The organism is Streptomyces sp. MMS24-W38, assembly GCF_059889265.1.
The window spans coordinates 1,841,149-1,953,634 of sequence record NZ_JCBCPP010000001.1 but is presented as its reverse complement, the minus strand read 5'-3'; the positions used below and the strand labels follow the sequence as shown (position 1 = coordinate 1,953,634).

Here is a 112,486-nt window from a genome sequence, read left to right as displayed (position 1 = left end):
CGCATGATTTCGAAGTGCAAGCACTTCTCCCTTCGTCTGGTCGTCCTCCTGAAGGAGAACCGTGGGGTGGACGGCCACGAGCCGGACCGGCCCGTGTGCCATCAGTAATAAACGGGTCACCCCGGACAAATATTCCCTACGCTAAGGAAATCATTTGATCGGCTAAGGATCGATCAAATGTCGACGGGTGAGTGTTTCGGAGGAGACCGACCGGGGCCGGTTGTGTTCGCACAGTGACCGCCAGGACAATAGAGATGATGAACGACGACCTCGCGGGCCTGAACTCCCGTATCGACCGCACGAACGAGCTGCTCCAGCGCATGCTCGCCGAGGTGGCGAAGACGCCCTCGACGCACGCGATCTTCGTTGACGCCGGCTACCTGTACGCGGCGGCGGGGCGGCTGGTGGCCGGGACGGAGGACCGCAGGGCCTTCGACCTCGACGCCGAGGGGCTCATCGACGCGCTCATCGACCGGGCCCGCACCATCTTCGCGGACAGCAGGCTGCTGCGCGTCTACTGGTACGACGGGGCCCGGCGCCGCATCCACACCGCCGAGCAGCAGACCATCGCGGAACTCCCCGACGTCAAGGTCCGCCTCGGCAACCTCAACGCCAACAACCAGCAGAAGGGCGTCGACTCCCTGATCCGCTCCGATCTGGAGTCACTGGCCCGGCACCGAGCCATCAGCGACGCGGCCCTGCTGGGCGGCGACGAGGATCTGGTCCCGGCGGTCGAGGCCGCCCAGGGGTACGGCGCCCGCGTCCATCTCTGGGGCATCGAGGCCCCCGAGGGCCGCAACCAGGCCGAGCCCCTGCTCTGGGAGGTCGACAGCCAGCGCACCTTCGAACTCGACTTCTTCAAGCCGTACGTCTCCCGGCGCACGGCCCCCGCGTACGAGCCCGCGACAGGACGGCCCGCCCGTGAGGACGTCCGCTTCGTCGGTGCGCAGATCGCCGCGAAGTGGCTCGCCGAGCGGGGCCGGGACACGCTGGTGGAACTGCTGCCCGGCCACCCCTACCTGCCCGGCTCGGTCGACCAGGACCTGCTGGTGGAGGCCGAGGGCCTGCTGCAGTACTCCCTGCGCGGCCAGGCGGACCTGAGACGCGCCCTGCGCGACGGCTTCTGGGCCCACCTCCAGGCGCAGTACTGACGGCGCCTCCCGGCCCGTACCGGCCGTTCTAGCCGGGGTGCGGGGCGCCGTCGTCGTGGAGCCGGTCCCAGAAGGCGGCGAGGGCGTGTGCCGTGGGCGCGGGCCGGTCGACGTTGGGGGAGTGCTCGGCACCGGCGACGACCGTGCGGTGCGCGTTCAGCCGTACGGCCATGGCGTCGAGGTCCGGTACCGGCCAGGCGTCGTCGTGCGCACCCGACAGCACATGGAACGGCAGCGGCACGGCGGCGAGTTCGGCGACCCGGTCCGGCTCCGTGCACAACTGCCTTCCTGTGGACAGTAGTTGTGCAGGCCTGGTGGCCAGCCAGCGGCGACGCAGATGATCCTGGCCACCGATCCCACGGGCCGGGCCGCCGACCTCCTCCGGCGGGCCCATGGCCAGGATCGCCTCCCAGCACTGCGCCATCGACATCCGGGCGAGCGCGTCCCACAGCAGCTTCACGCGCTGCTCCTGGGAGACCGAGATCCGGGCGGGGCCCGATGAGATCAGGGTGAGCGAACGGAACGGGGAGTGGTCCTCGAGCACGGCCGCACGGGCGATCTGGCCACCGAGCGAGTGCCCGACGAGGTGCAGCGGCGCAGCCGCGCCGAGCGCTTCCGCCTGTGCGAGCACGTCCCGCGCCAACTCGGCCTGGGCGTAAGCGGATTCGTCGTCAGCGGGACCGTCCGACTCGTACTGCCCCCGACCGTCCACGGCGACGCTGCGGTACCCGCGTGCGGCGAGCGGCCCGTGCAGCAGCGTGAAGTCCTCCTTGCTCCCCGTGAACCCGGGCAGTGACAGCACGACCCCCTTCGGCTCGACCCCGTCGGCCGGTGGCACGTCGACGACGGCGAACTCCCCACGGGACGTACGGAGCCGGTACGCCCGGGCGCCGACGGGCGGGGCGGAGGCGGGGACCGGGGTCGGTGGGGGAACGGAAGCGGGGGTGGGGTGGCTGGTCACGGGGTGAGGGTAGCGGGCGGCAGGGGTCGGCCGACGCCGACGGCCCGGTCCCACGGGTGTGGGACCGGGCCGTCGGGGTGGTGCGTCAGGCCTCCGTGGGCTCCGCGGGGGCCGTCGCGGCGGTCTTGCGGGTGCGGCGGACCCGGGGCTTCGCCTCGGCCGCCTCCGCCTCCGCCTCCGGTGCGGCCTGCGCCGGGATGTCGGCCGTGGTCGTACCGGCCTCGGTGGCCGCGGCGGTCTTGCGGGTGCGGCGGCGCGGCTTGGCCTCAGCGGCTTCGGCGGCGTCGAGCGCGGTCGCGGCGGCTGCCGTCTTCCGGGTGCGCCGGGGCTTCGCCTCGGCCGTGGCGTCCACCGCGGCCTCCGGCTCCTGCACGGCGGTGGCCGCCTTGCGGGTGCGGCGAGGCCTGGTCTCGGCGGTCTCGGCGGTCTCGGCGGCCTCGGCGGCCTCGGCCGTGTCCACGCCCGTCTCGGCCTTGGCGGCGGTCTTGCGGGTGCGGCGGACCCGGGGCTTCGCCTCGGCCGCCTCCGCCTCCGGTGCGGCCTGCGCCGGGATGTCGGCCGTGGTCGTACCGGCCTCGGTGGCCTCGGCGGCCGTCTTCCGCGTCCCGGTGCGTCGGGGCTTCGTCCCGGTCGCCTCCGGGGCGGATTCGGTGGTCCCCTCGACGGTGTCCACCACCGCCTCGGCCGCGGTGGCCGTGGCAGCCGTGGCCTTGCGGGTCCGGCGGCGGCGCGGCGCCGCCGGGGTCTCCGGAACGTCTCCGACCGCGCTGCCCTCGGCCGTCGCGACGGCCGACTCGGCGGGCTCGACGTGTTCGGCGGACTCGACCGCGGTCACCGGGGCGGTCGTCACCTCGGCGACCGCCCCACCGCGCGTGCGGCGACGACGGCGCGGGGTGCGGGGAGCCGTACCGGTGTCGGCCTCATCGGTGCCCTCGACGGCCGGGGCCGTCGGCTGCGCCGGGTCGTCCAGCGGGGCACCACCGCGCGTACGGCGCCGACGGCGCGGCGTACGGGCCGGACGCTCACGCTCGGAGTCGCCCCGGCCGTTCCGGTCGCCCCGGCCCCCGCGCCCGCCGCGCGGGCCACGAGCGCCCGGCTCACCCAGGTCCTCCAGCTCCTCCGCGTCGAGCCCGGCGCGGGTGCGCTCCGAGCGCGGCAGGACCCCCTTCGTCCCCTCGGGGATGCCGAGGTCGGTGTACAGGTGCGGGGAGGTGGAGTACGTCTCCGGCGGATCGCTGAAGCCCAGGTCCAGGGCCTTGTCGATCAGCTGCCAGCGCGGGATGTCGTCCCAGTCGACCAGTGTGATCGCCGTACCCTTCGCACCCGCGCGGCCCGTACGGCCGATGCGGTGCAGATACGTCTTCTCGTCCTCGGGCGACTGGTAGTTGATGACGTGCGTCACACCCTCGACGTCGATACCGCGGGCGGCGACGTCGGTGCAGACGAGCACGTCCACCTTGCCGTTGCGGAAGGCACGCAGCGCCTGCTCGCGGGCGCCCTGGCCGAGGTCGCCGTGGACCGCGCCGGAGGCGAAGCCGCGCTGCCCCAGCTGGTCGGCGAGGTCGGCGGCGGTGCGCTTGGTGCGGCAGAAGACCATGACCAGTCCCCGGCCGTCGGCCTGCAGTATCCGCGAGACCATCTCCGGCTTGTCCATGTTGTGCGCGCGGTAGACGAACTGCGTGGTGTTCGCGACCGTCGCGCCCTCGTCGTCCGGCGTGGTGGCGCGGATGTGCGTGGGCTGCGACATGTAGCGGCGGGCCAGCCCGATGACCGCGCCCGGCATGGTGGCCGAGAACAGCATGGTCTGGCGGCGCGCCGGAAGCAGGTTGATGATCTTCTCGACGTCGGGCAGGAAGCCCAGGTCGAGCATCTCGTCGGCCTCGTCGAGGACGAGGGCCTTGACGTGCTTCAGGTTCAGCTTCTTCTGCCCCGCCAGGTCGAGCAGCCGGCCCGGGGTGCCGACGATCACGTCGACGCCCTTCTTCAGGGCCTCGACCTGCGGCTCGTAGGCCCGGCCGCCGTAGATCGCGGTGACGCGCACATTGCGCACCTTGCCGGCGGTCAGCAGGTCGTTGGTGACCTGCGTGCACAGCTCGCGGGTGGGGACGACGACCAACGCCTGCGGGGTGTCGGTGAGGTCCTCGGGCTTCGCGCGCCCCGCCTCCACGTCCGCCGGGACCGTCACGCGCTCGAGGAGCGGAAGGCCGAAACCGAGAGTCTTTCCGGTGCCGGTCTTGGCCTGGCCGATGACGTCCGTGCCCGACAGGGCCACGGGGAGCGTCAGCTCCTGGATGGGAAAGGGGGTGATGATGCCGACGGCTTCCAGGGCCTCGGCGGTCTCGGGGAGAATCCCGAGCTCTCGGAACGTAGTCAGGGTGCTGCCTCTTCTGTGTGCGCGGTGCGAGGCGAGCGCGGGGGGTCGTCTATGGACCGTGCCGGGGACGTCGGCTGCCTTACGGGGATGCCGTAGGGCACGGGACCACTGCCGACGCTCTAGCGCTCGTACCGCTGAGGGTCCCTCCGATCGTCGTACGCAATGTGCCGTACGGTCAGGGAGAGCGGTCGGGGCGGAGCCGATCGGGCCTCCGACCGGGCATCCTCATACAAACGCCCCCTCGAACACGTCAAAGTATTCGGCAGGCGCATTACCACCATACCCCGGATTCGCGCACACGCCATGGCCGATTTGGCCACGTAGTCGTCGTCACACCTGTTGACCAGCGCCTTCCGGCCCCCGATCAGCGGGCTATTGTGCGGTTTATGACGAGCTCTGACAAGCCTGACCCCGCCGAGGACATCCCCGACACCCCAGCCGCACCCACCGGCGTCGCCGCCCTGGACTGGACGGCCGCCTCCGCCGACCCGCAGTACCGCGCCGCCGTCGTGGATCTGCTCGGCGCGCTCGCGTACGGAGAGCTCGCGGCGTTCGAGCGGCTCGCGGACGACGCCAAGCTGGCTCCCACGCTGGAGGACAAGGCGGAACTGGCCAAGATGGCGTCGGCCGAGTTCCACCACTTCGAGCGGCTGCGCGACCGACTGGCCGAGATCGGCGAGGAGCCGACCGCCGCCATGGAGCCGTTCGTCGCCGCGTACGAGGGCTTCCACAAGCAGACGGCGCCCTCAGGCTGGCTCGAAGGACTCGTCAAGGCCTACGTCGGCGACTCCATCGCCAGCGACTTCTACCGGGAGGTCGCGGTCCGGCTGGACTCCGACACCCGGGCGCTGGTGCTGACCGTGCTCGACGACACCGGGCACGGCGGCTTCGCCGTGGAGAAGGTGCGCTCGGCGATCGACGCGGACCCGCGCCTGGGCGGACGGCTCGCGCTGTGGGCGCGCCGGCTGATGGGCGAGGCCCTGTCCCAGTCGCAGCGGGTGGTGGCCGACCGGGACGCGCTGTCGACGATGCTCGTCGGCGGTGTCGCGGACGGCTTCGACCTCGCGGAGGTCGGCAGGATGTTCTCCCGGATCACCGAGGCCCACACCAAGCGGATGGCCGCCCTGGGGCTGGCGGCCTGAGAGAGCCGCCCCGGCCAGGTCCCGCGCCGGCGTCGGCGGCCGGTCAGGCGGTCGCCGACCGGCCGCGGAGTCTCCCCGCGGGGCGCAGCAGCAGCGACACCGAGGCCACGGAGACGATCGCGGCGCCGAACAGGACCGTCAGCGGGCTGCCCGCGTCCAGCGCGCCGTGCGTGATCAGCGCGCCGAACACGGCCCCGGCCACACCCGTCGACAGGACCAGCGCGCGGGCGGGGAGGCGGTGCGAGAGGCGGCGCGTGGCCGCCCAGGCCAGGGCCAGGCCGAGGATCGCTGAACTGAGCGTTTCCAAGAGCATGTCGGGGGTCCCTCCCACATGGCCGGCCTGATCACATCGGTCGTAGCCCGACTTACCCCTGACCTGCGAAACCCAACCCTCTTCTGTGCGCGACCTGTGCTCCATCAGTGAAGAGCGGGATGGCGGGAGGCGGTGGGGGAGACGGCTGGTGACGCCGGGGAGAACGGCGAGGGGGGAGGGCTGAACGGACCAGTGGTGCGGGAGGGGCTGAGGAGGGCTGAGAGCGACCGAGAGGGACACGGAAGGGCCCGGCGGTATCGAGATTCCGAAACCGCCGGGCCCTTCCGCCGTCTGCCGGTCGTCGCCTACAACGCGCCGAAGCCCACTTTGCGCGGGGCCGGCTCGCCGATCTCGACATACGCGAGACGGTCGGCCGGGACCAGGACCTTACGGCCGTGCTCGTCCACGAGAGTCAGCAGCTGCGTCTTTCCGGCCAGTGCCTCGGCCACCACGCGCTCGACCTCCTCGGCACTCTGACCGCTCTCCAGAACGATCTCGCGGGGCGCGTGCTGCACGCCGATCTTGACCTCCACGGCTTTGTCCCTCCGACGGTCAGTGAAGTGCGCGACCTTCCGCGCCGTACCCAGCACACATTAGCCCGGTGAGGGGATGTGCAAGCCCAGCCCCCGCAACGCCAGGAGCGAACAGCCGACGGGAACAAACGCTCCCCGCTCGCCCGGCGGCGCTCCTGGGAGCCGTCAGAACTGCTGCTCGTTGCCGTGCAGCGGGAATCCGGCGATGCCCCGCCAGGCCAGCGAGGTCAGCAACTGCACCGCCTGGTCGCGGGGCACACTGCGGTCGCTGTGCAGCCAGGACCGCGCCACCACCTGGGCCAGACCGCCCAGCCCGGAGGCGAGCAGCATCGACTCCTCGCGCGACAGGCCGGTGTCCTCGGCGATGACGTCGCAGATCGCCTCGGCGCAGTCGTTGGTGACCCGGTCGACGCGCTCGCGCACCGCGGGCTCGTTCGTCAGGTCCGACTCGAAGACCAGGCGGAAGGCCCCGCCGTCGTCCTCGACGTACGTGAAGTAGGCGTCCATGGTCGCCCGTACGCGCTGCTTGTTGTCGCTCGTCGACGCGAGCGCGTGGCGCACCGACTGGATCAGCGCCTCGCAGTGCTGGTCCAGCAGGGCCAGATAGAGATCGAGCTTGCCCGGGAAGTGCTGGTAGAGCACCGGCTTGCTGACGCCCGCGCGCTCGGCGATGTCGTCCATGGCCGCCGCGTGGTAGCCCTGTGCGACGAATACTTCCTGGGCGGCGCCCAGCAACTGGTTCCGTCGGGCACGGCGCGGCAGGCGTGTGCCCCTCGGGCGCACGGCCTCTGTCTGCTCGATGGCTGTCACGCCGCCTCCCATTCTCGTCCACGTGCGGTGTGAGCCGCGCCGCCATCGTACTTTTCGGTAACCGTGGTGTGCGCGCTGAGAGCGCAGAATTTCACGGACCGGACTGCGGCGAAAGTGGCACGGACCGTTTCAAAAGCGGTCAATGGGGGCAGGATGGCGCCTCCCTCCCGGATGATGCCGCCTTGTTCCGGCACCGTCACCTTCACCGGTGGTCGTCCTCTTCACCGGTTCACCGGTTCACCTGTAATCGTCCTCGTGGAGAGAGACGACCCTGGCCTGCTCGGCCAGGTCCGCCTCATTGGCGCGGTCGGCGTCGGCGCCGGTCAGTGGATCGTCGCGGTCCTGCTCGAGGTCCGCGCGCTGTTCGGCCGCGTCGACCTCGGGTGCCTCGACGTCGTACTCCTGGGCCTCGCGAGCGTCCTCGGCTTCCTCGAACGTCTCGGGGTCGGTGGGATCTACGGCCATGGCTGGGCTCCCTTCCTATGAACGTCCCCGGAGGATGCGGGGCCACATACGGGTGCCCTCGGTATGAGCCTAGGAGACACCCGATCGGGGCGCTATGCGATCCGCGATCGGGTTGGGACGCGGTGCGCACAGCGGGGCCGGCGGCGGCCGGCCGCTGTCCGGCACCGCCCCTGTGACCGCGAACACACCAGTCCCCGCGTGATCGTCTCGTAACATTGCGGCATGTCCTCGACCGATCTGCCGTCCATGCCGCCCGCGACCGTGCTGCCCAAGGTGGCCGCCGTCAGGGTCGCGGAGGGCGAGCGCCTCAGATCGGTCGAACTGCCCGGCGTCACCCTGGCGATACGGTCGAGGCCACCCGCGCGTGAGGGCCTGCCGCCCGCGCTCCACGTCCACGGGCTGGGAGGGTCGTCGCAGAACTGGTCGGCGTTGATGCCGCACCTGGACGACGTCGTCGACAGCGAGGCGGTCGACCTTCCGGGCTTCGGCGACTCGCCGCCCCCGGACGACGGCAACTACTCGATCTCGGCGCACGCGCGCGCGGTGATCCGATATCTCGACTCCTCCGGGCGCGGTCCCGTCCACCTCTTCGGCAACTCGCTGGGCGGCGCGGTCTCCACCCGCGTCGCCGCCGTACGACCCGACCTCGTCCGCACGCTGACGCTGGTGTCACCGGCCCTCCCCGAGTTGCGGGTGCAGCGCACCGCGGTGCCCACGGGACTGCTGGCGGTGCCCGGGGTGGCCCGGCTCTTCACCCGGATCACCCAAGGGTGGTCGGCGGAGCAGCGCGTCCGCGGCGTCGTCGCGCTCTGCTACGGGGATCCCGCGCAGGTGTCGCCGGAGGCGTTCCGCAACGCCGTGCAGGAGATGGAGCGGCGACTGCGGCTGCCGTACTTCTGGGACGCCATGGCGCGTTCCGCGCGTGGACTCGTCAACGCGTACACCCTGGGTGGTCAGCACGGTCTGTGGCGCCAGGCCGAGCGGGTGCTCGCGCCGACGCTGCTGCTGTACGGCGGCAGGGACCAACTCGTCGGCTTCCGCATGGCCGGGCGCGCGGCCCGCGCGTTCCGCGACTCCAGACTGGTCACCCTGCCCGACGCGGGGCATGTGGCGATGATGGAATACCCCGAGGTCGTGGCCGCCGCTTTCCGTGAACTCCTCGCGGATGCAACGGATTCAGCGGTCGAGGGGGATACTTTGGAGCCGGGCGCGAAGGGCGCTTCGGGCTCGGCCGCCGACACCGTTGCGGACGAGACCGCCGACGGCGGGGGCACCGCCGAGAACCTGAGGGGCTGAGGCACCAGGTGGGACGCCACAGCCGTCGTGGGCCCGCCCCCAAGGGCGGCACCGCGGATCCGGCGGCGGCACGTGCCGACCGGAGGTCCCGGGGCGGCCGGGGCAGCGACGGCCGGGGAGGAGCCCGGCCGGACGGCCTGGTTCCGCCAGGCCGTGGAGCGCCGGACCCTGGTCCGCCCGCGGAATACGGGCCACCCGCCCATGGGGTGCCACGCCTGCCGGAAGGGTGGCTTCCGGACGGGACGCCCGCGCGTGGAGTGCCGCGACCGCCCGACGGCACCCCTGCTCACGGCGTTCCGCGCGTCCGCGGTGGCGGCCACCCCGAGCAGCGGGAACCCGGCGGTGGCTGGGGCGAGTTGAGGGGACAGAACCCGGGAGTCGGGTATCCCGGGTACCCGGGATACGCCGGGCCGGCCGGCGGGGGCGTGCCCTTGCCGCGACAGCGCCAGGCGCCCACCGGGGGGCCGTGGGAAGCGAGAGGTCCGCGAGATCCGCGCGGGCCGCGACAGGACTACCTCGACGCCTTCGACGAGGAAGGCGACCTCTTCACGCCCCGCGACCCGGCCCGCCGGACCTTCGCCACGGACTCCACGCACGCGGCGGACCTCTACGCCGCCGTCACCGACTGGGGCACCGCGTCGGCCGCCCGCGCCCCGGCCGACCTCGACGACGCGCCCTCCGCCGGAGCGCCGGCGGAGACCAAGGGCGCCAAGGGACGCGCGTTCACCGGGATCGCGGCCGCCGCCGTGACCACCGTGCTGGCCGTCGTCGTGGCGGGCCAGGTCGCCGACGAACACGACGACGCCGCCGACGACGTACAGGCGCAGTCCGTCACCGACCGGGCGGCGCGCGACGTCCGGGACTCCGGCTCGCGCGGGGCCGGGCGGGACGAGGCCTCGGAGGGGGCGCCGGGCGCCGGGTCGTTGACGTACGCGCAGAAGATGGAGAAGAGGTACCCGATCGCCGACTCCCTCGTGGGCTCGGGGAAGTTCGACGCGGTCCCCGGAATCGACAAGGCGCAGGGCAAGGGGCAGAAGCTCACCTACCGCGTCGATGTGGAGCAGGGGCTCGGCCTCGACGGCGAACTCTTCGCCGAGGCGGTGCAGCGGACGCTCAACGACAACCGCAGCTGGTCGCGCAACGGCGCCCGTGCCTTCGAGCGCATCCACTCGGGCCGCCCCGACTTCGTCATCACGCTCGCCAGCCCCGAGACGACCGCCGACTGGTGTGCCAGGTCCGGGCTCGACACCACGGTGGACAACGTCTCCTGCGACTCGGCGGCCACCGAGCGCGTGATGATCAACGCGTTCCGGTGGGCGCAGGGTGCCGAGACGTACGGCGACGAGCTTCTCGCCTACCGGCAGATGCTGATCAACCACGAGATCGGCCACCGCCTGGGGTACAACCACCTCACCTGCGACAAGGACGGCGATCTGGCCCCGGTCATGCAGCAGCAGACCAAGTTCCTCGACCACGACGGAATCAGCTGCCGACCGAACCCCTGGCCGTATCCGAAGGGCTGACGCCCCGGCAGGGCGCACCGGGCGCGCCCGTCGTCCGATCGCACGGCTGATCGCATAGCGCGACCAAACGCGCCCCGTGCGAGAAAGTTACGACCGTTCACCCCTTTTGGTGGTGCGACGGACAACCGTCCATCACGCCCCCACCTTGTCCGCATACGTTCGTCCCGCTGCGAGCCGTCGGGCCAACGGCGGCTCCCCATACGGGAGATCGGGGGTGCACTCGTGCGCATCGGACTGCTTACGGAGGGTGACTATCCGTATGTGGGCGGTGACACCGGACTCTGGTGCGACCGTCTCGTGCGTGGACTCGGGCACCACGAGTTCGACGTCTACGCCTTCAGCCGCAGCGAAGCCCAGGAGGACGCCGGCTGGGTACCGCTGCCGCCGCAGGTCACCAGGGTGCGTACCGCGCCGCTGTGGACGACCGAGGACGACGGGGTGGTGTACGGCAGGCGCGCGCGCCGGCGATTCACCGAGCACTACGGCGAACTCGCCGCCGTGCTCAGCGCGGCGGACCCCGCGACGACCCGCGCCCCGGCGGAGGCGGACCGTTTCGCCCACGCTCTGTACGGCCTTGCCGAACTCGCCCGTGACGAGGGCGGTCTCGCCGCCGCTCTCCGCTCCGAGACCGCCGTACGAACCCTGGAACGCGCCTGTCGTGCGCCCCGCGTGCTGCGCGCCGCGCGGGAGGCCCGAGTGCCGGACCTGCTGGCCGTGGCCGCCCATCTGCAGCACGCCCTGCGCTCCCTCTCGCTCGACTGGTACGAGGAGGACGGGCTCGGCGCGGTCGACCTGTGTCACGCCGCCTCCGGCGGCACGGCCGCCCTGCCTGGCCTGCTCGCCGGCCACTTCTTCGACGTCCCCCTGCTGGTGACCGAGTACGGCGTACGGCTGCGCACGCACTACCTGACCCGCCCGGACGCCCCACCCGCGGTCCGGTCCCTGCTCGCGGCCTTCCACGGCCGGCTCGCCGCCGAGACCTACCGGCGGGCCGCGTTCGTCACCCCGGGCAACACCCACGCCCGCCGCTGGCAGGAACGCTGCGGTGCCGACCGGGCGAGGATCCGCACCATCCACCCCGGAATGGACGCCGCGCCCTTCGCGGGGGCGGAGGAGTCCCCGGAGCGCGCGGACCCGGGCACCCTCGTGTGGACCGGCCGGGTGGAGCCCGCCAAGGACCTGGTCTCACTGCTGCACGCGTTCTCCGGCATCCGCGCGGAGGAGCCCGGGGCCCGCCTGCGGATCATCGGCGGCCCGGCCGGCCCGGAGGGTGCCGCCTACCTCGAGCACTGCCGGGCGCTGGCCGCGCGACTCTTCCCGGACGGAACCGAGGGCGGCCCGCACTCCGCCGGCACTGCTCCGGTGTCCTTCGAGGAGATCGGCGGCCCGGAACCCGCCGGCCGGGCCGAGGCGTACGCCTCGGGCGCCGTGATCGTCCTGTCGAGTGTCGTCGAGGGGTTCCCGGCCGGTCTCGTCGAGGCGATGCTCTCCGCCCGCGCGACGGTGTCCACGGACGTCGGCGCGGTGGTCGAGGTCATCGGCGGAACCGGTCTCGTCGTACCGCCCCGCGACCCGCGGGCGCTCGCCGCGGCATGCGTTTCGCTGCTGCGCGACCCCGAGCGCAGGGCGCGCCTCGGCGCCGCCGCGCGCGCCCGCGCACTCGAACTGTTCACCGTCGAGCAGAACGTCGCCGCGTTCCACGACCTGTACCTGGAGATCGCGGCACGCAGCCCGGTCCACCGCGTCCTCCTGAACGACACCGGTGACCCCCTGCCCTTCGCCGCCCCCGCCGAGGTCCACGTCCCCGGCGACTGGTCCGGCCCCGCCTCCCGCCCGCCGCTGCGCACCGCCCCCGCCTGGGCCACCGGCGTCCCCGAGCGGGCCACGGACGTCCTGAGGCCGACCACTCCGGTGTCGGCCACACCACTGGTTCCCGCGACGGAGGCGGCACGATGACCGGACTCGACGAACTGGACCGGGACCCGGCCCGGCCCGCCACCACCCGCCCGGGCACCGCCGACCCCGTGAAGGCGCTGCTGCACCGCCACCGCGAGCTGTGCGAACGTGCCGTGGACCCCCTGGAGATCGCGGCGGGCCTGGAGGCGCACGGCGTCACCGACCGGACCGCCGCACGCTTCCGGCACCGGGACGTCTTCTCCCTCGCGGAGGAGCTGTACGCCAGGATCCCCCGTGACCACGGCACCCCCAGCCCCGCCGTCCCCGCCGCCCCCGAGGCACGCGCCGGCTGGATCGCCCTCACGCTGCTTCCCGGCGCCCTCGGCGTCGCGTCGGTGACCGCCCTGCGCCTCACCCACGGCCAGACCCGCCTCTACGCGGTCGTCGCGGGCGTGCTCGCCGTCGTCCTGGCCGCGCGCGCGGTCCTGCGCCGGGGCCCGCTCAGCGCCGCCCGCCCGCCCGCCCCCGGCACGGCGACGTGGACCTGCTGGCTCATCGGCTACGCCGTCCTGGGCGACGGCCTGCTCCACACCGCGATCACCGGCGGCCCCGACGGACCGCCCACCGGCGCCGCCGACGGAGACTGGCCGCTCACCGTCGCTCCGGCCCTGGCCCTCACCCTGGCCTGCGCCCCCGGTGCCTGGGGCGCGGGCCTGTTCACCGCACGGGCCCGCCGCAGAATCGCGACCAGCCGAGGCCTCGAGGACTTCACCGCCTCCGTCCGCCCCCTGCTGTTCGGCGTCCTCGCGCTGTTCCTGTGCGCTCTGGGCGTTCTCCTCTCCCTCTGCGCCACGGCCCTGGACGAACCCTTCGTCCCCTTCGAAGTGCTCTTTCTGGGCGCCCTCCTCTTCCTGGCCCGCCTCCTCGCCCTCCACGGCTTCACCCACGCCCCGAAGGTGATCCTCGTCACCACCGCCCTGGCCCAGGCAGCCGCCCTGGCCACGGTCTTCGCGGCCCGCCTCCCCGGCTGCGGCGCGCTGGCCGCGCCCGTGGAAAGCCTGGTCGCCACCTGGGGCCCCACCGCCGTCCCCACTCTCACCTGTGGTGCGGCGGCCCTGACCCTCCTGATCCACGCAACGCGCACACTCCCCCGAGCCTCGGCGCACGCCCGGCCGCAGGCACCACTCCAAGGAGATCCCACATGATCACCCGCCCAGCGGTCCCGGCCGCCACAGGAGCCGCCCGATGAGAGTTCTGCTGATCGGAGCCAACGGGTACATCGGCCGTTTCGTCGCCGACCGTCTGCTCGCCGACCCGGCCGTCCAGCTCACCGCCCTCGGCCGCGGCGACGACGCCGACGTCCGCTTCGACCTCGCCACCGGCAGCCCCGGCGCGCTCACCCGGTTCCTCGACGCCGTCCACCCCGGCGTGGTGGTCAACTGCGCCGGTGCCACCCGTGGCGGTGCCCGGGAGCTCACCCGGCACAACACCGTCGCCGTCGCCACCGTCTGCGAGGCCCTGCGCCGCAGTGGCTGCGGTGCCCGCCTCGTGCAGATCGGCTGCAGCGCGGAGTACGGCCCCAGCCAGCCCGGTTCCTCCACGGCGGAGGACGCCGTCCCCCGTCCCGGCGGCCCGTACGGCGTCAGCAAGCTCGCCGCGACCGAACTGGTCCTCGGCTCCGGGCTGGACGCCGTGGTCCTGCGGGTCTTCTCACCCGTCGGGCCCGGCACCCCCGCCGGCTCCCCGCTCGGCCGCCTCGCCGAGGCGATGCGCCGCGCCATGCAGTCCGGCGACGGCGAACTGAAGCTCGGCGGTCTCGGTGCCCAGCGCGACTTCGTCGACGTCCGGGACGTGGCCCGTGCCGTGCACGCCGCCTCGCTCTCCGCCGCACAGGGTGTCATCAACATCGGTTCGGGCCGCGCCGTCCGCCTGCGGGACGCCGCCGCGGTCCTCGCCCGTGTGGCCGGATACGGCGGTGTCCTCCACGAACTCGACGGCCCGCCCGGCACCCAGGCCGTCCACGGCGGCCACGCCACCCACACGGGCCACACCGCTCACACCCCGCATCTCAGGCCGGGCCTCGGCCACCCGCGGAGTGAGTCCGACCACCACGCGGCATCGGTCGCGTACCCGTACCCGGACGGCTGCGGCAGCTGGCAGCAGGCGGACGTGCGCACCGCGCGCGACCGGCTCGGCTGGCGTCCCAGGATCAACCTCGAGGAATCCCTCGCCGACATCTGGATGGAGGCGGCATGTCGTATCTGATCCCCCGGGTCAGACCCGGTGCCGGTACCGGCGTCCGCACCGGCTTCGGCGTCCCCGGTCTGGCGCACCCCCTCCTCGCCCCGGCCGAGTGGAACGCGCTCACCCGCCCGGGAGGCGGAAGCCCTCTGCACTGGGTCGTCCTGAACGTGGCCAACGGTCCCGGCGTGCAACCCGACCCGCACTGCCTGGAGGCAGCCGGCCGGCTGCGCAACGCCGGTGTCCGCATACTGGGCCATCTCGACTCGGCATACGGCCTGAGAGGCTTCGGCGAGCTGTTCTCGAACGCCCACCGGTTCATCGACTGGTACCAGGCCGACGGATTCCTCCTGGACCGCTGCCCCGCGGACCGTGCCGCGCTCCCCGAGGTCCGGCGGACGGTCGGCGCACTCCGCGCGATCCGTGACGATGCCCACATCGTCCTCGGGCACGGCACCCACCCGCACCCGGACCACGCCGAGATCGCGGACCAACTGGTCACCTTCTCCGGCCCGTGGAGCGACTACCGCTGGTCGCAGGTGGCGGAATGGACCGCCGACCATCCGCCCGAGCGGTTCTGCCACTTCGTCCACGGAGTGCCCGGACCGCACCTGGAGGAGGCGCTGCGCATCGCCCGCTGGCAGGGCGCCGCGACCATCTACTTCACCGACCGCACAGCCCGCGACGGCCGAACCGATCCCTGGGAACCGCTGCCCGGCTACTGGGACGATCTCGTCTCGCGGATCGGGATGGGTGTCTCGGAATGAAAAAGGCCGTGGCAGTGTTGGGGGGAGAACAACCGTAGTGATTGACCGACCAACGGAGTCCCCGTGTCGTTGCCACCCCTGGTCGAGCCGGCCCCCGAGCTCACCGTAGACGAGGTTCGCAGGTACTCCCGCCACCTGATCATCCCCGATGTGGGGATGGACGGGCAGAAGCGGCTGAAGAACGCCAAGGTGCTGTTCGTCGGCGCCGGTGGCCTGGGTTCGCCAGGGCTGATGTACATGGCCGCGGCGGGCGTGGGCACGCTCGGCATCGTGGAGTTCGACGAGGTCGACGAGTCGAACCTGCAGCGGCAGGTCATCCACAGCCAGGCCGACATCGGCCGGCCGAAGGCCGAGTCCGCGCGAGACACGATCAAGGGCATCAACCCGTACGTGAACGTGGTCCTGCACGAAGAGCGGCTCGAGTCCGACAACGTGATGGGCATCTTCAGCGAGTACGACCTGATCATCGACGGTACGGACAACTTCGCGACCCGCTACCTGGTCAACGACGCGTGCGTGCTGCTGAACAAGCCCTATGTCTGGGGCTCGATCTACCGCTTCGACGGTCAGGCCTCCGTGTTCTGGTCCGAGCACGGTCCCTGCTACCGCTGCCTCTACCCGGAGCCCCCGCCCCCCGGCATGGTCCCCTCCTGCGCCGAGGGCGGCGTCCTGGGCGTGCTGTGCGCGTCCATCGGCTCCATCCAGGCCAACGAGGGCATCAAGCTCCTCGCCGGCATCGGTGAGCCGCTGGTCGGCCGCCTGATGATCTACGACGCCCTGGAGATGCAGTACCGCCAGGTCAAGGTCCGCAAGGACCCCGACTGCGCGGTCTGCGGCAAGAACCCGACCGTCACGGAGCTCATCGACTACGAGGCCTTCTGCGGCGTCGTCTCCGAGGAGGCCCAGGCGGCGGCCGCCGACGCCACGATCACTCCCAAGCAGCTCAAGCAGTGGATCGACGAGGGCGAGAACATCGAGCTCATCGACGTCCGCGAGCCGAACGAGTTCGAGATCGTCTCCATCCCCGGCGCCCGGCTGATCCCGAAGAACGAGTTCCTCATGGGCAACGCCCTGGAGAGCCTGCCGCAGGACAAGAAGATCGTCTTGAACTGCAAGACGGGCGTCCGCAGTGCGGAAGTCCTCGCGGTCCTGAAGTCCGCGGGCTTCGCCGACGCCGTCCACCTCGGCGGCGGCGTGGTCGGCTGGGTCAACCAGATCGAGCCGTCGAAGCCGATCTACTGACCCCGGGTCACCACCGCGATGCCGGTCTGATCCGGACGAGAGGCCGAGGCGGGGGTCTCGCGCACCACGGGTGCGTGAGACCCCCGCCGTCGTCATGAGCAGACCTTGCCGTCCTTCGGCACCGTGCCGTCCAGCAGATACGCGTTCACGGTGGAGTCGACGCAGTCGCTCCCACTGCCGTACGCGCCGTGGCCCTCGCCCTTCCAGGTGAGCACGACCCCCACGTCCTTGCCCAGCTCGTCCGCCATCCGCCGGGCACCCTCGTACGGGGTGGCCGGGTCGCCGGTGTTTCCGATCACCAGGATCGGTGCCGCACCCGGCGCGCTCACCTCCGGGGTGTCGTGTTGGCCCGGCACCGGCCAGTCGTGGCACCAGCCCGCCGTGTCCCAGCCGAGGAACGGCCCGAACACCGGCGAGATCCGCTCGAACTCCGGCAGCAGCTTCTTCGTCTGCGCCGCCGTCGGCCGCTGCCTGGCGTCCGAGCACGATATGACCCGTTGCGAGTGGGTCGTCGTGCCGTAGTGGCCCGACGCGTCGCGCTCGTTGTAGCCGTCGGCCAGTGCGAGCAGTTCCGAGCCGTCCCCCTCCTCCGCGGCCCTCAGGGCGCTGGTCAGCGCGGGCCAGCCCTCCTTGGTGTAGAGCGGGAGGACGATGCCGGTCAGCGCCAGTGCCTGGGTCAGCTTCCGGCCGGCCGAGGACGTGGGCAGCGGCTCGGCGTCGATCCGGTCCAGCAGTTCCGCGATCTCGCGCGTCCCCTGCTCGGGGTCCCGCCCGGTGGACTTCAGATAGCTGTCCAGCGCGCGCTGGAAACCGCGCGCCTGGTTCTTGGCGTGCCCCATCGTGTCGGCGGTCGGGTCGACGACCGCGTCGAGGCTCATCCGGCCCACCTTCTCGGGGAACAGGTGGGCGTAGACCCCGCCGAGCTCGGTGCCGTACGAGATCCCGAAGTAGTTCAGCCTGTCGTCGCCGAGCGTCTGCCGGATGCGGTCCAGGTCGCGGGCGGTGTCGGCGGTCGACACGTGTGCCATCAGCTTTCCGGCCGCCTTCTGGCAGCCCTGCCCGAAGTCCGCGGCGTCCCGGAAGTAGGCCTGTTCCTCGACCGGGGTGTCCGGGGTGGTGTCCACCGACTCGGCCGCCTGGATCTCCTTGTCCTTCCGGCAGCGGACGCCCTCGCTGGCGGCCACACCCCGCGGGTCCCAGCTCACCAGGTCGTACCGCTCGCGCAGCTTCGAGACGTTCGGGGCGTAGGAGGGCATCATCGACACGCCGGAACCACCCGGGCCGCCGAAGTTGAACAGCAACGACCCGAGGCGGTCGTCTCCCGTGGCCTTCGCCCGGATCAGGGCCAGTTCGATCGTCTCGCCGTCCGGTTTCGCCCAGTCGAGCGGCACCTCGAGCGTGCCGCACTGCCAGTCGTCGCCGGGGGAGGGCGTGCCGTCGGAGGCCTTGCAGCGCCCCCAGCCGAGCGCCGTCCCGTCGCTCTCGTCGTCGGACGAGCCGCCGCTGCACCCCGCCGCCAGGAGCGCGGCGGAGACCGCCAGAGCCGTCCACCGTGCGAAACGCGTCATGTGCCACATCCCCCCTCGTGGGCCGTCCGCACCGTGCGGCGGATGGCGGTCAGGCCATGGTAGGCAGATCCCGAATTCGCGGGGAAACCTGTGGATAACCCTCTGACCTGCTGCTTCGTGGGAAACAGGAGCAGGCGGTCCCCGCTCGGCGCAGCTGCGTGAACTACAGCGCTTCCTTGCGGGTGAGATGGTTGAAGGCCAGCCAACCCGGGAGCACCGGCAGCCACAGAGTCAGCAGCCGGAACAGCAGCACCGCCGGCGCGGCGACCTCCTTGGGCAGCCCCACCGCGATCAGACCGACCGTCAGGGTCGCCTCCACCGCGCCCACACCGCCCGGGGTGGGCGCGGCCGACCCCAGCGCGTTGCCCGCGAGGAAGACGACGGCGACACTGGCGATGCTGATCGAGTTCGTCTCGTCGCCGAACGCCCGGATGGAGGCGTCCAGACACATCACGAAGCAGGCGGTGAGCAGCAGCATGCCGCCGATGCCGGTGATCAGCTTCTGCGGGCGCTGCAGCACATCGAGCATCCGCGGCACGACACCCGCGAACAGCGACCGCACACGCGTGACGACGAACTTCCGCAGGAACGGCACCGACGTCACCACGAGCACCAGCACCGCCACCGTCAGCAGACCCGCGATGACCGTGCGGGACGGAGACAGCGACGGCGTCTTCTCGGTACCGGTCAGATAGCCGAACGACAGCAGCATCAGGATGTGGCAGCCCAGCCCGAACAACTGCGACGCGCCGACACTCGCCACGGCGAGCCCCGGCCGCACCCCGGCACGCTGGAGGAACCGGGTGTTCAGGGCGACACCGCCCACCGCAGCCGGGGCGACGATCTTCACGAACGACCCGGCGACCTGCGCCGCCACCGTCCTGACGAACGGCACCCGCTCCGGGACGAACCCCAGCAGCGCCAGGGCGGCGGCGAAGTAGCTGCCCGCCGAGAACAGGACGGCGGCCGCCACCCAGCCCCACTCCGCGCCCGCGATCAGCGGCCCGAACTCGATGTGGGTGAGCTGCGTCAGCAGGAAGTACGCGCCGATGGCACCGGCGATGAAGCTGATCAGCGTGCGCGGACGCACCCGCTCCAGCCGGGCCGGCTCCACCGGTGCCTGCGGCCTGATCCGCAGCACCTCGTGCCGGATCTGCGTGAGCAGGTCCTCGTCGCGCGCCTCCTCCAGCGCCTCGTCGATGGCCCGCTTCTCGGCCCGCTGCTCCGCCCGCACGGTCTTCTTGTCCGGCTTCCCGGCCGCGGCGGGCCCGGCCGAGGACCCTTCGGCCGGGCCCGCCGCGGCCTGTTCCGTGCGCAGCAGCTTGGCCTGCCGGGAGGCCTCCAGGACCGCCTCACGGTCGCGGTGCGCCCGTTCGCGGGCGAGCCGGCGCAGGGTACCGCGCGTGGAGCGGCTCAGCGCGATGGGCTGGAGCATCGGCAGACAGTCCGCCACGGCGTCGGGGCCGAGCACGCTCAGCGCGGAGGCCACCGCCCGTTCGGCGCCCACCCTGAGCCCGAGGGTCACCAGCAGTTGGGAGACGTCCATGCGCAGCAGCAGATCGCCGGCGGCGATCTCCCCGACGCGCAGGTCGGTGAGGATCACCCTGCCGGAACGATCCACCAGGATCGCGTCACCGACCAGCCTGCGGTGTGCGATCCGGCGGGACTGCAACGCCTGCACCTGACGCCAGGTGCCACGCAGCAACTCGTCGGTGATCTCCTCGTCCGGCAGCGAGTCCAGGGTGCGCCCGCCGCTGTGCTCGTAGACGAGCATCACCGCGTCGGGGCCGAGCTCGGAGGTCGCGATCAGCTTGGGCGCGTTGGCGCCGGCCGCGATGGCCGCGTACGCCAGCAGCGCCTCCTGCTCCAGTGCCTGGCGCAGGGACTGGAGGCTGCTGCGGGTGGCGAAGCCGCGCAGGGTCAGATTGCGCCACGTGCGGTAGAAGAAGCCCTGTGCCTGCTGCTCACGGTCGACCACCGTCACGTCCAGCGGCGGACCGTCCTCCAGGGTGACGAAGTAGCGGCGGCCCCGGTCCCCGGCCTCGACGGCGTCCGGTGCCTCCTGGCGGGACGCGCTCACGGGCCGGAAGCCGACGGTCCGCAGGCCCGCCATCAGGGTCTGTCCGGTGGGGCGCACATTGGGCGAACCGACCGCGTAGAGGGTGCCATAGGCGACGGTCCAGCCGATCAGCACCGTCAGGATGATGGAGAACGGAGTCGTGTACCCGGTGACGAGCATCGAGAAGGCGTCGAGGAGCAGCACGACCCACAGCACCGCGCGCCATCTGGGTCTGCGGGACATGCCGACGGCCGTCATGTAGGCGATGACCGGTGCCAGGTAGCCGTGCACCGGATCGGTGAGGGCGTGGATGTCGCCGGGGGAGGGCTGGGTCAGCGCGTCCTGGATCGATTCGGGCGCGGCCCGCGCGACCCACAGATCGGTGGCGAGCGTCACGCCGTGCGCGAGGACGGCGGCGAGCACCCCGTCGGCGATGCGCAGTCCGTCCCGTTTGATCAGCCGTTCGATGGCGAAGGCCACCGGCACGAGGAGGATCGCGATGCTGGAGGCCAGACCGGCGATCTTGATGAGCAGGTCGGGCGCCTGACCGGTGCCCTTGGTGATGTCCTGTTCCAGCCCCGAGGTGGTGCCGTGGGCGAAGGCGGCGACCGCCAGCAGCGCCCCGACGGCGAGTACGCCGACGAGCAGCCGCATGAGATCGGACGGGCGGTGCACACGCGCGGGGAGCAGGGGTTCGTCGCCCTCGACCTCGTCGCTGTGCGCCGGATCGGCGGCGTCGGTGCCGGCTGTCCTGTCTGTGTCGTCTGTCCCGTCTGTGCCGTCAGGAGGGCCCGGAGCGGTCTGCTTTCCGACCGCTTCGGTGCCGGCGTCCTGCGAACCGGTGTTCCCGGTGTCCGGGCGCGACGAAGCGACAGAGGCGCCCGCCGTGTCCCCGGGGTGCGCACCCTGCTTTTCCATCGCCTCTTCTTGCTCTCGTATCACCAGTCACCGCCCGCACGATGGTGGCATGCCGTACCGCCACAAGGGGGCATCAGGGTCCACGTACGGGGCCGCACAGTCTGCCCGAAGCACGGTCCCCGGGCGAGGCGTGCGCACGCGCGCGTACCCGTCACGTGATCGGTCGCGTTGTCGGTGGGGTGGTGCAGGATGGGCCGGATGAGTCAGGAGAGCCTTCCGTCCGACACCGGTCCCCGGCACGCGGACGCCCTGCCCGAGTACGCCGAGCGGGTCCTCGAGGTGGCCGAGCGGATCCCGCCGGGCCGCGTCATGACGTACGGCGACGTGGCCGAGTGGCTGGGGGAGGGCGGCCCGCGTCAGGTGGGACGTGTGATGGCGCTCTACGGCGGAGCCGTCCCGTGGTGGCGTGTCGTCCGCGCGGACGGTGTGCTGCTGCCGGGCCACGAGCTGAGAGCCCTCGGCCACTACCGCGCGGAGGGCACTCCGCTCAGAGAGGCGAGCGGGGCCGCAGAGGGGCACCTGCCGCGCCTCGAGATGAAGCGCGCACGGTGGGACGGCGGCCACGAGGAGGGTCACACCAGCCAGCTTCCGGCATCGGACGCACCGCCGTGCGACCTGTGATCCGTATGGGGGAAACGGGGCACGACCGCACCATGACGTACGTTCGTGGGGCGAGTGACACGTGTGCCGCGAGCATCGGGAGGGAAAATACGGAAGCCCTGCTTCCGTACTCTCCGTCGGTCTAGCGTCACCAGCACGTGTCCCTCCGACTCCGCGGCCACCGCCCGCCACACGCGGTGGAACGGCAACCAGCACACCCACCAGGACCGGCGAACCACGTGAGCTCCTCTTCCTCCACCAACGGCCTGTCGCACCCCCAGGTGCGGCGGGGGACCCGTGGCGTTCATCGACTGGTCCGTACCCCGCCGGCTCGCAAGGCTCCCCCTCGCCTGGACGCCGCACAGCGCTCCGTGGTTGACCACGGGACCGGACCGATGCTCGTCCTCGCAGGCCCAGGCACCGGGAAAACGACCACGCTCGTCGAGTCCGTGGCCGCGCGCATCGCCCGTGGCGGTGATGCCGAACGCATCCTCGTGTTGACGTTCAGCCGCAGGGCGGCCGTCGAGCTGCGCGACCGCATGGCCCTGCGGACAGGAGCCGCACGCGCCCCGCAGGCGACCACGTTCCACTCGTTCTGCTACGCCCTGATCCGCGCCCACCAGGACAGCGATCTCTTCGTGGAACCGCTGCGCCTGCTCTCGGGCCCCGAGCAGGACGTCACCGTCCGTGAGCTGCTGGCCGGCCAGGTGGACCTCGAACGCCTCGGTCTGGCACACGTGCGCTGGCCGGACGAACTGCGGGCCTGCCTGACCACCCGCGGCTTCGCCGACGAGGTCCGCGCGGTGCTCGCCCGCAGCCGTGAGCTGGGCCTCGGACCCGACGCCCTGAACGCCTTCGCCGGCCGCATCGGACGCCCCGACTGGCGTGCCGCCTCCGCCTTCCTCGCCGAGTACCTCGACGTCCTCGACCTGCAGGGCGTGCTCGACTACGCCGAACTGGTCCACCGCGCGGTGCTCCTCGCCCGCCGCCCCGAGATCGCCCGGCAGCTCGCCGCGCGGTACGACGCCGTGTACGTCGACGAGTACCAGGACACCGACCCGGCCCAGGTGCGACTGCTGCACGCGCTGGCCGGCGGCGGCCGCACCCTGGTCGCGTTCGGCGACCCGGACCAGTCGATCTACGCCTTCCGGGGCGCGGACGTGAACGGCATCCTGGACTTCCCCGACGCGTTCCCCCGTGCGGACGGCCGCCCGGCCCCGGTCGAGGTGCTGCGGGTCTCGCGCCGCTCCGGCGCGGCCCTGTTGGCCGCCACCCGCCTGGTCACCCAGCGCATGCCGCTGACCCGCCTTCCCGCCGAGAAGGTCCGCGCCCACCGGGAACTCACGCCGGCCCGGGACGGCGGCCGGGCCGAGGTCTACACGTACCCGACACCCGGCACGGAGCTGGACAACATCGCCGACATCCTGCGCAGGGCCCATCTGGAGGACGGCGTCGCCTGGAGCGACATGGCCGTCCTGGTGCGGGCCGGCTCCCGCACCCTCCCCGTCGTCCGCCGCGCCCTCACCTCGGCCGGCGTCCCGGTGGACGTCGACGGAGACGACCTCCCCCTGCGCCACGAACCGGCGGTGACCCCGCTGCTGACGGCCCTGCGGGCGGTGGCGACGGCGGAGGCGGCCGACGGCCCGGGACGAGGGCGGGAGCGGAACCCGGAGCCGGGCGAGGAGCCGGAGCCGGGCGAGGAGCCGGAGCCGGGCGAGGGACAGGGACAGCCGCGGGAACCGGACCGGCCGGAGCCCCGCTGGCTCGACACCGAAACCGCCCTCACCCTGCTCACCTCCCCCCTCGCCGGCATGGACGCCGCGGACCTGCGCCGCCTCGGCCGGGCCCTGCGCGAGGAGGAGCGGGCCGCGGGCAACCCACTGCCACCGCCCTCGGACGAACTCCTCGCCCGGGCGCTGGCCGAACCCGAGCGGCTGGTCGTGCACGACCCCACGTACGCGCGTGGCGCCCAGCGGCTCGGTGCGCTGCTGCGCACGGCACGCGAACGCCTGGCCGGCGGCGGTACCGCGGAGGAGGCGCTGTGGGACCTGTGGGACGGCACCCCCTGGCCCACACGCCTGGAACGCGCCGCTCGCCGGGGCGGCGCCGCCGGACGCCACGCCGACCGGGACCTCGACGCGGTGTGCGCCCTGTTCGCGACCGCGGCCCGCGCCGAGGAACGCACCGGCGGCCGGGGCGCCCTGAACTTCCTGGAGGAGATCGATGCCGAGGACATCGCCGCCGACACCCTCACCCGACGCGCCGTACGCCCCGACGCCGTGCGCCTGATGACCGCGCACCGCGCCAAGGGCCTGGAGTGGCGCCTGGTCGTCGTGGCCGGCGTCCAGGAGGGCCTGTGGCCCGACCTGCGCCGCCGCGGCTCCCTGCTGGAGGCCGACCGCATCGGCCGCGACGGCCTCGCCGAACCGCTCACCCCCGGCGCGCTCCTCGCCGAGGAACGCCGACTGTTCTACGTGGCGGCCACCCGCGCGCGCGAACGCCTCGTCGTGACGGCCGTGAAGGCCCCCGCAGACGACGGCGACCAGCCCTCCCGCTTCCTGACCGAACTCGGCGTCGAACCCAAGGACGTCACCGGCCGCCCGCGCCGCCCGCTGTCCGTCGCCGCGCTCGTCGCCGAACTGCGCGCCACCACGGTCGACCCGCGCGTCTCCGACACCCTCAGGGAGGCCGCCGCCCACCGGCTCGCCCGGCTCGCCGCCCTCGCCGACGAGGACGGACGCCCCCTGGTGCCGTCCGCACACCCCTACCGCTGGTGGGGCATGTACGAACCCACCCGGAGCAAGGTGCCGCTGCGCAGTCGCGAGCAGCCCGTCGTGCTTTCCGGCAGCGCCCTCGACCAGCTCGCCAACACCTGCGCCCTGCAGTGGTTCCTCGGCCGGGAGGTGAAGGCCGACGCGCCCGCGACCGCCGCCCAGGGCTTCGGCAACGTGGTGCACGTCCTCGCCGACGAGGTGGCCTCCGGACACACCCCGGCCGACCTCGCCGTCCTCATGGAACGCCTCGACTCCGTGTGGAACGCGCTCGCCTTCGACGCGCCGTGGAAGTCGCAGCAGGAGAAGCAGAACGCGCGCGTGGCACTCGAACGCTTCCTGCAGTGGCACGTCATGGACCGCGCCGGACGCACCCCGGTGGCCAGCGAGCACGACTTCGACGTGAGCCTCGAGGCCGGCGACTACGAGGTCCGCATCCGCGGCCAGATGGACCGCGTCGAGGCCGACGGCGAGGGCCGCGCCTACGTCGTCGACTTCAAGACCGGCAAACAGGCCCCCAGCTCCGCCGAGGTGGCCCGCCACCCCCAGCTCGCCGTCTACCAGCTCGCCGTCCAGGAGGGAGCCGTCGACGAGGTGTTCGACGGAACACGCCCCGTGACGGGGGGTGCCGAGCTGGTCCAGCTGCGACAAGGCGCCGCCAAACGGGACGGCGGGGAGATCCTGCCCAAGGTGCAGGCCCAGCAGCCGCTGGAGGGGGAGTGGGTCGGCGACCTGCTCGCCACGGCCGCCGGCAAGGTCCTCGACGAACGCTTCACCCCGAGCACCGGCCAGCACTGCGCCCACTGCGCGTTCCAGGCCTCGTGCAGCGCCCGGCCCGAGGGGCGGCACGTGGTCGAGTGACAGGCGTCACGCATCGCGCCGCCCGTGACGGCCCGCGGTTCTCCGCTTCCGGAGCGCCGTCCGGCCCCGGGTGTCGGCGATCGCCGTTAGCCTCTGCGATGTGCCCGCACCCATCACCGACCCCGATCAGCTCAGGGAACTCCTCGGCATCCCCTTCACCCCGGAGCAGACGGCCTGCATCGTCGCGCCGCCCGCTCCCCAGGTGATCGTGGCCGGAGCCGGCTCGGGCAAGACGACGGTGATGGCGGCACGCGTGGTGTGGCTGGTCGGCACCGGCCAGGTCGCCCCGGAGCAGGTGCTCGGCCTCACCTTCACCAACAAGGCCGCCGGCGAACTCGCCGAACGCGTCCGCAAGGCACTGATCAAGGCCGGCGTCACCGACCCCGACCCCCTCCCGTCGCCCGACCACCACCCCTCGACGACGGCGCTTCGCGCCGGCCCCTCCCAGTGGGACCCGGACAACCCGCCGGGCGAACCGGTGATCTCCACCTACCACGCCTTCGCGGGCCGCCTCCTGGCCGACCACGGGCTGCGCATCGGCCTCGAACCGACCTCCCGCCTCCTCGCCGACGCGACCCGCTACCAGCTCGCCGCGCGGGTGCTGCGCGAGGCTCCCGGCCCCTACCCGGCGCTGACCCGCTCCTTCCCCGACCTGGTCGGCGACCTCCTCACCCTCGACGGCGAACTCTCCGAACACCTCGTGCGGCCCGAGGACCTGCGCGACCACGACACCGAGCTGCTGCGCACCCTGGAGAACACCAGGCTCACCAACGCCGACCTGCGCAAAGTGCCCGAAGCGGCCGCCGCACGGTGTGAACTCGCCGACCTCGTACTGCGCTACCGGACCGCCAAACGCGAACGTGACCTGCTCGACTTCGGCGACCAGATCGCCCTCTCGGCCCGGCTCGCCCGGATCCCCGAAGTGGGCCGCGTCCTGCGCGACGAGTTCCGCGTGGTCCTCCTCGACGAGTACCAGGACACCTCGGTCGCCCAGCGCGTCCTGCTGGCCGGCCTGTTCGGCGGCGGCACCGGCCACCCGGTGACCGCCGTCGGCGACCCCTGCCAGGCGATCTACGGCTGGCGCGGCGCCTCCGTCGCCAACCTCGACGACTTCCCCGAGCACTTCGCCCGGACCGACGGCAGCCCCGCCACCCGCCAGTCGCTCAGCGAGAACCGCCGCAGCGGCGGCCGCCTGCTGGACCTCGCCAATGGCCTCGCCGACCCCCTGCGGGCCATGCACGCGGGCGTGGAAGCCCTCCGTCCGGCGCCGGGAGCCGAACGCGACGGCACCGTCCGCTGCGCCCTGCTGAGCACCCACGCCGAGGAACTCGACTGGATCGCCGACTCCATCGCCCACCTCGTACGCACCGGGAAGGCACCCGGCGAGATCGCCGTCCTGTGCCGCACGGCGACCGACTTCGCCGAGATCCAGGGCGCCCTCGTCGCCCGGGACGTACCCGTGGAGGTCGTCGGCCTGTCCGGGCTGCTGCACCTGCCCGAGATCGCCGACCTGGTCGCCGTCTGCGAGGTCCTCCAGGACCCCGGGGCCAACGCCTCCCTGGTCCGCCTGCTGATCGGCCCGCGCTGGCGCATCGGACCCCGCGACCTCGCCCTGCTCGGCCGCCGCGCGCGACTGCTCGTGTCCCACGCGCGCGTGGACGGCGAGGACGACCCCGACCGCCGCCTCGCCGCAGCCGTCGAAGGGGTCGACCCGGCCGAAGTGATCTCACTCGCCGACGCCCTCGACACGTTCCTGGAGACGCCCCTGGACGGGCAGGGCGACGACGGGCTGCCCTTCTCACCGGACGCGCGCGTGCGGTTCGCCCGGCTGGCCACCGAACTGCGCGACCTGCGCCGATCCCTGGCCGACCCGCTGATGGACGTCCTGCACCGCGTCCTCGCCGTCACGGGCCTGGAGATCGAACTGTCGGCGTCCCCGCACGCCCTCGCCGCCCGCCGCCGCGAGACCCTGTCCAACTTCCTCGACGTCGCCGCCTCCTTCGCCGCCGGGGACGGCGAGGCGACCCTGCTCGCCTTCCTCGGCTTCCTGCGCACCGCCGCCCAGTACGAGAAGGGCCTCGACAACGCGCTGCCGGGCGGCGAGAACACCGTCAAGGTGCTCACCGCCCACAAGTCCAAGGGCCTGGAGTGGGACGTCGTGGCCGTTCCCGGACTGGTCACCGGTACGTTCCCCAGCGGCCAGGGCCGCGAGAAGTGGACCGCACAGGGCAAGGTGCTGCCCCACGGGCTGCGCGGCGACGCCGACACCCTGCCCGATGTCGAGTCCTGGGACTCCAGGGGCCTGAAGGCCTTCCACGACGCCATGAAGGAGCACCAGCACACCGAGGAACTCCGCCTCGGCTACGTCACCTTCACCCGCCCCCGCTCGCTGCTGCTCGGCTCCGGCCACTGGTGGGGGCCCTCGCAGAAGAAACCGCGTGGACCGTCCGCCTTCCTGCGGGCCCTCCACGACCACTGTGCCGCCGGGCACGGCGAGATCGAGGCCTGGGCGGACGAGCCCGCCGAGGACGAGGAGAACCCCGCCCTGCACCGGGCGACCCAGGACCAGGCATGGCCCCTCCCGCTGGACGACGACGCCCTCGCCCGCCGCCGCGCCGCCGCCGAGACCGTCCTGGCCCACCTGGAAGGCCTCGCCGGCGACCCGGACGACCACCCCACGGCCGTACACGCTCCCGACACGTACGCCGACCCGGACTGGCCCCCGCCACCGGACGACGAGTACCTCCCGCCCGAGGAGGGCGGCCCCTTCGCGGACGACGACCCGGGCGACTGGGACTCCTGGACCACCGACCGCCCCACCACCGACGGCCGTCCTGACGACGGCCGGCCCACCGTCCCGCTCCGGATCCCGCACCAGGCGCCCCCTCCGGAGCCCGCCACGCCTCGGCTCACTCCCGAGGAAGCCCGTACCGTCGCCTCCTGGGACCGCGACCTCGACGCCCTCACCGGCGAACTGCTGCGCGCCCGCGACAGCGTCACCGAGGTCCCGCTGCCCGCGTCGCTGACCACGTCCCAGCTGCTGCGCCTGGCCGCCGACCCGGACGGCTTCGCCCAGGAACTGGCCCGCCCCATGCCCCGCCCACCGCAGCCCGCCGCGCGCCGCGGCACCCGCTTCCACGCCTGGGTCGAGACCCGCTTCGAAGAACTGACGCTGCCCATGCTCGAACCCGACGAGCTTCCCGGCAGCGAAGCCGAGATCGCCGACGAACACGACCTCGCGGCCCTCAAGGACGCCTTCGAACGCACCGAGTACGCCCGGCGCACGCCCTACCGCGTGGAGGCCCCCTTCCAGCTGGCGATCGCCGGCCGCGTCGTACGCGGCCGCATCGACGCCGTCTACCGGCAGGGCGACGGAGAAAAGGGCGACGGAGAAAAGGGCGACGGAGGAAAGAGAAGCAGCGCCGGCGACGGGACGACGTACGAGATCGTCGACTGGAAGACCCACCGCAACCGCACCGCCGACCCCCTCCAGCTCGCCGTCTACCGCATCGCCTGGGCCGAGAAGCAGGGCGTACCCCTGGAGTCGGTCACCGCCGCCTTCCTGTACGTACGCACCGGTGAGGTCGTACGCCCCGACGCGCTGCCGGACCGCGAAGCGCTGGAGCGGCTGCTGCTGGAGGAACCGTCCGGTGAGATACCGCACTCCGAGGACACCTCCGCGGGCCGATAGGCTCGAGACCATGAGCCAGCCCGTTGACAGTGCCGTCAGCGCCGTCCGTACGTACATCGAGCAGCACCGCGCCGCCTTCCTCGACGACCTCGTCGAGTGGCTGCGCATCCCTTCGGTGTCGGCCCAGCCCGATCACGCGCCCGACGTGCGCCGCAGCGCCGACTGGCTCGCCGCCAAACTCGCCGAGACCGGCTTCCCGACCGCCGAGGTCTGGCCCACCCCGGGCGCCCCCGCCGTCTACGCCGAATGGCCCTCGGACGACCCCGGGGCACCCACCGTGCTGGTCTACGGCCACCACGACGTGCAGCCCGCCGCCCGCGAGGACGGCTGGCGCAGCGAGCCCTTCGAACCCGTCGTACGGGACAACCGCCTCTACGCGCGCGGGGCGGCCGACGACAAGGGCCAGGTGTTCTTCCACACCCTCGGGGTGCGGACCCACCTCGCCACGACCGGCCGCACCACCCCCGCCGTGCACCTGAAGCTGCTGATCGAGGGCGAGGAGGAATCCGGCTCACCCCACTTCCGGGCACTCGTCGAGCAGCACGCCGACCGGCTCGCCGCCGACGCGGTGATCGTCTCCGACACCGGCATGTGGTCCGAGGACACCCCCACCGTGTGCACCGGCATGCGCGGCCTCGCCGAGTGCGAGATCCGGCTGCACGGTCCGGACCAGGACATCCACTCCGGTTCCTTCGGCGGCGCGGTGCCCAACCCGGCCACCGCCGTCGCCCGCCTGGTCGCCGCCCTGCACGACGAACACGCGCGCGTGGCGATCCCCGGCTTCTACGACGGCGTCGTCGAGCTCACCGACCGCGAACGCGAGCTCTTCGCCGAGCTCCCCTTCGACGAGCGGGAGTGGCTGCGCACCGCCAAGTCGCACGGCACTCACGGCGAGGCCGGATTCAGCACCCTGGAGCGCGTCTGGGCCCGCCCCACCGCCGAGGTCAACGGCATCGGCGGCGGTTACCAGGGCCCCGGCAGCAAGACGATCATCCCGTCCTCGGCGATGGTCAAACTGTCCTTCCGGCTGGTCGCCGGCCAGGACCCCGACCACATCGAGAAAACCGTCCGCGACTGGACGGCGGGGCAGATCCCCGAGGGCATCCGCTGCGAGATCACCTTCCGCCCCGCCACCCGCCCGTGCCTGACCCCGCTCGACCACCCCGCCCTCGAGTCCGTGGCCCGTGCCATGGGCCGCGCCTTCGGCAAACCCGTCCGCTTCACCCGCGAAGGCGGTTCCGGACCGGCCGCCGACCTCCAGGACGTCCTCGGCGCACCGGTGCTCTTCCTCGGCATCTCCGTCCCGTCCGACGGATGGCACGCCCCCGACGAGAAGGTCGAACTGGACCTCCTCCTCAAGGGCGTCGAGACCACCGCACACCTCTGGGGCGACCTCGCCGAGCACTGGCGGCACGTGCCCTGAACGCCCCGGGGCCGCCCGGCCCCGGGCGCCCGCGACGGGGCACACTGGAAGCGCCCCCCGTCGCCGGGCGTGCCGCCGGACCCGGTCGCCTCCCGCCGTACGTCCCGCCGAACCAACCGCCGACCCAATCCGTTTCACCGGGGGAGTTGGAAGCACCCGTGACCACCAGGACCGACCACATCGCCGACCGCCCCGTCTCGCTCACCGCCCCGAGCGGCATCAACCGCGCCGCCCACCACCGGCTCGACGAAGCATGGCTCGCGGCGGCCTGGAGCCACCCCTCGACACGCTGCTTCGTGGTCTCCGGCGGCCAGGTCCTCATCGACGAGACGGCGGACGGCCGCACCGAACTCGTCATGACACCCTCCTTCGAGGCGCCGCTCACCGAAGCACACCGCTATTTCCTCGGCACCGACGAGGACGGCGTCAGCTACTTCGCCCTCCAGAAGGACTCCCTGCCCGGCCGCATGGACGACTCCGCCCGCCCGGCCGGACTGCGCGAGGCGGGCCTGTTCCTGTCACCACGCGACGCGGGCCTGATGGTGCACGCGGTCGCCCTGGAGAACTGGCAGCGCCTGCACCGCTTCTGCTCCCGCTGCGGCGAGCGCACCGTCATCGCCGCGGCCGGCCACATCCGCCGTTGCCCCGCCTGCGGCGCCGAGCACTATCCGCGCACCGACCCCGCCGTGATCATGTCCGTCGTCGACCAGCACGACCGCATCCTGCTCGGCCGCCAGGTCCACTGGCCCGAGGGCCGCTTCTCGACACTCGCCGGATTCGTCGAGCCGGGCGAGGCCATCGAGCAGTCGGTGCGCCGTGAGGTCCACGAGGAGGTCGGCATCAGCGTCGGCGAGGTCGAGTACATCGCCAGCCAGCCCTGGCCCTTCCCCTCCAGCCTCATGCTGGGCTTCGTCGCCCGCGCCACCTCGACCGACATCACCGTCGACGGCGACGAGATCCACGAGGCCCGCTGGTTCTCCCGGGAGGAACTGGGCGCCGCCTTCGAGTCCGGCGAGGTGCTCCCGCCCTACGGCATCTCGATCGCGGCCCGCCTGATCGAGCGCTGGTACGGCAAGCCCCTTCCGACCCGCAGCGCCTTCTGACACACGGAAGCGGGGTGGGCGTCCCTCGACCGGGGACGCCCACCCCGCTTCCGGTGAGCCGTTCGCTCAGCCGCCGACCTTCTGCTTCACCTGCGCCAACGACGGGTTGGTGAGCGTCGAGCCGTCCGGGAAGAGCACAGTCGGAACTGTCTGATTTCCACCGTTCGCCTTCTCCACGAAGGCGGCGGAGTCCGGGTCCTGCTCGATGTTGATCTCGGTGTACGCGATGCCCTCGCGGTCCATCTGGCCCTTCAGGCGGCGGCAGTAACCGCACCACGTGGTGCTGTACATCGTCACAGTGCCCGGCATGTCTCTTGTGCTCCTTCGGCTGCTCGGGGAAGTCCTCGATGTGGGAGGAACGTACTTGAAAGCGCAGGCATTCCCCTGCGGCGGGGTCCGCCCAGCGCCCGATCCGGCACACCCCCTTCCTCCTGGTGGGATCCGCGTCGTATCAGTACGACCGCGAGGCACTGCCTGTGGACAACCCGGCTCATCCGTCTCCGGTGACCTGGCAGCATGGCGGTGTGACAGCAGCAACGCCCTCCCCTCTCTTCCCGCAGGTACCGGACTCGGCCGACGCGGTGCTCGAAGGGCTCGACCCCGAGCAGCGCGAGGTGGCCACCGCCCTGCACGGCCCGGTGTGTGTGCTGGCGGGCGCCGGTACCGGCAAGACCAGAGCGATCACCCACCGGATCGCCTACGGGGTGCGCGCCGGCATCCTCCAGCCCTCCAGCGTGCTCGCCGTCACCTTCACCAACCGCGCCGCCGGGGAGATGCGCGGCCGGCTGCGCCAGCTCGGCGCCGCCGGGGTCCAGGCCCGCACCTTCCACTCGGCGGCGCTCCGCCAGCTCCAGTACTTCTGGCCGAAAGCGGTCGGTGGTTCCCTGCCCCGGCTGGTCGACCGGAAGATCCAGCTCGTCGCCGACGCGGCCGCCGCCTGCCGCATCCGACTCGACCGGGGCGAGCTGCGGGACGTCACCGCCGAGATCGAGTGGTCCAAGGTCACCCAGACCGTCCCGGCCGACTACCCGCCCGCCGCGGCCAAGGCCGCGCGTGAGGCGCCTCGCGATCCCGCCGAGATCGCGCAGCTCTACGCCGCCTACGAGGACCTCAAGCGGGAGCGCGGGGTCATCGACTTCGAGGACGTGCTGCTGCTCACCGTGGCCGTCCTGCAGGACCGGCGGGACATCGCCGAACAGGTCCGCGCCCAGTACCAGCACTTCGTCGTCGACGAGTACCAGGACGTCAGCCCGCTCCAGCAGCGGCTGCTGGAGCTCTGGCTCGGCGACCGGGAGAACCTGTGCGTGGTCGGTGACGCCAGCCAGACGATCTACTCGTTCACGGGCGCAACGCCCGACCACCTGCTCGACTTCCGCACCAGGCATCCCGGTGCCACCGTCGTGAAACTGGTCCGTGACTACCGTTCCACCCCCCAGGTCGTCCACCTCGCCAACGGTCTGCTCGCCCAGGCGCGTGGCCGTGCCGCCGACCACCGGCTGGAACTGGTCTCCCAGCGCGGTCCGGGACCCGAGCCGGTCTTCACCGAGTACCCCGACGAACCCGCTGAGGCCGAGGGCACCGCGCGCCGGATCCGCGAACTGATCGACGCGGGTGTCCGGGCCAGTGGGATCGCCGTGCTGTTCCGCACGAACTCCCAGTCCGAGACCTACGAGCAGGCCCTCGCGGACGCCTCGGTGCCGTACCAGCTGCGTGGTGCCGAGCGTTTCTTCGACCGTCCGGAGGTGCGCAGGGCGGGTGTCGCCCTGCGTGGGGCGGCCCGTTTCGGCGGTAACGACAGTCTCCTCGACGATGCCGTCGACCTGCCCTCCCAGGTACGTGCCGTGCTGTCCGGCCAGGGCTGGACGGCCCAGCCGCCGGCGGGCTCGGGTGTGGTGCGGGAGCGCTGGGAGTCGTTGGCCGCTCTGGTGAACCTCGCCCAGGACTTCGCTGCCGCGAGACCGGGTGCGACCCTCGCCGATCTCGTCGCCGAACTCGACGAGCGGGCCGGTGCCCAGCACGCCCCGACCGTGGAGGGAGTCACGCTCGCCTCGCTGCACTCGGCCAAGGGTCTGGAGTGGGACGTCGTCTTCCTGGTCGGTGTCGCCGAGGGGATGATGCCGATCACCTACGCAAAGACCGACGAGCAGATCGAGGAGGAGCGTCGGCTCCTCTATGTCGGTGTCACCCGGGCGCGCGAGCGTCTCCATGTCTCCTGGGCACTCTCCCGTTCGCCCGGCGGGAGGGCGAACCGTCGGGCCAGCCGCTTCCTCGACGGGTTGCGCTCCGGCTCGGCGGCCGCGGTCGGCCGGGGTGGTGCGGGGGGAGCGGGAGGTGTGGAGCGTGGTGTGTCCGGGGCGGCCGCGTCCCCCTTCGCGGCGCCGGGCCCCCGGCGCGGGCAGCGCAGCCCTGCCCGGTGCCGGGTCTGCGGCCGCACCCTGACGGACGCGGGCGAGATGAAGCTGATGCGCTGTGAGGACTGCCCCTCGGACATGGACGAGGGCCTCTACGAGCGGCTGTACGACTGGCGCGGCGAGCAGGCGCGGCGCAGCGGACAGCCGGCCTTCTGCGTCTTCACGGACAAGACGCTGATGGCCATCGCCGAGGCGGTCCCCGAGGACGCGGCGGGACTCGCCCGCATCCCCGGGGTGGGGATGCGCAAGCTGGGGCGCTACGGAGCCGACGTACTGGCCATATGCGCAGGCGGGGACGGGGCGCATGGCAAGGATCAGGACTGATTCCAACTCGTCGAGAAAATAGTTTGCGCATGCCCCGGGAAGCCCCATAGGTTCTTAGGCACGGGAACGGCGGCCTTCTCACAGGCCCTGGGTCCGTGTTGTACTTGCATATTCGCCGGACCGGTTGACCCCGGTCCCCTGATACGCCGAGAGGAGGCGAGTCCTGTGATCAGCATCAACACCAGCTCCGTCGTCAAAATGACCGATCGCTCGGCCGTCTCCCTGTGCATGCTCGGCGCCTCGCATCAGGGCACTGGTCTGTCCGGCATCCCTGCCGCACGTCCGGCGTCCTTCGTTGCTCCCGCGGGCCTTGTCCTCCGTGAGCGCGATGAGCGACCGATCAAGGCACTGGAAGCGGTAGAGGCACAGGCGCAGGCCTATGCCTTTGCGGCGGCCGGTGCCGGATTCCGGAAGCAGACGACGACGCAGCACCACCTGATGTGGGCCTTCCGTGGGCCAGAACCCTGGAGTCATCCAGCCTGATTCGATCAGGCCGGCGCCTTCAGGGCCGCGGAACCCCATCCGGGATCCGCGGCCCTTCTGTTTGTCCCCGAACGGGGACGACGGACCGAAGCGCCTCGGGACAAGACAAGAACCCGGTACCAGCCGCCACCCGGCCCACCGGCCGGAACGAACAGACGAGGAAGACGAACCGTGCAACTCGAAGCGCACGCCCCGTCCGTACCGCCTTCCGACACGATCCCCAAGCCTGGCTCCACGGAGGACCCGACCTTGACTCCGCTCATCGCGCTCACCGCGCTCGACGACGCCATCGAGAACCTCGGCGTGCCCGTCCCGTGCCGTTCCTACGACCCGGAGGTCTTCTTCGCCGAGTCCCCGGCGGACGTGGAGTACGCCAAGTCCCTCTGCCGTACCTGCCCCCTGATGGAGGCCTGCCTCGCCGGGGCCAAGGAGCGGCGTGAGCCGTGGGGTGTCTGGGGCGGGGAGCTGTTCGTCCAGGGCGTTGTCGTCGCCCGGAAGCGGCCGCGTGGCCGTCCGCGCAAGAACCCGGTCACGGCATGAACATCCCAGGAACGATCGACCACCCCCTCACGCACAACCCGCAGAAGCAGGCCCCGATGATGCCGACCGCCGACGAGCCCGCAGGCTCCGCGACCGAAGACTTCACCACCAGCGGCGCGAACGACTCGCGCCAGAACAGGACCCGTGAGATGCAACTCATCCCAGAAGCCCTGGCCCGTGCGCATATGCACGAGCGGCTGCATGAGGCCGAGCGGGAGCGCCAGGCTGTACGCCTGGTGACCGCTCGCCGGATGCAGCGCCGCGCCGAGCGTGCCTCCCGGCGCGCCCGCCGCGCGCTCGCCATGGCCGTCATGCAGTAGCCGTGCAGTAGCGATTCTGCTGATCAGCCGGTTCCTCCGATCCGGCTGACCCGGCGGTCTCTCTCCACCGCGGGGGCCGGTCCGTGCCGAACGGACCGGCCCCCGCGGTGCGTTGCACCGAGCGGGCCGCGACGGCGGGCGCGGCCCGCGCGTCTCACGCCTGAGCCGCCGACTTCTCCTCAGCCGGGGCCCCCGCGCTTTCCGCTTCCGCCGCCTCCACCGCGCTCTCCGTGTTCGCCAGGTTCTCCGCGTCCAGTTCCGGTTCCTCCAGTTCCGGTTCCTCCGGGAGGAATCCCGGCAGCCACTCCTGCAGTTCATCGCGGAGCCGTACCGTCCCGCCCAACTGGCACAGCACACCGATCGTGCTCAGGGTCACCCGGTGTATCAGCAGATACGCCGGAGGGAGGTTGAGCTGCTTGGCCAGTTGGTAGGCGGGGGAGCGGGGGTCGCCGATGCGTGCGGCCTGGCCGCGCATCCAGCCACGGGTGAAGGTGAACGCCTCGACCCGCGCCGGTTCGATGATCGGCAGGAGGTACTCGAGGACCGCGTCGGGATCCAGCTCGATGGTCTCCCTGACGAAACCCTCCGCGCACAGCATCCGGTAGACGGCCTCCGCCTCGCCGTCCAGTGTCATCCGCAGGGCCTCGCCGATGGGGTGGGGCAACCCGCCCGGGAGACGGTCGACCGTGCCGAAGTCCAGTACGCCGAGACGCCAGTCGTCCTCACCGTCCGGACCGCCGGGAAGCAGACGGAAGTTGCCCGGATGCGGATCGGCGTGCAGCAGCCCGGTGCGGGCCGGGCCGGAGAACAGGAAGCGGGCCAGGAGCTGACCGGCCCGGTCGCGCTGCTCTTCCGTGCCGTCCGAAATGATCTCCGACAGTGGTACGCCGTCCATCCACTCGGTGACCAGCACCTGCTCGCGTTGGTGGACCACTGCCGGTACGACGACGTCGGGGTCGTCCGCGAACTCCTCGGCGTGGGCCTGCTGGGCCCGGGCCTCCAGGGCGTAGTCCAGTTCCTCCGAGACCCGGTCCTTCAGCTCCGTGATCAGTGGCTTGACGTCCACACCGGGGACGAGCGGGCCGAGCAGGCGGGCGAACCGGCTCAGCTGGTTCAGGTCGGACAGCAGGGCTTCGCCGGCGCCCGGGTACTGGACCTTGACCGCCACCTCGCGGCCGTCGTGCCACACTCCCCGGTGGACCTGGCCGATCGAGGCCGCAGCGGCCGGCTTGTCCTCGAACTCGAGGAACAGGTCGTGCCAGCCCTCGCCGAGCCGTTCCTCCAGCACCGCGTGCACGGTGCGGGTCGGCATGGGTGGGGCCGCCTCCTGAAGCTTCGTCAGCGCCGCGCGGTAGGGCCCGGCGATGTCCTCCGGCAGGGCCGACTCGAAGACCGACAGGGCCTGGCCGAACTTCATCGCGCCGCCCTTGAGTTCGCCGAGCACCTTGAACAGCTGTTCCGCGGTGCGCTGCTGCAGCTCCCGGCCGACGATCTCCGCGGACTCGCCCACGATCCGCTTGCCGAGCCCCCAGGTCGCCCGCCCGGCGAAGCCGAGCGGGAGCGCGGCCAGCTTGGCGGTCCGGGTGACCGCCTTCCGGGGAAGATCAGACATGCGCCCTCCAAGTCCTTGCCGACCGCTCCGCGTCCGCCATACGGCACGACTTTTTCGACGGCCCTTGCGAGGCCATTGTCTCGTGCGCCCGGCCGTACTCGGAGGTGTGTTCCGACATGCTTTTCACCGCGTCCCCCTCCGCCGCCCCGCACGGGCACCCGGGACGCGCCCGGACCGGCCGCGCATGCCAGTGCAGACCTGGGAGGGACGCCTCCCAACGGGTGCCGGCACTGGACGGAACATGGCCGTCCAGGTGAGCCAACGCGTGGGCGCCGGCCAGTCCGGCCACGGTCGCGGCCAGAGCCATGTCGCAGGCTCCCACCCGGCGCTGCCGCCCGGAGCGCCACTGGGCGACCATACGGGGCCAGGTCGGGTCCCGATCGGTCCGGTCCCCGTGGAGACAGCCCGCGCAGGCCGTCTCACCGGGCAGGACGAGCGGTCCGACGACACCGGTCCCCTCCGTCACGCCCGCATGGAGATGGGGTGTTCCGGAGGCCACCAGGGGCTCGGCCCCCGACGGGTCGGGTGCGTGCACGGCGACATCGTCCCGGGGAGCGAGGATCACCAGGGAGAACCCGGGATCGCCCCCCTCGGACGGCGACCGGGCGGTACGGTGCCGCGGTCGGTCCGGCGCGGCGCGGCGTACGGCGCGGCGGGCCGCCTCGTCCCTGCGGTCGCCGACGGCTTCGGCGGGCAGGCCGCCCGGTGCGACGTCCCAGGGCTCGACCTGCCCGATGTCGCGCACGTCGACCTCGCCCACACCGGCTCCCGACAGCAGTGCCGCCAGCATCGCGCCCACCCGGCCCGCGCCCCTCACCTGCACCCGCGCGCCGCGGCGCGCGGCGAGTCGCCCGAGCGCGTCGCCCGGTGCGGAGGTGGTCAGGGTCAGCGAGGCCAGATCGGGGCGCAGCCGGTCGAGGACCTCCCGCTTCTCGCGCAGGGCGTCGGCGGCCGGACCGCCGCCCCGGGAGTCGTCCAGGAGCCCGGCCCGCGACAGTCTGGTCATGAGCCGGTCGACATGGCCGTCGGGCAGATCCATGCGCCGGCCTTCCTCACGCAGGTGATCGAGCCCGCGGGTGCCGTCGAGCAGGTCGAGGAAGCTGCCCGTCGCCGTGTCCACCGGCCCCAGGGTCAACGCGTGCGCGGGTGTCATCCCGAACTGCACGGTGTTGAGGTCGCGCCATCCGCGCCGGAGCGCGGGTTTCACCATCGGATGCATGCCAGGTCCCCCGTATGCCCTTGATCGCTGCCGTAGTGCTGTAGTGCCGTAGTGCCTTGTGTCACCGAACCCGTCGCGGTACCGATGAACTGCGCTGCCCGGTACCGCTGGAGCCCAGTACGGCTGAACCCGCTCGTGGGGTGGTCGACGAGTGCCAGCATGCACCGTTTTGGAGAAGTGTGCGGAAAGTTGTCCACAGAAGGGGAGAATGATCCTATGAATCCTGCGCATGGTGGGGGGATCGACATCGAAGCGTCCCGGAACCGGGACTTCCCCGTGGACAGCGGGTAACGTCGGGGCGTGCCCGCCGACCCACCGCACCGCGCCGCCCCACCACAGCGCAGCACGACGAGCCAGGCGATGAACGGCTCACGGGCGAGCGCGATCGAGGTCCGCCGGAGTTCCCGCCGACGCAGAACGGTGTCCGCGTACCGCGAGGGCGATCGCACCGTCGTGCTCATTCCTGCCCGGATGTCCGAGGCGGAGGAGCAGCGCTGGGTGAACGTCATGCTTGACAAGCTGGCCGCCCAGGAGAGCAGGCGGACACTCGGGCACACCGAACTGGCCGAGAGGGCCGAGCGGCTGTCGGTCCAGTACTTCGACGGGCGGGCCCTGCCCCGCTCCGTGCGGTGGGTGACCAACCAGAACACGCGCTGGGGCTCGTGCACGCCGTCCGAGGGCAGCATCCGCCTGTCGCACCGGCTGCAGGGCATGCCCGAGTACGTCGTCGACTACGTCCTCTGCCACGAGCTGGCACATCTGCTGGTGCCCGGTCACGGGCCCCGTTTCTGGCGTCTGCTGGAGGCGTATCCGAAGACGGAACGGGCCCGGGGCTACCTCGAAGGCGTGGTCGCGGCCGAGCGGCTGCCGCATCTGCCCGGTACCCGCGACGAGGGAACGCCGTCCGAAGCGAGCATGCCGTAGGGGCACGCGCGTGTTGTGTACCGGGTCTGTACCGACTTCGTCGGTTGTCCGGGTTTGCCGTTAGCCTGGCGCGACGCACTCACATTCGGGATGGGGGACGGTCGTACGCATGGCCAGGGAATTCCAACGCGGCCACAAGGCCAGGATCAGTGATCTCACCGCTGGCACGGACCTGTACGTCGGCGTGCAGATCTCCGGCCCCGGGCTCACCTTCGACATCAGCTGCTTCGGTCTCGACGCCGACGAACGGCTCTCGGACGACCGGTACTTCGTCTTCTTCAACCAGCCGAAGTCTCCCGAGGAGTCCCTTCAGCTCCTGGGTGCGCAGGCGGGCGACACGGAATCCTTCCGGGTGACGCTGGATCGGATCCCACAGCAGATCAAGAAGCTGTCCTTCACGGCGACGCTCGACGGCGTCGGGCAGATGTCCCAGATCGGTCCCGGATACATCCGCATCGTCGCGGGCGGCGAGGAAGTGGCCCGCTACCCCTTCGACGGCTCTGAGTTCTCCACCGAGCGGGCGGTGATGCTGGGCGACTTCTACTTCAAGGACGTGTGGCGGTTCGCCGCCGTCGGGCAGGGCTTCGACGGCGGGCTCGAAGCGCTGCTGAAGAACTTCGGCGGTGAGGTGGCGGAGGAGGAGTCCGCCGCCCCGCAGCAGCCGCAGGCGGGCGGCGCCCCCGGTTTCGCGCCGCCCGCGTTCGCCGTCCCCGAAACCCCCGCTCCCGCCCCCGCGCCGGCCCCTCAGCCCGCGGCACAGGGCTTCGTCTCTCCCCCCGGCGCCACCCCGCCACCGGCTCCGGCGCCGTCGGTGCACGCCGCGCAGACGATCGTCGCGCCCCTGAACACTCCGCCCGGCGGCTCCCCGGTGCCGCCTCCGGCCCCGGCGCCCGCGCCCTTCGGTCGGCCCGGCCAGCAGCCACCGCCACCCGGTCCGCCCGCTCCGAGCGCCCCGCCGCCACCTGGTTACGGCGCACAGCCGCAGGCACCGCAGGCTCCCGCCCCGCCGCCCGGTTACGGTCATCCGACACCCCCACCCGGCTACGGCCAGCCGCCGCCGCCCGGACTGCCGGGGCAGATGCCGGGTCAGATGCCCGGCCCGCAGGCGCCCTACGGGGCACCGCAGGGCACTGCCCAGGGCGCACCGCAGACCCCGGGTGTGCTCGGCGCGCTCCAGATGTTCAAGGAGACGCCCACCGGGCAGCGCTGGACCCAGCAGAACCGGAAGCTCGTCCGCGTCGACCTCGGCATCGGCGGTCAGCCCGTGCTGGCCCGGCAGGGCAGCATGGTCCTCTACCAGGGCAAGGTCGACTTCAGTTACAAGGGCGCGGGGTTCACCGGCCGGATCGTGGGTAACGCGACCGGCCAGGAGATGCAGCTGATGCGCTGCACGGGCCAGGGCCAGGTGTTCTTCGCCGAGGACGCCACGATGCTGCACCCGATCGAGCTCCAGGGCGACGCCGTGTGCGTCTCCGCCGAGAACGTCCTCGCCTTCGACGAGGGCCTCCAGTACGAGGTCCGCCGCATCGAGGGGCACGGCATTCCCGGTGGCGCGTTGTTCACGATGCAGTTCCAGGGGACCGGCACCATCGTCGTGAAGACGCACGGTGTGCCCGTGGTGCTGCCGGTGACGCCCACCACGTTCGCCGACTGCAACGCCGTGGTCGCCTGGTCGGCCGCCTCCCAGGTGATCGTCTCCAGCCAGGTGCGAATGCGCCGCAACTCCTACCCCGGCGACACCGGGGAGGGCGTCAACCTCCAGTTCCGGGGAGCGCCCGGCAACTTCATCGTCGTCCAGCCGTACGAGATCTGAGGGAGCCCGTCATGAACCAGCCACTCGCGGGCTACGCCCCCGCCCCCGTCACCGCGCGCATGGAGAACCACGGCAACCACATGCTGAAGGTCGCCATGCAGACCGGCAACGACCTCTTCGCGCGCGTGGGGTCCATGGTCGCCTATGAAGGGTTCGTCCAGTACGAGCCCAACCCGTCGGCCGTGCGCCAGATCGCGCGGGACTGGATGACCGGGGAGGGCGCGCCGCTGATGAAGTGCTCCGGCGACGGCCTGCTCTACCTCGCCGACTACGGTGCGAACGTCGTCGTGATCAACCTCAACGGCGACGGCATCTCCGTCAACGCCACCAACCTGCTCGCCTTCGACGCCCACCTGTCCTGGGGCGTGGAGCGGGTGAAGGGCCTGGCGAAGTTCGCCGGGCAGGGCCTGTGGAACACCAGGATCTCCGGGCAGGGCTGGGTCGCGCTGACCTCCCGGGGCAAGCCGATCGTCGTCGACTGCGGCGGTGGCGAGGACGAGACGTACGTCGACCCGGACGCCCTGGTCGCCTGGTCCCCGAACCTCAAGGTGAAGGGCAAGCGCAGCTTCCGGGCACAATCGCTGATCGGCCGCGGCAGCGGCGAGGCCTACCAGATGGCGTTCTCCGGTCAGGGCATCGTCGTCGTCCAGCCCAGTGAGGACAGCACCGACCGTCTCCGGGTCCGGGGCTGAGGGGGAGCAACCACACCATGCAGAGCCCGCTTTTCGCCTACAACGACCAGCAGACCCAGGAACGCTGGAGCCTGCAGAACAAGCAGATGCTCCGGGTCGCCCTGGAAGGTCACGACGACATCCTCGCCCGCAAGGGCAGCATGATCGCCTATCAGGGACTCGTCGAGTTCGACGCCGAGTACCAGAGCAGCGGTCAGGCACACAGCCGTGCGCGCACCAGTGAGGGACTGGACCTGATGCGCTGCCACGGGCAGGGTACGGTCTACCTCGCCAACCTCGCCCAGCACGTCCATCTCATGGACGTGGACCACGAGGGGCTGACCGTCGACAGCAGCTATGTGCTCGCGATGGACTCCTCGCTGCACCACGAGGTCATCGCCGTCGACAGCCTGTACGGCATCTCCGGCTCCGGGAAGTACCAGCTCAACATCACCGGCCAGGGCAAGGTCGCGCTGATGACCTCCGGCATGCCGCTGCTGATGCAGGTGACGCCGGACAAGTACGTCAGCTGCGACGCCGACGCGATCGTCGCCTGGTCCACGGGGCTGCGCGTGCAACTGCAGGCCCAGACCCACTCCTCCGGGGTGTGGCGGCGCCGCGGGAGCACCGGTGAGGGCTGGGAGCTCAGCTTCATGGGCAGCGGCTTCGCACTCGTCCAGCCCAGCGAGCTGCTGCCGCCGCAGAACGCCCAGATCGGCTCCGGCCTCGCCGCACAGTACGGCATGGGCCAGCAGGGTGCCCGTGGACAGAACCAGGGCAACGTCTGGAGCTGAGCCGTTGGCCAGGACAGAGGTGGGGGCGACCGCCCGTGGCTGTTGCCCCCACCACGCGTGCGCTCTTCGCACAGCGCTCATCCCGTGCGCGCCTGTGCGTCAGACGCCCAGTCTCGTCCGGGTCGCTTCCAGCAGGCGGACGACCGAGGCGTCGGCCACGTCCGCCACCTCGTCGTACGGAAACCAGCGCAGATCGAGCGACTCGTCGCTGATGGCGTGTGCGGCGTCCGGGGACGCCACGGCCGCGTACTGGACGTCGAAGTGCCAGTGGCAGGGCGGCGGGATCGCATGCCGGTCCAGACGCACCGGCCCGCCCTTCAGGAGTGTCAGCCCCGCGATGCCCGACTCCTCGGTGGCCTCCCGCAGAGCCGCAGCCGCGAGTGAAGCGTCACCCGGCTCACAGTGACCGCCCATCTGCAGCCACATCCGCAGCTTCCGGTGCAGGGTCAGCAGCACCCGACCGCGCCCCGGATCGATGACCAGGGCGCTCGCGGTGATGTGGCCGGCGTCGCAGGCCTTCCACATGCCGTCCTGGTGCGCGGCGAGGTGGTCGAGGTAGGCCTGGCGGAGTTCCGGCTGGTTCTCGTACCCCTTGAGCACGAGAACCGTGTCGTCGTACAGGCTCACTCGGTGCCGTCGCCCTTGCCCTCGCCGGTGTCCGTGTCCTCGTCCTTCTTCCTGAGGTCGGTCTTGCCGGCCGCCTCACCGAGCATCTTGTCCAGCTCGGAGAAATCGATCTGCTCGCGGTGCACGAAACCGTCCGGATCGTCCAGGTCGGTGGCCGTCGGCAGCATGTCCGGGTGGGCCCACAGGGCATCCCGGCCGTCGACCCCGCGCGCGTCGGTGAGCGAGGCCCACAGGCGCGAGGCGTCGCGCAGCCGACGCGGGCGCAGCTCCAGACCGATCAGCGTGGCGAACGTCTGCTCCGCGGGGCCGCCCGAGGCGCGACGGCGGCGCAGCGTCTCGCGCAGTGCGTCCGCGGACGACAGCCGGGGCTTCGCCGCCGCGTGCACCACGGCGTCCACCCAGCCCTCGACGAGGGCCAGCGCCGTCTCGAGACGGGCCAGGGCGGCCTTCTGCTGCGGGGTGTCCTCCGGCTGGAACATGCCCTGCTGGAGAGCCTCCTGCAGTTGCTCCGGGTTCTGCGGGTCGAACTGGCCGACGACGTCCTCCAGCTTGGCGGTGTCGACCTTGATGCCGCGCGCGTAGCCGTCGACCGCGCCGAACAGGTGCGAGCGCAGCCACGGCACGTGGGCGAACAGGCGCTGGTGGGCGGCCTCGCGCAGGGCGAGATACAGCCGCACCTCCTCCTGCGGGACGCCCAGGTCCTTGCCGAAGGCCGCGATGTTCACCGGCAGCAGCGCGGCCTTGCCGGCCGGGCCGAGCGGCAGGCCGATGTCGGAGGAGCCGACGACCTCACCGGCCAGCACGCCGACGGCCTGGCCGATCTGCGTGCCGAACATGGCGCCGCCCATCGAGCGCATCATGCCGATCAGCGGGCCCGCCATGGCCTGCATCTCCTCCGGCAGCACGTCGCCCATGGCGGCCCCGACGCGCTCGGCGACCGGGTCGACGAGCTCCCGCCACGCCGGCAGGGTCGCCTCGACCCACTCCGCGCGGCTCCACGCCACCGAGGAGGCCGCACCGGACGGCAGCGAGGTGGCGTCGTCCAGCCACAGGTCGGCCAGACGGACGGCGTCGTCGACGGCCCTGCGCTCGGCGGGGCCGACGCTGGCGTCCTTCGTGCCGTCCGAGGTGCCCTGGGAGACCGTCTGGCGGGCGATCTGCTTGGCCATGTCCCAGTTCACCGGACCGCCCTCGTAGGAGAGCATCTGTCCGAGCTGCTGGAACGCGGCGCCCAGGTCGTTGGGGTTCAGGGAACCGAACATCGCGGCGAACGGATTGTCGGCGCCGGGGCCGCCGAAGCCGCCGACCCCGGGCATGCCGAAACCGAACGGGTTGGCCGGGTCCTGACCACCGCCGCTCTGCGGGTCCTTCTTCTTGCCCTCGTCGCCGTCGTCCGGCTCCTCCGGCGGAAGGCCGAATCCGAATGGGGTGTCACTCACGGGATTCCTCGGCTGGTAGGGCCACCGGTTCTTTCCGGCGGCACGGTTGCCCGACAACACCACCCAGCGTAGACACCTGAAGCGGTTCGGGCCTCGATGCTTCGCCGACAGAAGGCCTGCGGCAGGATGGATGCCACCTGGTACACATGCTTCGCATGCGCTCGTACTGAAGACAACCGCTGGAGACGCCCGGTGAGTTCCCCAGATCCGCAGGTTCGCGCAGCGCGAAACCAGTCGACCCACCCGTCGTCCCCACGCGGGCCCGTCGTCGCGGTCACCGGCGCCGCGGCCGGTGTCGGCGCGCTGCTCACCGAGCGACTCGCCGCCTCGGAGGAGATCAAGCAGGTCATCGCCATCGACGAGCGCCGCGGCCAGTGCGCCGAGGCGCACTGGCACATCCTGGACGTACGGGATCCCGCCATCGCGGACAAGCTGCGCGGGGCCGATGTCGTGGTCCATCTGGCACTCGACCTCGACCTGGAGACCGACGCCGCCGCCCGAACGGCCTACAACGTCCGTGGGACGCAGACCGTGCTGACGGCCGCCGCGGCGGCCGGGGTGCGCCGGGTGGTGCTGTGCACCTCGACGATGGTCTACGGGGCGCTCCCGGACAACGAGCTGCCGCTGTCCGAGGACGCGGAACTGCGGGCCACGGCCGAGGCCACCGGCGTGGGCGACCTCCTGGAGATCGAGCGGCTCGCGCGCAGGGCGCCCCGCGCGCACCCCGGTCTCAACGTCACGGTGGTACGGCCCGCTGTGCTGGTGGGAGGCACCGACACCGCACTGACCAGGTACTTCGAGTCCCCGCGGCTGCTCGTGGTGGCCGGCTCGCGGCCCGCGTGGCAGTTCTGCCACGTCGATGATCTGTGCAGCGCCCTGGAGTACGCGGTCCGGGAAGAGGTCGACGGTGAGCTGGCCGTCGGGTGCGACGGATGGCTGGAGCAGGAGGAGGTCGAGGAGCTCAGCGGCATCCGGCGGATGGAGCTGCCGTCGGCGATCGCGCTGGGCGCGGCGGCACGGCTGCACCGGATCGGGCTGACCCCGTCCCCGGCCGGGGACCTGGCGTACACGATGCACCCCTGGGTGGTCAGCGGGAGCCGGCTGCACGACGCGGGGTGGCGGCCCACCTACACCAACGAGGAGGTGCTCGCCGAGTTGCTCGAGGAGGTGTCCGGTCGGCACACGGTCGCCGGGCGGCGGCTCGGCCGCAAGGACGCGACGGCGGCGGGTGCCGCGGGAGCGACGGTGGCTCTGCTGGGCGCGGCCGCGGTGGTGCGGCGGGCGCGGAAAACCCGCCGACGGATCTGACGGATCTGAGGACGGGGCAGGAGCCGCCGGCCGGGAGACCCTGTTAAGTGCGCATGCGGGGTGAACGGGGCAGTGGAGTTGTTCCGTGTCGGCGTGGGCGTGGGGCACGATGGGGGCATGGCATCCACGAGTGATCACCCCGGTGAGCAGGCGGCACAGGATCCGATCAAGCTGATCGCGATCCGGGACGCGCCACTGTCCCTGGACGAGATCTTCCGGGCCGTCGGCGATGACGCGGCCGGCGGAACGGCGCTGTTCGTGGGTACCGTGCGCAATCACGACGGCGGGGCCGACGTCGACGAGCTGGGATATTCGTGCCACCCGAGCGCCGAGGACGAGATGCGGCGGATCGCCGAGAAGGTCGCCGCCGAGTACCCCGTGCGGGCGCTGGCCGCCGTGCACCGGGTGGGGGACCTTCGGGTCGGGGACCTGGCCGTCGTCGTCGGCGTGTCGTGCCCGCACCGGGGCGAGGCCTTCGAGGCGTGCCGGAAGCTGATCGACGACCTCAAGCACGAGGTGCCCATCTGGAAGCACCAGAAGTTCTCCGATGGAACAGAGGAATGGGTGGGGGCCTGCTGAGGCGTTCCGTGTCCTAGCTGTCCTAGCTGTCCTAGCTGTCCTCGCTCCGGGCTCCGGTTGCGTAACCGGACCCCGGGTATGAGCGTTGTCACTGCGGATGGTTAATCTGCTGATCAGTCAGTCGCGGACGCTCATGGGGTTGGGAGGTCGGCATGGCCGTTCTTGCCTGGTTGCTGATTCCGTTTATGACCGCGGTCGGCGCGGGACTGTGGGGAACCTGGGCCAACCGCACGCGCAGAGCGCGGAGCGACGGCCCCGAGCTCGTCGGGTACGCCCGTTTCCGCGAGGCCATGGAGAAGCCCCGGCCGTCGGCTGACTGAGGGGCCGAAAACCGCAGGTCACCGGCGTACGACGAGGTCAGGGCCGCCCGGACGGGCGGCCCTGACGGTGCGCTGACAGACCTGTCCCGTACTGTCGGTGCATGCCACGCCGCACCGCGACGATGCTCGCCTCCACCCTGATGCTGATCGCACTCCTGTGCGCGGGTGTGTTCATTCCCGTGCCGTACTCGGAGATGTCCCCGGGGCCGACGGTGAACACTCTGGGCGATCACGACGGCGAGCCGGTGCTGCACATCGAAGGGCGCAAGACCTATCCGACCGACGGTCACCTCAACATGACCACGGTGCGGGTCACGAGCGCCGACTACCGGATGAACCTGGTCGAGGCCGTCTACGGATGGCTCGCGCACGACAACAAGGTCGTGCCGCACGACACGCTCTACCCCGACGGCAAGACGGAGGAGGAGTCCACCCAGGAGAACGCCGAGGAGTTCAGCCAGTCCCAGGAGAGCGCCAAGGTCGCGGCCCTGAAGGCACTCGACGTCCCGGTGAAGTCCTGGGTGATCGTCGCCAGTGTCGTCAAGGGATCCCCCGCCGAGGGCAAGCTGCACGCCGGCGACGTGATCAAGAGCGTCGACGGCAGCGCGGTGCGCAAACCGGCCGATGTCGCCGAGCTCGTGACCGAGCACAAGCCCGGCGACGACGTCGAATTCACGATCGTGCCCGCCAAGGAGCAGGCCGCCGCCGAGAAGGAGAACCGGACGCCGACGCGGACCGAGAAGGTCACGATCACCACCACGGCCTCCGACGACGCGGGGGACAAGCGCGCCATCGTGGGAATCGCCGCCGGGACCGACCACACCTTCCCGTTCAGCATCGACATCAAGCTCGCCGACGTCGGCGGGCCGAGCGCCGGTCTGATGTTCGCGCTCGGCATCTACGACAAGCTCACTCCGGGCAGCCTGACCGGCGGCGCGTTCGTCGCCGGCACCGGCACGATCGACGACGCGGGCAAGGTCGGGCCGATCGGCGGGATCGAGATGAAGACGGTCGGTGCGCGCGCCAAGGGCGCCCAGTACTTCCTCACGCCCGCGGACAACTGCGCGGCAGCCGCCGAGGACATCCCCAAGGGCCTCACCCTCATCAAGGTGGACACCATCGACGACGCCCTCGCCGCGATGAAGGACCTCGGCTCCGGTGACACCGCGGACCTGCCGAAGTGCAAGGCTTCCTGACCGCGCGGGCACGCCTGCTGCCGCCCGCGCGGGCACGCTTCCTGCCGTCCCGAGCGGGCTACTCCGCGAACGTCGCCGACAGCGCCTCCGCCAGACCCGGCACCAGGGCGGACCCGGTGAGGACCTCCGTGGGCGAGTCCTTCTCCCGCAGCCGCAGTGCGGAGTCCCGGGTGCCGTCACGCAGGACCGCGACCGTCATACGGACCTCCTGGCGCTCCGGGTGCTTCGCCACCCACGCTGCCAGCGCGGCCTCGTCCAGATTCTGCGGGACCTGGGCCTCCGCGGACGGCGGCAGCATCAGACGCTCCACGGTCAGGGCACAGCCGGCCACCGAGTCGGGCCAGGCGATGGTGCCCAGGAACTCGTCGAGCGGCTTGCCCGTTGGAATCTCGTCCTGCTCGATCGGGGTGAGGGCGGTTGTCTCCTGCTCGTCGCCCAGACCGAGCCGGTCCGCCAGCGAGGGCTGTTCGGCGCGGAGCCGCGCGGTGTCTACGAGGGCGAAGAGACGGGCAGGCTGGTCCCAGCCGAGGCCGGAGACGTACTCGTCGATCTCGAGTACGGCCCGGGTGAGCGGGTTCGCCGCCATGGGTGTGTTGGACATGGTCACAATCCTCTCTCGTTCAGGACCGGAATCGGGAACTGAGTAAAGGGTGAGTAAGTTGCATAGGTGTGGGCCCGCGATTGCGCGGGTCCGCACACGGTCCACGAACTCGCGGACCTGACGAATCAACAGCGAACTTCGAGGTGCCTACCTTGGCTTTCCAGATGCCGGACCGTGGCGGAGGCCCGACAGGGCCACGGATGAGAGTGGGCCGCCCGTCCCGGCGGGTCCGGACCCTGCTCATGACCCTGGGCGTCCTGGCCGTCCTTCTCATGGTGTTCACCATGTTCGCGGGGTTCTGGACTGACTGGTTGTGGTATCGCTCGGTCGACTACTCGTCGGTGTTCACGACGACCCTGTGGACCAAGATCGGACTCTTTTTCGTCTTCGGCCTGCTGATGGCTTCCGCGGTCGGCTTCAACATCTGGCTGGCGCACCGGATGCGGCCGCCGCTGAGTGCCATGTCGTTGGAGCAGCAGAACCTCGACCGGTACCGGATGGGCATCGCGCCGTACAAGAAGTGGCTGCTGCTCGGCATCACCGCACTGGTGGGGCTGATCGCCGGCGCCTCGGCGTCGAGTCAGTGGCGGACCTGGCTGATGTGGGTCAACGGTGTGCCCTTCGGCAAGAAGGACCCGCAGTTCAAGCTCGACGTCTCGTTCTACGCCTTCGACCTGCCCTGGTACCGGTTCATGCTCGGGTTCGGCTTCGCCGCCGCGATCCTGTCGCTGATCGCCGCCGCGCTGACGCACTACCTGTACGGCGGGCTGCGGGTCACCAGCCCCGGCGCGCGGGCCACGGCGGCCGCCACCGGGCACCTGTCGGTGCTCCTGGGCATCTTCGTCGCCCTGAAGGCGGTCGCGTACTGGCTCGACCGGTACGGCCTGGCGGTCAAGTCCAGCGACTTCAAGGCGACCGACAACTGGACCGGTCTGCGGTACGTCGACGCCAACGCCTACCTGCCGGCCAAGACGATCCTGTTCTGCATCGCCGTGATCTGCGCGCTGCTGTTCTTCGCCACCCTGTGGCGGCGTACGTGGCAGCTGCCCATGATCGGCTTCGGCCTGATGGTGCTGTCGGCGATCCTCATCGGCGGCCTGTACCCGGCGATCGTGCAGAAGTTCCAGGTCCAGCCGAACGAGCAGGCCAAGGAAGCGCCGTACGTCGAGAAGAACCTCAAGGCGACGCGTGAGGCCTACGGCATCGACGACGCCCAGGTCGACGAGTACCCGGGGACCAGCCAGACCGAGGACAAGACCAAGCTCCGGGACCAGGTCTCCGAGACGGCGAGCATCCGGATCATGGACCCGAACGTCGCCTCGCCGACGTTCCAGCAGCTCCAGCAGATCAGGAACTACTACGCGTTCCCGACCAACCTGGACGTGGACCGCTATTCGGACCCCAAGACCGGCGAGGAGCAGGACACCGTCATCGGCCTGCGCGAGCTGAACCTCAACGGCATCCCCAAGCGGAACTGGATCAACGACCACTTCCGGTACACCCACGGATACGGTGCCGTTGCCGCCAAGGGCACCAGCGCCGACGACGGCCGTCCGGTGTTCACCGAGTCCGACCTGCCGTCCAAGGGCGACCTCGGCACGTACGAACAGCGCGTCTACTACGGGGAGCGGACGACGACGTACTCGATCGTCGGCGGTCCCCAGAAGGAGATCGACTACTCCGACGACAGCGGCGAGAAGACGACCAGCTACAAGGGCGACAGCGGTGTCGACCTCGCCAACCCGATCAACCGGGCAGCCTACGCCGCGGCGTTCAGCGAGCCGCAGATCCTGTACTCCGGTGCCATCGGCGAGGGCTCGCGGATTCTGTACAACCGCACGCCCAAGGAGCGCGTCGAGGCGGTCGCCCCGTGGCTGACCATCGACGGCGACGCCTACCCCGCGGTGGTGGACGGCCGGATCCAGTGGATCGTCGACGCCTACACGACCACCAACGGCTATCCGTACGCGTCGCGGACGACCCTCGGTGACACCACGGCCGACTCGCTGACCGCCACCAACGACAACCGCGCGGTGGTGGCCCAGGAGAACCGGGTCAACTACATCCGCAACTCGGTGAAGGCGACCATCGACGCGTACAGCGGCGAGGTCAAGCTCTACCAGTGGGACACCAAGGATCCCGTCCTGAAGACGTGGATGAAGGCGTTCCCGGACACGGTGGAGCCGAGGAGCGAGATCTCCGGCGACCTGATGGACCACCTGCGGTATCCGCAGGACCTGTTCAAGGTGCAGCGCGAACTGCTGACCCGCTACCACGTGAAGGACGCCACCACGTTCCTCAGCGGCAGCGAGGTGTGGCAGGTGCCGGCCGACCCGACGAACAAGACGGGCGACGCGGTTCCGCCGTACTACCAGAGCATGAAGATGCCCGACCAGAAGGAGCAGGCCTTCTCGCTCACCACGACGTTCACTCCGAACGGCCGTGACAACCTCAGTGCCTTCATGGCGGTCGACGCCGAGGCGGGCAGCGAGGGGTACGGCAAGATCAGAGTCCTGAAGCTGCCGACGAGCACCACGGTGGCCGGACCCAAACAGGTGCAGAGCCAGTTCAACTCCGAACAGGACATCGCCGAGTCGATCAGGCTGCTGAGAGGCGGCGACTCCGAGGTCGAGTACGGCAACCTGCTGGCTGTCCCGCTCGACGGCGGACTGCTGTACGTGGAGCCGGTCTACGTACGCGGTGGTGGACTCAAGTACCCGCTGCTGCGGAAGGTGTTGGTGACCTACGGAGGCCAGACGGCCTTCGAGGACACGCTGGAGCAGGCTCTCGACAAGGTCTTCGGGGCCAAGGGTTCGGCCACCGAGCCGCCACCGGGCGAGGACGAGGGCTCCGGCGAGGACCAGGGCACGCAGCCGCCGCCGACGTCCGAGAACCCGTCGGTCCAAGCGGCCCTGAACGACGCCCAGGATGCCTTCCAGGCCGGTCAGGAAGCCCTGAAGAAGAATGACTGGGAGGCTTACGGCAAGGCGCAGAAGGATCTCGAGGAGGCCTTGCGCCAGGCTGAGAAGGCCCAGTCCGCGGAGGGCGGGAGCGGCTCCGGCGGAGGCGGCTCGAACGTCTCGGAGAGCAGCCCCAGTCCCGACCCGAGCCCGAGCAGCTAGCAAGCCGCCTGGTCAAAGGCCCACCCCGCGCCGTGGTAAGGTTGTACACACAACGGCGCGGGGTGGAGCAGCTCGGTAGCTCGCTGGGCTCATAACCCAGAGGTCGCAGGTTCAAATCCTGTCCCCGCTACTGAAGTCGCGATGACGGCGACACCAGAGGCCCGGATTCCTTGAGGAATCCGGGCCTTTGTGATGTGCGAACGCATGTGCCGAATCCGGCGACGGCCGCGCCGACGACGGGAGTTGGCCGATATGTGTTTGACTTGTCTCTCTGTGGGCATGTCGACAAAACGCTGAAGTGACCTCACTGACTGCGGCATGTCAGGTGTACCCAGGTTGCGGGTGGTGCGACGATGGACGTTATGGGGGATAGGGCAACTCTGTACGAGACGGGGCGTTTTGAGCAGTCCTCCTCACGGGAGGAACCTCGCGACGAGACGGGGGAAGCCGCCGATGAGGCGGCCGAGGAGCTGCGCCGGCGGCTCGCTGCCGAAGCCGGCGACGTGGAGGCGATGAGCGTCCTCGGCGCCATGCTGCTGCGCCGCGGCGACCTCGCCGGAGCCGAACCCCAGCTGCGTGCCGCCACCGCCGCGGGCGACCGTGCCGCCGCCAACAACCTGGGCGTCCTCCTGTTCCAGCGGGGCTACGCGGAGGAGGCCGCGGGATGGTGGCGGATCGCCGCCGTCGCCGGTTCCGCCCCGGCGGCCCATGCGCTCGGCCGGCACCACCGCGAGCGCGGCGACGAGCCCGCCGCCGAGTACTGGCTGCGCCAGGCCGCCGAACAGGATCATGTGCTGGGTGCCTACGCGCTCGCCGACCTGCTGGAACACCGCGGGGACACGGCCGGGGCCGAGCGCTGGATGCGAGCCGCCGCCGAGCGGGGGCACCGGGAGGCCGCCTACCGGCTGGCCAGGGCGCTGGACCGGAAGGCCGCGGAGGAGACCGACGGCAGGGGCAACCCGTTAGTGGAGGAGGCCGAGCAGTGGTACCGGCAGGCCGCCGCGCGGGGGCACCGCCGGGCCGCACTGCATCTCGGCGTGATCCTGGAGAAGCGCGGCGAGCTCAAGGAGGCCGGCCGTTGGTATCTGACGTCCGCCAAGGACGGGGAGGCGCGGGCCGCCTGCGCGCTCGGCTTCCTGCTGCGCGACGCCGGAGACGCCGACAACGCCGCCGTCTGGTGGCTGCGCGCGGCCCAGGACGGCGACGGCAACGCCGCCAACGCGCTGGGCGCCCTGCACGCCGAGCGCGGCGAGACCCAGACCGCCGAACGCTGGTACCGGGCCGCGATGGACGCGGGCGACGTCAACGGCGCGTACAACCTGGCCCTGCTCTGCGCCGAGCAGGGCCGGACCGGACCGGCCGAGCAGTGGTACCGCAGGGCCGCCTACGCAGGTCACCGCGAGGCGGCCAACGCGCTGGCGATCCTGCTGCTGACGGCCGGGGACGAGACGGGCGCGGAGCCCTGGTTCTCCAAGGCCGCGGAGGCGGGGAGCGTGGACGCCGCCTTCAACCTCGGCATTTTGCACGCGGGCCGGGCGGAGAACGCAGCCGCGCTGCGCTGGTACGAGCGGGCGGCGGCCGCCGGGCACACGGAAGCCGCCCTCCAGGTCGGCATGGCCCGGTTGCGCGACGGCGACGAGGGCGAGGCGGAGCGGTTCCTGCGGTGCGCGGCGGGTGGCGGCAGCGCCGAGGCCGCCTACCGCCTGGCCACCGTCCTGGACGCGCGTCGCCCGCCGGAGCCCGCGCACGAACTGGGCGAACCGGTGAACCGGCGCAGCGAGTGCGAGGAGTGGTACGAGCGCGCCGCCTCCCAGGGCCACCGGCGCGCGCAGGTGCGCGTCGGCATGCTCGCCGCGGCCCGCGGTGACGTGGTCGAGGCGGCCCGCTGGTACCGGGAGGCGGCCGAGGCCGGTTCCCGCAACGGCGCCTTCAACCTGGGCCTGCTGCTGGCCCGGGAGGGCAGCGAACCCGAGGCGGCCGTGTGGTGGACCCGCGCGGCCGACGCCGGACACGGCCGCGCGGCTCTGCGGCTCGCCCTGGTCTACGCGCGCCGGGGCGAGCTCGCCGAGGGCCAGCGCTGGGCCGACCGCGCGGCGGCGCTGGGCCCGGCGGCGGTCACGGAACGAGCGATCCGCCTGCGCGACGCGCTCCGTGAGGAACTGTCCGCGTGACGGCGCACCTCAAGGGCTCACGGCCTCCGCGGAAAGGGATTTGCTTCCACCCACACCCTTGACGTAACGTTGCATTCATCGACGCGGGGTGGAGCAGCTCGGTAGCTCGCTGGGCTCATAACCCAGAGGTCGCAGGTTCAAATCCTGTCCCCGCTACTGAAGGCCGAGGGCCGGAATCCGAAAGGGTTCCGGCCCTCGGTGTATGTCCCTGCTAGGGCTCCCAGGCACACGCGAAAGCCCCTCAGGGGCACGAAAGAGCCCCGGCGCACTGCCGGGGCTCTCGTGTACGTCCGGGAGGAGGGCGACGCAGGCCCGGGTGTCCTACGCTGCGGCGCAGTTCGGACAGACGCCTCGGTACGTCATCTCGACGCTCGAGATCGTGAAGCCGAAGCGCTCGGTGTCGGGGAGGTCGGCCAGCGGGTTGCCCGTCGGGTGCACGTCCCGGATCGCGCCGCACTGCGCGCACACCAGGTGGTGGTGCGGTCGATGGGCGTTCGGGTCGTAGCGCTTGGCTCGTTTGTCCGTGGCGACTTCCAGCACCTCACCGAGGGTGACCAGTTCGCCCAGGGTGTTGTAGACGGTCGCTCGGGAGATCTCCGGCAGCCGGGTGACGGCCCTGGCGTGCACCTCGTCGGCTGTCAGATGGACATGATCGCCGTCGAGGACCTCGGCCACCACACGACGCTGCGCGGTCATCCGCCATCCACGTCCGCGCAGTCGTTCCAGAAGGTCGCTCATGGACACCAGCCTAACAGCTAGAGGGACCAGGTCCCGAACGGGTGTGACTTTGGAGCGTTGCTTGACTTAGACACTGTCCATTGTAGGATCAGTGCTGGCTTTAGCCAAGGGTGAATACTTCGGTAAGCGGCTGGAAGCCGCGGTCCAGGCCCTGTGCGGCTGATTCCAGCGCTGGACCGCTTGCCGTTGCGGACGGGCCGGGCCCCCTTCCGGGGCCCGGCCCGTCGGTTACGCCGGCGTGCGCTGGGCGGCCTGCTGTCGTGCGGGGGCCCAGCAGCGGATGATGTCGCGCACCGAGACGATGCCGGCGGGCTCGCCCCGCTCCAGGACGATCAGATGGCGGAAGCCGCCGCGCGTCATGGCGTGAGCGGCGTCCTCGAGCGTCCAGGACGGGGCGGCGAAGACGACGTCGGTCGTGGTGTGGGAGTGGGCGTGCTCGGAGTCCGGGTCCTGCCCCAGTCCCAGGGAGTCGAGGATGTCGCGTTCGGTGAGAATGCCGATGCCGGTGCCGTCGGGGTCGAGGACCACGGCAGCGCCGACGCGACGGGTGGACATCAGGGCGGCGGCCTGGCGGAGCGTGTGGGCGGGGCCGATGGTGAGGACCACCGTGCTCATGGCGTCGCGGACGAGCATGGAACGGAGCCACCTCCTACCGGAAACCGTGCCGGCGGACCTCGGGCCGATCCGCCAGTTCACGGTTTCACAAGTTCACAAGTGGGGGGACTCTTACAGTCGCAGGCAAAGCGGGCGCCAACAAGAGGGCGTGTGCGGCGAATGAGGGCGCACCCTCGGGCGCACGTCAGTAGCGCTGGTTGAGATAGCCCAGCAGCTCGTCGTGCAGCAGCCCGTTCGAGGCGGCGGCGTTGCCGCTGTGCGGTCCGGGGCGGCCGTCGAGCCCGGTGAAGCTGCCGCCGGCCTCGGTGACCACGATCGCGGTGGCCGCCATGTCCCAGAGGGACAGCTCCGGTTCCGCGCAGATGTCCACCGCCCCCTCGGCGACCATCATGTACGGCCAGAAGTCGCCGTACGCGCGCGTGCGCCACACCTCGCGGGTGAGGTCGAGGAAGCCGTCCAGGCGCCCCTGCTCCTCCCAGCCGCTGAGCGAGGAGTACGCGAAGGAGGCGTCGGAGAGCTTGGAGACCCCGGACACCTGGAGTCGGGAGGCCTGGGACAGGCTGCGGCCGGTGAAGGCGCCGTGGCCCTGCGCGGCCCACCAGCGGCGGCCCAGAGCGGGAGCCGAGACGAGCCCGACGACGGGCTGGAAGCCCCCCTCTCCGGCCTCCATCAGTGCGATCAGCGTGGCCCAGACCGGGACGCCGCGTACGTAGTTCTTGGTGCCGTCGATCGGATCGATCACCCAGCGTCGCGGCCCCGTGCCCTCCACCCCGTACTCCTCGCCGAGGATCGCGTCCCTCGGGCGGGCACGCTTCAGGTGGCCGCGGATGACGTCCTCCGCGCCCTTGTCCGCCTCGGTCACCGGCGTCATGTCGGGTTTGGTCTCCACCTTGAGGTCGAGGGCCTTGAACCGGTCCATCGTCGCGGCGTCGGCGGCGTCCGCGAGGACGTGGGCGAGACGCAGGTCGTCAAGGTAGTCGGGCATGCAACGAACCGTATCTGCCGAGGTGGGGCCAGGGCCACCTAGGGTTCGCGGGGGCTGCGCGCCTGCTGTGCGCCGCCGTGTACGGATCGTGCGCGGGTCGCGTACTCCCCGCGCACGGGTCGTGTACCGGCCGAGCGGCCGGGACACCTCCCGCGGCACCGGAACTCCGCACCCCACGCGAACCCTTGACAGTGCCCGGCGCCGCGTCAAATCTGAAGCGCAGAGCCGCTCGCCCGCCCCGAGGGAGGCGATGATGCCTGCAGCGCGGGAATCTCTGCTGGACGCCGCTTACGCGGCACTCGCGCGTCGTCCGTGGTCCGCGGTGCGGATGGTGGACGTGGCCGCGGCCGCCGGGGTGTCCCGGCAGACCCTCTACAACGAGTTCGGCAGCAAGGACGGACTCGCCAGGGCCCTGGTCCGCAGGGAGGCCGACGGTTACCTCGCCGGTGTCGACCGCGCCCTCACCGTCCACCACGACCCCCGCGACCGGCTCACCGCGGCCGCCGAGTGGACCGCCGCCACGGCCGCCGGGAACGCCCTGGTCCGCGCCATGCTCACCGGCTGCTGGAGCGAGCGCCTGCCCTCCCCGGCCCTGGCGCCGGTCCGGTCCGGCTCCGCCGTGCCTGCCCAGCGCCGCGCCGACGGCCCCCTGCCCTCGCCCGTCGACCTCGTGGCCCTCGTCCGCGACCGCGCCGTGGCCGTCCTGGCCGGCCCCGGGGTGCCCAGGACCGACACTGCCGAGCTGGCCCGCTCCTGTGAGCTGGTGGTACGCCTCGCTCTGTCCTGTGTCGCCGCACCGCCGCCGACCGAGGGCGGCATCGCCGACCTGGTCCGCAGCGCCCTGAACCGTCAGCCGGTGCCGTAGCGGCGCATGCTCATGACGGTCGGCGTTCCGCGCTCACCGCGCCGATCCCGACAGCTGCAGCCCGACCACTCCGATGATCACGAGGGAGATCGACACGATCTTCAGCGTCGACACCAGGTCCCCCAGGAACACCATCCCGTAGATCGCCGTCCCCGCCGCCCCGATTCCCGTCCACACGGCGTACGCCGGCCCGACGTCGAGTTTCTTCAGGGACAGGGTCAGCAGGCCGAAGCTGCCCAGCGCGAACGCGCAGAAGGCGACCGTCGGCCACAGCCGTGTGAAGCCGTGGGACAGCTTCAGACACACGGCGAACCCGGTCTCCAGCAACCCGGCCACCACGACCATGAGCCACGCCATGTGTCGTCCTCCCGTTGTCCCCGCCGCCAGTGACCGTTTCGCCGGATTCGACGGCTTCGGATCCGGCTCGGTGCGATTATGCACTTACCGTCCGCACACCATGACAAACACGCGAGGGCCGACGACTCCGCGTCGTGGCCCGAGGGGGATCCGGCTGCTCCCGGCCGCTCCGGCTCAGTCGCCTTCCGTGCGCTCCCGCGTCGCCAGCAGCCTCCGCAGCGAGTACAGGCGCGCCGGGTCCGCGTGCCCCTCGGCGACCCAGGCGTCCAGCGCGCAGTCCGGTTCGTCGTGACTGCACGCGCGTGGGCAGCCCTCCGTACCCGGCTCCAGATCGGGGAAGGCGTGGATGACCCGGGACGGATCGACATGGGCGAGGCCGAACGACCGCACCCCGGGGGTGTCGACCACCCATCCCTCCGCGCCCGACAGGGGCAGTGCCAGGGCGGACGTCGTCGTATGGCGCCCGCGCCCCGTCACCGCGTTGACATGCCCGGTCGAACGCCGCCGCTCCTCCGGCACCAGCGCGTTCACCAGCGTCGTCTTACCGACCCCGGAGTGCCCCACGAACGCCGTGATCCGGCCCTCCAACTGCTCCCGCACCCGGTCGGCCGCCGCGCCGCTCTCCAGTTCCGCCCGGCTGGTGACGACGTACGGGATGTCGAGGTCGCCGTACAGCTCCAGCAGCTTGTCGGGCGGTGCGAGGTCCGACTTGGTCAGCACCAGCAGCGGGGTCAGCCCACCGTCGTACGCCGCGACCAGACAGCGGTCGATCAGGCGCGGGCGGGGCTCGGGGTCGGCGAGGGCGGTGACGACGGCCAGCTGGTCGGCGTTGGCGACGACGACCCGCTCGTAGGGGTCGTCGTCGTCCGCGGTACGGCGCAGTACCGACGTCCGCTCGGAGATGCGGACGATCCGCGCGAGTGTGTCCTTCCTGCCCGAGAGGTCGCCGACGATCGCCACCCGGTCACCGACCACCGCCGCCTTGCGGCCCAGCTCCCGGGCCTTCATGGCGAGCACGATCCGGTCCTCGACGAGGCAGGTCAGCCGGCCCCGGTCGACGGTGAGGACCAGGCCCTCCGCGGCGTCCTCGTGCTTGGGCCGGATGTGGGTGCGCGGCCGGTTGCCCTTGCGGTTCGGGCGGGAGCGGATGTCGTCCTCGTCGGTGTGTTTGCCGTAGCGGCGCATCGTCTGCGTTCCTATGCCCCGAGCATCCCGGTCCACAGGTCGGGGAAGTCCGGCAGGGTCTTCGCCGTCGTCGCCACGTTCTCGATCCGCACGCCCTCCACCGCGAGGCCGATGACCGCGCCGGCGGTCGCCATGCGGTGGTCCTCGTAGGTGTGGAAGACGCCGCCGTGCAGCGGGCGGGGGCGGATGTGCAGACCGTCGGCGGTCTCGGTGACGTCACCGCCGAGCTCGTTGATCTCCTTGGTGAGCGCGGCCAGGCGGTCCGTCTCGTGCAGCCGGAGGTGGGCCACGCCGCGCAGGGTGGACGGCGAGTCCGCGAGGGCCGCGACGGCGGCGACGCCCGGCGCCAGCTCGCCGACGTCGCCGAGGTCCACGTCGATGCCGTGGACCGACCCGGAACCGGTGAACACGAGTCCGTACTCGGTCAGCTCGCAGGAACCGCCCATGTCGGTGAAGATCTCCCGCAGCCTGTCACCGCCCTGGGTGGTGCGGGCGGGCCAGTCCGGGATGACGACCCGGCCGCCGGTCACCAGCGCCGCCGCGAGGAACGGCTGCGCGTTGGACAGGTCCGGCTCGATCGTCAGGTCCCGTCCGAGCAGGGCCCCCGGGGTGACCCGCCAGACGTTGGGCTCACCGCCCGACTCGGGGCTGTCCACCTGGGCGCCCACCGCGCGGAGCATGTCGACGGTCATCCGGATGTGCGGCAGGGAGGGGAGCGTCGAACCGGTGTGCCGGACCTCGACGCCCTGGTTGAAGCGCGGCGCGGACAGCAGCAGGGCACTGACGAACTGCGACGACGAGGACGCGTCCACCGACACGGTGCCGCCCTCCAGGGCGCCGCCGCCGTGCACGGTCAGCGGCAGCGCGCCGCGGCCGTCGTCGTCGATCCGGGCACCGAGGTGACGCAGCGCGTCGATGACGCCGTCCAGCGGGCGCTCGTAGGAACGAGGGTCGCCGTCGAAGCGGACGGGACCGTCGGCGAGGGCGGCGACCGGGGGGAGGAACCGCATCACCGTGCCGGCGTTCCCGACGTCGACGGTGGCCGGGCCGCGCAGGCCCGTGGGCAGCACCCGCCAGGCCTCACCGGTGCCGTCGGGGCCCACACCCTCCTCGATCTCGATGCCCATGGCCCGCAGCGCGCCCGCCATCAGCAGCGTGTCGCGGGAGCGGAGCGGACGGCGCAGCCAGCCGGGCTCGGAGGCGAGGGCGGCGAGCACGAGGGCACGGTTGGTGACCGACTTCGACCCGGGCACGTGGACCGTCGCGTCGACGGCTCCGCTCGCGTGCGGGGCGGGCCAAAGGGCGGTGTGCGCAGGGTTAGCGGTCATGCGCCCCACTTTAGTGGGGGCCCCGACCGCCGGGCGTGCCCGGGACCTCCGGGTCGGGTTCCCCGGCGCCTCCGGCGTCACAGCCCCAGCAGCCACCGTCCCCCGCCGAGCAGCGCACACAGCGACACGGCGTGGAACAGGAACAGCCACAGCCCCGCCGGTACGTGCGTCAGCCGGGACAACTGGTCCGCGTCCGAGTCCCCCGCACCCCCGCGCGCCCGCTTCGCCTGGAGTTCGAAGGCCGGACGCACCCCGCCGAGCAGCAGGAACCACACCACGGCGTACGCGAACGCCGCCTGGACCTGGGGGCCCGCCACCCAGGACACCAGGACGAAGGTGGCGCCGGTCACCAGTACCGTCAACGCCCCGTACGCATTGCGGATCATCACCAGCATCGCCACGAGCAGCAGCGTGGCCAGCCACAGCAGCAGGGTGATGCGCCCGGTGCCCAGCAGTGCCGCGCCGCCGAGTCCCAGCAGCGGGGGAGCGGTGTAGCCGGCCGCGGCGGTGAGGATCATGCCGATGCCGGTCGGCTTGCCGCGGCTGACGGTCAGGCCGCTGGTGTCCGAGTGGAGGCGTATCCCCGTGAGCGTGCGGCCGGTGAGCAGTGCCACGAGGCCGTGGCCGCCCTCGTGGGCGATGGTGATGGCGTTGCGGGAGAGCCGCCACAGCCCGTGCGGTGTGACGACGAGGAGCGCGGCGGCCAGTGTGGCGATCACCACCCACAGATCCGGGTCGGGCTGGGTGCCGGACACCTCGTCCCAGAGCGAGGCGAGCGAGGCGGATGCGGTGCTGTCCATGTTCGGTGGGGGCTCCTCGGGGTCGCGGACCGGAGGGGGCGGCGCGGAGCGCCTCGTTGAGAGGTGGTGGCCGGGAGACGGGTGGGCCTGGCAGTGTTGCACGTATGTGCGGACGGTATGCGGCGAGTCGCAGGCCCGAGGATCTCGTGGAGATCTTCGAGATCCAGAAGTGGGAGCCGGAGGAGACCCTGGAGCCCGACTACAACGTGGCCCCCACCAAAGAGGTCTTCGCCGTCCTGGACCGCGTGGTGAAGGACGCGGACGACCCGCGGCCGGTTCGGCAGCTGCGGAAGCTGAAATGGGGCCTCGTGCCGTCCTGGGCCAAGACGCCCGAGGGCGGGGCCCGGATGATCAACGCACGCGCGGAGACCGTGCACGAGAAGCCCTCCTACCGCCGCGCCTTCGCCACCCGCCGCTGCATCCTGCCCGCCGACGGCTACTACGAGTGGGTCACCGGCACGCAGGAGCGGGAACTGGAGGTCGAGGGCAAGAAGAAACGTCCTCGCAAGCAGCCGTACTTCGTGACGCCGGCCGACGGCTCGGTGTTCGCGATGGCCGGACTGTACGAGTTCTGGCGGGACCGGACGCTGCCGGACGACCACCCGCGGGCCTGGTGGGTGACGTGCTCCGTCATCACCACCGAGGCGGAGACCACGCCGCTCGCGGTGCCCCCGGCGGAGGGCCCGCTGGCCCTGGCCGACATCCACCCGCGGATGCCGCTGATGCTCACGCCGGACCGATGGGACGCCTGGCTGGACCCCTCCCGGACCGACACCGAGGACCTGCGCGGGCTGCTCGCCCCGCCGCCCCCCGGTCTGATGCGCGCCTTCCCGGTCTCCACGGCGGTCAGCAACGTCCGCAACAACGGCCCGGAGCTACTGAATGAGCTGGCCGCACCGGAAGAGGGCACGCTCTTCTGATGTGGCGAACGTGACGAACATGATGAACGCGACGAAAGCGAACAAGGAGCCCTCGGTCGAGGCCGCCGAAGCCGTCGAGACCGTCGAGACGGAAGCCGGTCCCGCCCGCATCACCTGGCACCCTGCCCGGCACGCCCCACGCCTCGTCCTCGCGCTGGGTCACGGTGCCGGCGGCGGCATCGAGGCGCGCGACCTGAAGGCCCTGGCCGCAGTGCTCCCCGCGCACGGAGTGACCGTGGCCCTGGTCGAGCAGCCCTGGCGGGTGGCCGGAAAGAAGGTGGCGCCCGCGCCGAAGACCCTGGACCTCGCCTGGCGGGGCATCTGGCCCGCGCTGACGAAGTCGGGCCTGCCGGTGATCTCGGGCGGGCGCAGCGCCGGAGCCCGCGTCGCGTGCCGGACCGCCGTCGAACTGGGCGCCCATGCCGTACTCGCCCTCAGCTTCCCCCTGCACCCGCCGGGCAGGCCCGAGAAGTCCCGCGCCGGGGAACTGCTCGGCGCCGCGGTCCCCACCCTCGTCGTGCAGGGGGGCAACGATCCGTTCGGCAAGCCCGGGGAGTTCCCCGAGTACGGGAGGGGCCGCGCACCGGGGGTCCCCTCAGACGTTCGGCTCCGGGGGAACGCCGGTGCGAGGGCGGTGGTGGGAGACGGGTGGGCGTACGAACTGGTCGAGGTGGCCCACGGTGACCACGGCCTCGGCGTTCCCAAGCGGGCGGACACCACGCAGGACGAGGCCCTGACGGTCGTCACCGACGCGGTCGTGCGGTGGGTCGACGCCCTCGGACGGCGGCGGCCCGGCCCCCGCGGGTAAAGCTTCGGGAATGTCCCGGCCCCCCGCGCTGTTGACCCCGACGTATCCGCCGGTCACCGGCACCGACGTCGTAGGAGAGGGAGTCCGCCGCATGGGGTCGACGTATTGCCCGAGGCGCAGCAGCCGTGCCGACCTGGACTGGACAGTGCTGCACGCGGCCAGGACCGCCCCTGTTCGGGCGGCGGGCGGACCGGATCGTCGTCTATCCTCCGATTCGAGTGGGACCGCTTTGGGTCGCACGACGAATCTGGAGGAGGTGGGTCCGGTTCCCGGTACCGGCGCAGGGACCGAACACGGCCAGGCGGAGCAGCCCGAGGGCAGGGGCGACAAGAGCGCCGAATCGCCTGCGGAGCGCAACGCGCGCTTCGAGCGGGACGCCCTCGAATTCCTCGACCAGATGTACTCGGCCGCACTGCGCATGACGCGCAACCCGGCGGACGCCGAGGACCTGGTCCAGGAGACGTACGCCAAGGCGTACGCGTCCTTCCACCAGTTCCGCGAAGGCACGAACCTCAAGGCGTGGCTGTACCGGATCCTCACCAACACCTTCATCAACTCGTACCGCAAGAAGCAGCGTGAACCGCAGCGCAGCGGCGCCGAGGAGATCGAGGACTGGCAGATCGCGCGTGCCGCGTCGCACATGTCGACCGGTCTGCGCTCGGCGGAGTCGCAGGCGCTCGACCACCTGCCCGACTCGGACGTCAAGGAAGCGCTCCAGGCGATTCCCGAGGAGTTCCGCATCGCCGTGTATCTCGCGGACGTCGAGGGCTTTGCCTACAAGGAGATCGCCGACATCATGGGCACACCCATCGGTACCGTGATGTCCCGGCTGCACCGTGGTCGCCGCCAACTGCGCGGCATGCTCGAGGACTACGCGCGCGAGCGCGGACTGGTCCCGGCGGGCGCCGGACAGTCGAACGAAGCGAAAGGCTCGAGGTCATGAGCTGCGGAGAGCCGCACGAGACGGATTGCAGCGAGATCCTCGACCATCTCTACGAGTTCCTCGACCGTGAGATGCCGGACGCCGACTGCGTGAAGTTCGAGCACCACTTCGAGGAATGCTCGCCGTGCCTCGAGAAGTACGGACTCGAGCAAGCGGTGAAGAAGCTGGTCAAGCGGTGCTGCGGGCATGACGACGTGCCGGGCGACCTGCGGTCCAAGGTCATGGGCCGACTCGACCTGATCCGTTCCGGCCAGGCCGTTCCCGATCAGGACGTCACTGCTTCTCCGGCCCAGGCCCCCCAGGCATCCGAGCTGTCCCAGGCCCCGCAGGCCACGCCGCAGGAGTCCTGAGACCGGCCGCCCGACCGGGTCGTATGGCAGCCCGACTCTGACCGACCTGGAAACCGTTCCCCGAAAACATCCCCCGAAAGGGGAGCGACTTCACCCGTACGCGCTAATCCGCGGACTCTGGGCCCGTGGAAGCGTCGTTCGCCCCCCTAGGCTCCAGAACCTGACAGACGGCAGGCCGTCGAGCGCGGCAGGCACAGTCGGGGGGAGGGGCTCATGGAGGCGTTACCGACGCGGGCCCGCGTGTATGTGACCGGTGTCGCCGTGGCGGGCCTGCTCTGTCTGCTGCCGCCGCACGTCGCGCAGATCGTGCACGGCCCGCAGATGCCGCACGTTCCCTGGCGTGAGTTCGCCTCGCTCGCCGTGCTGTACGCATGCTGTGAGCGCCTCGTCCGGTCCCGGTACCTCGGTGTCCCGAATCCGGGCGGCACCTTCCATCCCGTGCTGCTGGCCGCGGCCTTCCTGCTGCCGCCGTCCGCTGCCGCGCTGGTCGCGCTGCCCGGCGCGCTGCTCACTCCGGTGGAGCAGCGGCCGTTCCTCGCGCGGCGGATCTGGCGGGCCGGCCAGCTGACGCTCGCCGTGTGGGCCGCGAGCCGGGCGCACCAGGCGGCCGGCGGCCGGGACGCGATCGCGACCGGTGACGTGCCGGCGGCGCTGGGCGCGGTCGGCGCCTCGGTGCTGGTGTTCTGCCTGATCCTCACCCTGCTGGACCACGGCATCGTGGCGCTCACGGCCGGCGTGCCGCTTTGGCGCGGGAGCCCGGCCTCCCGGCCGGCCACCTGGCGGCGGCTGTTCCTGCGGTCGCTCGCGCCGGTCACCGTGCACGGGCTCGCCGGACTGATGATGGCCCTGCTGTGGCGCAGCCCCTACGGGCCGGTGGCCGCGCTGCTCGTACTGCTGCCGATGTGCGTCTCGTGGTGGGCGTTCGCCCAGTACCACCGGGAGCGGGCCGCCCACCAGGCGACGATCCGTGCGCTCGTGCAGGCCGTCGACATCAAGGACGGGTACACGCGCGGGCACAGTGAGCGGGTCGGGCAGGCCTCCACGATGATCGCGCGTGAGCTCGGCATGGACGACGAACGGACCGAGGTGCTGCGCTTCGCGGGCATCCTGCACGATGTCGGCAAGCTCGGTGTGCCCACCCGGCTGCTCACCAAGAACGGACCGCTGACCCCCGAGGAGCGGCGGGTGATCGAGCTGCACCCCGAGTACGGGCACGAGATGGTGCGGGGGATCTCCTTCCTGGGTGAGGCCCGCGCGGCGGTGCTGCACCATCACGAGCGGCTGGACGGAAGCGGCTACCCCTACGGGCTGGCGGGCGGTCAGATCCCGGAGTCCGCGCGGGTGGTGGCCGTCGCCGACGCCTTCGACGCGATGACCTCCACCCGGTCCTACAGCAGGGCCCGGCCGGTGCCCGTGGCGCTGGAGGAGCTCCAGCGGTGTGCGGGCGCCCACTTCGACCCGCGCATGGTGGAAGCGCTGGTACGGGCGATCGGCCGGGCCGGCTGGCATCCCGCGGTGACGGCCGAGGACGTCCGGCCCCCCGAGCCGCCCGCTCCCGCACCGGCCCCCGCCCTGGCTCCCGACGCCGCCCCCGACCCTGCCGGACCCGTCGCCGATCAGCCCCGGGCCCGCCGATGAGCCTCCGGCTGCACACCCTCGTGCACGCGTGCGCCGCCGTGCTCGCCACCGGCTGTCTCGGCGCCACCCTGTGGAACGGGATCACCGAACGCGGCATCGCCCTCGCCTTCGGGGTGCTCGTCGCCGCCGGCGAACTCACCCGGCACAACGGGCCGCACATCCGTCAGGCCGCACCGCTCGCCGCCGCCGGGGCACTGGCGTACGCGCTGCTCGGTGAGGCCGACGGGCGGTCCACCCACCACGACGCGGCCCAGATCGTCACCGTGGTCCTCGCCGGCTCCCTGCTCGGCAGCGTGCCGCACGTCGGGCGCGGCCCCGGACCCGCCCGCGACCACCTGGCACGCCGGACACTCACCGTCGGGTTCGTCGCCGTGTGCTTCCAGCCCCTCTACGGCCGAGGAACGTTCGACGACTGGGGTGGCTCCGCCCACGCGCTGCTGCTGCTCGCCCTGCTGTCCCTGTCCACGCTCTGCGACGCCGTGCTCGCCGCCGCACTGGCCCACTCCCGCACCGGTCGGCCCTTCCCGCCGGCGCTGCGCGACGAGCTGCGGGCCCTGCCCGGCATCGGGGCCGCCGTCGTCGCGACGGGCGCGGTGATGGCGCTCGGCGTCGCGGTCGTGGGACTGTGGGCGCTGCCCCTCCTGTCCGTACCGCTGCTGCTCGCGCAGCTGTCCTACCGGCGGTACGCCGCGATCCGGGCGACCTACCGGCAGACCATCACCTCCCTCGCGCGGGCCACCGAGATCGCCGGCTGCACCCCGGCCGGGCACGCCCGCAGGGTCGCCGAACTCAGCCAGTCGGTGGGCCGGGACCTGGGGCTGACCGAACCCGACCTGACGGTGCTGGAGTACGCCGCCCTGATGCACGACATCGGCCAGCTCAGCCTCGTCGACCCGGTGCCCGTGGGCGCCACCGCCGTCCTGCCCGTCCCGGAACAGCGGCGGATCGCCCTCCTCGGCGGCGCGGTGGTCCGCCAGACCGGCGTGGACCCGCGGGTGGCGGGGATCGTGGAGCGGCAGGCCGACCCCCACCGGGAGCAGCCGTTGGCCGCGCGGATCGTCCGGGTGGTGAACGCGTACGACGAGAAGTCCCGGGCAGGAGGGCCCGGCGGGCCGCTCACGGCACTGGAGGAACTGCGGCTGGGTGCCGCCGGGGAGTACGCGCCCCAGGTCGTCGAGTCACTGGCCCGGGTGCTGTCCCGGGAACGCCGGGACCTCGGAGAAAACGGAGACCGGTATGCGACCTGAGGGGATGAGGACATCGGCACGGGGACGGCGCCGGGGTGCGAGGGCGGGTGCCGGGCGTGGCGAGAGCCGCGAACGGGACGGTCTTACCCGGCCCGGGGCTGGGTAACCCATGGGTAATGAGCGCCGTTCCGGCCGTACGTGGTTGGATGCGAAGGAGACGGTGTCCGGGGGGCTAGGCCGCCCACCGAACGGAACTGGCAGGCGGGAATCGTGAGGATCTTCGGCAAGGGACGGAACCGGCCCTCCGCCTCCTGGCGGCAGGCCACGGACCGCGCGTTCACACTCATCGGCGACGGCCGGTACGAGGACGCGGGCGCGCTGCTGACCCGGGCCGCCGATCTGGAACCCTGGCTGTCGGAGTCCTGGTTCAACCTCGCGCTGCTGCACAAGTTCCGGCACGACTGGGAGCAGGCACGGGCGGCGGGCCTCAGGGCCGTCGCGCTGCTCGACCGGGACACCGGGGCGCCCGACTGGTGGAACGTCGGCATCGCCGCCACCGCCCTGCAGGACTGGCCGCTGGCCCGCCGCGCCTGGCAGGCTTACGGGCTCCGGGTGCCCGGGAGCCCCACCGGCTCGGGTGAGCCGCTCGGCATGGACCTGGGCAGCGCGGCCGTACGGCTGTCCCCGGAAGGGGAGGCCGAGGTCGTCTGGGGGCGGCGGCTGGACCCCGCGCGGATCGAGGTGCTGTCCATTCCGCTGCCGTCCTCCGGCCGCCGCTGGGGCGAGGTCGTCCTGCACGACGGGGTGCCGCACGGCGAGCGGAGCACGGTCGCCGGACACACCTACCCGGTGTTCGACGAGATCGAGCTGTGGGCGCCCTCACCCGTGCCGACCTGGGTGGTCCTGCTGGAGGCGGCCGACGAGGCCGACCGGGACGCCCTGGAGCAGCTGGCCGCGGACGCGGGATTCGCCGCCGAGGACTGGTCGTCCTCGGTGCGGCTGCTGTGCCGGATGTGCTCGGAGTCCCGGATGCCGTCCGACGAGGGCGAGGGCGAGCACCTCGACCCGCACGACCACAGCGAGCCCGGCCACCCCGGGCCGCTCGGTCACCGCACCGACGGGCAGCTGTGGGTGCCGGAGCGGGAGTGCGGGCTCGCCGCGCCCGCCTCGCTGGTCCGCGGCCTGCTGGACGGCTGGGTCGCGGACAGCCCGGACTCACGCGACTGGCGGGACCTGGAAGAGGTTTGCTAGGCCGGCTCCCGGGGCCGCGCGCCGGGCGCAGACCAGGTCGGGGACCGGGGCCGGCGGGGCGGCCGGCCACCGTACCCTGTATCAGCACCACCCCCCATGTTTTCCAGGAAGGCGTACGTCGGTCATGGCTCAGCAGGACACCGATCAGCAGCACGCGGGCGTGCTCCCCGTCGACGACGAGGGGTACGTCATCGACACGGAGGACTGCGCCGAGCGCGAGGCCGCCTGGGTCGAGCGAGGCACCTCGCGACCGATCACCGTGGTCGGCAACCCGGTACTGCACAAGGAGTGCAGGGACGTCACCGACTTCGGCCCCGAACTCCAGCAGCTGGTCGCGGACATGTTCGCCAGCCAGCGCACCGCGGAGGGCGTGGGTCTGGCCGCCAACCAGATCGGCGTCGACCTGAAGGTCTTCGTCTACGACTGCCCGGACGACGAAGGTGTGCGTCACGCCGGGGTGGTCTGCAATCCCCAGCTGGTCGAACTGCCCGCCGAGAGGCGCCGGCTGGACGACACCAACGAGGGCTGCCTGTCGGTACCCACCGCGTACGCTCCGCTGGCCCGGCCCGACTACGCCGAGGTGACCGGTCAGGACGAGCAGGGCAACCCGGTCAAGGTGCGCGGTACCGGCTACTTCGCACGGTGTTTGCAGCACGAGACCGACCACCTCTACGGCTACCTCTACATCGACCGGCTGTCCAAGCGGGAGCGCAAGGACGCGCTGCGGCAGATGGCCGAGAACGAGCCGCGTTACCCCGTGGTCGCCAACGACTGACCACCGGGTCCTTCGCCCCCCGGAGCCCGGTGGCCCCTGTCGCCGCTCAGGTTCCCCGGGGCACAGGGCTCACCTGCGCACGGCGTCCGGTCCGGATTCTCTTCCGGACCGGACGCCGTTCGCCTTTCCGTCATATGTTCGACCCCTCGACGGGTCATCAATCCTGAAATCAGCCACACAAGGGGAGGATCTCGGCATCGCGGGGTAGTGAATGAAGCAAATACGTCCCCAGTGCGGTCAGTTGTGGTGCTGAATGGAGGTGTGGGGATACGCACCGGCGCACGCCCGGCAGAGAGGACCGGGCTCATGTCAACTGGCGGCCGAGAGGGGATTGTTCGTGCATGCTTTGTCACACGGCACCACATTGAAACCGACCACCGTCGCGGTACCACAGGCGCTGTCTCTCCCGGTGATCGAGGCGGCGTTTCCCCGGCGACTCCATCCGTATTGGCCGAAGCTCCAGCAGGAAACCCGTGCGTGGCTGCTCGAAAAGCGGCTGATGCCGCCCGACAAGGTGGCCGAATATGCCGATGGCCTGTGCTACACGGACCTCATGGCGGGCTACTACACCGACGCAGCCGACGAGGTCCTGCAGGCGATAGCGGACTACAGCGCGTGGTTCTTCGTCTGGGACGACCGTCACGACCGCGACATCGTGCACGGCCGACCCGCCGCCTGGCGGCGGCTGAAGGACCTGCTGCACACGGCTCTCGACAGCCCCACGGAGCACCTGCGTCACGAGGATTCACTGGTGGCCGGGCTCGCGGACAGTGTGCGGCGGCTGTACTCGTTCCTTCCGGACACCTGGAACGCCCGGTTCGCCCGGCACTTCCACACGGTGATCGAGGCGTACGACCGGGAGTTCCACAACCGGACGGAGGGAATCGTCCCGACCGTCGAGGAGTACCTCGAACTGCGTCGGCTCACCTTCGCGCACTGGATCTGGACCGACCTCCTGGAACCGAGTGCGGGCTGTGAACTCCCGGACGCCGTAAGGAAGAACCCGTCCTATCGGAAGGCGGCCCTGCTCAGTCAGGAATTCGCCGCCTGGTACAACGACCTCTGCTCGCTCCCGAAGGAAATAGCGGGTCATGAGGTGCACAATCTCGGAATAAGTCTCATCACCCATGAAGGGTTGAGCCTCGAAGAGGCGGTCACCGATGTGCGGCACCGCGTCGAGGAATGCGTCACGGAATTCCTGGACGCCGAACAAAGCGCCCTGAAGTTCGCCGACAGCCTCGACGACGGCACGGTGGGAGGAAAGGAACTGGGGGCCGCCGTGCGGGTCTGCCTCGGAAACATGCGGAACTGGTTCAGTTCCGTCTACTGGTTCCACCACGAGTCCGGCCGGTACATGGTCGACAGCTGGGACGACCGCTCCACACCCCCGTACGTCAACAACGAAGCGGCAGGTGAGAAATGACCGTCGAGTCGGTGAAGCCCGACGCGTCGGACGCGTCGGGGGTGACCGAACTGCGCGAGCCTCCGGTGGCCGGTGGCGGAGTCCCCGGCCTGGGCCACGGCCTCAAACTGGTCCGCGATCCACTGGCCTTCATGGCCCAGCTGCGCGACCACGGCGACATCGTGCGCCTGAAGCTCGGTCCCAAGACGGTGTACGCCGTCACCACGCCCGCCCTCACCGGGGCGCTGGCGCTCGATCCCGACTACATCATCTCCGGCCCCCTGTGGGAGTCCCTGGAGGGCCTGCTCGGCAAGGAGGGCGTGGCCACGGCCAACGGCCCGCTGCACCGGCGTCAGCGGCGTACCATCCAGCCCGCCTTCAAGCTCGAAGCCATCCCCGCCTACGGCCCGATCATGGAGGAGGAAGCACACGCGCTGACCGAACGCTGGGCGTCGGGGGAGACGATCGACTGCACCTCGGAGTCGTTCCGGATCGCCGTGCGCGTCGCGGCGCGCTGTCTGCTGCGCGGTGAGTACATGGACGAGCGGGCGGAGCGGCTGTGCGCCGCGCTCGCCACCGTCTTCCGCGGCATGTACCGGCGGATGGTGGTGCCGCTCGGCCCGCTGTACAAGCTGCCGCTGCCCGCCAATCGTGAATTCAACCGAGCCCTGGCCGATTTGCACCGCGTGGTCGACGAGATCGTCGCCGAACGCCGCGCATCCGGTCAAAAGCCGGACGATTTGCTGACGGCATTGCTGACGGCGGAGGACGACAATGGCGACCCGATCGGGGAGCAGGAGATCCACGACCAGGTGGTCGCGATACTCACCCCCGGAAGTGAGACGATCGCCTCCACGATCATGTGGCTGCTTCAGGAGCTCGTCGCGCATCCGGAACACGGGGACAGGGTGCGAAACGAAGTTCTCGACGTCACCGGTGGGCGTCCGGTGGCATTCGAGGACGTCCGCAAGCTCACCCACACCAACAATGTCGTCGTCGAGGCCATGCGTTTGCGGCCCGCCGTCTGGATATTGACGCGCCGGGCGGTCGCCGACAAGGAACTCGGTGGCTATCGCATTCCGGCCGGGGCGGACATCATCTACAGTCCGTACGCGATCCAGCGCGATCCGAAGTCGTACGAGCGCCACCTGGAGTTCGACCCGGACCGGTGGCTTCCGGAACACTCGAAGGACGTTCCGAAGTACGCCATGCGTCCCTTCAGCCTGGGCAACCGCAAGTGCCCGAGCGACCACTTCTCCATGGCCATGCTGACGCTGATCACCGCGGCGCTGGCGACGAGGTACCGCTTCGAGCAGGTGGCCGGCTCCGACGACGCCACCCAGGTCGGCATCACCCTGCGGCCGAACCGGCTGCTGCTGAGGCCGGTCGCGCGCTGAACCGTCCCGTCCGGCGGGCGTTCAGGCGGCTTCGGGGTCGCGGAACGTCCGCCGGTAGGCGTTCGGGGTCGTGCCCACGGTACGCATGAAGTGATGGCGCAGCGTGGCCGCGTTGCCGAAGCCCGTACGGCCCGCGACCGCGTCCACCGTTTCGTCCGTCCCCTCCAGCAGCTGCTGGGCGAGCAGGACCCGCTGGCGCAGGATCCAGCGGTACGGCGTGGTGCCGGTCTCCTGCTGGAAGCGGCGGGCGAAGGTGCGCGGGGACATGTGGGCACGGGCCGCGAGCTGTTCGACCGTGACCTCCTCGTCCAGATGGCGCTCCATCCACATCAGCACCTCGGAGACGGTGTCGCCCACGGACCGCGGCAAGGGCCGCTCGATGTACTGAGCCTGGCCCCCCTCGCGGTGCGGGGGCACCACCATGCGCCGCGCGATCCGGTTGGCGACGGCGGAACCCTGTTCCTTGCGCACGAGATGCAGACAGGCGTCGATGCCGGCGGAGCTGCCCGCGGAGGTGATCACCGGGTCCTCGTCGACGTAGAGCACATCCGGCTCGACGGTCAGGTGGGGATGCCTTTCGGCCAGCGCGTCCGCATGGCGCCAGTGGGCGGCGGCGCGCCGGCCGTCGAGGAGGCCGGCGGCGGCGAGCACGAACACGCCGGAGCAGACGCTGAGCACCCGGGCGCCCCGGTCCACGCCCCGGCGCAGCGCGTCCAGCAGTTCGGGCGGGAAGTCCCGTGTCTCGTAGCGCGACCCGGCGGGTACGGCGATGAGGTCCGCCGTCTCCAGGCGCTCCAGGCCGTGCTCGACCTGGAGCGAGAAGCCCGTGTTGCTGCGCAGGGCGGGGCCTTCGGCCGAGGCGACCGCGAAGTCGTAGACGGGCAGGCCCTCATCGCTGCGATCGGTGCCGAAGACCTCGCAGACGACGCCGAGTTCGAAGGGGTTCACGCCGTCGAGCAGCACGACGGCCACGTTGCGGAGCATGGCTCCAGTGTGCCTCGCCGGTGGCAGTAAATCGAGGGGGTGAGGCAGTTCTGCCACTGGTTGCCAGGGAGTGTCCGGCGCGACAGTGATGTACATGGATACGACGCAGATGGAAGCACTGATCGGAATGCTGTTCGTCCTCGGACTGCTCGCCCTGATGGTCCTCCCCGCCGTCGTCGGCATCGCGCGCGACCGGAGGACGGACCGGCAGCTGAGGCAGGCCGAGGCCGACAGCGCCGCGGCCGAACGGGAAGCGGCCGGACGCGCGGCTGCCGCGTGGCGGCTCACGGCCGCCGGGCCGTTCCGGCCGGCGGGGAGCACCGTGCACGGCCCCGCACGGGGCGCCACCTCACAGCACATCGCACGCGCGGCGTGAGAACGGGTGGCACCCCGGCGGATCCCGGACGGGCCCCAGGCCCTGCGGACCGTCCTAGAAGTCCTCGTCCAGGTCGACCGTGCCCTCCACGGCGACCTGGTACGCGGACGGACGCCGCTCGAAGAAGTTCGTGAGCTCCTGGACGCCCTGCAACTCCATGAAGGAGAACGGGTTGTCCGAGCCGTACACCGGTGCGAAGCCCAGGCGGACGAGACGCTGGTCGGCGACGCACTCCAGGTACTGCCGCATCGACTCGGTGTTCATGCCCGGCAGCCCGTCACCGCACAGGTCGCGCCCGAACTGCAGTTCCGCCTCGACCGCCTCGCGCAGCATGTCGGTGACCTGCTGCTGGAGCCGGTCGTCGAAGAGTTCCGGCTCCTCCTTGCGGACGGTGTCGACCACGTCGAAGGCGAAGCTCATGTGCATCGTCTCGTCGCGGAACACCCAGTTGGTGCCGGTGGCGAGGCCGTGCAGCAGCCCGCGCGAGCGGAACCAGTAGACGTAGGCGAAGGCCCCGTAGAAGAAGAGCCCTTCGATGCATGCCGCGAAGCAGATGAGGTTGAGGAGGAACCGACGGCGGTCGGCCTCGTTCGTCAGGCGATCGATCTTCTCGACGGAGTCCATCCACCGGAAGCAGAACTCGGCCTTCTCCCGGATGGACGGGATGTTCTCCACGGCCGCGAAGGCCGCCGCCCGGTCGTCCGGGTCGGGCAGATAGGTGTCCAGCAGGGTCAGATAGAACTGGACGTGCACCGCCTCCTCGAACAGCTGCCGGGACAGATACAGCCGTGCTTCCGGGGAGTTGATGTGCTTGTAGAGGGTGAGCACCAGGTTGTTGGCCACGATCGAGTCGCCGGTGGCGAAGAAGGCCACCAGCCGCCCGATCAGGTGCTGCTCTTCCGGACTGAGCTTCGCCAGGTCGGCGACGTCCGAATGGAGGTCGACCTCCTCCACGTGCCAGGTGTTCTTGATGGCGTCCCGGTAGCGCTCGTAGAAGTCGGGGTAGCGCATGGGGCGCAGGGTGAGTTCGAAGCCCGGGTCGAGGAGGTTCTGGGCTCGGGCGGTGGTGGCGGTGCTGGACATCACTGGCAGGCCTCGCAGGACTCGGGGTTCTCAAGGGAGCAGGCGACCGCTTCGGGGTCGGACGCCGGCTGCTGGACGGGGGCGGGAACGGGGGCGTGCGCCTGTGCCTGGCCCTGGGCCGCGCGGGCGATGCGGGTCGCGGGGCGCGAGCGCAGGTAGTACGTGGTCTTCAGGCCCCGCTTCCAGGCGTAGGCGTACATCGAGGAGAGCTTGCCGATGGTCGGCGTCTCCATGAACAGGTTCAGCGACTGCGACTGGTCCAGGAACGGGGTGCGGTCGGCGGCCATGTCGATCAGAGAACGCTGCGGGATCTCCCACGCGGTGCGGTACAGCCCGCGCACCTCCTCGGGGATCCAGGTGAAGTCCTGCACCGAGCCACCCGCCTCGCGCAGCGCCTCACGGGTCCGCGCGTCCCAGACGCCCAGCCGCTTCAGGTCGTTCACCAGGTACGAGTTGACCTGGAGGAACTCGCCGGACAGCGTCTCGCGCTTGAACAGGTTGGACACCTGCGGCTCGATGCACTCGTACACGCCCGCGATCGAGGCGATGGTGGCGGTCGGCGCGATCGCCAGGAGCAGCGAGTTGCGCAGGCCGGCCCGGCCCATGCGCTCGCGCAGCGCGGCCCACCGCTCGGGCCAGGTCGCCTCCACGCCGTAGTGGTCGGGGTGCAGGACACCCCGGGCCGTACGCGTCTTCTCCCAGGCCGGCAGGGGGCCGTGGGACTCGGCGAGGCCGGCGGACGTCTCGTACGCGGCGAGCATGATCCGCTCGGCGATACGGGCCGAGAGGGCCTTCGCCCCGGGGGAGTCGAAGGGCAGTCGGAGCTGGAAGAAGACGTCCTGGAGGCCCATCACGCCCAGCCCCACCGGGCGCCAGCGGGCGTTGGAACGGCGCGCCTGCTCGGTCGGGTAGAAGTTGATGTCGACGACCCGGTCCAGGAAGGTGACGGCGGTGCGGACGGTGGTGTCCAGCCGCTCCCAGTCGAGGGCGCCGTTCGCCCGGTCGACGAACGCGCCGAGGTTGACCGACCCCAGGTTGCAGACCGCCGTCTCCCCGTCACTGGTGACCTCGAGGATCTCCGTGCACAGGTTGGACGAGTGGACGACGTGGCCCGGCTCGGCGGTCTGGTTGGCGGTGCGGTTGGCGGCGTCCTTGAAGGTCATCCAGCCGTTGCCGGTCTGGGCGAGGGTGCGCATCATGCGCCCGTACAGCTCTCGCGCGGGGAGCGTCTTCGTCGCCAGACCCGCAGCCTCGGCCGCCCGGTAGGCCGCGTCGAACTCCTCGCCCCACAGGTCGACCAGGTCCGGGACGTCGGACGGGGAGAACAGCGACCACGGCGCGTCGGCGCTGACCCGGCGCATGAACTCGTCCGGCACCCAGTGTGCGAGGTTCAGGTTGTGCGTGCGGCGGGCGTCCTCACCGGTGTTGTCGCGCAGCTCCAGGAACTCCTCGACGTCCGGGTGCCAGGTCTCCAGGTAGACAGCCGCCGCGCCCTTGCGCCGGCCGCCCTGGTTCACGGCGGCGACCGAGGAGTCCAGGGTCTTCAGGAACGGGACGATGCCGCCTGAGTGCCCGTTGGTGCCTCGGATCAGCGAACCGCGCGAGCGGACGCGGGAGTAGGACAGGCCGATGCCGCCGGCGTGCTTGGAGAGGCGGGCCACCTGGTGGTAGCGGTCGTAGAGGGAGTCCAGCTCGTCCTTGGGGGAGTCGAGGAGGTAGCAGGACGACATCTGGGGGTGTCGGGTACCGGAGTTGAACAGGGTGGGGGAGGAGGGAAGGTACTCCAGGCGGCTCATCAGGCCGTACAGCGCGGCGACTTCGTCCACCGAGCGGGGGGCGCCGTTCTCGGCGAGACCGGCGGCGACCCGCAGCAGGAAGTGCTGCGGTGTCTCGACGACCTTGCGGGTGACCGGATGCCGCAGCAGATAGCGGCTGTGCAGGGTGCGCAGGCCGAAGTAGCCGAAACGATCGTCCGCGCCGGGGTCGATCAGCGCGTCGAGACGGGCCGCGTGCAGCACGACGAACTCGGCGGTCCGGTCCGCGACGAGGCCCTCGCGGTGTCCCGTCGAGATCGAGGAGGTGAACGACGTGACACCCTGCGAGGCGGCCTCGGCACGGATGCCGAGCGTCAGCAGTCGTGCGGCGAGCCGGGAGTAGGCGGGGTCCTCGGAGATGAGCCCGGCCGCCGCCTCGGTGGCCAGCTCCCGCAGCTCGGTCTCGTCCGCATGGGCGGACCGGCCGCGCAGCGCGGCGGCGGCGACCCGGCCGGGGTCGGCGCCCTGGAGGTCGGCGGTCAGCTCGGTCAGGGTCCGCAGCAGCGCGGCACCGGGGCCGTCGCTCACGTCGCTCATGTCGGTCACGTCGACCGCTGAAGCCGGATCGGCTGGCGCGATGGTCACGTGGGGCTCTCCCTCGCTCGGCACGGGGCCTCGTCGAGGGCAGGGGGCAGCACACGGGCGCGCGCACGCACCTCGCGTCCACCGGCCCATTCCACGAGGCCCGGACGTCAGGCACCCGGACCGGACGGCCGGGCGCACTGTCGGCAGGTCCTCGGACTGAAGCCCGTGCGGGAACGCGGAAAACGCGGAAAACGCAGAAAACGCGGACACGCACAAGTACACCGTTGCGGGACAGTTCCGGATTCACACCGGATTCCCCTGCGGCGACAGCAAGTATGAGCATACATCTTGTGCCGTGTGCCGCCAGCGGACCCATATCTTGTGTCGCGGTGGGGTCAGAACGCCAACGTGTAGGAGAGAAGGTTGATGTCGTCCAGGTGCGGAACCGGGTTCCAGTCCCGCTCGGGGGTGCGGGCGAAGCCGAGACGTTCGTAGATGCGGTGGGCGGAGTGCATCATCCGCTGGGTCGACAGCACGACCCCCACACACCCCTGCGCGGCCCGCGCCCGGTCGACACAGGTGCGGACGAGGGCCTCCCCCACTCCGCGGCCCCGGGCCGCACGGGCGACCACGAGCATCCGGATCTCGGCCTCGCCGGGCCCGGCCAGGTCGGCCATGGGCCCGCCGTCCGGAACGAACGTCACTCCACCGATCACCTGGCCGCCGTTCACGGCGACCAGCACCTCGGCGGCGGCGGCCCGCTTGGCGACGTCCCTGAGCTCACCGAGGTACGGGTCGTTCTCCCCGAAGTCGAGCAGACCGTCCTCCAGATAGGCCTGCGCGGTGATCTCACCCAGCGTCTTGTACTCGTCGGGCTGCACCGGCCGGATCATGGTGTCCATGGTGCGAGTGTGCCCGACGAGCGGGGCAGCGGGCCGCCGATTTTTCTCCGGCGGCACGCTGCCCGAGCGCGCCTGTACGGCGTCAGTGCTTGCTCTCCGCCGTGTCCAGGGGCAGCTCCGTGCTGACACCCGGGTCGCCCGCGTCCGCCGTGTAGTCCTGCGGCCGGGTCTCGTCGATGCCCTCGGGGGCCTTGGCCGCCCTCAGGGCGAACGTCAGGGCGATCGTCACCAGGGCGTTGAGCACGAACGCGGTGAGACCGATGTAGCCGATCTCGCCGATGCCCGGGATCGCGTCCGACGAACCGCCGAAGTGCTTCTGCGTCGGCGAGGCCACCCCGTACGCCGCGACCGTGCCGTAGATCATGCCGACCGCCCAGCCGCCGAGCAGCGCCCAGCGGTGGAACCAGCGGGTGAACAGGCCGCCCACCAGGGCGGGGAAGGTCTGCAGGATCCAGATGCCGCCGAGCAGCTGGAAGTTGATGGCGACCGTCTTGTCCATGGTGAGAACGAAGACCAGCGCACCCACCTTCACCAGCAGCGAGACCACCTTGGAGACCTTGGTCTCCTGCGCCGGTGTCGCGTCGGGCTTGAGGAAGTCCTTGTAGATGTTGCGGGTGAACAGGTTCGCGGCCGCGATCGACATGATCGCTGCCGGCACCAGCGCACCGATGCCGATCGCCGCGAAGGCCACACCGGCGAACCAGTCCGGGAACATGTTCTCGAACAACTGCGGGATCGCCAGCTGCCCGTTGCTGACATCGACCCCGGCCGCGATCGCCATGAAACCGAGCAGCGCCAGCAGGCCCAGCATCAGTGAGTACAGCGGCAGGAGCGTGGTGTTGCGGCGGATCACCTCACGGCTGCGCGAGGACAGCGTCGCGGTGATCGAGTGCGGGTACATGAACAGCGCGAGCGCCGAGCCCAACGCCAGCGTGGCGTAAGTCCACTGCCCCGCCTCGCCCGGCACCAGCGAACCGCGCGGCGCGCCCGTGGCCGGGTTGGTCTCGCTGTACGCCTCGCTCGCCTTGGCGAAGACGGCGTCGAAGCCGCCCAACTTGATCGGGATGTAGATGATCGCCACCGCGATCACGAGATAGATCAGCGTGTCCTTCACGAACGCGATCAGCGCGGGGGCCCGCAGACCCGACGAGTACGTGTACGCCGCCAGCACACCGAAGGCGATCAGCAGCGGCAGGTCCTTGACGAACCAGTGGGTGCTCTCCCCGCCGCCGACCCCCATCACGTCCAGCACCGCCTGGATGCCGACCAGTTGGAGCGCGATGTACGGCATCGTCGCCAGGATGCCGGTGAGCGCCACCGCCAGCGACAGCCCCTTGGAGCCGAACCGCCCGCGCACGAAGTCGGACGTCGTCACATAGCCGTGCTTGTGCGAAACCGACCACAGCCGGGGCAGGAAGGTGAAGATCAGTGGGTACACGAGGACCGTGTACGGCACCGCGAAGAAGCCTGCCGCGCCGGCCGCGTAGATCGCCGCCGGTACGGCCACGAAGGTGTACGCCGTGTACAGGTCGCCACCGAGCAGGAACCAGGTGACCCAGGTGCCGAACGACCGCCCGCCCAGGCCCCATTCGTCGAGGCTGTGCTCGTTCGCGGCCTTGCGCCAGCGGGCGGCCAGAAAGCCCATCACCGTGACGAGGACGAAGAAGAAGATGAAGACGGCGAGTGCCACGCCGTTCACGCCGTCGTTCACCGCTGAGCACCGCCCTTCGCGGCCGCGCGGGCGCGCTGGTCACGCTGCCACAGCTTGTACGCGGTCATCGTCAGCAAGGCGGAGACCGGCACCCACAGCATCTGGTACCAGTAGAAGAACGGGATGCCGATGAGGACGGGGTCGGTCTTCGCGTACGAGCCGACCCACATCAGGGCCACGAACGGTGCCAGGAGGCAGACGGTGATGACGGCGCGCATCGGCGTCACCACCGGCCATCTGCTGGTTTCTGGGGCTTGCGACATAGAACGGTTCCGTCCCCTCGCTGATCGCCTGTTTGACGCGCAGGAAATCTAGGTCGCGGCGGACCGGGACGGAACCCCTCGCGGGGATTACGTACTTAAACTCCACGGAACCTCGCCCGGACAGCGGCGGAATCTCCGGTGAAACCCCCGCCAATCCCTCCGGGGCTCAGTCCTGGGGGCGCTTCAGGCGGGCGACGAACTTGTACCGGTCGCCCCGGTACACCGACCGCACCCACTCCACCGGCTGCCCGTCCCGGTCGCGGGAGTGCCGGGAGAGCATCAGCATTGGCAGTCCCACGTCGGTGCCCAGCAGGCCGGCCTCGCGCGGGGTGGCCAGCGAGGTCTCGATGGTCTCCTCGGCCTCCGCCAGATGGACGTCGTACACCTCGGCGAGGGCGGTGTAGAGGGAGGTGTACTTGACGAGGCTGCGGCGCAGTGCCGGGAAGCGCTTCGCGCTCAGATGGGTGGTCTCGATGGCCATCGGCTCCCCGTTGGCCATGCGCAGTCGCTCGATGCGCAGCACCCGTCCGCCGGAGGTGATGTCGAGCAGTTCGGCGAGCCCGTCGTCGGCGGTGATGTAGCCGACGTCCAGCAGCTGGGAGGTGGGCTCCAGGCCCTGGGCGCGCATGTCCTCGGTGTACGAGGTGAGCTGCAGGGCCTGCGAGACCTTGGGCTTGGCGACGAAGGTGCCCTTGCCCTGGATTCGTTCCAGGCGGCCCTCGACCACCAGCTCCTGGAGCGCCTGGCGCACGGTGGTGCGCGAGGTGTCGAACTCCGCCGCCAGGGTGCGCTCGGGCGGGACCGGCGTGCCGGGCGGAGCCGTCTCGGTCATGTCCAGCAGGTGCTTCTTCAACCGGTAGTACTTGGGCACGCGAGCCGTACGGACCGTGGCCCCGCCCTCGCTCTCCGTACTGTTGACGTCGGTGCTCATGCTCTGCCTTCCCGGCTCCGAGTGCCGAACGACCGACACCCCATCGGCCCGGCTCACATCGTGGCACGGCTGCGGGCGGGGACGTCCCCCGCACGCTCCGTGATCCCCTCTGTATACCCCTGGGGCGGGGGCTGGTCTAGTCCACCGGGGGCGGCCCGTAGGCACCCGGTGCCCACGACGCCTTCGGGGCCTTCGCTCAGATCCCCTGCCAGTCCGGCTTGTTCACGTAGGCGTGCCGGAAGTAGTCGGCGAACTTGAGCTTGCCGGCGGCGGCCTCGTCGACGACGACCGTGGCGTGCGGGTGCAGCTGCAGCGCGGACGCCGGGCACACGGCGGCCAACGGGCCCTCGACGGTCGCGGCGATCGCCTCCGCCTTGCCCTCACCGGTGGCGAACAGCACCAGGTGGCGGGCCTCCAGGATGGTGCCGATGCCCTGGGTGATGACGTGGTGCGGGACCTGGTCGACGTCGCCCTCGAAGAAGCGCGCGTTGTCCATCCGGGTCTGCTCGGTCAGCGTCTTGATCCGGGTACGCGAGACGAGTGAGGAGCACGGCTCGTTGAACCCGATGTGCCCGTCCGTCCCGATGCCGAGCAGCTGCAGGTCGATGCCGCCGGCATCGCCCAGCGCCTTGTCGTACGCCTCGCACGCGGCCTGCACGTCCTCGGCCGAGCCGTCGGGGCCGATGAAGGCGTCCATCCCGATCCCGAGCGGCTCCAGCACCTCGCGCCGGACCACCGAACGGTAGGACTCGGGGTGATCGACGGGCAGCCCCACGTACTCGTCGAGCTGGGCGATCCTCGCCCGGGAGGTGTCCGCGGCACCGGAGCGCACCTGGTCGGCCAGCGCCTGGTAGACGGGCAGCGGTGTGGAGCCGGTGGCCACGCCGAGCAGGGCGTCGGGTCTGCGCCGCAGGAGTTGCGCCATGGCCCCGGCGATGAGTTCGCCGCCGGCCTTGGCGTCCGGAACGATGACAACTTCCACGCTGAGCCTGCCGATCTGAGAGGGGACTCGACTGGTGGCCGGCCCCGGGCGGGGCGGGCGAGTCGTATGGTTTAGACCAATATCAATTTAACAGAGCCGGGGTTCCGTCTCGGGCCGAGACCGCGGGTGCCGGGCCCTCGGCCCCACCTCAGCATCCCAGGGCGGGGCGGTCGCGGCCCAATCGCCGAAATCACCGTGCTCTTCCGGTCCCGCACCACGCCCCCGCGGGATAGGCTGCACGGTGGCGACCGTGGACCCGTCTCCGCGCGATCATGAAAAACGCGACGCTGAAAGTCGACGTGGAGAGTCGCCGCGGAGAAAGACAACAGCGAACAGTATCCGACACATGGACACGGGTAGTGGTCTAGTCCACACTGTGTATCAGTGCACACCAGCCTGCCTTCCCCGCACAGGAAGGCGGACCGAGGATCCGGAGCTCTCTGCCCTGACTGCCCCGGTTCCTCATCCCTCGGCCGACCGGGACCGCACACCCCGCGGCCGATGTCGCTCCGGGCTGCGGTGCCGGGAGGGCTGAGGGTCCCTCTCAGGCGCCGCGGCCCGCGGGTGTTTCCGGGGAGGGTGCGACGCACCGGTACGCTCGCTGACGTGCCCACCATGAACGAACTCGTACGTCGGCATACGGCTCTCGATGAGACCGACCTCGAGTGGCTGCATCTGCTGGTCTCGGAGTGGCAGCTGCTCTCCGACCTGTCCTTCGCCGACCTGGTCCTGTGGATCCCCACCCGGGACGGCACCCGTTATGTCTCCGTCGCCCAGATGCGGCCCAACACCGGCCCGACCTCGCACCAGGACGACATGGTCGGCCATCTCGTCCCGCGCGGTCGCCGGCCCATGCTGGACGTGGCCCTGGACGAGGGACGGATCGTACGGGAGGGCGACCCGGAGTGGCGTGAGGAGGTCCCCGTCCGCGTCGAGTCCATCCCCGTACGGCGTGAGGACCGCGTTCTCGGCGTCATCGCCCGCAACACCAACCTCCTCACGGTGCGCACCCCCAGCCGACTGGAGCTCACCTACCTGCAGAGCGCCTCCGACCTCGCGCAGATGATCGCCACAGGAGCCTTTCCGTTCGCGGACCGGCAACTCGACATGGGCGCCCTGCCCCGGGTGGGCGACGGGCTGATCCGGCTCGACGCCGAGGGCATCGTCCAGTACGCCTCCCCGAACGCCCTGTCCGCCTACCACCGTATGGGTCTCGCGGCCGACCTCGTCGGTCACCATCTCGGCCGGACCACCGCCGAACTCGCCCCTTCCCGCGGGCCGGTGGACGAAGCGCTCGCCAAGGTCGCCAGCGGCTGGGCGCCGCGCGAGTTCGAGATCGAGGCGACCGGCGGGGTGATCCAGTTCCGGGCGATCCCGCTCAAGCCGAAGGGAACCCGCATCGGTTCACTGGTCCTGCTCCGGGACGTCACCGAACTTCGCCGCCGCGAACGAGAGCTGATCACCAAGGACGCGACCATCCGGGAAATCCACCACCGGGTGAAGAACAATCTCCAGACGGTGGCGGCGCTGCTGCGCCTCCAGGCCCGGCGGATCGGTTCCGAACGCGGCCGGGCGGCGCTGGAGGAAGCGGTGCGCCGGGTCGGGTCCATCGCGATCGTGCACGAGACGCTTTCTCAGAACCTGGACGAGCGCGTGGAGTTCGACGAGATCGCCGACCGGGTCCTGGCGATGGTCGCCGAGATCTCCCCGGGCAAGGTCACCGGCCGGCGCACCGGCCGCTTCGGCATACTCGACGCCGAGGTCGCCACCCCGCTGTCGATGGTGCTGACGGAGGTGCTGCAGAACGCCCTGGAGCACGGCTTCCGTGAGGGGGAGACCGGCACGGTCGAGGTGACCGCGGTCCGCGGTGGCACCACGAAGGAGACCCGCCTGCTGGTCACCGTCCAGGACGACGGCGTCGGCCTGCCCGAGGGCTTCGACCCGCACACCGCGGGCAACCTGGGCCTGCACATCGTGCGGACCCTGGTCGAGGGAGAGTTGAGCGGCACCTTCGACATGGTCCCGGCCCCGGAAGGGGGCACCCGGGTGATCCTGGACATCCCGGTGGACATGAACAAGTGACGCGGAGCGACAAGCGAGGAGCCCCGGACCGTTTCCCGGTCCGGGGCTCCTCGCTTGTTCGATGGCGTTCCCCTCCGGCTCGAGGTGAGTCGAGAACTCGGGGGAGCATCGGGGGAACTGCGTGCTGCGGCTCGGGGGCGGGAGATGCGTACGCGCTGTACGCGCCGCCAAGCTCAGGCTGTCAGCAGGGGTGGGTTGTCAGGCGGATGCCTGACGGGCCCGGTTGCGAGCGGCGCGGCGCTTCATCGCGCGGCGCTCGTCCTCGCTGAGACCACCCCAGACGCCGCTGTCCTGACCGGACTCGAGTGCCCACTGCAGGCAGCTCTCGATCACCGGGCAGCGACGGCAGACGGCCTTGGCTTCCTCGATCTGCAGCAGCGCAGGACCGGTGTTGCCGATGGGGAAGAACAGCTCGGGGTCTTCCTCGCGGCAAACGGCGTTGTGACGCCAGTCCATGGCTGCTACCTCTCCTTGGTGTGAACTACACGATGGCTTGTGAATGTGAACGCTTTCACGAATCCCCCAACAAGTGAAGGGCCGAACGCCAGGTTCCCTGGCGTGGTCCTTGGGTATGGAGGGGGGTTCCGGCGGTCTGTGGAGGCCGATGCTGCGGGCCGTCCCGATCGCCATGTAGAGACTCGCAAACCTCGGCGGCGGATACAACCCCTTCAGGAAAGTTTTTTTTGATTCATCGGTGTCGACTAGGTCACAGCCGTACTTCCATGGGGTGGATCCTGGCCTAAACGTTCGAGTGAAAGGACTTTAGCCTTTTCCGCTCACACAATCACACGCAGTGCACGGCGAACGCCTGTGAACGTCACGCTGGTGCGCAGTCCGAGGTGGTCACCGTCCATCTGGAGGGGCAGTGGCACCTTCGAATGCAAGGTGAACTGGGTCAGATCGTGCCCGGCGACCACATGCCTGCCCCGGGGCCCGCGCTCGGGGGACGAAGTGAGCAACTGGGTGCCATACCGGGCAACGGCGGCGGTGGACAGCCGCTTCAGACCGAAGATGTCGAGGCCGGTATCGAACGAGGCCTTAGGTGACGCGTAGATCGGGCGATTGCCGAGAAACGTCCACGGGGAGGCGTTCGACACTATGGAGAGCAGCAGATCGGTGACCGGGTCCTCGCCCGGCTGCTCCAGCGTTATCACCCCGTGCCGGCGGCGCGGCTCTCCGAGCAACTGGCGCACCACCTGACGCATGTACAGCGCGTGAGTGGACTTCTTGCCTCGCTCACGGTGCTGTTCCACCCGGCCGACCACCCCGGCGTCGAAGCCCAGTCCCGCGTTGAACGTGAACCAGCGGGGCGGCACGGCCTCGTCGTCCGTCCCCGGTGTGCCCGACGTCAGGCCCAGACCGACGGTGCGCTCGCGCCTCTCGCGCAGCGCGTCCAGCAGGACGCCGGTGGCCTCCACGGGCTGGTTGGGCAGGCCCAGGGCGCGGGCGAAGACATTGGTGGAGCCGCCGGGGACCACGGCGAGGCCGGGCAGGTGCTCCGGGTCGGGGCCGGCGTGCAGCAGGCCGTTGACGACCTCGTTGACCGTGCCGTCGCCGCCGAGGGCCACCACCAGATCGATGTCGTCGCTCTCCGCCGCCTGCCGGCCCAGGTCCCGTGCGTGCCCCCGGTACTCGGTGGTCACCGCTTCCAGTTTCATCTCACTGGCGAGCGCGTGGATCAGCACGTCGCGCGTACGCGCACTCGTGGTGGTTGCCGCCGGATTGACCACGAGAAGTGCACGCATGCGTTGCAGGGTACCTACTGGGCGGTACCGGAGCCCAGGCAGAGGGGTGATCGAAAACGGACACAGGGCGGGACCGGGGGCGCGAACCTCGGCACGGGGGCGCGTACGGGCGAGGGCTACCCTTCAGGGGTGAGCAGCGAGCAGACCCCCACCACTCCGGACACCGCCGGCCCCCGCCCGCGCCGTCTGACGTACGCCGCGGGGCTCGCCGCCCTGGAGGGGCTGGGCCTGCTGGCCGGCGGGGTCTGGATGCTGGTCCGCGGGCTCACCGGTCAACCGGACGACCGGCAGCAGGCCGTCACCGGCGGACTCACGCTGATGGTGCTCGCACTGCTGCCGCTGCTCGCCGCGCGCGGGCTGCTGGGCCGCAGAAGCTGGAGCCGCGGCCCGGCCGTCGTCACCCAGCTCCTGGCGCTGCCGGTGGCCTACAACCTGCTGCAGTCCGACAGTGTGGCCATCCCGGCGGGAATCGTGCTCGCGGTGGTGGCCGTGACGGCCCTGGTACTGCTGCTCAACCCCGAGACGACCCGGGCCCTCGGCATCCGGGGACCCGGGAACGCCGAGAAGTAGCTTCCCCACCTCCCGGGCCGCCTTGCCGTTCGGGCGCCGCTGCCGTTGGCTCCCGCCGCGCGGCGGCTCGTTCCACCGTGCGGCGGGTCATTCCTCGCTCACTCCTCCACGAGGAGCTTCTCGCGCAGTTGCGCCAGCGTGCGGGCCAGCAGCCGGGAGACGTGCATCTGTGAGATGCCGACCTCCTGTGCGATCTGCGACTGGGTCATGTTGCCGAAGAAGCGCAGCAGCAGAATCCGCTTCTCGCGCGGAGGGAGATCCTCCAGCAGCGGCTTGAGCGACTCGCGGTACTCCACCCCCTCCAACGCCTCGTCCTCGGCGCCCAGGGTGTCCGCGACCGCCGGGGACTCGTCGTCGGTGTCGGGGACGTCCAGGGACAGCGTGGAGTACGCGTTGGCGGACTCCAGGCCCTCCAGGACCTCCTCCTCCGAGATCGCCAGCTTCTCGGCGAGCTCGTGCACCGTGGGGGAACGGCCGTGCAGCTGCGAGAGCTCGGCCGTGGCCGTCGTCAGCGCCAGTCGCAGCTCCTGCAGCCGGCGGGGGACACGCACCGCCCAGCCCTTGTCGCGGAAGTGCCGCTTGATCTCGCCGACGACCGTCGGGGTCGCGTACGTCGAGAACTCCACGCCGCGGTCCGGGTCGAAGCGGTCGACCGACTTGATCAGACCGATGGTGGCGACCTGGGTCAGGTCGTCCAGCGGTTCCCCGCGGTTGCGGAAGCGGCGCGCGAGGTGCTCGACGAGCGGCAGATGCATGCGGACCAGCCGGTTGCGCAGCTCCGCGTACTCGGGACTGCCGTCCTGCAGGGTGCGCAGCTCGAGAAACAAGGCGCGTGCCCCGCTGCGGTCCTGCGGGTCGCGCTGCGCGCCGTGCGCCACCGGGGTGTGCTGGACGCCCTGCGCGCTCGGCGTCCGCGGCACCTCGCTCTCGGCGTGTCGCTCGTGCTCGTTCATCGTCCCGCCCGTCGCCCTTCCCCGAGCGCTCGCCTCGTCCCCCGCCGTCGGCCTCGCCCGCGCCGGGGCTTCCTGGCGTTCGGGGGAGGCCCCGGGCCGCCGCCCGGCCTCGGGCGTACTCCGTGCGACACCGCCGGGCTGCCCGCCGCCCGGCGGGCCGGCCTGAGCGGAGTCGTCCTCCGGATGGGGCCGGGCCTGTTCCGGGATGGCGTCGATGCCGTCGATACCGCCCGGCATCCGCTCGGCAGGCAGCCCCCGTGTGCCGCGTTCTTCGTCCCGCACCGGCCCGTCCTCGTTCCTCACGTCGGCCCGGGTCCCGCGCCGCGCTGTTTGTAGAGGCTGATCGAAACGGTTTTGTCGTCGTCCACGGCGGAGGAGACCTTGCCCGCGAGAGCGGACAGGACGGTCCACGCGAAGGTGTCACGCGAGGGAGCGTGACCGTCCGTGGTCGGCGCCGAGACCGTGACCTCGAGCGAGTCGTCGACGAGGCGGAAGACACAACTGAGCACCGAACCCGGCACGGCCTGCTGAAGCAGGATCGCGCAGGCCTCGTCGACCGCGATGCGCAGGTCCTCGATCTCGTCGAGGGTGAAGTCCAACCGGGCCGCGAGACCGGCCGTGGCCGTACGCAGCACCGACAGGTAGGCACCCGCGGCCGGCAGCCGGACTTCCACGAAGTCCTGGGTCGCGGGCTCGCCTGCGATCTGGGACACCCTCACCTCCAAGGTGGTACAAGCGTTCAGGGCCGGGGTCGCCCCCGGGCAACGCGATACGTGGTTCAGCGGTGACGCTACCGCGCTCCCGACGGTCCTGTCCCCGGGACCCCGACCCCTGCTGTCACTCATAGTAAAACCACGGATACGCTCCGTGGCTAGGGGTCTGCGGGCCCGAAAGGGAAGAGCGCGCGCCGGATTGACGTACCCAGACGTCACACGGTCGAACCGTCCGTTGCCGGAGTCCTCTCGCGTCACACCGGGACGTGCTCGACGAGATACTGGAACCAGTCTGCCACCGTGCTCTTGTAGTCACGTGCTCACGTGCTCACGTGCTCACGTGCTCACGGGGAAGGGGCGGCCGGTGACGACCGCCGCGACCGTGCTCCCGCGCGGGAACGCGTTCTCCTCGGCCAGGGAGACAAGGGCGTAAAGCAACTTGGCGACATAGACACGTTCGACGGGCACGCCGTGACGTTGCTCGAAGTCCGCGGCGAACTCCTCGAGCTCCGGGGCGGTACGGGCGTAACCGCCGAAGTGGAAGCGGTCCTCCAGACTCCAGTCGCCGCGCGGACCGCCGAACGCCTCGGCCTGAAGGGCGCGTATGTCCGTGGCCAGAAAGTCGCCCTTCAGTACCGGAACGCCCAGCGCGCGAGCGCCGGAGCCGAGTCCGGCGGCCAGCCCGGCGAGCGTCCCGCCCGTGCCGCACGCCACCGCGACGACGTCCGCCCGGCCGGCCAACTCCTCCCCGAGCACCCGGCAACCGCGCACGGCCAGGGGGTTGCTGCCGCCCTCGGGGACGACGTACGTGTCCTCGGCGCCCGCCGCGCGCAGCACGGCTGCCAAGGTGCTGGGCGCGGTCTTGCGGCGATAGGTCGCCCGGTCGACGAAGTGCAGCCGCATGCCGTCGGCCGCGCACCGGGCAAGCGAGGGGTTGGGGGGGCGGTCGGCGAGCTCCTGGCCGCGCACCACGCCGACCGTGCGCAGACCGAGCAGCCGGCCGGCGGCGGCGGTGGCCCGCAGATGGTTGGAGTACGCGCCGCCGAAGGTGAGCACGGTCCGACCGGCTGCCGCCGCGAGGTTCGGCGCGAGTTTGCGCCACTTGTTTCCGATCAGTTCCGGGTGGATCAGGTCGTCCCGTTTCAGCAGCAGCCGGACCCCGCGCCGCTCGAACCGCTCGTCCGCGATGTCCTGCACCGGCGAGGGCAGGCGGGGGTGCAGATCCGCGAGGTTCGCGCGGTCGGCGGCGGAGGCGGGGGACGCTGGGTCGGGGGTGTCCGGGCTGGTCACCGGGCCATTGTCGCCCGGCAGGGGGAGCCGGGCACCGGGTGGGGCGGGCGTCGGCCGTCCGGGGTGAGCATGGCTGAATTCCGCCGTCGTCGGTCGCGCCGTAGGCGAACGCGTGGCCGACCCCCTTCGTCAGTTCGAACTACCGCTCGGGGTCGGCTCCCCGGTGCCGGGCCGCCCAGCGGCCTCGGCGGGGGCGGAATTCGCGCTGTCGTGGCGGTGGCCGCGGCCCCGGTGGCGGACGAGGTCGATCAGTGACGGGCCTCCCCACAGGCACCACAGGGCGATCACCGGATCGCAGATCGCGCAGCCCAACGACGAGGTGGGGGCGAACGGGATGACGGGGTTGCCCTTGAGGTGGTGGACGACGTCCCACGCGGTGTGCAGCAGCCAGCCGACGCCGATGAACGTCCACGAGTCCAGGCCGCGGAACGCGACGTAGGCGATCAGCGCCGTGAAGGCGAACTCCCAGCCGCCCAGGCCGCCCCCGCTGAGGTAGGCGGCGCCCGCGCCGGCGACCATGACGGCGTTCAGCCGCCGCCGGTGCGGCTCGCGGACGAGGGACATCAGAAGGGTGTAGAGAACACCGATGCCGATGGGGGCGACGTACTGCACGGCGGGGCCTTTTCCTGGGAGGACCTGGGATCGCTCACCACGCTAGAAGCGGGTTTCCCACGTACCCAGGGGGCCGGGCGCCAGCTTCCGACGGATTGTCGCCAGGCCGGGTCCGGCACCCCGTACACCCGCGTACGCTCCCGCACACCCCGTCACTTCAGCCGGTCACGGATGCGTGTCCGCATCGACGCCATCGTGAACCCGCGTGGATCCACCTTCCCGGGCTGCCACTCCAGATGCCCGATCACCGACCGTTCGTTCCATCCGTGGCGGCGGCAGACCGCGGCGGCGGCCCTCTCGATGGCTTCCAGCTGCGCTGCGGGCCAGGGGTCGTCCCCGTCGCCCAGGTTCTCGCACTCGAAGCCGTAGAAGTGCCGGTTGCCGTCGGTGTTCTGCTCGTTGTCCGCGGGGAGCGACCTCTCCGCGATCACGGCGCGCAGCACGTCGTCGTCGCCCAGGCCCGCGTGGTTGGCCCTGCCGTAGCCGACGAGGTGGACCCGGCCGTCCTTGGTGATGACGCCGTGGCACAGCGGCCCCGGCAGGCCCGCGTAGCCCTCGCGGCACAGCTCGACGGTCCGGGCGCTGCCCCGGGTGACCGTGTGATGGATCATCACGCCGTGGACCGGCCCCCAGGGGCCTTTGTGATTGCGGTTGTGATCGCGCCAGTCGCCGACCTCGACGACCCTGAGGCCCTCCGCTTTCAGAGTGCTCAGGAACGCGCTCGCGGACATGGGTGGGGCCATGGCCGCCCCTCCTTCTCGCGCCGCGACGGCCGCCGGTCGCGGCCGCCTCGTACCGGTGCTTGTACCTGAACGGAGCGAGCGCAACCAATCGCCCGGTCCCCGTACGAGCCGATCCGGACAATGTCCGGCCGCCGGGCCGCCGCTGAACGGAACCCCCATGAATGCCCATGGAGTTGAAGATCCATTCCCGCTCATTCGGGTAATACCGCAGCCACGCTCCGTGAGGAAGGCTCTGTCGCGGAGACCGACGCCCGGCACGGATGGGCGCCGGTCACAACTGGGAGGGCAATTCCTTATGTCGGTAGGCGAAGAGGTCCGCACGGAGCAGACCCGGCAGCAGCAGAGCCTCGGTACGGCGGCGGCGCGGAACCTGGCCACCACCACCAAGTCCGTACCGCAGATGCAGGAGATCAGCTCGCGCTGGCTGCTGCGCATGCTGCCCTGGACGGACGTGCAGGGTGGTACGTACCGGGTGAACCGGCGGTTGACGTACGCCGTCGGGGACGGGCGGGTGACCTTTGTGAAGACCGGTGACCGAGTCGAGGTGATCCCGGCGGAGCTGGGCGAGCTGCCGGCCCTGCGGTCGTACGAGGACGAGGAAGTGCTCGCGGAGCTGGCTGCCCGCTGCCGGCAGCGGGAGATCGGGGCCGGCCAGGTGATCGCTCCGTTCGGCAGTCCGGTCGACGAGGTGTTCCTGCTGGCCCACGGCAGGGTCGAGAAGGTCGGCACCGGCCCCTACGGAGGTGACGGGTCCCTCGGAATCCTCGCCGACGGCGCCTACTTCGGCGACCAGGCGCTCCTTGACGAGGGTGCCATCTGGGAGTACACCACCCGCACCCTGACCGCCTGCACCGTGCTCGTCCTGCCGTGCGACGCCGTCGAGCAGGTCGCCGAGCGGTCCGAGACACTGCGCGAGCACCTCCGGGAGCAGCGCTCCGTCCCGGGTCAGCGCACCAACAAGTACGGCGAGCGGGAGATCGACCTCGCGGCCGGCCACAGCGGGGAACCGGACATCCCGCACACCTTCGTCGACTACGAGGCCAGGCCCCGCGAGTACGAACTGAGCGTCGCCCAGACCGTGCTGCGCATCCACACGCGCGTGGCCGACCTCTACAACCAGCCCATGAACCAGACGGAGCAGCAGATCAGGCTGACTGTCGAGGCGTTGAAGGAGCGCCAGGAGCACGAACTCATCAACAACCGGGGCTTCGGTTTGCTGCACAACTGCGAGTACGACCAGCGGATCCAGCCGCACGACGGCGTACCCGCCCCCGACGACCTGGACGAACTGCTCAGCAGGCGACGCGGGACCAAGCTGCTCCTCGCCCACCCGCGCGCGATCTCCGCGTTCGGCCGCGAGCTCAACAAGCGGGGACTCGTCCCCGAGACCATCGACATGGCCGGCAACCGCATCCCCACCTGGCGGGGTGTGCCCATCTTCCCGTGCAACAAGATCCCGGTGACGGAGGAGCGCACGACCTCCATCATCGCGCTGCGTACGGGTGAGGAGGAGCAGGGAGTCATCGGCCTGCGGGCGTCCGGCCTCCCCGATGAGATCGAGCCGAGCCTGTCCGTGCGTTTCATGGGCGTCAACGAACAGGCCATCATCAAGTACCTGGTCACGGCCTACTACTCGGCTGCCGTCCTGGTGCCGGACGCGCTCGGCGTCCTGGAGAACGTCGAGATCGGTCGCTGGCGGTGACCTTCCGCGATCTTTCGGCGCGTACGCCGTGTCCCCGCCCACCCGGGCGGGTACACCCTGGGGGTACGCGCGTGCCGCAGGCGGAAGTACCACCTCCGCTCATCCTCCGAGACGGGTCCAGAGGTGAGTCCATGACGGAATCGATGACCGAGCCGAAGACGGAGAGCGAGTACCGGCCCGCCGAGTGTCACGAGGCGACGATCCTGCTGGAGCGGGCGAGGGCCGAGGTCGTCCCCGTGCTGCGGGCCGCCATCGGCTCGATGCCCGGCCCGCTGCGCCGGGTCGGTCTCTACCACTTCGGCTGGGAGAACGCGGACGGCACCCCGGCCGCGGGCGGGTCCGGCAAGGCCATCCGCCCCGCACTGGTGCTCGCCGCGGCCTCCGCCCTCGGCGGGCTCGCGGCCCGGGCGGCGGCGGTACGGGCAGCCGCCGCGGTGGAACTGGTCCACAACTTCACGTTGCTGCACGACGACGTGATGGACCGGGACACCACCCGGCGCCACCGGCCCACCGCATGGACCGTGTTCGGTGACGACGACGCGATCCTCGCCGGAGACGCCTTCCACGCGCTCGCCCTGCGGCTGCTCGCCGAGGACCCGCACCCCGCGGCCCGGGCCGCGGTGGCCCGGCTGGCGGACTGCGTCGTGGAACTGTGCGCCGGACAACAGGCGGACACGGCCATGGAGAAGCGCGACCCCGGCGAGGTCACCCTCGAGGAGACCCTCGCCATGGCCGAGGCCAAGACGGGCGCGCTGCTCGGCTGCGCCTGCGCGCTCGGCGCGCTGTACGCGGATGCCGGGGCGGCGGAGGTGGCGGCACTGGACGCGTTCGGCCGTGAGTCGGGGCTGGCCTTCCAGCTCATCGACGACGTGATCGGCATATGGGGCGACCCTCGGCACACCGGCAAGCCCGTCGGCGCGGATCTGGCAGCCCGCAAGAAGTCCCTGCCGGTGGTCGCCGCGCTCAACTCCGGCACCCCGGCGGCGTCCGAGCTCGCCGGGCTGTACGGGGCTCCGCACGCGGACGAGGAGGACCTGGAGTACATCGCCCTGACCGTGGAACGGGCGGGCGGCCGTGACTGGGCGCAGACTCAGGCGGCCGACCGCATGGCTCGGGTGATGCAGGAACTCGCTCGCGCGGTGCCTGACCCGGAGACGGCGGGCGGTCTGCTGGCCCTCGCCGAGTTCGTGACCCGGCGCACCGCGTAGACCGCCCGGTGGGTCCCGCACTTCCCCACGGTGTGCGGGACCCACCGCGCATGCGGCGCGGCCGGCCGAGATGCCGGCAAGCGTCGGCTGCCGCCCTCCCGTTAGGCTCAACGCCCGTACGATCGACGAGGGTTGAGGCGAAGGGGCGGACATGGGCGTGGCGATCCGGACGGCTGGGGACGGGGACCGGGAACTGCTGGTCCGGCTTCTGGACGAGGCGTTCCAGGACGACCCGGTGAGCAGTTGGGTCTTCCCCGGCGAGGAGTACCGCCGTACGACGCACCACAGGCTGATGGCCGCCTTCACCGACCTCGTGCTCGCCGAGGGACGCGTCGACGCCACGGAGGACGGCTCGGCGTGCGCGCTGTGGCTGTCGGTGCCGGCGGCCGAGCACGGCGACGGGACACCCGAGGACGACGAGGGCCCGGCCCGGGTACGCCGGGCCGTCGACCCGGAGAACGAGCGGGTGGAGATGATCGGCCGGCTGACGGCGGGCATCCACCCCTTCGGGCGGGCCCACGAGTACCTGTGGATGATCGGCGTGACACCCGCCCGGCAGGGCGAGGGACTCGGCACCGCGCTCATCGGCTCGGTCCTCGACCGCTGCGACCGGGAGGGGCTGCCTGCCTATCTGGAGGCGAGCAGCGTCCGCAGCCGCGTGCTGTACGAACGCCTCGGCTTCGCCCCGACCGGCGAGCCCCTGCTCCTCCCGGACGGCCCCCACATGTGGCCGATGTGGCGCGAACCCCGCACTCGTGCGGCCGGCCGGCCCTTCGCCCACGCCTGACCGCCCCGCTTACCACCCCCTTCTCGGTCTCACCTCCCGAGTCAGGGACGTTCGGCCCTGGTCACCGGCCCGTGCCCCGGCTTCACTGGCCTGGGACCGGGCCGGTGACCGGAGGCCGAGGACTGTCAGGGGCGAGATGAGTGCAACGGCGCGTGACAACGGGGCGGGACGCAACGGAGGGGTGGCCGGGGAGATCGTGCTGGTCGGGCACGCCGATCTCACCCCGCGCACGCTCGAACTGGTGGAGCGCGAACTGCGGCGGCGTCTGGAGGAACGCTGCGCGCGGGGAGCGGCCATGGTGCGGTGCGGGGCGGGAGCGCCGCTGGCGTTCGGCCGCGCGGCGCGTGCGTCGGGTCGCCGCCTGATCGTCGTCATCCCCACGGACAACGGGGTCCCCGCCATGCCGCCCAGGCGCGACCGGATGGCCGCCGGTGAGCTGCTGAACCTCGCCGACCAGGCGCGGCTGCTGGCGTACGACCCGAATCACCGCGATTCCTGTGTCGGTGCGGACGAGCGGATGGTCGCCTCCAGCGGCCTCCTCCTGGCGGTCTGGGACGGGTCGCCGTCCAACGGCCGCGACGCCACCGCCCATCTGGTGACGTATGCCCGCGCCCGGGGCATCCCCGTCGAGATCGTCTGGCCCGCGGGCGCCGAACGCGAGACTGTGCCAGCCGTACCGGCCACCAGGGAGCGGGCCGTACCCGCCACCGGCCGCCACGGGGCCCGGCGCTGACGACTACTGCGCTCCACCCCTCTGCCTCCGCGGCCTGTTCGGCCTTCTCCGGCACGATCGCGGCCGCGATCCGCTCCACGAGCCCGATCGTGCAGGCCGCCGGCCTGCCGATGTCCGGCGCGGACTTCGCGGTGACGGAGTTCGCACTCGAGTCGGTGCGTACGTTCAAGAACGGCGTGCTGGTTCGGACGCACGGCAGGAAGCGCTGGACCGCAGTCGGGCCTACCCTGGGGGACATGGGCAGCGACGAACCGGTCTGTCCCGCCTGCGGACAGCCAGTGGAGATGGTCGTCCGGCGTCACAAGACGCTGGGCGCGTGGGTCCCGACCTGGGTCCACGGACCGTGCGGCAACCGGGAGTGCGAGCGGTACCCGGACCGTGACGCCGTCGCCCACCCTCCCACCGGATCCCTCCGCACCGAACCCGCCGAGAACACGGCCCCGACGAAGGAAGCAGGCCCGCGTTCCGCGCCCTGACGCGCGCCCGCGGCTGCCCGGTGACCGCGCGAGGACGACCACCCTCCGGCCCGTCCGGCCTGTCGAAGACGACCGCACCCGGCCGTCAGGGCGCCGGAGCGGCGGTCTGCGGGCCGGGTGCGGGCGGAGGACCGGGCGGCTGAAGAAGACAGCACTGGTCGACAGGCACGATCGAAGGATCAGGCCTTCTTCGTCTCCTAGTAACGGGCCGGGTCGGGGGCCTGCAGGGATCTTCCCTGTGGGTCGCTGACCTGGCCTTTTGCCGATTGCTGGCGATGGGGTGCGACGGTCTTGAACGGGTGTCCTGCGGACTGTGTGCGGACTGCTGCCCCCGTCCGGGGGCAGACGTGGCTGATGCCGGACCGCTGGGGGGCCGGAGCGCACCTCCGTTGCCCCTGGTCAACCGCTCTCAAGGGCATGCCGAGCGCAAGGACTGGCTTTGTCCCGACTCGCCACTGGGCGCCGAGGGGCCAGGTGTCGAGGCAGGAAAGTACCTGGTCATCCGCAGCTTTTCGGGCCGGCGAGCGGAGTAGTGTGAAAACACCGGGAGTTCTTCGCGCACCGGCTCCGCTGTGGGTGCCGTTTCCGGTGATCGACAACGCCGGGCCGCCCCACGAGCCCGGGGGCAGGTTCGCGCCATGACCGTGATCATCGACCGTACGGCATCGAGCAGGCGCGCACCGTCGCTGCCGGCTCGCCTGTGCCTGACGCCCGCGCCGGGCGGGCTGGACGGCATGTGGTGGCCTCGCTCCCGTGCCCTCACCCGTGAGCTGCCGGCTTTGACAGCCGCACTGGGCGACCTCTGGGGCCGCATCACAGGTGTCACGGTGAACCCGGACCACTGGCCTGTCATCCCGAGCTGGGTGTCCGGCGCCGGGCGCACCGTGCATGTGGGCTGGTCCACCGAGGAGCAGGATCCGCACCGGCTGACCCTTTTCTCCACCGGTAGTCGCCGGAACATGCTGGTGATTCCGCCGGAAACCAGTGCGGATGCCGCCGCACGGCTGATGGCGGGTGACGGTATCGATGCCCCGGGCCGGGAGGAAGCAGCAGACAGGATCGATGCCCGAAGCAGGGAAGAAGCGTGGGAGACCGACGGCGGGGCAGGTCCGCCGTCCTCCCCGCCCCGGCCCATCGGCTCGACAGGGCGTTCGCCCGCCGGTCAACGGAGGTGAGCGGATGATGACTGTCATCGCCGTGGCCGCGCTGCTCGTTCTGATCGCCATCGGAGCCGCCCTGATCCACCGGCTCAACGCTCAGCACGACGGACGGATCGCTGCCTTCCACTACAGCGATGCTCTGCCGGGGATCGGCCGCCGGACCCGGAGGCACCGCCGGCCGACGGTGGACGCGACCGCCCTGGCACGCCCCACCGCGACAGCGACCGCGGATGACATCGACTTCGGCCCGACCGGGGGCCGTAGAGGACGGCATGTCATGGGGATACTGCGTGAGCGGAAGACGTACCGCGAGAAGATCATGCGGGATCTGTACCAAGCCGCCGAGGGCAATCGTCTCCTGGGCGTCGACGGGGCGAAGCTCCGCACCGGTCTTGGCATCCCTGAGCGGGATCTGGCCGCTGCCTGTACGTACCTGGCGGGCAAAGGCTGGGTCGTCGTCGACTGGGGGAGGGGTGACACGCCCGCGAGGATCACGCTGACGCACCAGGGGATCCGGCAGATGGAGGCAGAAGAGGAAGAGCGTGACTGAGTCGCGTCCACAGAGACGGTGCGGCCGTAGGGCGTGCGACCGGCATACGGCATATGAAGGGCGGGCGGACACCATGACCGACTCCGACACCCCCGACACACCCAGGTTGCTGCCGGACGCCGTCCACCAGCCGGTGAGCCCCGGGACGGCTCTGCTGAGACTGGAGACGACACACGCGCGTGAGGGAATCCTGGACGGTGCCTGGTGGCCGCGGTCCCGGGACATCGGTGCCGAGCTGCCCTCGCTGATCACCGCGTTGACCGAGCATCTCGGACCCGTCACCCGCGTCGGTCTGGACGCCAGTGCCTGGGACGAACTGCCGACACGGCTGGTGATCGACGGCCGAGTCGTGCACATCGACTCCTTCCCGGTCGGTGACGACACCGTCCTCATCACCCGAGGCGACCGGGACCATTTCTCCTTGCTGGTAGTCCCGCCGGACACGATGCCTGACGCGGCACGCGCCGCGATGGCCAGGGCCGTCCGGGCCGACAACGTCACCGGGGCCGAACAGATCCTCATCGACACGGGCAGCGACACGCCGTCTCCGCCGAACTGACACCTCCGTCGTAGCCCGGATCTCCGGAAGTCGGGACGCTAGATACGGGCGAACTTCTCGGTCTGCTCGGCGAACTCCTGAGCCGTGGCGCTGCTGACCGTAGGCCGGGTGTCGCGGATCGTGGCCAGGTAGTCGTCCGTGGTGGGCAGGGTCCGGGTTCCGGTGTCGAAGGTGCGCTCGAACTGGGCCTGGGAGACAGTACGTGCCACGTGGGCGATGTCGGCGGGGGTGAACCCCTCGCTGGCGGACGAGAGTGCCGCGCTGTCGGCCTGGGCGCCCGCTCGGGCCAGGTAGCTCCTCCACAGCGCGGTCCTGGCGCTGTGGTCGGGAGGGCCGATGGGCAGCACATAGTCGAAGCGACCGTGCCGCAGGAAGGCCGGGTCGAGGGTGGTCACGTTGTTCGTGGCGCAGACGAGCAGCCGCCCGTCCTGGGTTCGGAACCGGACGATCGCCTTGAGCAGTTCGTTGACGACGCCGACCGCGGTCGCGTCCGCACCACTGCGTTCACCGGCGACCTCCTCGACCTCGTCGATGAAGACCAGGACGTGGTCGAGCTGGGCGATCTCGTCGAAGCGCCGGCTCAGCCCGCTCGCCAGACCGTACTCGGCAGCCAGACGTGCGGGGAACAGTTCGAGGAAGGGCCAGCCCAGGCGGCCGGCGATCGCGTGCGCGAACGTGCTCTTGCCGGTCCCGGGCGGACCGAACAGCATCACCGCTCGCGGCAGTTCCACACCGTGCTGGGCGGCCAGTTCGGGGTGGGCCAGTGGCAGGACCAGGCGGCGCTCGATGAGCTGCTTCTCCCTGTGCATGCCCGCGACTTTCTGCCACAGTCCCCCGGGCGGCAGCTCCGCCCCGAGCGAGGAGAGCATGCTGACCTCCTGAGGAGTCACCGGCCCGCGCTTCTCGAAGACGACCATGCCCGAGCGGGCGCCGAAGCCGCAGTTGTGCAGAGCGGCGGCACCGGTCCCGCCCTCGGGCAGAACCGCGTGCACCGCGCGGACGCCACCGGCGAAGAGCCGGTGCTCCAGGGAGGTGATCAGGTCGCTGCCCAGCCCCCGGTGCCGCCAGGCAGGTGCCATGCAGATGCGCAGGATCCATGCGCGGTCGCCCTCCACTCTGCTCACCGCGGCGCCGACCACCACCTCGTCCGCCGTGGCCACCACCGCAGGGTGGAGGGCTTGAAGGGCCGCCACGGCGTCCGAGAGCGGGAAGAGAGGTGGCTCTTCGGCCGTGCTGCTCTCCGCATCGACGCGGATCACCGCTTCGAGATCGTCCTGGGAGTAGTCCCTGACACGCCACCCCGTCATCATCAGCTCCGCATGTTCGGCCGTACTCCCATCATCAGCCGATGCATGGAGTACGCGCGCGACAGGCGCCGGCCGTGAGTCCGATCAGTCGGCGCCGCGCCACTCGATGAGCAGGAGCGTCGCGTCGTCCGTCGTGATCCCGCCCCGTGCCCGCTTGAGCGTGTGGGAGAGGGAACGGGCCACGGCCCGGATCTCATGCGCCGTACGTTCGATGCGGTCCACCCAGCCGATGAGCTGTTCCTCACCACCGGCATCGTGCTCCTCGATCAACCCGTCGGTGAAACACATGATCCGGCCTCCGGGAGCGAGGGCCAGTTCACTGATCCGGGGCTCGTGACCGCCGAAGCCGACAGGGAGCGTCGTCGGGCCGCGGAGCCGCCGGACAACACGGTGTCCGCGGATCAGCAGGGGGGCGGGATGTCCCGCGTTGACCCACTGGACACGGCCCGTCATTGTGTCGAGCCGCATCATCTGAGCGGTCACGAAGCGGTCGGGGCCGAACTGCTCGGCGACGGCCCGGTCCATGAACGCATAGATCTCCGACAGGCCGACGCTGATCCGCCGGGCATGCCGGTAGGCACCGATGGCCACCGTGGCCATCGTGGCGGCATCCAGGCCGTGCCCCATCGCGTCGATCATGGCCACATGCAGCACGTCACCGTTGAGGGCGTAGTCGAAGCTGTCGCCGGCCACGTCGTAGGCGGGCTCCAGCATTCCGGCCAACATGACCCGAGGCGTGGACATGGCCAGCGGCGGCAGCAGTGACCATTGGATCTCCGCCGCCACACTCATCGGTTCTCTGCGCCGGACCTGGAAGAACAGATCGGTGTACCCGTGCTTGGTCACCAGCATGTCGGCCAGCAGAGTGGCGATCCTGCGCAGCAGCCGCCGGTCATCGTCGTCGATCCCGTCCAGAGTGACGGCCAGGACGCCCACCTGGTCGCCGCCGTCCAGCAGAGGCGAGTAGACCCGTACACCATCGGCCTGAGGCACCTCGAGACGACGTGCCACCTGGAAGGCACGACCGGCATAGGAGCCCGTCGATCGGCTGCGGATCTCCGGCCGTCAGCCCGTCGTCCGGCAGGGGCACGAGCCACACCTGACCGTAGTCCTGCAAGAAAACCGAGGTCTCGCGGCTACCGAGCCTGTCCACCTGCTGCGCAACGAGCGGACCGAGCAGATGCGGCGGCAACTCGTGTCCCTGGTCCAGCAGAGCCCCCAGAAGCTCCTCCCCGAACCCCTCCGACCGGTCCGTGCCCCCTCCACTGCCCTGCCGCTCACTGACCGTCATCGCCGTGGCCACGGTGGACGCTCGGATGGCTCCTCACGAAGAAACTGTGCACACGAACTCCCGACGCAGCCTGACCGACCAGAGCAGCGTGCGACCGCCGCCCGATCCACCCGGGCCATTGCTCCCATCCCGTCGCCACGACCGGGCCACCAACCTGTGGTCGTCGGCCCTGCTCTCGTTCGGCGAGAGCTGACACAACCTCTACCACGCCGACCCCACCTGCGCCCGGCACGGCGTCGACCGCGGTCGGATCGATTTCTCCGTCGCGTTCATCCGCCTCCTCGAACGCCTCGGCTGGGTCTACGACGTGCGCCGGCCGACTGCGGCCCGCATGGCCGCCCGCCGGACCTGACCCGATCACCAGGAGTGACGTCGACCGGCGACGGCGTGTCCCATTGCGCCGAGGACCCACAGGATGGATATCCCGGTGACGAAGCCGACGACGAGCAGAACGATGCCCAGGATGATCATGACCTCGCCCTTGAGGAGCAGTGTCGGTTCCCCTGTGAACTGCGAAAGACCGCAAGGGGGTGGACACGGGAATGGTCGGCCTCCTCCTTACTCCGCGCGGTGTGGTTTGTGGCGGGCGACCTGTAGTCGGGTCTCGGTGGGCATGTCAGGGAAGCCGGTGGACCGATGGGCGGTTCGGAGTGGGCCTTCGCAGAGGGCATCGAGGGCGGCACGCCGGGACTGGGCCGGGCCCTTCGCCGGGAGGCGGGGAACCGGGCCGGGTCCTCACCGCTGCCTCCGTCCGCGGACGTCGAGGTCGCCCTGCACGACGAGGCCGACGATCAGCCCCGCCGCCCCCAGGACCAGAACCAGCAGAAATGCCCAGAAGCCGCCGAAGTAACCGGCGAAGCCCAGGGCCATCCCGGCCGCGAGGCCCGTCGTCGCTGTGTTCATCATGCACTCACCCGTCTCGCGAGCGTCATCCGCGTGATCAGCCGCTTACGCCGGGACGCGGCGGTGGCGGTGGTCACGGCGGATCACCTCACGCGGCCCTCGTCCGGTTCGGACTCTTCTTCCTCGTCGGGGAGGTGGACGTCGTCGACGGCGATGTTCACCTCGACGACCTCCAGGCCCGTCATCCGCTCCACCGCGCTGATCACGGTGGTGCGTACGTCGCCGGCGACGTCGACGATGGAGACGCCGTACTCGACGACGACGTCCAGGTCCACGGCGGCCTGGCGCTCGCCGACCTCGACCTTTACTCCCCGCGTGACGCCGCCGCCTCCGCCGGGGACGCGTTCCCGCATGGCGCCGAAGGCGCGGGCCATGCCCGCCCCCAGGTTGTAAATGCCCGGTACCTCGCGGGCGGCCATGCCCGCGATCTTGGCCACCACGCCGTCCGCGATGGTGGTCTTCCCCCGTGTCTCGGCCGGAGTTCCAGCCCCGGTACGGCCCTTCAGCGCGCTCACGCCCGTGTCGGACCGGCTGCCCGCGCCGACGCTGGTGATGTTGTCCGTCATGGCGGTCGCCTCGATCGGTCGGTCGGACACCGGTGTGGTGCCCGTCGAAAGGTTGGACATGCGGGGCGGCGGACTTCTCACACACGTGAAGTGTGATGTGCATCACGTATTTGTGCGGGGGTACACGCTCGTTCCGAGCTTGCGCGGGAGCGTCATGATCGAACGCACTGCTTCCCCACAGCTGGGATGTGACCTGCCGGACCGACTGCTGGCCGTGCGGACGGCCGAGGGAGACGGGGACTCCTTCGCCGTTCTCGTCCAGCGGCACAGTTGGCCCCTCCTGGCCCTGGCCCGTTGCATGCTCGGCAACGCCCAGGACGCTGAGGAGGCCGTTCAGGACGCCTTCGTCAGCGCCTGGCGGCGACTGCCGGAATACCACCACAGGGCGGAGTTCCGCACCTGGATGTACCGGATCACCGTCAACCGTTGCCTGACCATGCGCCGACGCCGACCGCAGCCCCTCTCCCTGGACACCGTCGCCGAACCCGCGACGGCCGACGCGGGGAGCCAGCCCGTCCGGTCCGCCGAGCAGGACGCGGCTACTGCGGCTCTGTCCCGCGCGCTCGACGAGCTGGACGCCGGGCAGCGGATCTGCTGGATCCTGCGGGAACTGCAGGGTCTGCCCTACAAGGAGATCGCCCACGTGACCCGGACCAGTGAGCAGACGGTACGCGGCAGACTGTTCAGGGCACGCCGATCCCTGCAGGAGGCGATGGCCCCATGGCGCTAGACGACCCGCACGCGCGGCCTTCCGGACCGCCCGGAGCCGACGGGCCCCGTACCGGCCCAGCCGCCGCCGACGCGCCCCCGTTCGCGGGTGATGAGGTGCTGCCCTGTGGCCGACTGCTCAGCCGGGTCTGGGAACAGGCGCGGGACGCGGCGCCGGCCGCGGACCCGCACACCGTCTCCTGTCCTCACTGCCGCGAGGCTGTCGAGGGACTGGCCACGGTGAACGCGGCCACCCGGGCGCTGCGCGCCGAGGACCCTACCGGCCTGCACGCGCTCGCCGACCGCGTCATGGACGTCGTCAGGGCAGAGGTCCGGATCGGGCGGCTGCTGCCCCTGGCCGACCCGGACCGGGACCTGCGGATCGCCGAGAACGCCGCGGCGAAGGTACTGCGGCAAGCTGCGGACACGGTCCCCGGTGCCAGGGCCGCGACCTGCCGGCTCGTACCTGAGGGCGAAGGCACCGACGTGCGGGTGACCATGACCCTGGCCGCTGCTCTCGACCGCCCGCTGCCCGACCGGGTCCATCAGGTGCGCCGATCGGTCCTCGACTCGGCCGGACAGGACCTGGGGCTTGCTGTGACGGCCGTCGACATCACCGTGATCGACGTTTTGGAGCCGGAGCCGCCCCTCGGCTCTGGCTTCCCGACCGGCGGTGGTACGTGATGACCGCCACCCGCACGACCACGCTCCTCGACGTCGCGGCCGAGGCAGCCCTCGCGGTTCCCGGCGTGGTCGGCCTGCAACCCCGCCTCGCAGCAGCCGCCGCACCTGCCCGGACGGACACCACGCCTCACCGCACGTCTCCCGAGGCAGGCATCCACGCCGACCGGGCGCCGGACGGTTCGGGATGGCACATCGAGGCGCGCTGCGTCCTGGTTGAGGGCCGGCGGGCGCTGGACATCGCCCGGAACGTCCACGACCGGGTGGGGGCCGCCATCCTCTCCCACCTCGCCGCCCTCGGTGTCGCGGAGCGGGTTACCGTCGAGGTCACGGTGACCCGTATCACTGCTCGGCACGACGCGGCATGAGTTCCGAGTCAACCTCTGCACACCGGCATCCCGGCCACAGCGGGTACAGGGCCTCGAAGCCGTCCACGGGGACACCACCACCGACCAACCGGTGCTCCTCGTGGCCGAGGGCCGCCGCGATCCGAAAGACCGGGACCTGACACCCTGTGGGCCACCCACAACGTGCGCCTGCATCAGCCTCTTTTCGGCAGGGTGAATGAGAGCCACTCGGACAGTGAGATCGGGAGCCACTGTTTGGGCATCGAAGTTGAGAGCCACCTCTCCCGACCGGGTGTGACATGCCGCTTTTGGCGTAATGAGCCCTTTAGGCTGGTTAGCCGCGTCACTCTGTGCGGGTTGATCACGGTTGGTCAGGAACCCGGGTGTACAGATCGGGTGAGTGGGTCTTCGAGCGGATCTGCAAGGTGAGCCGGGTCTGTCCCAAGCCCCAAGGCCGAGGCCAGCCGCCTGGTGAGCGGCCCCTTGGAGAGGCCCGCCCAGCGGGCGAAACCGGTTCTGCTGTGGTGAAAGGGAGCGGCTGTGGCGGACGGTGGGCGGCGGCCTGACAAGGCCATGGTGGACCGGTCGGAAGGGTTCGGTGAGCGGCTGCTGGGGGTGCTGCTGGATCGGGCGCACGAGATGCCGCCGCAGCTGATCGCCCCGCTGATCGCGGAAGAGGTGGCCAGGGTCGGTGGCCGCGACGTCTCGATCCTCCTGCAGGACTACGGCCAGCGGGTGCTGGTGCCGCTGGCGGGTAGGCGGCTGTTCGTCGGGGAGCCCGAGCCGATCGGTGACTCCCACGCCGGCACGGCTTTCCTGTATGCGACCCCTGTGGAGGTACCGCAGGCCGACGGCGTCCGGATGTACCTGCCGTTGCTGGACGGCAGCGACCAGGTGGGAGTGATGGCCCTCACCCTGGACACCGTCGATGACGACGACCGGCGGCTGCTGCGCAGACTCGCCGGTCTGGTCGCCGATCTGCTGGTCACCAAGCACAGCTACACCGACCAGTTCTTCCAGACCCGGCGCCGCGAGCCGATGAGTGTGGCGGCGGAGATCCAGTGGTCCCTGCTGCCGCCAGTGGCCATGTCCACCCCGCAGGTCGCGGTGGCCGGCATCCTCGAACCCGCCTACAGCGTCGCCGGCGACAGCTTCGACTACGCCCTCAACGACGACATCCTGCACGTGGCCACGATCGACGCGATGGGCCACGGTCTGGACGCCGCCACCATGGCAACCGTCGCCATCGGCGCCTACCGGCACGCCCGACGCGCCGACGTCGGGCTGTCCGGGATCTACGCGTTCATGGACCGGGCCATCGCCGGGCAGTTCGGGCCCGAGCACTTCGTCACCGCGCAGATGATGCGCCTGAACGTCGCAACCGGCCACCTGCAACGGGTCAACGCGGGCCACCCGGCACCGCTGCTGATCCGCAACCACCAGGTCGTCCGGCAACTGGAGAGTGCGACCACCCTGCCGGTCGGCTTCGGCGGCGACGAGCCCCAGCTCAGCGAGCAGACGCTCCAGGTCGGCGACCGGGTGCTGTGCTTCACCGACGGCCTGATCGAGGAGCACGAAGCCGGCGGGAAGCAGTTCGGCGTGGAACAACTCATCGCCTGGGTCAACCGCATCGAGCACGCCGAGAAGGGAGTGCGGGCGGTGGTGCGCTCCCTCTCCCACGCCCTGATGGAGGAACGGGGCGGGATCACCAGCGACGACGCGACCCTCTTCCTGATCGAGTGGCGCGGGGGCGCCGCCGACCACCTTGCCACCCTGGAATGAGCCGATACCGCCCGACTGGTGGTGCGGCCGTTGGCGGTGAGATCTGGCATGTCGGGTCTTCGAATTTAGTGGGGGTGTGCCTCCCGTCGGCTCCGCCGGGTGGTTGCACAGCGTGACCGGAGCCGCTGGTTCTCGCGGTTGCGGAAGCCGAAGGCGTTGCGTGCTTCGAGCTTGATGAGGCGGTTGTTGCCTTCGGAGGCGGCGTTGGTGATCCCGGTGACCAGGTAAGTCTCGATGCCGTCCCACCACTGCTCGACGGTTTCGGCGAGGGTGACGAGTTCGGGCAGGTGGGCGTGGTCGGCGACGTGGACGAAGAAGCGGTGGCGGGTGGTGGAGATCGCGGAGTGGTCCGGAGTGACGTGCGTGCGGCTGACGGCCAGACCGAGGAGGTCACGCAGGAGTTCCTTGGCCTGCCAGGCCGCGTAGATCTGTCGGCCGTAGGTGCCCATGTAGTCCAACTCGGACCGCAGAAGGGTGCGTTGGTCCTCGGTGAGGTCCTCCTTGTTGCGGCGCAGGAGTTTGCGGACGGTGTAGACGCTGTCGCCCTTGCGGGCTCGGCGGCCGTGCTGTTTCCAGGTGAGGCGTCGGCGCAGGTCGGCGAGGTGGCGCTGGGCGAGCTGGACGATGTGGAAGCAGTCGACGACCACGGCCGCGTGCGGCAGGGCCCGGTGAACGGCGGCGCGGAAGGTGGAGCACAGGTCGATGGCGACGTGGCGGACCTGCTCGCGCCAGGCGGCGGGCTGGGAAGTGAGCCAGTCGGCGACCGATGCCGCGTTGCGGCCCTCGACCTGGCCGAACAGGCCACGTCCGCCCATCGCGTCGATGAAGCCGATGTGCCAGGCGTCCGCGACGAGTTCCCGCTTCCGCGTTACCGGGTTCTGCTTCCATACCGGCTTGCCGCGTCGGGTCTCGTCGATCCCGATCGCCGAGGTGGTCGGCGGGTCCTCGGGCAGGACCTCGGCGGCGTAGTCCTCGAAGCAGTGCTGCACGGTCGGCCAGCTCAGGTGCAGGTCGCGGCCGGCCTGCACGACGGTGCGAGAGCCGTCGCAGACCGCGGCCCCCGCCGCCCGGCGCAGAGTGAGGGTGGTGCGCATCCCGGCGGGCACCGCGCGGATCGCCTCGGTGAACGAGCCGCGTTTGCAGGCGGGTTCGGTGCAGTGCCAGCGCGCCTTGCGCCACCGGATGCTCACCGGGCGTCCACCGCAGGGGAGGTGCCGGGGCCGGGTGGTGCGGTAGTCCTTCAGCCGGGTGGCGAAGACCCCGCACGAGGGGCAGGCCCGGGCAGAGTCCTCGCTCGTGACGACGTACACCGTCGAACCGCCCGATCCGTCGTCCTTGACCTCCGTCACACTCACCCCCTCCAGCCCCAGAAGTCGCGTCGCCGCCTCGTTGATCCCGGTATCGTCGATGTCCAAGCCCGTGGGGTTTCATGATCGGTTGCGTAGAGAACAACCATGATCACGAAGGCCCGCGGGCGACTTGCGTCCGGGACGCCCGCACCCCCACTGCCTCACGCAGCGTGACCGGCAGGCCTGCCCGTCACCGCCGCGCCCCCATCAAGTTCGAAGACCCGGCATGTCACGCGAGAAAACCGCGAGGGATCTATCGTCAAGGTATGAGCGTGTTCATCAAGCTGGTGGAGAACCGGCCCCCCAAGGAATACGCGGAGCCGGCGGCTGCAGATATCTCCTACGACGACATCACCGAAGGTGAGTCGCCCGCCACGTACGAGTACGACCTGCTTCCGAGCGGCGCATTGCGGATCCTCAGGGTTACCAAAGGCGAATCCGCTGCCGTCGAATCGATCTACGCTCCCGGACTCTGGTTCCGTGTCCAGGGGCAGTGGCGCGGTAGTGCGGAATAGCAAGCACTCTGCCGGCGGCCGGGCGCTGCCGGCTGCTGAGCCCGGTCGTCGGTGCCTGAGGTCCGAGCAGAATGTGCTCATGCTTCGCGTCAGCCTACGGAATCACGTCGGAAACTACCTGCAGGTGTACCGTGGATTGTGGGTTGCGCACTCTCACGTGTTGCGCCTGAAAGGACGGCCCCGGCGGTTTCACCGGGGCCGTTTCGAGGATCACGCTGAGCGTGCCGGCGCGGTCACACGGGCGCCATGGCCGCCCTCGGAGTCCCAGACCGCTTCTCGGGCCTGGTCGGCTTCCGTCACCATCCGTTGGGATTCGGCCCTCTCCAGCAGATCACTCGCTGTGTGGCTGCGCAGCGGACCGGTGGCCGCGGTCATCAGCCAGGCGGCGATGGCCGGATCCGTCTGCGGCGGAATCACCAGCAGGTCCCAGCGGCCGACGGTGTAGGAGAGCAGCACCAGCTTGTGGGGGTCTTGCTCGGCCCTGAACCAGCCGACGCTCACCACGTGCCCGTCAACGGGCACCTTCCGTGGGATGACCGGCCACAGGGTCGGGTTCACCGTGGCATGGGTGATGCGCCCCCACAGGGGATCCAGCACCGCTGTCAACGCAGGAAGTTCCGCCGCCAGATCGCGGGAGTCACGGGAACGGGGCCACCACGCACCGTCCAGAAGAGCACCAGGGGTGTCCGTCGAGGCAAGCGCGAGACGCAGCGGCAGCAAAAGGGTCCGCTCCTCGACCGCCGACGTATACAGAATGGTAGCGGTCATGACGCGGACCCGTCCCCGGGCCGGTGTACACCGGCCCGGTGTGGTGAATCGCCGAGAACGACAGGAGCTTAGAAACTCTTATGCGAAATGCCCTCGGTAGTTTCAGGCTACTCCCGGATACAGCCCGCCGGGCGGTTTCAGGATGACGGATATCAGGGCGTTTTGACAGGTCTTCGAACTTGAGCGGTGCACTCGGCCGGCGGTGCCGACCTGTCGTCACGATGGTGACGGTCGTGGTGGTTGTCGGCATCCGAATGCAGAGCGCCCGTGGTCATACTTGATCATTTCTGTTCTCGACGCAGAACGATCACGCAGGAGCCACGGGCTTGGTCAACGATACGACGTTGCTGCTCGACCGCGACGGGGTGTCCGTCGCACGTGTCGAGCGGCCCGAGGGCGGCAGACGCCGGGTCCATCGGTCACGGCGGACGAGTCGGCGCGGGCTTGTCCGGCCTGCGGGGTATTCGCCTCCCGGGTGAGGGGCCCGGCGGTGACCCGGCCCCGCGATCTTCCCTACGGGGACAGCAGCCTGGAGTTCTTGTGGCACAAGCGCCGCTGGTTCTGCCGGGAGCCGCGCTGTCCCCGGCGGTCGTTCACCGAGCAGATCGCCCAGATACCGGCCGGCGCGCGGCTGACCGGCCGGTTGCGTGGTGCGGCTGGGCGGCGCGTACGTGATGCATCTCCAGCGCACGACCATGATCGATCCCGGCGCTGCTTCCTGTACCTCACCTACGCACACCCGGAGCCGGCAGGGGGAGAGCGTCGGGCGGGCTCTGCGGGAGCGAACCGCCTGAGCGCGGGCCCCCGCCCCGCCACCGGCTGCGCGGAGTACAATGGCAGTCACCAGGACGTTTCACCGCTGGCAGCCGAGTCGGCGTCGCCCTAGATCAAACCGGTTCCGTCGAGAACCGAGACGGGCGGCACGCCATGGTGCCGAACCACAGCAGTGCATTCGTATGGGGGTGCTCCCCCCATCTCTTCCCGCGGCCGACGGCGCCCTCGGCAGTCCGGCTGACCCTGGAGCCCACGCTGGCCCGCGCGGGGATGTTCGATGGCGCGTGGTGGCCGCATTCCCGCGATGTCCGCGCCGAGCTGCCCGGCCTCATCACCGCACTGAGCGCGCACCTCGGCGCGATCCTGCGCGTCGGGCTGGACCAGGACGCCTGGGACGACATCCCACGCAGCCTCACGATCGACGGCCGCGTCGTTCACATCGGCTGGTTCACCGCCAGCGATGACACGATGAGCGTGACCCGCGGGCTTGACGACCACTTCATGCTTCTCGTGGTCCCGCCGTGGGCCACCGCGCCGGCCGCGGCGGCGGCCATGGCGATGGCCGCGCGGACCGGCAACCGCATGCCGGCTGCGACGATCCTCGCCGCTACCGGCACCACCCCCGAAATCCCCGACGCGGTGCCCCTGCCGGCGGTCGACGCGGAGGGCCAGCGGATCCAGGCGGCCGAGGGCGGCGCCGCAGGCCCCGTTTAGCCCGCACCGGTCAGCCCGTCGGTGCGGAGCACCGCCGAGTTCGACCCACCCCGCCCGGCCTCGGACCGCCAGGCGCCCGTCATCTGCACGACCCGGCTGACTTCACCGAGATGGACCTTCATCCCCTCCACTCCACAGCCCGTGAAGCTCTTGGCAGGTGCACGATGGATCTCGCCGAACGGATGCCAGTAGTGATCGCCGTGTGGCCGCCACCCTGGCCACCCCCCTGGCCGCCACCTGTGCCGTCACCTTTGCCTCAGCCACCGCCGTGGCCTCAACCGCTACCGCGGGGGGAGAGATGGGCGAGGTTACCTCTCTGACACCAGCCACCAAGGGACCCACGCGTAGTTGATGGCAGCGTATGGCGCGGACCGCGGCGCCAGCGGTGCGTAATTCTGTCACAGGGCAGCGTGGGAGGCATAGCGGTGCAGCGGAGCAAGGGGGCTGCCGCACATCCGGCATTCGCGCGTCGAGCCATCCCTGATGACGCTCTTTGAAAACGGCCAGAGCCAGAAATCACCCGATCGAGGTGGCTCTCAATCTCATTGCCGATCACGGACCTGCGTCGTGTCCATCCCCACCACGGATGGGGCAACGTGGCTCCCGACCTCAGTGCCGGAGTGGCTCCCATACATCCTGCCGAAAACAATCAGACCGACATCAAGCCCCGCCTGGACCGTGGAGCGCACCGCCCGCGGTGCCTAGTCCAACCTGACCCCCGCGCCGGACTGCAGGCTGAACACCTGGCCGAGGCCCAAGCGTGGGCGGGGCGGCTGCCCGCCATGCGGACCGGTGCACCCGCTGCTTCGAGCGGAACTGAGGCAGCCTGACGCGGACCCGTGGCAGAAGAGTCGATGCCCTCGCCACGACGTGTGGCGAGGGCATCTGACCGGGATCAGCGGTGCCGGCCGCGTTCTTCGACCCTCATGTTCACTTGTGTGGCCGAAGGCTGTGGCGCGGCGGACATGGACGACGTGCCCCTGACGGTGCTTCGCCTGCGTGCTGACTGGGCACGCCTGCTCGGTTGAGCGGTGATGCGCCAGTTGAGGACCTCGGCGGGGTGCTCGGCGCTGTCGAGTTCTCGCTGGGCGCCGACCTTGGCCAGGAGGCGCCGGGGGTTGTGGCCGGCGGTCTCGGCGTGGGCGAGGGTTGTGGTCAGGGCGGCCCACACGGGGTCTGCGAGGACACGGTCGGCGTGGTCAGGGAGGGCCGCGCGAACATCCTGCTCGAAGCGGCTGGCGGTTGTGGCGCGCGGTGCGCGGCGGGCGAGGTTCGCCAAGACCGGTTTGGCGGCCTGCTGATAGCTCGCCTGCAGGTGGCGGAAGGCTTGCTCGGCTGCTGTGGCCTGCTGCTCATGGCCGCGTTGCTCGTGCCACTTGGCGGAGGCGCAGGCCAGGTGCAGGGCGGCGAAGAGCAGGGCGATGGCGAGCCCGCCTGGCTCATCGGGGGCATGGGAGAGTTCCTTGGCAGCCTGGCGCAGAGCGGTGGCGGCCTGGTGGTCGGCCCGGATTGTTGAGCGGCGAGCCCGGTTGAACGCCTGGGCCGCCGCCACCAATTCGTCCCGATGCGGGCCGTTCGTGGCGTGAGCCATGGTGTGCAGGGCGTCGCCGAAGGCATCCAGGTGGCCTTGGGCCGCGGCGTCGTCGTCCGAGTCGAGGACGGCGCTCGCCGTGTTGAGGGCGCTCTCGACGCGACACCATGGCGTGTTGGAATCCGCCACGTGCTGTGGGCGGTCGGCCACTTCCTGGGTGGCGAGGCGTTCGCGCAGGCGGTTGATGGACAGGTCGGGGGCGAGTTTGGAGCCGCCGTACCAGATTGGCTCGCCTTGGTCGTTGGTGTCGCCGGGAGCGGCCAGGCTGTAGCCGATCACTTCGCCTGTCTCGGGGCCGATGCGCGGCCTGACCTGGATGCTGAGGGACCGCAACACGGTGAAGTAGTCGGCTTCGTTGCGTACGGCTGCGGCGACCGCGTACGCCTGCTCGCGCAGCCACTGCCGTGTTGTGACCGTCTGGCCCCGGCGCTCGGCCTTGGCGCGTTCGGCGCCGGTGGGGGTGCGGGGCGCTGTGAGGTCGCCGGACTTCAGGCGGCGCAGCCCGAATTCGGTTTCGATCTTGCGGCATTCGGCTTGGGCCCGCTGTCCGTCGTGGTGGGTGCGGGGGTGGCGCCCGTCGGCGCGGACGGTCGTGGCCATGATGTGGATGTGGTCGTCGGCGTGGCGCACCGCGATCCACCGGCACGCCTTCTCGTCGCCTTCGGGGGCGATGCCTGTGGCGTGAACGATGCGGCGGGCGACCTTGGCCCACTCGGCGTCGGTGAGGTAGCGGTCTCCGGGCGCGGTGCGAACGGGGCAGTGCCAGACATGCTGAGGTGGTTTCTTGCCGCCCAGCTCGCGGGTGCGCAGGTCGACGTGGTGGTCGAGGCGCTTGGCCAGCAGGGTGTAGCCGGCCTCGGTATCGCGGCCGGGGTCAGGTGCGCCGGCCATGTCCCAGGCGGCGACGATGTGAGGGTCGGTGTGTTCGTCGCGGCGGCCGGGGCCGAAGAGGTAGACGATCAGTCCGCGGGTGTCGGAGCCGGTGGAGACGTCAGGCACCATGCGCGGTGCCCTCCGCCAGGAGCCGGTCGATCAGTCGGTAGCTGTTCTGGGCCGCTTGCTCGATGCGGTCCAGCACCGCCTCGGCATGCTCGGGCACTGTTCCTCGGTGGATGGCTGCGGTGATCTGGTTGAGGTTGCCGCCGATGCGGTTCAGCGCGACCGTGTGTGCCTCGACGGCCTCGATCAGCGGGCGGAGGGGATCGTCCTCCGGGCTGCCGGCCAGCCCCGCCTTGCCCAGGGCAACGGCCAGGGCGGCGTCCCCGACGAATCCGGCGAACTTCTGACCGCGCTGGTGCGCGGCGCCGCTGATCACACGGACCGCGGTTCGCGTGAAGCGGATGGTCTTCTCCTGGTCGCGTTTCTCCACGGTGCGCTTGCGGTTCATCAGTGCGGGCAGGGCGGGGGCGTCGGGATCCCGCCAGGAGGGCTGCTCGGCGGGCGGTTGGACATCGGCCGGCGGCTGGGTGCGCGCGGCGATGGAGCCGGCCGCGGGCGGACAGCTGGTCTCGGCTATGCCCTCCTCCGGCTCGGGCGCCCCCTGGCGCCCGGCCTTCTCCTCCGCCTCCCCTGGGGCGGGGGCAAGCGCGGACGAAGCCTCGTTAGAGGCTCGTTCGCTCCAGCTTGCTGCTGATCGGCGGGGCAGGCCGAACAGCCCCTTGCGGCGGCGGGAAGGGGCGTCGTCGGTGCTCGTTTCGGGCATGGTGGTGCTCCGGCAGTCGTGTGCGGTGGGGCTTCGTCACGTCCGTTGCATCCGTCCCGTGGCTGGTCAGGACAGGTACGGAGGCGGTCGCCGGTACGGAGTGATCCGTATCGGCAAGGAACTCCGTCCCCGCGCTGACCTGCGCGGGGACGGATGCGACGGATTGATACGGAGCTGGTGTCAGCGCGTGGGCTTGGAGCCGGCAGGCCCGCCGGGCGGGCCGATGGGCAGCGTCCCGGACGGAGGGGCGGGTGGCTTGCCCTGGGCTGGGCGTGCGGGCGCGGCCTCGAGCCCGGCTGTGGGGGCCG

The 112,486-nt window shown here is 71.0% G+C and carries 103 protein-coding genes, 2 tRNA genes, 3 pseudogenes and 1 riboswitch (2 of these 109 running past the window's edge); of the genes and pseudogenes, 60 read left to right on the top strand and 48 right to left on the bottom strand.

Annotated features, from left to right (window positions below; genetic code table 11):
• A protein-coding gene (locus AC6F7H_RS07545) for a DUF8834 family protein (RefSeq protein WP_202277958.1) crosses the window boundary here: on the bottom strand, positions 1-20 show its beginning. Its footprint begins 133 nt before the window's first position; 20 of the gene's 153 nt are visible here — the first part of the coding sequence; it begins with the start codon at positions 18-20; its stop codon lies off the left edge, out of view.
• A gap of 237 nt (positions 21-257) precedes the next feature.
• Here AC6F7H_RS07545 and AC6F7H_RS07540 point away from each other — a divergent pair, with 237 nt between their 5' ends.
• Entirely contained in the window at positions 258-1,151 is an 894-nt protein-coding gene (locus AC6F7H_RS07540) for an NYN domain-containing protein (RefSeq protein ID WP_500756044.1), read from the top strand.
• Between the two features lie 28 nt (positions 1,152-1,179).
• On the opposite strand, the gene AC6F7H_RS07535 is transcribed toward AC6F7H_RS07540, so the two are convergent.
• Together AC6F7H_RS07535 and AC6F7H_RS07530 are read right to left on the bottom strand one after the other, a co-directional pair.
• A complete protein-coding gene (locus AC6F7H_RS07535) occupies positions 1,180-2,112 on the bottom strand; it encodes an alpha/beta fold hydrolase (protein ID WP_500756043.1) in 933 nt (310 codons plus the stop codon).
• A gap of 85 nt (positions 2,113-2,197) precedes the next feature.
• Positions 2,198-4,384: a DEAD/DEAH box helicase gene (locus tag AC6F7H_RS07530; protein ID WP_500756042.1), complete on the bottom strand. Its 2,187-nt coding sequence runs from the start codon at positions 4,382-4,384 to the stop codon at positions 2,198-2,200.
• Between the two features lie 488 nt (positions 4,385-4,872).
• Here AC6F7H_RS07530 and AC6F7H_RS07525 point away from each other — a divergent pair, with 488 nt between their 5' ends.
• Positions 4,873-5,628 (top strand): ferritin-like fold-containing protein, encoded by a 756-nt coding sequence (locus tag AC6F7H_RS07525; protein ID WP_500756041.1) that lies wholly within the window; start codon positions 4,873-4,875, stop codon positions 5,626-5,628.
• 43 nt (positions 5,629-5,671) lie between these two features.
• On the opposite strand, the gene AC6F7H_RS07520 is transcribed toward AC6F7H_RS07525, so the two are convergent.
• The 5 genes from AC6F7H_RS07520 to AC6F7H_RS07500 all read right to left on the bottom strand — a co-directional run bounded on the left by AC6F7H_RS07520 (position 5,672) and on the right by AC6F7H_RS07500 (position 7,749).
• Positions 5,672-5,941 carry a hypothetical protein gene (locus AC6F7H_RS07520; protein ID WP_500756040.1) on the bottom strand — a complete coding sequence of 90 codons (270 nt, stop codon included), beginning with the start codon at positions 5,939-5,941 and terminating at the stop codon, positions 5,672-5,674.
• A 305-nt stretch (positions 5,942-6,246) separates the two neighbouring features.
• Positions 6,247-6,474 carry a DUF3107 domain-containing protein gene (locus AC6F7H_RS07515; RefSeq protein ID WP_500756039.1) on the bottom strand — a complete coding sequence of 76 codons (228 nt, stop codon included), beginning with the start codon at positions 6,472-6,474 and terminating at the stop codon, positions 6,247-6,249.
• A 165-nt stretch (positions 6,475-6,639) separates the two neighbouring features.
• A complete protein-coding gene (locus AC6F7H_RS07510) occupies positions 6,640-7,284 on the bottom strand; it encodes a TetR/AcrR family transcriptional regulator (RefSeq protein WP_109377021.1) in 645 nt (214 codons plus the stop codon).
• The gene (locus tag AC6F7H_RS07505; protein WP_500756038.1) at positions 7,281-7,490 is read right to left on the bottom strand and encodes a hypothetical protein; all 210 of its coding nucleotides are present in this window, start codon (positions 7,488-7,490) and stop codon (positions 7,281-7,283) included. Before AC6F7H_RS07505 ends, AC6F7H_RS07510 begins: the two co-directional genes overlap by 4 nt.
• A 31-nt stretch (positions 7,491-7,521) precedes the next feature.
• The gene (locus AC6F7H_RS07500) at positions 7,522-7,749 is read right to left on the bottom strand and encodes an Rv3202a family protein (RefSeq protein WP_500756037.1); all 228 of its coding nucleotides are present in this window, start codon (positions 7,747-7,749) and stop codon (positions 7,522-7,524) included.
• A gap of 222 nt (positions 7,750-7,971) precedes the next feature.
• Here AC6F7H_RS07500 and AC6F7H_RS07495 point away from each other — a divergent pair, with 222 nt between their 5' ends.
• The 7 genes from AC6F7H_RS07495 (at position 7,972) to moeZ (ending at position 16,714) form a co-directional block, all read left to right on the top strand.
• A complete protein-coding gene (locus AC6F7H_RS07495; RefSeq protein WP_500756036.1) occupies positions 7,972-9,045 on the top strand; it encodes an alpha/beta fold hydrolase in 1,074 nt (357 codons plus the stop codon).
• An 8-nt stretch (positions 9,046-9,053) separates the two neighbouring features.
• On the top strand, positions 9,054-10,568 hold the full coding sequence (locus AC6F7H_RS07490; RefSeq protein WP_500756035.1) for a DUF3152 domain-containing protein: 1,515 nt from the start codon (positions 9,054-9,056) through the stop codon (positions 10,566-10,568).
• Positions 10,569-10,790: 222 nt separating this feature from the next.
• Entirely contained in the window at positions 10,791-12,524 is a 1,734-nt protein-coding gene (locus AC6F7H_RS07485) for a DUF3492 domain-containing protein (protein ID WP_500756034.1), read from the top strand.
• Positions 12,521-13,669 (top strand): hypothetical protein, encoded by a 1,149-nt coding sequence (locus AC6F7H_RS07480; protein ID WP_500756032.1) that lies wholly within the window; start codon positions 12,521-12,523, stop codon positions 13,667-13,669. The genes AC6F7H_RS07485 and AC6F7H_RS07480 overlap by 4 nt, the downstream gene beginning before the upstream one ends.
• A 40-nt stretch (positions 13,670-13,709) precedes the next feature.
• Positions 13,710-14,729: an NAD-dependent epimerase/dehydratase gene (locus tag AC6F7H_RS07475; RefSeq protein WP_500756031.1), complete on the top strand. Its 1,020-nt coding sequence runs from the start codon at positions 13,710-13,712 to the stop codon at positions 14,727-14,729.
• Complete coding sequence (locus tag AC6F7H_RS07470) at positions 14,717-15,472, top strand: spherulation-specific family 4 protein (RefSeq protein ID WP_500756030.1); 756 nt, start codon at positions 14,717-14,719, stop codon at positions 15,470-15,472. The genes AC6F7H_RS07475 and AC6F7H_RS07470 overlap by 13 nt, the downstream gene beginning before the upstream one ends.
• 63 nt (positions 15,473-15,535) lie before the next feature.
• A complete protein-coding gene (moeZ, locus tag AC6F7H_RS07465) occupies positions 15,536-16,714 on the top strand; it encodes an adenylyltransferase/sulfurtransferase MoeZ (RefSeq protein WP_109376894.1) in 1,179 nt (392 codons plus the stop codon).
• 92 nt (positions 16,715-16,806) lie between these two features.
• Here the strand turns inward: moeZ and AC6F7H_RS07460 are convergent, their stop codons facing one another.
• Both AC6F7H_RS07460 and AC6F7H_RS07455 read right to left on the bottom strand, forming a co-directional pair.
• Positions 16,807-18,282, bottom strand: coding sequence for an alpha/beta hydrolase (locus AC6F7H_RS07460; RefSeq protein WP_500756029.1), 1,476 nt, complete (start codon positions 18,280-18,282; stop codon positions 16,807-16,809).
• 163 nt (positions 18,283-18,445) lie between these two features.
• A complete protein-coding gene (locus tag AC6F7H_RS07455; protein ID WP_500756028.1) occupies positions 18,446-21,259 on the bottom strand; it encodes a lysylphosphatidylglycerol synthase transmembrane domain-containing protein in 2,814 nt (937 codons plus the stop codon).
• 198 nt (positions 21,260-21,457) lie between these two features.
• Between AC6F7H_RS07455 and AC6F7H_RS07450 the strand changes: the two genes are divergently transcribed.
• The 5 genes from AC6F7H_RS07450 to nudC all read left to right on the top strand — a co-directional run bounded on the left by AC6F7H_RS07450 (position 21,458) and on the right by nudC (position 31,708).
• Positions 21,458-21,880 (top strand): MGMT family protein, encoded by a 423-nt coding sequence (locus AC6F7H_RS07450; RefSeq protein WP_500756027.1) that lies wholly within the window; start codon positions 21,458-21,460, stop codon positions 21,878-21,880.
• Between the two features lie 218 nt (positions 21,881-22,098).
• Entirely contained in the window at positions 22,099-25,491 is a 3,393-nt protein-coding gene (locus AC6F7H_RS07445; RefSeq protein WP_500756025.1) for an ATP-dependent helicase, read from the top strand.
• 100 nt (positions 25,492-25,591) lie between these two features.
• Entirely contained in the window at positions 25,592-29,182 is a 3,591-nt protein-coding gene (locus AC6F7H_RS07440; RefSeq protein ID WP_500756024.1) for an ATP-dependent helicase, read from the top strand.
• 10 nt (positions 29,183-29,192) lie between these two features.
• Entirely contained in the window at positions 29,193-30,605 is a 1,413-nt protein-coding gene (locus tag AC6F7H_RS07435) for a dipeptidase (protein WP_500756023.1), read from the top strand.
• A gap of 158 nt (positions 30,606-30,763) precedes the next feature.
• The gene (nudC, locus tag AC6F7H_RS07430; RefSeq protein ID WP_500756022.1) at positions 30,764-31,708 is read left to right on the top strand and encodes an NAD(+) diphosphatase; all 945 of its coding nucleotides are present in this window, start codon (positions 30,764-30,766) and stop codon (positions 31,706-31,708) included.
• 66 nt (positions 31,709-31,774) lie between these two features.
• Here nudC and AC6F7H_RS07425 read toward each other — a convergent pair whose 3' ends face one another.
• The gene (locus AC6F7H_RS07425; RefSeq protein ID WP_109376902.1) at positions 31,775-32,017 is read right to left on the bottom strand and encodes a mycoredoxin; all 243 of its coding nucleotides are present in this window, start codon (positions 32,015-32,017) and stop codon (positions 31,775-31,777) included.
• 130 nt (positions 32,018-32,147) lie between these two features.
• Here AC6F7H_RS07425 and AC6F7H_RS07420 point away from each other — a divergent pair.
• The 4 genes and pseudogenes from AC6F7H_RS07420 to AC6F7H_RS07405 all read left to right on the top strand — a co-directional run bounded on the left by AC6F7H_RS07420 (position 32,148) and on the right by AC6F7H_RS07405 (position 35,786).
• Positions 32,148-34,443 (top strand): annotated as a pseudogene (locus AC6F7H_RS07420) (ATP-dependent DNA helicase UvrD2).
• Positions 34,444-34,608: 165 nt separating this feature from the next.
• On the top strand, positions 34,609-34,926 hold the full coding sequence (locus AC6F7H_RS07415) for a hypothetical protein (protein ID WP_500756021.1): 318 nt from the start codon (positions 34,609-34,611) through the stop codon (positions 34,924-34,926).
• Between the two features lie 171 nt (positions 34,927-35,097).
• The gene (locus tag AC6F7H_RS07410) at positions 35,098-35,466 is read left to right on the top strand and encodes a WhiB family transcriptional regulator (protein WP_109376904.1); all 369 of its coding nucleotides are present in this window, start codon (positions 35,098-35,100) and stop codon (positions 35,464-35,466) included.
• Positions 35,463-35,786 (top strand): putative WhiB-interacting protein, encoded by a 324-nt coding sequence (locus tag AC6F7H_RS07405; RefSeq protein ID WP_500756020.1) that lies wholly within the window; start codon positions 35,463-35,465, stop codon positions 35,784-35,786. Before AC6F7H_RS07410 ends, AC6F7H_RS07405 begins: the two co-directional genes overlap by 4 nt.
• 154 nt (positions 35,787-35,940) lie before the next feature.
• On the opposite strand, the gene AC6F7H_RS07400 is transcribed toward AC6F7H_RS07405, so the two are convergent.
• Positions 35,941-37,398, bottom strand: a complete 1,458-nt coding sequence (locus AC6F7H_RS07400; RefSeq protein WP_500756019.1) for an ABC1 kinase family protein — start codon at positions 37,396-37,398, stop codon at positions 35,941-35,943.
• Positions 37,391-38,617 (bottom strand): ThiF family adenylyltransferase, encoded by a 1,227-nt coding sequence (locus AC6F7H_RS07395; protein ID WP_500756018.1) that lies wholly within the window; start codon positions 38,615-38,617, stop codon positions 37,391-37,393. Before AC6F7H_RS07395 ends, AC6F7H_RS07400 begins: the two co-directional genes overlap by 8 nt.
• A 300-nt stretch (positions 38,618-38,917) precedes the next feature.
• On the opposite strand from AC6F7H_RS07395, the gene AC6F7H_RS07390 reads away from it, so the two are divergent.
• The 4 genes from AC6F7H_RS07390 (at position 38,918) to AC6F7H_RS07375 (ending at position 42,819) form a co-directional block, all read left to right on the top strand.
• Complete coding sequence (locus AC6F7H_RS07390; RefSeq protein WP_500756017.1) at positions 38,918-39,541, top strand: M48 metallopeptidase family protein; 624 nt, start codon at positions 38,918-38,920, stop codon at positions 39,539-39,541.
• A gap of 109 nt (positions 39,542-39,650) precedes the next feature.
• Complete coding sequence (locus AC6F7H_RS07385; protein ID WP_500756015.1) at positions 39,651-41,354, top strand: TerD family protein; 1,704 nt, start codon at positions 39,651-39,653, stop codon at positions 41,352-41,354.
• 11 nt (positions 41,355-41,365) lie between these two features.
• Entirely contained in the window at positions 41,366-42,046 is a 681-nt protein-coding gene (locus tag AC6F7H_RS07380) for an AIM24 family protein (protein WP_109376910.1), read from the top strand.
• Between the two features lie 17 nt (positions 42,047-42,063).
• Positions 42,064-42,819, top strand: a complete 756-nt coding sequence (locus tag AC6F7H_RS07375; protein WP_500756014.1) for an AIM24 family protein — start codon at positions 42,064-42,066, stop codon at positions 42,817-42,819.
• A gap of 99 nt (positions 42,820-42,918) precedes the next feature.
• Here the strand turns inward: AC6F7H_RS07375 and AC6F7H_RS07370 are convergent, their stop codons facing one another.
• Together AC6F7H_RS07370 and AC6F7H_RS07365 are read right to left on the bottom strand one after the other, a co-directional pair.
• The gene (locus AC6F7H_RS07370; protein ID WP_500756012.1) at positions 42,919-43,446 is read right to left on the bottom strand and encodes an NUDIX hydrolase; all 528 of its coding nucleotides are present in this window, start codon (positions 43,444-43,446) and stop codon (positions 42,919-42,921) included.
• Positions 43,443-44,885, bottom strand: coding sequence for a zinc-dependent metalloprotease (locus AC6F7H_RS07365; protein ID WP_500756010.1), 1,443 nt, complete (start codon positions 44,883-44,885; stop codon positions 43,443-43,445). The genes AC6F7H_RS07370 and AC6F7H_RS07365 overlap by 4 nt, the downstream gene beginning before the upstream one ends.
• A 192-nt stretch (positions 44,886-45,077) precedes the next feature.
• Here AC6F7H_RS07365 and AC6F7H_RS07360 point away from each other — a divergent pair, with 192 nt between their 5' ends.
• The 4 genes from AC6F7H_RS07360 (at position 45,078) to AC6F7H_RS07345 (ending at position 48,288) form a co-directional block, all read left to right on the top strand.
• Complete coding sequence (locus tag AC6F7H_RS07360; protein WP_500756008.1) at positions 45,078-46,193, top strand: SDR family oxidoreductase; 1,116 nt, start codon at positions 45,078-45,080, stop codon at positions 46,191-46,193.
• 117 nt (positions 46,194-46,310) lie between these two features.
• On the top strand, positions 46,311-46,772 hold the full coding sequence (locus AC6F7H_RS07355; RefSeq protein ID WP_500756006.1) for a molybdenum cofactor biosynthesis protein MoaE: 462 nt from the start codon (positions 46,311-46,313) through the stop codon (positions 46,770-46,772).
• 152 nt (positions 46,773-46,924) lie between these two features.
• Positions 46,925-47,092 carry a hypothetical protein gene (locus AC6F7H_RS07350; protein WP_500756004.1) on the top strand — a complete coding sequence of 56 codons (168 nt, stop codon included), beginning with the start codon at positions 46,925-46,927 and terminating at the stop codon, positions 47,090-47,092.
• Between the two features lie 101 nt (positions 47,093-47,193).
• On the top strand, positions 47,194-48,288 hold the full coding sequence (locus AC6F7H_RS07345) for a YlbL family protein (RefSeq protein ID WP_500756003.1): 1,095 nt from the start codon (positions 47,194-47,196) through the stop codon (positions 48,286-48,288).
• A gap of 58 nt (positions 48,289-48,346) precedes the next feature.
• Here AC6F7H_RS07345 and AC6F7H_RS07340 read toward each other — a convergent pair whose 3' ends face one another.
• Complete coding sequence (locus AC6F7H_RS07340) at positions 48,347-48,889, bottom strand: PPA1309 family protein (protein WP_500756001.1); 543 nt, start codon at positions 48,887-48,889, stop codon at positions 48,347-48,349.
• 164 nt (positions 48,890-49,053) lie between these two features.
• On the opposite strand from AC6F7H_RS07340, the gene AC6F7H_RS07335 reads away from it, so the two are divergent.
• The 4 genes from AC6F7H_RS07335 (at position 49,054) to AC6F7H_RS07320 (ending at position 54,338) form a co-directional block, all read left to right on the top strand.
• A complete protein-coding gene (locus tag AC6F7H_RS07335; protein WP_500761698.1) occupies positions 49,054-52,011 on the top strand; it encodes a UPF0182 family membrane protein in 2,958 nt (985 codons plus the stop codon).
• 56 nt (positions 52,012-52,067) lie between these two features.
• Positions 52,068-52,141 (top strand) — tRNA-Met (locus AC6F7H_RS07330).
• Between the two features lie 223 nt (positions 52,142-52,364).
• Positions 52,365-54,182: a tetratricopeptide repeat protein gene (locus tag AC6F7H_RS07325; RefSeq protein WP_500755999.1), complete on the top strand. Its 1,818-nt coding sequence runs from the start codon at positions 52,365-52,367 to the stop codon at positions 54,180-54,182.
• A gap of 82 nt (positions 54,183-54,264) precedes the next feature.
• A tRNA-Met gene (locus tag AC6F7H_RS07320) sits at positions 54,265-54,338 on the top strand.
• 165 nt (positions 54,339-54,503) lie between these two features.
• Here the strand turns inward: AC6F7H_RS07320 and AC6F7H_RS07315 are convergent.
• The 3 genes from AC6F7H_RS07315 to hisN form a co-directional block, all read right to left on the bottom strand.
• Entirely contained in the window at positions 54,504-54,920 is a 417-nt protein-coding gene (locus AC6F7H_RS07315; RefSeq protein WP_500755998.1) for a Fur family transcriptional regulator, read from the bottom strand.
• A 228-nt stretch (positions 54,921-55,148) separates the two neighbouring features.
• Positions 55,149-55,553, bottom strand: a complete 405-nt coding sequence (locus tag AC6F7H_RS07310) for a CBS domain-containing protein (RefSeq protein WP_500755997.1) — start codon at positions 55,551-55,553, stop codon at positions 55,149-55,151.
• Positions 55,554-55,719: 166 nt separating this feature from the next.
• Positions 55,720-56,520 carry a histidinol-phosphatase gene (hisN, locus tag AC6F7H_RS07305; protein WP_500755995.1) on the bottom strand — a complete coding sequence of 267 codons (801 nt, stop codon included), beginning with the start codon at positions 56,518-56,520 and terminating at the stop codon, positions 55,720-55,722.
• A gap of 250 nt (positions 56,521-56,770) precedes the next feature.
• Here hisN and AC6F7H_RS07300 point away from each other — a divergent pair, with 250 nt between their 5' ends.
• Entirely contained in the window at positions 56,771-57,385 is a 615-nt protein-coding gene (locus AC6F7H_RS07300; RefSeq protein WP_500755994.1) for a TetR/AcrR family transcriptional regulator, read from the top strand.
• A gap of 33 nt (positions 57,386-57,418) precedes the next feature.
• Here the strand turns inward: AC6F7H_RS07300 and AC6F7H_RS07295 are convergent, their stop codons facing one another.
• From AC6F7H_RS07295 to AC6F7H_RS07280, 4 genes are all read right to left on the bottom strand, one after another.
• Complete coding sequence (locus AC6F7H_RS07295) at positions 57,419-57,742, bottom strand: DMT family transporter (protein ID WP_500755993.1); 324 nt, start codon at positions 57,740-57,742, stop codon at positions 57,419-57,421.
• Positions 57,743-57,916: 174 nt separating this feature from the next.
• Positions 57,917-58,927 carry a ribosome small subunit-dependent GTPase A gene (gene rsgA, locus AC6F7H_RS07290; RefSeq protein ID WP_500755991.1) on the bottom strand — a complete coding sequence of 337 codons (1,011 nt, stop codon included), beginning with the start codon at positions 58,925-58,927 and terminating at the stop codon, positions 57,917-57,919.
• A gap of 11 nt (positions 58,928-58,938) precedes the next feature.
• Positions 58,939-60,255, bottom strand: coding sequence for a 3-phosphoshikimate 1-carboxyvinyltransferase (aroA, locus tag AC6F7H_RS07285; protein ID WP_500755989.1), 1,317 nt, complete (start codon positions 60,253-60,255; stop codon positions 58,939-58,941).
• Between the two features lie 77 nt (positions 60,256-60,332).
• Positions 60,333-61,055: a M50 family metallopeptidase gene (locus tag AC6F7H_RS07280; protein WP_500755988.1), complete on the bottom strand. Its 723-nt coding sequence runs from the start codon at positions 61,053-61,055 to the stop codon at positions 60,333-60,335.
• Between the two features lie 104 nt (positions 61,056-61,159).
• Here AC6F7H_RS07280 and AC6F7H_RS07275 point away from each other — a divergent pair, with 104 nt between their 5' ends.
• The 10 genes from AC6F7H_RS07275 (at position 61,160) to AC6F7H_RS07230 (ending at position 71,726) form a co-directional block, all read left to right on the top strand.
• The gene (locus tag AC6F7H_RS07275; protein ID WP_500755986.1) at positions 61,160-61,975 is read left to right on the top strand and encodes an SOS response-associated peptidase; all 816 of its coding nucleotides are present in this window, start codon (positions 61,160-61,162) and stop codon (positions 61,973-61,975) included.
• A 22-nt stretch (positions 61,976-61,997) separates the two neighbouring features.
• Complete coding sequence (locus AC6F7H_RS07270) at positions 61,998-62,783, top strand: alpha/beta hydrolase family protein (RefSeq protein WP_500761696.1); 786 nt, start codon at positions 61,998-62,000, stop codon at positions 62,781-62,783.
• Between the two features lie 256 nt (positions 62,784-63,039).
• The gene (locus AC6F7H_RS07265) at positions 63,040-63,726 is read left to right on the top strand and encodes a sigma-70 family RNA polymerase sigma factor (RefSeq protein ID WP_500755984.1); all 687 of its coding nucleotides are present in this window, start codon (positions 63,040-63,042) and stop codon (positions 63,724-63,726) included.
• Positions 63,723-64,076, top strand: coding sequence for a mycothiol system anti-sigma-R factor (gene rsrA, locus AC6F7H_RS07260; RefSeq protein ID WP_500755983.1), 354 nt, complete (start codon positions 63,723-63,725; stop codon positions 64,074-64,076). Before AC6F7H_RS07265 ends, rsrA begins: the two co-directional genes overlap by 4 nt.
• Before the next feature lie 213 nt (positions 64,077-64,289).
• Positions 64,290-65,714, top strand: a complete 1,425-nt coding sequence (locus AC6F7H_RS07255) for an HD-GYP domain-containing protein (protein WP_500755982.1) — start codon at positions 64,290-64,292, stop codon at positions 65,712-65,714.
• Positions 65,711-66,961 carry an HD-GYP domain-containing protein gene (locus AC6F7H_RS07250; protein WP_500755981.1) on the top strand — a complete coding sequence of 417 codons (1,251 nt, stop codon included), beginning with the start codon at positions 65,711-65,713 and terminating at the stop codon, positions 66,959-66,961. The genes AC6F7H_RS07255 and AC6F7H_RS07250 overlap by 4 nt, the downstream gene beginning before the upstream one ends.
• Positions 66,962-67,171: 210 nt before the next feature.
• Positions 67,172-68,152, top strand: coding sequence for a tetratricopeptide repeat protein (locus AC6F7H_RS07245; RefSeq protein WP_500755980.1), 981 nt, complete (start codon positions 67,172-67,174; stop codon positions 68,150-68,152).
• A gap of 124 nt (positions 68,153-68,276) precedes the next feature.
• The gene (def, locus tag AC6F7H_RS07240) at positions 68,277-68,927 is read left to right on the top strand and encodes a peptide deformylase (protein ID WP_500755979.1); all 651 of its coding nucleotides are present in this window, start codon (positions 68,277-68,279) and stop codon (positions 68,925-68,927) included.
• A gap of 337 nt (positions 68,928-69,264) precedes the next feature.
• On the top strand, positions 69,265-70,350 hold the full coding sequence (gene cyc1 / locus AC6F7H_RS07235; protein WP_500755978.1) for an epi-isozizaene synthase: 1,086 nt from the start codon (positions 69,265-69,267) through the stop codon (positions 70,348-70,350).
• Positions 70,347-71,726 carry a bifunctional albaflavenone monooxygenase/terpene synthase gene (locus AC6F7H_RS07230; protein ID WP_500755977.1) on the top strand — a complete coding sequence of 460 codons (1,380 nt, stop codon included), beginning with the start codon at positions 70,347-70,349 and terminating at the stop codon, positions 71,724-71,726. The genes cyc1 and AC6F7H_RS07230 overlap by 4 nt, the downstream gene beginning before the upstream one ends.
• A 21-nt stretch (positions 71,727-71,747) precedes the next feature.
• On the opposite strand, the gene AC6F7H_RS07225 is transcribed toward AC6F7H_RS07230, so the two are convergent.
• Positions 71,748-72,710: a helix-turn-helix domain-containing protein gene (locus tag AC6F7H_RS07225; RefSeq protein WP_500755976.1), complete on the bottom strand. Its 963-nt coding sequence runs from the start codon at positions 72,708-72,710 to the stop codon at positions 71,748-71,750.
• A gap of 94 nt (positions 72,711-72,804) precedes the next feature.
• Here AC6F7H_RS07225 and AC6F7H_RS07220 point away from each other — a divergent pair, with 94 nt between their 5' ends.
• Entirely contained in the window at positions 72,805-73,086 is a 282-nt protein-coding gene (locus tag AC6F7H_RS07220; protein ID WP_500755974.1) for a hypothetical protein, read from the top strand.
• Positions 73,087-73,140: 54 nt separating this feature from the next.
• On the opposite strand, the gene AC6F7H_RS07215 is transcribed toward AC6F7H_RS07220, so the two are convergent.
• The 7 genes from AC6F7H_RS07215 to nagB all read right to left on the bottom strand — a co-directional run bounded on the left by AC6F7H_RS07215 (position 73,141) and on the right by nagB (position 81,297).
• Positions 73,141-74,169: a ribonucleotide-diphosphate reductase subunit beta gene (locus tag AC6F7H_RS07215; protein ID WP_500755972.1), complete on the bottom strand. Its 1,029-nt coding sequence runs from the start codon at positions 74,167-74,169 to the stop codon at positions 73,141-73,143.
• Positions 74,169-76,568 carry a ribonucleoside-diphosphate reductase subunit alpha gene (locus tag AC6F7H_RS07210; RefSeq protein ID WP_500755970.1) on the bottom strand — a complete coding sequence of 800 codons (2,400 nt, stop codon included), beginning with the start codon at positions 76,566-76,568 and terminating at the stop codon, positions 74,169-74,171. The genes AC6F7H_RS07215 and AC6F7H_RS07210 overlap by 1 nt, the downstream gene beginning before the upstream one ends.
• 125 nt (positions 76,569-76,693) lie before the next feature.
• A riboswitch (cobalamin riboswitch) is annotated at positions 76,694-76,888 on the bottom strand.
• A 15-nt stretch (positions 76,889-76,903) separates the two neighbouring features.
• Positions 76,904-77,410, bottom strand: a complete 507-nt coding sequence (locus tag AC6F7H_RS07205) for a GNAT family N-acetyltransferase (RefSeq protein WP_500755968.1) — start codon at positions 77,408-77,410, stop codon at positions 76,904-76,906.
• Between the two features lie 82 nt (positions 77,411-77,492).
• Complete coding sequence (gene mctP, locus AC6F7H_RS07200) at positions 77,493-79,121, bottom strand: monocarboxylate uptake permease MctP (protein ID WP_500755966.1); 1,629 nt, start codon at positions 79,119-79,121, stop codon at positions 77,493-77,495.
• A complete protein-coding gene (locus AC6F7H_RS07195) occupies positions 79,118-79,384 on the bottom strand; it encodes a DUF3311 domain-containing protein (RefSeq protein ID WP_500755964.1) in 267 nt (88 codons plus the stop codon). The genes mctP and AC6F7H_RS07195 overlap by 4 nt, the downstream gene beginning before the upstream one ends.
• Positions 79,385-79,550: 166 nt before the next feature.
• Entirely contained in the window at positions 79,551-80,315 is a 765-nt protein-coding gene (locus tag AC6F7H_RS07190) for a GntR family transcriptional regulator (RefSeq protein ID WP_500755962.1), read from the bottom strand.
• Positions 80,316-80,511: 196 nt separating this feature from the next.
• On the bottom strand, positions 80,512-81,297 hold the full coding sequence (gene nagB / locus AC6F7H_RS07185) for a glucosamine-6-phosphate deaminase (RefSeq protein ID WP_500755960.1): 786 nt from the start codon (positions 81,295-81,297) through the stop codon (positions 80,512-80,514).
• Positions 81,298-81,903: 606 nt separating this feature from the next.
• Here nagB and AC6F7H_RS07180 point away from each other — a divergent pair.
• Positions 81,904-83,379 (top strand): sensor histidine kinase, encoded by a 1,476-nt coding sequence (locus AC6F7H_RS07180; protein ID WP_500755959.1) that lies wholly within the window; start codon positions 81,904-81,906, stop codon positions 83,377-83,379.
• Positions 83,380-83,577: 198 nt separating this feature from the next.
• Here AC6F7H_RS07180 and AC6F7H_RS07175 read toward each other — a convergent pair whose 3' ends face one another.
• Positions 83,578-83,835, bottom strand: coding sequence for a WhiB family transcriptional regulator (locus AC6F7H_RS07175; protein ID WP_030219886.1), 258 nt, complete (start codon positions 83,833-83,835; stop codon positions 83,578-83,580).
• 320 nt (positions 83,836-84,155) lie between these two features.
• The gene (locus tag AC6F7H_RS07170; protein ID WP_500755958.1) at positions 84,156-85,124 is read right to left on the bottom strand and encodes a diacylglycerol/lipid kinase family protein; all 969 of its coding nucleotides are present in this window, start codon (positions 85,122-85,124) and stop codon (positions 84,156-84,158) included.
• Positions 85,125-85,253: 129 nt separating this feature from the next.
• Between AC6F7H_RS07170 and AC6F7H_RS07165 the strand changes: the two genes are divergently transcribed.
• Complete coding sequence (locus AC6F7H_RS07165; protein WP_500755957.1) at positions 85,254-85,694, top strand: hypothetical protein; 441 nt, start codon at positions 85,254-85,256, stop codon at positions 85,692-85,694.
• 98 nt (positions 85,695-85,792) lie between these two features.
• Here the strand turns inward: AC6F7H_RS07165 and AC6F7H_RS07160 are convergent, their stop codons facing one another.
• The 5 genes from AC6F7H_RS07160 to AC6F7H_RS07140 all read right to left on the bottom strand — a co-directional run bounded on the left by AC6F7H_RS07160 (position 85,793) and on the right by AC6F7H_RS07140 (position 89,993).
• Entirely contained in the window at positions 85,793-86,929 is a 1,137-nt protein-coding gene (locus tag AC6F7H_RS07160) for an RNA polymerase sigma factor SigF (protein WP_500755955.1), read from the bottom strand.
• A gap of 17 nt (positions 86,930-86,946) precedes the next feature.
• Positions 86,947-87,360: an ATP-binding protein gene (locus AC6F7H_RS07155; RefSeq protein WP_129802215.1), complete on the bottom strand. Its 414-nt coding sequence runs from the start codon at positions 87,358-87,360 to the stop codon at positions 86,947-86,949.
• Positions 87,361-87,696: 336 nt separating this feature from the next.
• Positions 87,697-88,650, bottom strand: a complete 954-nt coding sequence (locus tag AC6F7H_RS07150) for a 1-aminocyclopropane-1-carboxylate deaminase/D-cysteine desulfhydrase (protein WP_500755954.1) — start codon at positions 88,648-88,650, stop codon at positions 87,697-87,699.
• 129 nt (positions 88,651-88,779) lie between these two features.
• Positions 88,780-89,262, bottom strand: a complete 483-nt coding sequence (locus AC6F7H_RS07145; RefSeq protein WP_500755952.1) for a DUF6010 family protein — start codon at positions 89,260-89,262, stop codon at positions 88,780-88,782.
• A 152-nt stretch (positions 89,263-89,414) separates the two neighbouring features.
• The gene (locus AC6F7H_RS07140; protein WP_500761694.1) at positions 89,415-89,993 is read right to left on the bottom strand and encodes an N-acetylmuramoyl-L-alanine amidase; all 579 of its coding nucleotides are present in this window, start codon (positions 89,991-89,993) and stop codon (positions 89,415-89,417) included.
• Between the two features lie 307 nt (positions 89,994-90,300).
• Here AC6F7H_RS07140 and AC6F7H_RS07135 point away from each other — a divergent pair, with 307 nt between their 5' ends.
• The 8 genes from AC6F7H_RS07135 (at position 90,301) to AC6F7H_RS07100 (ending at position 97,180) form a co-directional block, all read left to right on the top strand.
• The gene (locus tag AC6F7H_RS07135; RefSeq protein ID WP_500755951.1) at positions 90,301-91,707 is read left to right on the top strand and encodes a family 2B encapsulin nanocompartment shell protein; all 1,407 of its coding nucleotides are present in this window, start codon (positions 90,301-90,303) and stop codon (positions 91,705-91,707) included.
• Positions 91,708-91,838: 131 nt separating this feature from the next.
• A complete protein-coding gene (locus tag AC6F7H_RS07130; RefSeq protein ID WP_500755950.1) occupies positions 91,839-92,915 on the top strand; it encodes a family 2 encapsulin nanocompartment cargo protein polyprenyl transferase in 1,077 nt (358 codons plus the stop codon).
• Positions 92,916-93,066: 151 nt separating this feature from the next.
• The gene (locus AC6F7H_RS07125) at positions 93,067-93,702 is read left to right on the top strand and encodes a GNAT family N-acetyltransferase (RefSeq protein WP_500755949.1); all 636 of its coding nucleotides are present in this window, start codon (positions 93,067-93,069) and stop codon (positions 93,700-93,702) included.
• Between the two features lie 136 nt (positions 93,703-93,838).
• The gene (locus tag AC6F7H_RS07120; RefSeq protein WP_500755948.1) at positions 93,839-94,435 is read left to right on the top strand and encodes a hypothetical protein; all 597 of its coding nucleotides are present in this window, start codon (positions 93,839-93,841) and stop codon (positions 94,433-94,435) included.
• A gap of 89 nt (positions 94,436-94,524) precedes the next feature.
• Positions 94,525-94,911, top strand: coding sequence for a hypothetical protein (locus AC6F7H_RS07115; RefSeq protein ID WP_500755946.1), 387 nt, complete (start codon positions 94,525-94,527; stop codon positions 94,909-94,911).
• A gap of 638 nt (positions 94,912-95,549) precedes the next feature.
• Positions 95,550-96,086, top strand: a complete 537-nt coding sequence (locus AC6F7H_RS07110) for a DUF5994 family protein (protein WP_202275341.1) — start codon at positions 95,550-95,552, stop codon at positions 96,084-96,086.
• Between the two features lie 4 nt (positions 96,087-96,090).
• Positions 96,091-96,621, top strand: coding sequence for a hypothetical protein (locus AC6F7H_RS07105; RefSeq protein WP_500755944.1), 531 nt, complete (start codon positions 96,091-96,093; stop codon positions 96,619-96,621).
• A 73-nt stretch (positions 96,622-96,694) separates the two neighbouring features.
• Positions 96,695-97,180 carry a DUF5994 family protein gene (locus AC6F7H_RS07100; protein WP_500755942.1) on the top strand — a complete coding sequence of 162 codons (486 nt, stop codon included), beginning with the start codon at positions 96,695-96,697 and terminating at the stop codon, positions 97,178-97,180.
• A gap of 38 nt (positions 97,181-97,218) precedes the next feature.
• Here the strand turns inward: AC6F7H_RS07100 and AC6F7H_RS07095 are convergent, their stop codons facing one another.
• Both AC6F7H_RS07095 and AC6F7H_RS07090 read right to left on the bottom strand, forming a co-directional pair.
• Complete coding sequence (locus AC6F7H_RS07095; protein WP_500755941.1) at positions 97,219-98,487, bottom strand: ATP-binding protein; 1,269 nt, start codon at positions 98,485-98,487, stop codon at positions 97,219-97,221.
• 84 nt (positions 98,488-98,571) lie between these two features.
• Positions 98,572-99,778, bottom strand: a pseudogene (locus AC6F7H_RS07090) (PP2C family protein-serine/threonine phosphatase).
• A gap of 127 nt (positions 99,779-99,905) precedes the next feature.
• On the opposite strand from AC6F7H_RS07090, the pseudogene AC6F7H_RS07085 reads away from it, so the two are divergent.
• Positions 99,906-100,130 (top strand): annotated as a pseudogene (locus tag AC6F7H_RS07085) (acyl-CoA desaturase); the annotation flags it as partial.
• Between the two features lie 383 nt (positions 100,131-100,513).
• On the opposite strand, the gene AC6F7H_RS07080 reads toward AC6F7H_RS07085, so the two are convergent.
• Positions 100,514-100,684, bottom strand: a complete 171-nt coding sequence (locus AC6F7H_RS07080; RefSeq protein ID WP_181384007.1) for a hypothetical protein — start codon at positions 100,682-100,684, stop codon at positions 100,514-100,516.
• 80 nt (positions 100,685-100,764) lie between these two features.
• On the bottom strand, positions 100,765-101,247 hold the full coding sequence (locus AC6F7H_RS07075) for an Asp23/Gls24 family envelope stress response protein (protein WP_500761692.1): 483 nt from the start codon (positions 101,245-101,247) through the stop codon (positions 100,765-100,767).
• A gap of 154 nt (positions 101,248-101,401) precedes the next feature.
• Between AC6F7H_RS07075 and AC6F7H_RS07070 the strand changes: the two genes are divergently transcribed.
• The 4 genes from AC6F7H_RS07070 (at position 101,402) to AC6F7H_RS07055 (ending at position 104,765) form a co-directional block, all read left to right on the top strand.
• On the top strand, positions 101,402-101,977 hold the full coding sequence (locus AC6F7H_RS07070; protein WP_500755940.1) for an RNA polymerase sigma factor: 576 nt from the start codon (positions 101,402-101,404) through the stop codon (positions 101,975-101,977).
• Entirely contained in the window at positions 101,968-102,639 is a 672-nt protein-coding gene (locus tag AC6F7H_RS07065) for a hypothetical protein (RefSeq protein ID WP_500755939.1), read from the top strand. Before AC6F7H_RS07070 ends, AC6F7H_RS07065 begins: the two co-directional genes overlap by 10 nt.
• Positions 102,639-103,004 (top strand): hypothetical protein, encoded by a 366-nt coding sequence (locus tag AC6F7H_RS07060; RefSeq protein ID WP_500755937.1) that lies wholly within the window; start codon positions 102,639-102,641, stop codon positions 103,002-103,004. The genes AC6F7H_RS07065 and AC6F7H_RS07060 overlap by 1 nt, the downstream gene beginning before the upstream one ends.
• 552 nt (positions 103,005-103,556) lie before the next feature.
• Entirely contained in the window at positions 103,557-104,765 is a 1,209-nt protein-coding gene (locus tag AC6F7H_RS07055) for a PP2C family protein-serine/threonine phosphatase (RefSeq protein WP_500761690.1), read from the top strand.
• A gap of 65 nt (positions 104,766-104,830) precedes the next feature.
• Here the strand turns inward: AC6F7H_RS07055 and AC6F7H_RS07050 are convergent, their stop codons facing one another.
• Positions 104,831-106,180, bottom strand: coding sequence for an ISL3 family transposase (locus AC6F7H_RS07050; RefSeq protein ID WP_500755936.1), 1,350 nt, complete (start codon positions 106,178-106,180; stop codon positions 104,831-104,833).
• Between the two features lie 200 nt (positions 106,181-106,380).
• Between AC6F7H_RS07050 and AC6F7H_RS07045 the strand changes: the two genes are divergently transcribed.
• Positions 106,381-106,629, top strand: coding sequence for a hypothetical protein (locus tag AC6F7H_RS07045; protein ID WP_500755934.1), 249 nt, complete (start codon positions 106,381-106,383; stop codon positions 106,627-106,629).
• A 210-nt stretch (positions 106,630-106,839) separates the two neighbouring features.
• On the opposite strand, the gene AC6F7H_RS07040 is transcribed toward AC6F7H_RS07045, so the two are convergent.
• Positions 106,840-107,397 carry a DUF5994 family protein gene (locus AC6F7H_RS07040; protein WP_500755932.1) on the bottom strand — a complete coding sequence of 186 codons (558 nt, stop codon included), beginning with the start codon at positions 107,395-107,397 and terminating at the stop codon, positions 106,840-106,842.
• Between the two features lie 202 nt (positions 107,398-107,599).
• Here AC6F7H_RS07040 and AC6F7H_RS07035 point away from each other — a divergent pair, with 202 nt between their 5' ends.
• Both AC6F7H_RS07035 and AC6F7H_RS07030 read left to right on the top strand, forming a co-directional pair.
• Positions 107,600-108,283, top strand: coding sequence for a transposase family protein (locus tag AC6F7H_RS07035; RefSeq protein ID WP_500755930.1), 684 nt, complete (start codon positions 107,600-107,602; stop codon positions 108,281-108,283).
• Positions 108,284-108,324: 41 nt separating this feature from the next.
• The gene (locus AC6F7H_RS07030) at positions 108,325-108,885 is read left to right on the top strand and encodes a DUF5994 family protein (RefSeq protein ID WP_500755928.1); all 561 of its coding nucleotides are present in this window, start codon (positions 108,325-108,327) and stop codon (positions 108,883-108,885) included.
• Here the strand turns inward: AC6F7H_RS07030 and AC6F7H_RS07025 are convergent.
• From AC6F7H_RS07025 to AC6F7H_RS07010, 4 genes are all read right to left on the bottom strand, one after another.
• Positions 108,882-109,007, bottom strand: a complete 126-nt coding sequence (locus AC6F7H_RS07025) for a hypothetical protein (protein ID WP_500755927.1) — start codon at positions 109,005-109,007, stop codon at positions 108,882-108,884. The two genes, AC6F7H_RS07030 and AC6F7H_RS07025, sit on opposite strands and share 4 nt — an antisense overlap.
• Positions 109,008-109,780: 773 nt before the next feature.
• Positions 109,781-111,478: a relaxase/mobilization nuclease domain-containing protein gene (locus AC6F7H_RS07020; protein ID WP_500755925.1), complete on the bottom strand. Its 1,698-nt coding sequence runs from the start codon at positions 111,476-111,478 to the stop codon at positions 109,781-109,783.
• Entirely contained in the window at positions 111,468-112,178 is a 711-nt protein-coding gene (locus AC6F7H_RS07015; protein ID WP_500755924.1) for a MobC domain-containing protein, read from the bottom strand. The genes AC6F7H_RS07020 and AC6F7H_RS07015 overlap by 11 nt, the downstream gene beginning before the upstream one ends.
• A gap of 180 nt (positions 112,179-112,358) precedes the next feature.
• A protein-coding gene (locus AC6F7H_RS07010) for a DUF3631 domain-containing protein (RefSeq protein WP_500755922.1) crosses the window boundary here: on the bottom strand, positions 112,359-112,486 show its 3' end. 1,129 nt of this gene lie beyond the right edge of the window; 128 of the gene's 1,257 nt are visible here — the last part of the coding sequence; the start codon falls outside the window, past its right edge; it ends in the stop codon at positions 112,359-112,361.

What these genes read in the sequence shown, in the direction of transcription:
- AC6F7H_RS07135 (WP_500755951.1), top strand. Translation starts at nt 90,301, where the DNA reads ATGTCGGTAGGCGAAGAGGTCCGCACGGAGCAGACCCGGCAGCAGCAG.
- AC6F7H_RS07450 (WP_500756027.1), top strand. Translation starts at nt 21,458, where the DNA reads ATGAGTCAGGAGAGCCTTCCGTCCGACACCGGTCCCCGGCACGCGGAC.
- AC6F7H_RS07355 (WP_500756006.1), top strand. Translation starts at nt 46,311, where the DNA reads ATGGCATCCACGAGTGATCACCCCGGTGAGCAGGCGGCACAGGATCCG.
- AC6F7H_RS07110 (WP_202275341.1), top strand. Translation starts at nt 95,550, where the DNA reads ATGACCGTGATCATCGACCGTACGGCATCGAGCAGGCGCGCACCGTCG.
- AC6F7H_RS07020 (WP_500755925.1), bottom strand. Translation starts at nt 111,478, where the DNA reads ATGGTGCCTGACGTCTCCACCGGCTCCGACACCCGCGGACTGATCGTC.
- AC6F7H_RS07060 (WP_500755937.1), top strand. Translation starts at nt 102,639, where the DNA reads ATGACCGCCACCCGCACGACCACGCTCCTCGACGTCGCGGCCGAGGCA.
- AC6F7H_RS07095 (WP_500755941.1), bottom strand. Translation starts at nt 98,487, where the DNA reads ATGACGGGGTGGCGTGTCAGGGACTACTCCCAGGACGATCTCGAAGCG.
- AC6F7H_RS07130 (WP_500755950.1), top strand. Translation starts at nt 91,839, where the DNA reads ATGACGGAATCGATGACCGAGCCGAAGACGGAGAGCGAGTACCGGCCC.
- AC6F7H_RS07345 (WP_500756003.1), top strand. Translation starts at nt 47,194, where the DNA reads ATGCCACGCCGCACCGCGACGATGCTCGCCTCCACCCTGATGCTGATC.
- rsgA (WP_500755991.1), bottom strand. Translation starts at nt 58,927, where the DNA reads ATGCGCCGCTACGGCAAACACACCGACGAGGACGACATCCGCTCCCGC.
- AC6F7H_RS07275 (WP_500755986.1), top strand. Translation starts at nt 61,160, where the DNA reads ATGTGCGGACGGTATGCGGCGAGTCGCAGGCCCGAGGATCTCGTGGAG.
- AC6F7H_RS07065 (WP_500755939.1), top strand. Translation starts at nt 101,968, where the DNA reads ATGGCGCTAGACGACCCGCACGCGCGGCCTTCCGGACCGCCCGGAGCC.
- AC6F7H_RS07190 (WP_500755962.1), bottom strand. Translation starts at nt 80,315, where the DNA reads ATGAGCACCGACGTCAACAGTACGGAGAGCGAGGGCGGGGCCACGGTC.
- AC6F7H_RS07385 (WP_500756015.1), top strand. Translation starts at nt 39,651, where the DNA reads ATGGCCAGGGAATTCCAACGCGGCCACAAGGCCAGGATCAGTGATCTC.
- AC6F7H_RS07350 (WP_500756004.1), top strand. Translation starts at nt 46,925, where the DNA reads ATGGCCGTTCTTGCCTGGTTGCTGATTCCGTTTATGACCGCGGTCGGC.
- AC6F7H_RS07045 (WP_500755934.1), top strand. Translation starts at nt 106,381, where the DNA reads ATGAGCGTGTTCATCAAGCTGGTGGAGAACCGGCCCCCCAAGGAATAC.
- AC6F7H_RS07230 (WP_500755977.1), top strand. Translation starts at nt 70,347, where the DNA reads ATGACCGTCGAGTCGGTGAAGCCCGACGCGTCGGACGCGTCGGGGGTG.
- AC6F7H_RS07480 (WP_500756032.1), top strand. Translation starts at nt 12,521, where the DNA reads ATGACCGGACTCGACGAACTGGACCGGGACCCGGCCCGGCCCGCCACC.
- AC6F7H_RS07425 (WP_109376902.1), bottom strand. Translation starts at nt 32,017, where the DNA reads ATGCCGGGCACTGTGACGATGTACAGCACCACGTGGTGCGGTTACTGC.
- AC6F7H_RS07460 (WP_500756029.1), bottom strand. Translation starts at nt 18,282, where the DNA reads ATGACGCGTTTCGCACGGTGGACGGCTCTGGCGGTCTCCGCCGCGCTC.
- AC6F7H_RS07080 (WP_181384007.1), bottom strand. Translation starts at nt 100,684, where the DNA reads ATGATGAACACAGCGACGACGGGCCTCGCGGCCGGGATGGCCCTGGGC.
- AC6F7H_RS07255 (WP_500755982.1), top strand. Translation starts at nt 64,290, where the DNA reads ATGGAGGCGTTACCGACGCGGGCCCGCGTGTATGTGACCGGTGTCGCC.
- AC6F7H_RS07270 (WP_500761696.1), top strand. Translation starts at nt 61,998, where the DNA reads ATGAACGCGACGAAAGCGAACAAGGAGCCCTCGGTCGAGGCCGCCGAA.
- AC6F7H_RS07125 (WP_500755949.1), top strand. Translation starts at nt 93,067, where the DNA reads ATGGGCGTGGCGATCCGGACGGCTGGGGACGGGGACCGGGAACTGCTG.
- AC6F7H_RS07540 (WP_500756044.1), top strand. Translation starts at nt 258, where the DNA reads ATGAACGACGACCTCGCGGGCCTGAACTCCCGTATCGACCGCACGAAC.
- AC6F7H_RS07175 (WP_030219886.1), bottom strand. Translation starts at nt 83,835, where the DNA reads ATGGACTGGCGTCACAACGCCGTTTGCCGCGAGGAAGACCCCGAGCTG.
- AC6F7H_RS07170 (WP_500755958.1), bottom strand. Translation starts at nt 85,124, where the DNA reads ATGCGTGCACTTCTCGTGGTCAATCCGGCGGCAACCACCACGAGTGCG.
- AC6F7H_RS07295 (WP_500755993.1), bottom strand. Translation starts at nt 57,742, where the DNA reads ATGGCGTGGCTCATGGTCGTGGTGGCCGGGTTGCTGGAGACCGGGTTC.
- AC6F7H_RS07250 (WP_500755981.1), top strand. Translation starts at nt 65,711, where the DNA reads ATGAGCCTCCGGCTGCACACCCTCGTGCACGCGTGCGCCGCCGTGCTC.
- AC6F7H_RS07140 (WP_500761694.1), bottom strand. Translation starts at nt 89,993, where the DNA reads ATGTCCGCGAGCGCGTTCCTGAGCACTCTGAAAGCGGAGGGCCTCAGG.
- aroA (WP_500755989.1), bottom strand. Translation starts at nt 60,255, where the DNA reads ATGACCGCTAACCCTGCGCACACCGCCCTTTGGCCCGCCCCGCACGCG.
- AC6F7H_RS07315 (WP_500755998.1), bottom strand. Translation starts at nt 54,920, where the DNA reads ATGAGCGACCTTCTGGAACGACTGCGCGGACGTGGATGGCGGATGACC.
- AC6F7H_RS07040 (WP_500755932.1), bottom strand. Translation starts at nt 107,397, where the DNA reads ATGACCGCTACCATTCTGTATACGTCGGCGGTCGAGGAGCGGACCCTT.
- AC6F7H_RS07400 (WP_500756019.1), bottom strand. Translation starts at nt 37,398, where the DNA reads ATGTCTGATCTTCCCCGGAAGGCGGTCACCCGGACCGCCAAGCTGGCC.
- AC6F7H_RS07475 (WP_500756031.1), top strand. Translation starts at nt 13,710, where the DNA reads ATGAGAGTTCTGCTGATCGGAGCCAACGGGTACATCGGCCGTTTCGTC.
- AC6F7H_RS07500 (WP_500756037.1), bottom strand. Translation starts at nt 7,749, where the DNA reads ATGGCCGTAGATCCCACCGACCCCGAGACGTTCGAGGAAGCCGAGGAC.
- AC6F7H_RS07435 (WP_500756023.1), top strand. Translation starts at nt 29,193, where the DNA reads ATGAGCCAGCCCGTTGACAGTGCCGTCAGCGCCGTCCGTACGTACATC.
- hisN (WP_500755995.1), bottom strand. Translation starts at nt 56,520, where the DNA reads ATGCCCGACTACCTTGACGACCTGCGTCTCGCCCACGTCCTCGCGGAC.
- AC6F7H_RS07215 (WP_500755972.1), bottom strand. Translation starts at nt 74,169, where the DNA reads ATGTCCAGCACCGCCACCACCGCCCGAGCCCAGAACCTCCTCGACCCG.
- AC6F7H_RS07280 (WP_500755988.1), bottom strand. Translation starts at nt 61,055, where the DNA reads ATGGACAGCACCGCATCCGCCTCGCTCGCCTCGCTCTGGGACGAGGTG.
- AC6F7H_RS07340 (WP_500756001.1), bottom strand. Translation starts at nt 48,889, where the DNA reads ATGTCCAACACACCCATGGCGGCGAACCCGCTCACCCGGGCCGTACTC.
- AC6F7H_RS07375 (WP_500756014.1), top strand. Translation starts at nt 42,064, where the DNA reads ATGCAGAGCCCGCTTTTCGCCTACAACGACCAGCAGACCCAGGAACGC.
- AC6F7H_RS07300 (WP_500755994.1), top strand. Translation starts at nt 56,771, where the DNA reads ATGATGCCTGCAGCGCGGGAATCTCTGCTGGACGCCGCTTACGCGGCA.
- AC6F7H_RS07455 (WP_500756028.1), bottom strand. Translation starts at nt 21,259, where the DNA reads ATGGAAAAGCAGGGTGCGCACCCCGGGGACACGGCGGGCGCCTCTGTC.
- AC6F7H_RS07225 (WP_500755976.1), bottom strand. Translation starts at nt 72,710, where the DNA reads ATGCTCCGCAACGTGGCCGTCGTGCTGCTCGACGGCGTGAACCCCTTC.
- AC6F7H_RS07525 (WP_500756041.1), top strand. Translation starts at nt 4,873, where the DNA reads ATGACGAGCTCTGACAAGCCTGACCCCGCCGAGGACATCCCCGACACC.
- AC6F7H_RS07105 (WP_500755944.1), top strand. Translation starts at nt 96,091, where the DNA reads ATGATGACTGTCATCGCCGTGGCCGCGCTGCTCGTTCTGATCGCCATC.
- AC6F7H_RS07520 (WP_500756040.1), bottom strand. Translation starts at nt 5,941, where the DNA reads ATGCTCTTGGAAACGCTCAGTTCAGCGATCCTCGGCCTGGCCCTGGCC.
- AC6F7H_RS07405 (WP_500756020.1), top strand. Translation starts at nt 35,463, where the DNA reads ATGAACATCCCAGGAACGATCGACCACCCCCTCACGCACAACCCGCAG.
- def (WP_500755979.1), top strand. Translation starts at nt 68,277, where the DNA reads ATGGCTCAGCAGGACACCGATCAGCAGCACGCGGGCGTGCTCCCCGTC.
- AC6F7H_RS07100 (WP_500755942.1), top strand. Translation starts at nt 96,695, where the DNA reads ATGACCGACTCCGACACCCCCGACACACCCAGGTTGCTGCCGGACGCC.
- AC6F7H_RS07495 (WP_500756036.1), top strand. Translation starts at nt 7,972, where the DNA reads ATGTCCTCGACCGATCTGCCGTCCATGCCGCCCGCGACCGTGCTGCCC.
- AC6F7H_RS07310 (WP_500755997.1), bottom strand. Translation starts at nt 55,553, where the DNA reads ATGCTCGTCCGCGACGCCATGAGCACGGTGGTCCTCACCATCGGCCCC.
- AC6F7H_RS07335 (WP_500761698.1), top strand. Translation starts at nt 49,054, where the DNA reads ATGCCGGACCGTGGCGGAGGCCCGACAGGGCCACGGATGAGAGTGGGC.
- AC6F7H_RS07395 (WP_500756018.1), bottom strand. Translation starts at nt 38,617, where the DNA reads ATGCATCCGATGGTGAAACCCGCGCTCCGGCGCGGATGGCGCGACCTC.
- AC6F7H_RS07325 (WP_500755999.1), top strand. Translation starts at nt 52,365, where the DNA reads ATGGACGTTATGGGGGATAGGGCAACTCTGTACGAGACGGGGCGTTTT.
- AC6F7H_RS07070 (WP_500755940.1), top strand. Translation starts at nt 101,402, where the DNA reads ATGATCGAACGCACTGCTTCCCCACAGCTGGGATGTGACCTGCCGGAC.
- rsrA (WP_500755983.1), top strand. Translation starts at nt 63,723, where the DNA reads ATGAGCTGCGGAGAGCCGCACGAGACGGATTGCAGCGAGATCCTCGAC.
- AC6F7H_RS07120 (WP_500755948.1), top strand. Translation starts at nt 93,839, where the DNA reads ATGAGTGCAACGGCGCGTGACAACGGGGCGGGACGCAACGGAGGGGTG.
- AC6F7H_RS07030 (WP_500755928.1), top strand. Translation starts at nt 108,325, where the DNA reads ATGGTGCCGAACCACAGCAGTGCATTCGTATGGGGGTGCTCCCCCCAT.
- AC6F7H_RS07205 (WP_500755968.1), bottom strand. Translation starts at nt 77,410, where the DNA reads ATGGACACCATGATCCGGCCGGTGCAGCCCGACGAGTACAAGACGCTG.
- AC6F7H_RS07025 (WP_500755927.1), bottom strand. Translation starts at nt 109,007, where the DNA reads ATGAAGGTCCATCTCGGTGAAGTCAGCCGGGTCGTGCAGATGACGGGC.
- AC6F7H_RS07195 (WP_500755964.1), bottom strand. Translation starts at nt 79,384, where the DNA reads ATGTCGCAAGCCCCAGAAACCAGCAGATGGCCGGTGGTGACGCCGATG.
- AC6F7H_RS07470 (WP_500756030.1), top strand. Translation starts at nt 14,717, where the DNA reads ATGTCGTATCTGATCCCCCGGGTCAGACCCGGTGCCGGTACCGGCGTC.
- AC6F7H_RS07220 (WP_500755974.1), top strand. Translation starts at nt 72,805, where the DNA reads ATGGATACGACGCAGATGGAAGCACTGATCGGAATGCTGTTCGTCCTC.
- AC6F7H_RS07075 (WP_500761692.1), bottom strand. Translation starts at nt 101,247, where the DNA reads ATGACGGACAACATCACCAGCGTCGGCGCGGGCAGCCGGTCCGACACG.
- AC6F7H_RS07015 (WP_500755924.1), bottom strand. Translation starts at nt 112,178, where the DNA reads ATGCCCGAAACGAGCACCGACGACGCCCCTTCCCGCCGCCGCAAGGGG.
- AC6F7H_RS07380 (WP_109376910.1), top strand. Translation starts at nt 41,366, where the DNA reads ATGAACCAGCCACTCGCGGGCTACGCCCCCGCCCCCGTCACCGCGCGC.
- AC6F7H_RS07055 (WP_500761690.1), top strand. Translation starts at nt 103,557, where the DNA reads ATGGTGGACCGGTCGGAAGGGTTCGGTGAGCGGCTGCTGGGGGTGCTG.